Source organism: Roseobacter weihaiensis, from assembly GCF_020622345.1.
Lineage (GTDB): Bacteria > Pseudomonadota > Alphaproteobacteria > Rhodobacterales > Rhodobacteraceae > Roseobacter > Roseobacter weihaiensis.
Genome location: NZ_JACNMO010000018.1, coordinates 1 through 113,994, shown reverse-complemented (window position 1 = coordinate 113,994; position 113,994 = coordinate 1). Strand labels below are relative to the sequence as shown.

The 113,994-nt window shown below is 58.3% G+C and carries 114 protein-coding genes, 1 tRNA gene and 4 pseudogenes (1 of these 119 only partly in view); 52 read left to right on the top strand and 67 right to left on the bottom strand.

Going from position 1 to position 113,994, the window contains the following annotated elements; all coding sequences use genetic code 11:
- The 15 genes from fusA to H7847_RS18395 all read right to left on the bottom strand — a co-directional run.
- Positions 1–1,198, bottom strand: the 5' portion of a protein-coding gene (fusA, locus tag H7847_RS18465; protein ID WP_227270953.1) for an elongation factor G. Its footprint begins 920 nt before the window's first position; 1,198 of the gene's 2,118 nt are visible here — the first part of the coding sequence; it begins with the start codon at positions 1,196–1,198; the stop codon falls past the left edge of the window.
- A gap of 63 nt (positions 1,199–1,261) precedes the next feature.
- Positions 1,262–1,732: a 30S ribosomal protein S7 gene (gene rpsG, locus H7847_RS18460; RefSeq protein WP_227270952.1), complete on the bottom strand. Its 471-nt coding sequence runs from the start codon at positions 1,730–1,732 to the stop codon at positions 1,262–1,264.
- 12 nt (positions 1,733–1,744) lie between these two features.
- Complete coding sequence (gene rpsL, locus H7847_RS18455) at positions 1,745–2,116, bottom strand: 30S ribosomal protein S12 (protein ID WP_011570072.1); 372 nt, start codon at positions 2,114–2,116, stop codon at positions 1,745–1,747.
- Between the two features lie 416 nt (positions 2,117–2,532).
- On the bottom strand, positions 2,533–3,402 hold the full coding sequence (locus tag H7847_RS18450; RefSeq protein WP_227270951.1) for a DMT family transporter: 870 nt from the start codon (positions 3,400–3,402) through the stop codon (positions 2,533–2,535).
- Between the two features lie 182 nt (positions 3,403–3,584).
- Positions 3,585–7,829 carry a DNA-directed RNA polymerase subunit beta' gene (gene rpoC, locus H7847_RS18445; RefSeq protein WP_227270950.1) on the bottom strand — a complete coding sequence of 1,415 codons (4,245 nt, stop codon included), beginning with the start codon at positions 7,827–7,829 and terminating at the stop codon, positions 3,585–3,587.
- On the bottom strand, positions 7,826–8,284 hold the full coding sequence (locus H7847_RS18440; RefSeq protein WP_227270949.1) for a hypothetical protein: 459 nt from the start codon (positions 8,282–8,284) through the stop codon (positions 7,826–7,828). The genes rpoC and H7847_RS18440 overlap by 4 nt, the downstream gene beginning before the upstream one ends.
- The gene (rpoB, locus tag H7847_RS18435) at positions 8,281–12,417 is read right to left on the bottom strand and encodes a DNA-directed RNA polymerase subunit beta (protein ID WP_227270948.1); all 4,137 of its coding nucleotides are present in this window, start codon (positions 12,415–12,417) and stop codon (positions 8,281–8,283) included. The genes H7847_RS18440 and rpoB overlap by 4 nt, the downstream gene beginning before the upstream one ends.
- 255 nt (positions 12,418–12,672) lie before the next feature.
- Positions 12,673–13,047: a 50S ribosomal protein L7/L12 gene (gene rplL / locus H7847_RS18430; RefSeq protein WP_227270947.1), complete on the bottom strand. Its 375-nt coding sequence runs from the start codon at positions 13,045–13,047 to the stop codon at positions 12,673–12,675.
- Positions 13,048–13,121: 74 nt separating this feature from the next.
- A complete protein-coding gene (gene rplJ / locus H7847_RS18425; protein WP_227270946.1) occupies positions 13,122–13,637 on the bottom strand; it encodes a 50S ribosomal protein L10 in 516 nt (171 codons plus the stop codon).
- A 234-nt stretch (positions 13,638–13,871) separates the two neighbouring features.
- Positions 13,872–14,570 (bottom strand): 50S ribosomal protein L1, encoded by a 699-nt coding sequence (gene rplA / locus H7847_RS18420; RefSeq protein ID WP_227270945.1) that lies wholly within the window; start codon positions 14,568–14,570, stop codon positions 13,872–13,874.
- 1 nt (position 14,571) lies between these two features.
- A complete protein-coding gene (gene rplK / locus H7847_RS18415) occupies positions 14,572–14,997 on the bottom strand; it encodes a 50S ribosomal protein L11 (protein WP_227270944.1) in 426 nt (141 codons plus the stop codon).
- A 124-nt stretch (positions 14,998–15,121) separates the two neighbouring features.
- The gene (gene nusG / locus H7847_RS18410; protein ID WP_195819713.1) at positions 15,122–15,655 is read right to left on the bottom strand and encodes a transcription termination/antitermination protein NusG; all 534 of its coding nucleotides are present in this window, start codon (positions 15,653–15,655) and stop codon (positions 15,122–15,124) included.
- A gap of 207 nt (positions 15,656–15,862) precedes the next feature.
- The gene (secE, locus tag H7847_RS18405) at positions 15,863–16,060 is read right to left on the bottom strand and encodes a preprotein translocase subunit SecE (RefSeq protein ID WP_227270943.1); all 198 of its coding nucleotides are present in this window, start codon (positions 16,058–16,060) and stop codon (positions 15,863–15,865) included.
- A 100-nt stretch (positions 16,061–16,160) separates the two neighbouring features.
- Positions 16,161–16,805 carry a hypothetical protein gene (locus H7847_RS18400; RefSeq protein WP_227270942.1) on the bottom strand — a complete coding sequence of 215 codons (645 nt, stop codon included), beginning with the start codon at positions 16,803–16,805 and terminating at the stop codon, positions 16,161–16,163.
- Between the two features lie 132 nt (positions 16,806–16,937).
- Positions 16,938–17,013, bottom strand: a tRNA-Trp gene (locus tag H7847_RS18395).
- Positions 17,014–17,207: 194 nt separating this feature from the next.
- Between H7847_RS18395 and H7847_RS18390 the strand changes: the two genes are divergently transcribed.
- Entirely contained in the window at positions 17,208–17,600 is a 393-nt protein-coding gene (locus tag H7847_RS18390; RefSeq protein WP_227270941.1) for a VOC family protein, read from the top strand.
- Between the two features lie 281 nt (positions 17,601–17,881).
- Here the strand turns inward: H7847_RS18390 and tuf are convergent, their stop codons facing one another.
- Together tuf and H7847_RS18380 are read right to left on the bottom strand one after the other, a co-directional pair.
- Complete coding sequence (gene tuf / locus H7847_RS18385) at positions 17,882–19,057, bottom strand: elongation factor Tu (protein ID WP_227270940.1); 1,176 nt, start codon at positions 19,055–19,057, stop codon at positions 17,882–17,884.
- 115 nt (positions 19,058–19,172) lie between these two features.
- Positions 19,173–19,799, bottom strand: a complete 627-nt coding sequence (locus H7847_RS18380; RefSeq protein WP_227270939.1) for a hypothetical protein — start codon at positions 19,797–19,799, stop codon at positions 19,173–19,175.
- Positions 19,800–19,940: 141 nt separating this feature from the next.
- On the opposite strand from H7847_RS18380, the gene H7847_RS18375 reads away from it, so the two are divergent.
- On the top strand, positions 19,941–21,293 hold the full coding sequence (locus H7847_RS18375; RefSeq protein ID WP_227270938.1) for a cytochrome P450: 1,353 nt from the start codon (positions 19,941–19,943) through the stop codon (positions 21,291–21,293).
- Here the strand turns inward: H7847_RS18375 and H7847_RS18370 are convergent.
- Positions 21,290–23,596: a DNA topoisomerase IV subunit A gene (locus H7847_RS18370; protein WP_227270937.1), complete on the bottom strand. Its 2,307-nt coding sequence runs from the start codon at positions 23,594–23,596 to the stop codon at positions 21,290–21,292. The two genes, H7847_RS18375 and H7847_RS18370, sit on opposite strands and share 4 nt — an antisense overlap.
- A gap of 203 nt (positions 23,597–23,799) precedes the next feature.
- Between H7847_RS18370 and H7847_RS18365 the strand changes: the two genes are divergently transcribed.
- The 6 genes from H7847_RS18365 (at position 23,800) to H7847_RS18340 (ending at position 28,107) form a co-directional block, all read left to right on the top strand.
- A complete protein-coding gene (locus tag H7847_RS18365; protein WP_227270936.1) occupies positions 23,800–24,483 on the top strand; it encodes an SH3 domain-containing protein in 684 nt (227 codons plus the stop codon).
- Between the two features lie 54 nt (positions 24,484–24,537).
- Positions 24,538–25,368: an SDR family oxidoreductase gene (locus tag H7847_RS18360; protein ID WP_227270935.1), complete on the top strand. Its 831-nt coding sequence runs from the start codon at positions 24,538–24,540 to the stop codon at positions 25,366–25,368.
- An 84-nt stretch (positions 25,369–25,452) separates the two neighbouring features.
- Entirely contained in the window at positions 25,453–25,656 is a 204-nt protein-coding gene (locus H7847_RS18355; RefSeq protein ID WP_227270934.1) for a twin transmembrane helix small protein, read from the top strand.
- 6 nt (positions 25,657–25,662) lie between these two features.
- On the top strand, positions 25,663–26,235 hold the full coding sequence (locus H7847_RS18350; RefSeq protein ID WP_227270933.1) for a cob(I)yrinic acid a,c-diamide adenosyltransferase: 573 nt from the start codon (positions 25,663–25,665) through the stop codon (positions 26,233–26,235).
- A 184-nt stretch (positions 26,236–26,419) separates the two neighbouring features.
- Positions 26,420–27,178, top strand: coding sequence for an electron transfer flavoprotein subunit beta/FixA family protein (locus H7847_RS18345; RefSeq protein ID WP_227270932.1), 759 nt, complete (start codon positions 26,420–26,422; stop codon positions 27,176–27,178).
- Entirely contained in the window at positions 27,178–28,107 is a 930-nt protein-coding gene (locus H7847_RS18340; RefSeq protein WP_227270931.1) for an electron transfer flavoprotein subunit alpha/FixB family protein, read from the top strand. The genes H7847_RS18345 and H7847_RS18340 overlap by 1 nt, the downstream gene beginning before the upstream one ends.
- 52 nt (positions 28,108–28,159) lie before the next feature.
- Here H7847_RS18340 and H7847_RS18335 read toward each other — a convergent pair whose 3' ends face one another.
- On the bottom strand, positions 28,160–29,002 hold the full coding sequence (locus tag H7847_RS18335) for a DUF6473 family protein (RefSeq protein WP_227270930.1): 843 nt from the start codon (positions 29,000–29,002) through the stop codon (positions 28,160–28,162).
- 153 nt (positions 29,003–29,155) lie between these two features.
- Here H7847_RS18335 and H7847_RS18330 point away from each other — a divergent pair, with 153 nt between their 5' ends.
- Positions 29,156–30,031, top strand: a complete 876-nt coding sequence (locus H7847_RS18330) for a 3-hydroxybutyryl-CoA dehydrogenase (RefSeq protein ID WP_227270929.1) — start codon at positions 29,156–29,158, stop codon at positions 30,029–30,031.
- Positions 30,032–30,046: 15 nt separating this feature from the next.
- Here H7847_RS18330 and H7847_RS18325 read toward each other — a convergent pair whose 3' ends face one another.
- Genes H7847_RS18325 through H7847_RS18295 form a run of 7 tightly spaced genes read right to left on the bottom strand, consistent with a single transcriptional unit; the run spans position 30,047 to position 35,416 of the window.
- Entirely contained in the window at positions 30,047–30,922 is an 876-nt protein-coding gene (locus H7847_RS18325) for a lysophospholipid acyltransferase family protein (RefSeq protein ID WP_227270928.1), read from the bottom strand.
- Between the two features lie 44 nt (positions 30,923–30,966).
- Entirely contained in the window at positions 30,967–31,236 is a 270-nt protein-coding gene (locus H7847_RS18320; RefSeq protein ID WP_227270927.1) for an HPr family phosphocarrier protein, read from the bottom strand.
- Positions 31,237–31,252: 16 nt separating this feature from the next.
- Positions 31,253–31,645, bottom strand: a complete 393-nt coding sequence (locus H7847_RS18315; RefSeq protein WP_227270926.1) for a PTS sugar transporter subunit IIA — start codon at positions 31,643–31,645, stop codon at positions 31,253–31,255.
- Between the two features lie 3 nt (positions 31,646–31,648).
- Positions 31,649–32,536, bottom strand: a complete 888-nt coding sequence (gene rapZ / locus H7847_RS18310; RefSeq protein WP_227270925.1) for an RNase adapter RapZ — start codon at positions 32,534–32,536, stop codon at positions 31,649–31,651.
- Positions 32,533–32,982 carry an HPr kinase/phosphorylase gene (locus tag H7847_RS18305; protein ID WP_227270924.1) on the bottom strand — a complete coding sequence of 150 codons (450 nt, stop codon included), beginning with the start codon at positions 32,980–32,982 and terminating at the stop codon, positions 32,533–32,535. The genes rapZ and H7847_RS18305 overlap by 4 nt, the downstream gene beginning before the upstream one ends.
- Before the next feature lie 2 nt (positions 32,983–32,984).
- Entirely contained in the window at positions 32,985–34,673 is a 1,689-nt protein-coding gene (locus H7847_RS18300) for a sensor histidine kinase (protein WP_227270923.1), read from the bottom strand.
- A 41-nt stretch (positions 34,674–34,714) separates the two neighbouring features.
- Positions 34,715–35,416 (bottom strand): response regulator transcription factor, encoded by a 702-nt coding sequence (locus H7847_RS18295; protein ID WP_227270921.1) that lies wholly within the window; start codon positions 35,414–35,416, stop codon positions 34,715–34,717.
- Positions 35,417–35,771: 355 nt separating this feature from the next.
- On the opposite strand from H7847_RS18295, the gene H7847_RS18290 reads away from it, so the two are divergent.
- Positions 35,772–37,370, top strand: coding sequence for a phosphoenolpyruvate carboxykinase (locus H7847_RS18290; RefSeq protein WP_227270920.1), 1,599 nt, complete (start codon positions 35,772–35,774; stop codon positions 37,368–37,370).
- 54 nt (positions 37,371–37,424) lie between these two features.
- Here H7847_RS18290 and H7847_RS18285 read toward each other — a convergent pair whose 3' ends face one another.
- Both H7847_RS18285 and H7847_RS18280 read right to left on the bottom strand, forming a co-directional pair.
- Complete coding sequence (locus H7847_RS18285) at positions 37,425–38,141, bottom strand: hypothetical protein (protein ID WP_227270919.1); 717 nt, start codon at positions 38,139–38,141, stop codon at positions 37,425–37,427.
- Positions 38,142–38,191: 50 nt separating this feature from the next.
- Positions 38,192–39,049: a LysR family transcriptional regulator gene (locus H7847_RS18280; protein ID WP_227270957.1), complete on the bottom strand. Its 858-nt coding sequence runs from the start codon at positions 39,047–39,049 to the stop codon at positions 38,192–38,194.
- Between the two features lie 232 nt (positions 39,050–39,281).
- Between H7847_RS18280 and H7847_RS18275 the strand changes: the two genes are divergently transcribed.
- The 4 genes from H7847_RS18275 to H7847_RS18260 all read left to right on the top strand — a co-directional run bounded on the left by H7847_RS18275 (position 39,282) and on the right by H7847_RS18260 (position 42,684).
- Positions 39,282–39,641, top strand: a complete 360-nt coding sequence (locus tag H7847_RS18275; protein WP_227270918.1) for a helix-turn-helix domain-containing protein — start codon at positions 39,282–39,284, stop codon at positions 39,639–39,641.
- A 266-nt stretch (positions 39,642–39,907) separates the two neighbouring features.
- A complete protein-coding gene (locus H7847_RS18270; RefSeq protein ID WP_227270917.1) occupies positions 39,908–41,593 on the top strand; it encodes an acyl-CoA dehydrogenase family protein in 1,686 nt (561 codons plus the stop codon).
- 174 nt (positions 41,594–41,767) lie between these two features.
- Complete coding sequence (locus H7847_RS18265) at positions 41,768–42,289, top strand: TetR/AcrR family transcriptional regulator (protein WP_227270916.1); 522 nt, start codon at positions 41,768–41,770, stop codon at positions 42,287–42,289.
- A gap of 20 nt (positions 42,290–42,309) precedes the next feature.
- Entirely contained in the window at positions 42,310–42,684 is a 375-nt protein-coding gene (locus H7847_RS18260) for an META domain-containing protein (RefSeq protein ID WP_227270915.1), read from the top strand.
- On the opposite strand, the gene recO is transcribed toward H7847_RS18260, so the two are convergent.
- The 14 genes from recO to folK all read right to left on the bottom strand — a co-directional run bounded on the left by recO (position 42,662) and on the right by folK (position 53,260).
- Positions 42,662–43,393, bottom strand: coding sequence for a DNA repair protein RecO (gene recO / locus H7847_RS18255; protein ID WP_227270914.1), 732 nt, complete (start codon positions 43,391–43,393; stop codon positions 42,662–42,664). The genes H7847_RS18260 and recO overlap by 23 nt on opposite strands.
- Positions 43,393–43,722: a DUF1491 family protein gene (locus H7847_RS18250; protein WP_227270913.1), complete on the bottom strand. Its 330-nt coding sequence runs from the start codon at positions 43,720–43,722 to the stop codon at positions 43,393–43,395. The genes recO and H7847_RS18250 overlap by 1 nt, the downstream gene beginning before the upstream one ends.
- A 54-nt stretch (positions 43,723–43,776) precedes the next feature.
- Complete coding sequence (era, locus tag H7847_RS18245; RefSeq protein WP_227270912.1) at positions 43,777–44,685, bottom strand: GTPase Era; 909 nt, start codon at positions 44,683–44,685, stop codon at positions 43,777–43,779.
- Complete coding sequence (rnc, locus tag H7847_RS18240; RefSeq protein ID WP_227270911.1) at positions 44,682–45,368, bottom strand: ribonuclease III; 687 nt, start codon at positions 45,366–45,368, stop codon at positions 44,682–44,684. The genes era and rnc overlap by 4 nt, the downstream gene beginning before the upstream one ends.
- Positions 45,365–46,204, bottom strand: coding sequence for a signal peptidase I (lepB, locus tag H7847_RS18235; protein ID WP_227270910.1), 840 nt, complete (start codon positions 46,202–46,204; stop codon positions 45,365–45,367). The genes rnc and lepB overlap by 4 nt, the downstream gene beginning before the upstream one ends.
- A gap of 119 nt (positions 46,205–46,323) precedes the next feature.
- Entirely contained in the window at positions 46,324–46,755 is a 432-nt protein-coding gene (acpS, locus tag H7847_RS18230) for a holo-ACP synthase (RefSeq protein WP_227270909.1), read from the bottom strand.
- On the bottom strand, positions 46,752–47,378 hold the full coding sequence (locus H7847_RS18225) for a LysE family translocator (protein ID WP_227270908.1): 627 nt from the start codon (positions 47,376–47,378) through the stop codon (positions 46,752–46,754). The genes acpS and H7847_RS18225 overlap by 4 nt, the downstream gene beginning before the upstream one ends.
- Before the next feature lie 24 nt (positions 47,379–47,402).
- A complete protein-coding gene (locus tag H7847_RS18220) occupies positions 47,403–47,834 on the bottom strand; it encodes an ABZJ_00895 family protein (protein ID WP_227270907.1) in 432 nt (143 codons plus the stop codon).
- A gap of 99 nt (positions 47,835–47,933) precedes the next feature.
- A complete protein-coding gene (locus H7847_RS18215) occupies positions 47,934–48,452 on the bottom strand; it encodes an ABZJ_00895 family protein (RefSeq protein ID WP_227270906.1) in 519 nt (172 codons plus the stop codon).
- A gap of 78 nt (positions 48,453–48,530) precedes the next feature.
- A complete protein-coding gene (locus H7847_RS18210; RefSeq protein WP_227270905.1) occupies positions 48,531–49,283 on the bottom strand; it encodes a pyridoxine 5'-phosphate synthase in 753 nt (250 codons plus the stop codon).
- Positions 49,284–49,310: 27 nt separating this feature from the next.
- Positions 49,311–49,985: a DUF2062 domain-containing protein gene (locus H7847_RS18205; protein ID WP_227270904.1), complete on the bottom strand. Its 675-nt coding sequence runs from the start codon at positions 49,983–49,985 to the stop codon at positions 49,311–49,313.
- Positions 49,986–50,071: 86 nt separating this feature from the next.
- A complete protein-coding gene (locus tag H7847_RS18200; RefSeq protein WP_227270903.1) occupies positions 50,072–52,228 on the bottom strand; it encodes a RelA/SpoT family protein in 2,157 nt (718 codons plus the stop codon).
- 34 nt (positions 52,229–52,262) lie between these two features.
- A complete protein-coding gene (rpoZ, locus tag H7847_RS18195) occupies positions 52,263–52,616 on the bottom strand; it encodes a DNA-directed RNA polymerase subunit omega (RefSeq protein ID WP_227270902.1) in 354 nt (117 codons plus the stop codon).
- Positions 52,617–52,690: 74 nt separating this feature from the next.
- Complete coding sequence (folK, locus tag H7847_RS18190) at positions 52,691–53,260, bottom strand: 2-amino-4-hydroxy-6-hydroxymethyldihydropteridine diphosphokinase (protein WP_227270956.1); 570 nt, start codon at positions 53,258–53,260, stop codon at positions 52,691–52,693.
- Between the two features lie 136 nt (positions 53,261–53,396).
- On the opposite strand from folK, the gene H7847_RS18185 reads away from it, so the two are divergent.
- From H7847_RS18185 to H7847_RS18140, 10 genes are all read left to right on the top strand, one after another.
- Positions 53,397–53,945: a LabA-like NYN domain-containing protein gene (locus H7847_RS18185; RefSeq protein ID WP_227270901.1), complete on the top strand. Its 549-nt coding sequence runs from the start codon at positions 53,397–53,399 to the stop codon at positions 53,943–53,945.
- Between the two features lie 74 nt (positions 53,946–54,019).
- On the top strand, positions 54,020–54,970 hold the full coding sequence (gene ispH / locus H7847_RS18180) for a 4-hydroxy-3-methylbut-2-enyl diphosphate reductase (protein WP_227270900.1): 951 nt from the start codon (positions 54,020–54,022) through the stop codon (positions 54,968–54,970).
- Positions 54,967–55,635 (top strand): glutathione S-transferase family protein, encoded by a 669-nt coding sequence (locus H7847_RS18175; protein WP_227270899.1) that lies wholly within the window; start codon positions 54,967–54,969, stop codon positions 55,633–55,635. Before ispH ends, H7847_RS18175 begins: the two co-directional genes overlap by 4 nt.
- Before the next feature lie 55 nt (positions 55,636–55,690).
- Positions 55,691–56,143 carry a DUF3429 domain-containing protein gene (locus H7847_RS18170; RefSeq protein WP_227270898.1) on the top strand — a complete coding sequence of 151 codons (453 nt, stop codon included), beginning with the start codon at positions 55,691–55,693 and terminating at the stop codon, positions 56,141–56,143.
- Positions 56,140–56,730 carry a class I SAM-dependent methyltransferase gene (locus tag H7847_RS18165; RefSeq protein WP_227270897.1) on the top strand — a complete coding sequence of 197 codons (591 nt, stop codon included), beginning with the start codon at positions 56,140–56,142 and terminating at the stop codon, positions 56,728–56,730. The genes H7847_RS18170 and H7847_RS18165 overlap by 4 nt, the downstream gene beginning before the upstream one ends.
- Positions 56,723–57,175 (top strand): ribonuclease HI, encoded by a 453-nt coding sequence (gene rnhA / locus H7847_RS18160; protein WP_227270896.1) that lies wholly within the window; start codon positions 56,723–56,725, stop codon positions 57,173–57,175. The genes H7847_RS18165 and rnhA overlap by 8 nt, the downstream gene beginning before the upstream one ends.
- Positions 57,172–57,795 carry a trimeric intracellular cation channel family protein gene (locus H7847_RS18155; protein ID WP_227270895.1) on the top strand — a complete coding sequence of 208 codons (624 nt, stop codon included), beginning with the start codon at positions 57,172–57,174 and terminating at the stop codon, positions 57,793–57,795. Before rnhA ends, H7847_RS18155 begins: the two co-directional genes overlap by 4 nt.
- A 151-nt stretch (positions 57,796–57,946) precedes the next feature.
- Positions 57,947–58,858, top strand: coding sequence for an MBL fold metallo-hydrolase (locus H7847_RS18150; protein WP_227270894.1), 912 nt, complete (start codon positions 57,947–57,949; stop codon positions 58,856–58,858).
- Position 58,859: 1 nt separating this feature from the next.
- Positions 58,860–59,798: an MBL fold metallo-hydrolase gene (locus H7847_RS18145; RefSeq protein WP_227270893.1), complete on the top strand. Its 939-nt coding sequence runs from the start codon at positions 58,860–58,862 to the stop codon at positions 59,796–59,798.
- Between the two features lie 26 nt (positions 59,799–59,824).
- Positions 59,825–60,019 carry a YgaP family membrane protein gene (locus H7847_RS18140; protein WP_227270892.1) on the top strand — a complete coding sequence of 65 codons (195 nt, stop codon included), beginning with the start codon at positions 59,825–59,827 and terminating at the stop codon, positions 60,017–60,019.
- Between the two features lie 55 nt (positions 60,020–60,074).
- On the opposite strand, the gene H7847_RS18135 is transcribed toward H7847_RS18140, so the two are convergent.
- The 15 genes from H7847_RS18135 to H7847_RS18065 form a co-directional block, all read right to left on the bottom strand.
- Complete coding sequence (locus tag H7847_RS18135; RefSeq protein WP_227270891.1) at positions 60,075–60,569, bottom strand: ClbS/DfsB family four-helix bundle protein; 495 nt, start codon at positions 60,567–60,569, stop codon at positions 60,075–60,077.
- Positions 60,570–60,647: 78 nt separating this feature from the next.
- Positions 60,648–61,712: a YeeE/YedE family protein gene (locus tag H7847_RS18130; protein ID WP_227270890.1), complete on the bottom strand. Its 1,065-nt coding sequence runs from the start codon at positions 61,710–61,712 to the stop codon at positions 60,648–60,650.
- Positions 61,713–61,768: 56 nt separating this feature from the next.
- The gene (hemA, locus tag H7847_RS18125; RefSeq protein ID WP_227270889.1) at positions 61,769–62,992 is read right to left on the bottom strand and encodes a 5-aminolevulinate synthase; all 1,224 of its coding nucleotides are present in this window, start codon (positions 62,990–62,992) and stop codon (positions 61,769–61,771) included.
- Positions 62,993–63,424 carry a DUF302 domain-containing protein gene (locus H7847_RS18120; RefSeq protein WP_227270888.1) on the bottom strand — a complete coding sequence of 144 codons (432 nt, stop codon included), beginning with the start codon at positions 63,422–63,424 and terminating at the stop codon, positions 62,993–62,995.
- A gap of 82 nt (positions 63,425–63,506) precedes the next feature.
- Complete coding sequence (locus tag H7847_RS18115; RefSeq protein WP_227270887.1) at positions 63,507–64,775, bottom strand: NAD(P)/FAD-dependent oxidoreductase; 1,269 nt, start codon at positions 64,773–64,775, stop codon at positions 63,507–63,509.
- Positions 64,776–64,795: 20 nt separating this feature from the next.
- Positions 64,796–65,506 (bottom strand): c-type cytochrome, encoded by a 711-nt coding sequence (locus tag H7847_RS18110; RefSeq protein ID WP_227270886.1) that lies wholly within the window; start codon positions 65,504–65,506, stop codon positions 64,796–64,798.
- On the bottom strand, positions 65,503–66,519 hold the full coding sequence (locus tag H7847_RS18105) for a c-type cytochrome (RefSeq protein WP_227270885.1): 1,017 nt from the start codon (positions 66,517–66,519) through the stop codon (positions 65,503–65,505). Before H7847_RS18105 ends, H7847_RS18110 begins: the two co-directional genes overlap by 4 nt.
- Positions 66,503–67,771, bottom strand: a complete 1,269-nt coding sequence (soxC, locus tag H7847_RS18100) for a sulfite dehydrogenase (RefSeq protein ID WP_227270884.1) — start codon at positions 67,769–67,771, stop codon at positions 66,503–66,505. The genes H7847_RS18105 and soxC overlap by 17 nt, the downstream gene beginning before the upstream one ends.
- Before the next feature lie 23 nt (positions 67,772–67,794).
- Entirely contained in the window at positions 67,795–69,492 is a 1,698-nt protein-coding gene (soxB, locus tag H7847_RS18095; protein WP_227270883.1) for a thiosulfohydrolase SoxB, read from the bottom strand.
- A 98-nt stretch (positions 69,493–69,590) separates the two neighbouring features.
- A complete protein-coding gene (gene soxA / locus H7847_RS18090) occupies positions 69,591–70,445 on the bottom strand; it encodes a sulfur oxidation c-type cytochrome SoxA (protein WP_406676020.1) in 855 nt (284 codons plus the stop codon).
- A gap of 23 nt (positions 70,446–70,468) precedes the next feature.
- Positions 70,469–70,798 carry a thiosulfate oxidation carrier complex protein SoxZ gene (gene soxZ, locus H7847_RS18085; protein ID WP_227270882.1) on the bottom strand — a complete coding sequence of 110 codons (330 nt, stop codon included), beginning with the start codon at positions 70,796–70,798 and terminating at the stop codon, positions 70,469–70,471.
- Between the two features lie 21 nt (positions 70,799–70,819).
- The gene (soxY, locus tag H7847_RS18080; RefSeq protein WP_227270881.1) at positions 70,820–71,236 is read right to left on the bottom strand and encodes a thiosulfate oxidation carrier protein SoxY; all 417 of its coding nucleotides are present in this window, start codon (positions 71,234–71,236) and stop codon (positions 70,820–70,822) included.
- Between the two features lie 41 nt (positions 71,237–71,277).
- Positions 71,278–71,751: a sulfur oxidation c-type cytochrome SoxX gene (gene soxX, locus H7847_RS18075; RefSeq protein ID WP_227270880.1), complete on the bottom strand. Its 474-nt coding sequence runs from the start codon at positions 71,749–71,751 to the stop codon at positions 71,278–71,280.
- A 107-nt stretch (positions 71,752–71,858) separates the two neighbouring features.
- Positions 71,859–72,437, bottom strand: coding sequence for a thioredoxin family protein (locus tag H7847_RS18070; protein WP_227270879.1), 579 nt, complete (start codon positions 72,435–72,437; stop codon positions 71,859–71,861).
- A 14-nt stretch (positions 72,438–72,451) separates the two neighbouring features.
- Entirely contained in the window at positions 72,452–73,189 is a 738-nt protein-coding gene (locus tag H7847_RS18065; RefSeq protein ID WP_227270878.1) for a cytochrome c biogenesis CcdA family protein, read from the bottom strand.
- A gap of 319 nt (positions 73,190–73,508) precedes the next feature.
- Between H7847_RS18065 and H7847_RS18060 the strand changes: the two genes are divergently transcribed.
- From H7847_RS18060 to H7847_RS18035, 6 genes and pseudogenes are all read left to right on the top strand, one after another.
- A complete protein-coding gene (locus H7847_RS18060; protein ID WP_227270877.1) occupies positions 73,509–74,495 on the top strand; it encodes a hypothetical protein in 987 nt (328 codons plus the stop codon).
- A gap of 598 nt (positions 74,496–75,093) precedes the next feature.
- Positions 75,094–76,938: a methyl-accepting chemotaxis protein gene (locus H7847_RS18055; protein WP_227270876.1), complete on the top strand. Its 1,845-nt coding sequence runs from the start codon at positions 75,094–75,096 to the stop codon at positions 76,936–76,938.
- A gap of 558 nt (positions 76,939–77,496) precedes the next feature.
- Positions 77,497–78,405 (top strand): annotated as a pseudogene (locus tag H7847_RS18050) (ISKra4 family transposase); the annotation flags it as partial.
- Between the two features lie 264 nt (positions 78,406–78,669).
- Complete coding sequence (locus tag H7847_RS18045) at positions 78,670–79,344, top strand: SDR family oxidoreductase (RefSeq protein WP_227270875.1); 675 nt, start codon at positions 78,670–78,672, stop codon at positions 79,342–79,344.
- A 702-nt stretch (positions 79,345–80,046) separates the two neighbouring features.
- The gene (locus H7847_RS18040) at positions 80,047–80,655 is read left to right on the top strand and encodes an NADPH-dependent F420 reductase (RefSeq protein WP_227270874.1); all 609 of its coding nucleotides are present in this window, start codon (positions 80,047–80,049) and stop codon (positions 80,653–80,655) included.
- Between the two features lie 207 nt (positions 80,656–80,862).
- The gene (locus H7847_RS18035) at positions 80,863–81,939 is read left to right on the top strand and encodes an SMP-30/gluconolactonase/LRE family protein (protein WP_227270873.1); all 1,077 of its coding nucleotides are present in this window, start codon (positions 80,863–80,865) and stop codon (positions 81,937–81,939) included.
- Positions 81,940–82,273: 334 nt separating this feature from the next.
- Here H7847_RS18035 and H7847_RS27230 read toward each other — a convergent pair whose 3' ends face one another.
- The 6 genes from H7847_RS27230 to H7847_RS18005 are packed head-to-tail and all read right to left on the bottom strand — an operon-like array spanning position 82,274 to position 87,609.
- Positions 82,274–83,035 (bottom strand): gamma-glutamyl-gamma-aminobutyrate hydrolase family protein, encoded by a 762-nt coding sequence (locus H7847_RS27230; RefSeq protein ID WP_227270872.1) that lies wholly within the window; start codon positions 83,033–83,035, stop codon positions 82,274–82,276.
- Positions 83,028–84,380 carry an O-acetylhomoserine aminocarboxypropyltransferase/cysteine synthase family protein gene (locus tag H7847_RS18025; RefSeq protein ID WP_227270871.1) on the bottom strand — a complete coding sequence of 451 codons (1,353 nt, stop codon included), beginning with the start codon at positions 84,378–84,380 and terminating at the stop codon, positions 83,028–83,030. Before H7847_RS18025 ends, H7847_RS27230 begins: the two co-directional genes overlap by 8 nt.
- Before the next feature lie 45 nt (positions 84,381–84,425).
- On the bottom strand, positions 84,426–85,364 hold the full coding sequence (locus H7847_RS18020; protein ID WP_227270870.1) for a fatty acid desaturase family protein: 939 nt from the start codon (positions 85,362–85,364) through the stop codon (positions 84,426–84,428).
- The gene (locus tag H7847_RS18015) at positions 85,361–86,029 is read right to left on the bottom strand and encodes a hypothetical protein (RefSeq protein WP_227270869.1); all 669 of its coding nucleotides are present in this window, start codon (positions 86,027–86,029) and stop codon (positions 85,361–85,363) included. The genes H7847_RS18020 and H7847_RS18015 overlap by 4 nt, the downstream gene beginning before the upstream one ends.
- Before the next feature lie 53 nt (positions 86,030–86,082).
- Entirely contained in the window at positions 86,083–86,814 is a 732-nt protein-coding gene (locus H7847_RS18010; protein WP_227270868.1) for an ABC transporter permease, read from the bottom strand.
- Entirely contained in the window at positions 86,815–87,609 is a 795-nt protein-coding gene (locus H7847_RS18005; protein WP_227270867.1) for a phosphodiesterase, read from the bottom strand.
- A gap of 309 nt (positions 87,610–87,918) precedes the next feature.
- On the opposite strand from H7847_RS18005, the gene H7847_RS18000 reads away from it, so the two are divergent.
- From H7847_RS18000 to H7847_RS17935, 14 genes are all read left to right on the top strand, one after another.
- The gene (locus tag H7847_RS18000; RefSeq protein WP_227270866.1) at positions 87,919–88,437 is read left to right on the top strand and encodes a dCTP deaminase; all 519 of its coding nucleotides are present in this window, start codon (positions 87,919–87,921) and stop codon (positions 88,435–88,437) included.
- The gene (gene dcd / locus H7847_RS17995; protein WP_227270865.1) at positions 88,434–88,994 is read left to right on the top strand and encodes a dCTP deaminase; all 561 of its coding nucleotides are present in this window, start codon (positions 88,434–88,436) and stop codon (positions 88,992–88,994) included. Before H7847_RS18000 ends, dcd begins: the two co-directional genes overlap by 4 nt.
- Positions 88,991–90,916: a PEP/pyruvate-binding domain-containing protein gene (locus H7847_RS17990; protein WP_227270864.1), complete on the top strand. Its 1,926-nt coding sequence runs from the start codon at positions 88,991–88,993 to the stop codon at positions 90,914–90,916. Before dcd ends, H7847_RS17990 begins: the two co-directional genes overlap by 4 nt.
- Entirely contained in the window at positions 90,913–92,112 is a 1,200-nt protein-coding gene (locus H7847_RS17985; protein ID WP_227270863.1) for a hypothetical protein, read from the top strand. Before H7847_RS17990 ends, H7847_RS17985 begins: the two co-directional genes overlap by 4 nt.
- The gene (locus H7847_RS17980; protein ID WP_227270862.1) at positions 92,109–93,146 is read left to right on the top strand and encodes a hypothetical protein; all 1,038 of its coding nucleotides are present in this window, start codon (positions 92,109–92,111) and stop codon (positions 93,144–93,146) included. Before H7847_RS17985 ends, H7847_RS17980 begins: the two co-directional genes overlap by 4 nt.
- Before the next feature lie 616 nt (positions 93,147–93,762).
- Positions 93,763–94,842 carry a phosphoenolpyruvate carboxykinase (ATP) gene (locus H7847_RS17975; RefSeq protein WP_227270861.1) on the top strand — a complete coding sequence of 360 codons (1,080 nt, stop codon included), beginning with the start codon at positions 93,763–93,765 and terminating at the stop codon, positions 94,840–94,842.
- Entirely contained in the window at positions 94,842–95,465 is a 624-nt protein-coding gene (locus H7847_RS17970) for a hypothetical protein (RefSeq protein WP_227270860.1), read from the top strand. The genes H7847_RS17975 and H7847_RS17970 overlap by 1 nt, the downstream gene beginning before the upstream one ends.
- The gene (locus H7847_RS17965; RefSeq protein WP_227270859.1) at positions 95,462–97,063 is read left to right on the top strand and encodes an alkaline phosphatase family protein; all 1,602 of its coding nucleotides are present in this window, start codon (positions 95,462–95,464) and stop codon (positions 97,061–97,063) included. The genes H7847_RS17970 and H7847_RS17965 overlap by 4 nt, the downstream gene beginning before the upstream one ends.
- Entirely contained in the window at positions 97,050–97,997 is a 948-nt protein-coding gene (locus tag H7847_RS17960) for an ABC transporter ATP-binding protein (RefSeq protein WP_227270858.1), read from the top strand. The genes H7847_RS17965 and H7847_RS17960 overlap by 14 nt, the downstream gene beginning before the upstream one ends.
- Entirely contained in the window at positions 97,994–99,061 is a 1,068-nt protein-coding gene (locus tag H7847_RS17955; protein ID WP_227270857.1) for a DUF6001 family protein, read from the top strand. Before H7847_RS17960 ends, H7847_RS17955 begins: the two co-directional genes overlap by 4 nt.
- A 5-nt stretch (positions 99,062–99,066) precedes the next feature.
- Positions 99,067–99,603: a DUF6031 family protein gene (locus H7847_RS17950; RefSeq protein WP_227270856.1), complete on the top strand. Its 537-nt coding sequence runs from the start codon at positions 99,067–99,069 to the stop codon at positions 99,601–99,603.
- A gap of 66 nt (positions 99,604–99,669) precedes the next feature.
- Complete coding sequence (locus H7847_RS17945; protein ID WP_227270855.1) at positions 99,670–100,875, top strand: aspartate aminotransferase family protein; 1,206 nt, start codon at positions 99,670–99,672, stop codon at positions 100,873–100,875.
- Positions 100,862–101,302 carry a type II toxin-antitoxin system RatA family toxin gene (locus H7847_RS17940; RefSeq protein WP_227270854.1) on the top strand — a complete coding sequence of 147 codons (441 nt, stop codon included), beginning with the start codon at positions 100,862–100,864 and terminating at the stop codon, positions 101,300–101,302. The genes H7847_RS17945 and H7847_RS17940 overlap by 14 nt, the downstream gene beginning before the upstream one ends.
- Positions 101,302–102,435 carry an SDR family oxidoreductase gene (locus H7847_RS17935; protein ID WP_227270853.1) on the top strand — a complete coding sequence of 378 codons (1,134 nt, stop codon included), beginning with the start codon at positions 101,302–101,304 and terminating at the stop codon, positions 102,433–102,435. The genes H7847_RS17940 and H7847_RS17935 overlap by 1 nt, the downstream gene beginning before the upstream one ends.
- Positions 102,436–102,733: 298 nt before the next feature.
- Here the strand turns inward: H7847_RS17935 and H7847_RS17930 are convergent, their stop codons facing one another.
- Positions 102,734–103,648 carry a LysR family transcriptional regulator gene (locus tag H7847_RS17930; RefSeq protein WP_227270852.1) on the bottom strand — a complete coding sequence of 305 codons (915 nt, stop codon included), beginning with the start codon at positions 103,646–103,648 and terminating at the stop codon, positions 102,734–102,736.
- A gap of 237 nt (positions 103,649–103,885) precedes the next feature.
- Here H7847_RS17930 and H7847_RS17925 point away from each other — a divergent pair, with 237 nt between their 5' ends.
- From H7847_RS17925 to H7847_RS17910, 4 genes are read left to right on the top strand one after another with little or no spacing between them, the layout of a single operon-like run.
- Entirely contained in the window at positions 103,886–105,421 is a 1,536-nt protein-coding gene (locus tag H7847_RS17925; RefSeq protein WP_227270851.1) for an ABC transporter substrate-binding protein, read from the top strand.
- 12 nt (positions 105,422–105,433) lie between these two features.
- A complete protein-coding gene (locus tag H7847_RS17920) occupies positions 105,434–106,351 on the top strand; it encodes an ABC transporter permease (RefSeq protein ID WP_227270850.1) in 918 nt (305 codons plus the stop codon).
- Positions 106,351–107,235 (top strand): ABC transporter permease, encoded by an 885-nt coding sequence (locus H7847_RS17915; protein WP_227270849.1) that lies wholly within the window; start codon positions 106,351–106,353, stop codon positions 107,233–107,235. The genes H7847_RS17920 and H7847_RS17915 overlap by 1 nt, the downstream gene beginning before the upstream one ends.
- Positions 107,232–108,833: an ABC transporter ATP-binding protein gene (locus H7847_RS17910; RefSeq protein WP_227270848.1), complete on the top strand. Its 1,602-nt coding sequence runs from the start codon at positions 107,232–107,234 to the stop codon at positions 108,831–108,833. Before H7847_RS17915 ends, H7847_RS17910 begins: the two co-directional genes overlap by 4 nt.
- On the opposite strand, the gene H7847_RS17905 is transcribed toward H7847_RS17910, so the two are convergent.
- Positions 108,834–109,904 carry an alanine racemase gene (locus H7847_RS17905; RefSeq protein WP_227270847.1) on the bottom strand — a complete coding sequence of 357 codons (1,071 nt, stop codon included), beginning with the start codon at positions 109,902–109,904 and terminating at the stop codon, positions 108,834–108,836.
- Between the two features lie 11 nt (positions 109,905–109,915).
- Positions 109,916–111,103, bottom strand: coding sequence for an aminotransferase class V-fold PLP-dependent enzyme (locus tag H7847_RS17900; RefSeq protein ID WP_227270846.1), 1,188 nt, complete (start codon positions 111,101–111,103; stop codon positions 109,916–109,918).
- 133 nt (positions 111,104–111,236) lie between these two features.
- Between H7847_RS17900 and H7847_RS17895 the strand changes: the two genes are divergently transcribed.
- Positions 111,237–112,259 (top strand): asparaginase, encoded by a 1,023-nt coding sequence (locus H7847_RS17895; protein ID WP_227270845.1) that lies wholly within the window; start codon positions 111,237–111,239, stop codon positions 112,257–112,259.
- Between the two features lie 71 nt (positions 112,260–112,330).
- Here the strand turns inward: H7847_RS17895 and H7847_RS17890 are convergent.
- A pseudogene (locus H7847_RS17890) lies at positions 112,331–112,642 on the bottom strand (IS110 family transposase); the annotation flags it as partial.
- A gap of 70 nt (positions 112,643–112,712) precedes the next feature.
- On the opposite strand from H7847_RS17890, the pseudogene H7847_RS17885 reads away from it, so the two are divergent.
- From H7847_RS17885 to H7847_RS27220, 3 genes and pseudogenes are all read left to right on the top strand, one after another.
- Positions 112,713–112,898, top strand: a pseudogene (locus H7847_RS17885) (integrase core domain-containing protein); the annotation flags it as partial.
- A gap of 480 nt (positions 112,899–113,378) precedes the next feature.
- Positions 113,379–113,567, top strand: a pseudogene (locus tag H7847_RS27225) (aldehyde dehydrogenase family protein); the annotation flags it as partial.
- A gap of 22 nt (positions 113,568–113,589) precedes the next feature.
- The coding region (locus H7847_RS27220; RefSeq protein ID WP_406676021.1) for an aldehyde dehydrogenase family protein at positions 113,590–113,994 on the top strand (405 nt) is incomplete at its 3' end.

Here is a 113,994-nt window from a genome sequence, read left to right as displayed (position 1 = left end):
CCGTGGTGGTATCTTTCAGACCCGCCAGCGCGATGATGTCACCGGCAAAGGCTTCATCGATCTCTTCACGGTTGTTGGAGTGCATCATCATCATCCGACCCACACGCTCTTTCTTGCCTTTGGTCGAGTTCAGGATGGTATCGCCCTTGTTCATCGTGCCCGAGTAGATGCGCGTGAAGGTCAGCGAGCCGACGAAGGGGTCGTTCATGATTTTGAACGCGAGACCAGCAAAGGCCATATCATCGTCCGCACGGCGCGGAATGTTGCGTTCTTCAGTCTCGTCACCGGGTTTGAAGCCCATGTAATCAACAACGTCGAGCGGGCTCGGCAGATAGTCGATCACGGCGTTCAGCAGCGGCTGCACGCCCTTGTTCTTGAAGGCTGAGCCCCCCAGGACCGGCACGAAGTGCAGCGCCAGCGTGCCCTTGCGCAGCAGTTTGCGCAAGGTCGGCACGTCAGGCTCGTTGCCTTCCAGGTATTCCATCATCGCGTCGTCGTCTTCTTCGACAGCCGCTTCGATCATCTTGCCACGCCATTCGTCGGCCATGTCCTTGAGGCTGTCACGGATCGGGGCCTTGATCCAGGACGCGCCCAGATCTTCACCCTGCCACAGCCATTCTTCCATGGTCACAAGGTCAATCAGACCTTCCAGCTCTGTCTCTGCGCCGATTGGGATACCAACAGGCACAGCACGTGCGCCGGTGCGGTCTTCGACCATGCGCACACAGTTGAAGAAGTCGGCGCCGATCTTGTCCATCTTGTTGACGAACACCATGCGCGGCACCTTGTAGCGGTCCGCCTGACGCCAGACGGTTTCGGTCTGCGGCTCGACACCTGCGTTGGCATCAAGAACACAAACAGCACCGTCGAGCACCGCCAGCGAGCGTTCGACTTCGATGGTGAAGTCCACGTGGCCGGGGGTGTCGATGATGTTCAGACGGTGCTTTTCGGAGTCGGGCGTCTGGCCGTCCTCTGTCCGCTCCCAGAACGTTGTGGTCGCAGCGGACGTGATCGTGATCCCGCGTTCCTGCTCCTGCTCCATCCAGTCCATGGTAGCCGCACCATCGTGCACCTCACCAATGTTGTGGGACTTGCCTGTGTAAAACAGGATGCGTTCCGAACAGGTTGTTTTCCCGGCATCAATATGGGCCATGATGCCAAAGTTGCGGTAGCGGTCGAGCGGATAATCGCGTGCCATGGGGCTGCTTCCTCAGGAGTGTCTAAAACAAGAATGCGCGCCCCCGGACGGGACGCGACAATGTTACCAGCGGTAGTGGCTGAATGCCTTGTTGGCATCGGCCATCTTATGGGTGTCTTCGCGCTTTTTCACGGCCGTGCCGCGGGATTGAACAGCGTCCAGAAGTTCACCGGCAAGGCGCTCTTCCATGGTGTTCTCGTTGCGCGAACGGGCGGCTTTGATCAGCCAGCGGATGGCCAGCGCCTGACGACGCTCGGGGCGCACTTCGACGGGCACCTGATATGTCGCACCACCAACACGGCGCGAGCGCACTTCGACAGAGGGCTGGATGTTGTCGAGTGCCTCGTGGAAGACCTCGATGGGTGCGCGTTTGATCTTGGTCTCAACGCGGGTCAGTGCGTTGTAAACGATACGCTCCGCGACCGACTTCTTGCCGTCGATCATCAGGTTGTTCATGAATTTTGTCAGGACCAGATCACCATATTTGGCGTCGGGCAGGACTTCGCGTTTTTCGGCTGCGTGGCGACGGGACATATCTTATTCCTCTTACTTCGGACGCTTCGCGCCGTATTTCGAACGACGTTGCTTACGGTCTTTGACGCCTTGGGTATCGAGCACACCGCGCAGGATGTGATAACGGACACCGGGAAGGTCTTTGACACGGCCGCCACGGATCAGAACAACCGAGTGTTCCTGAAGGTTGTGGCTTTCACCCGGGATGTAGCTGATCACCTCAAAGCCATTGGTCAGGCGGACCTTGGCTACTTTCCGCATCGCGGAGTTCGGTTTCTTCGGCGTGGTGGTGTAGACACGCGTACAAACGCCACGCTTCTGCGGGCATTCCTGCAGGTGCATGGACTTTGAACGTTTGATTTTAGGCTGCCGCGGTTTGCGGATCAGCTGCTGGATCGTTGGCATTCCGGTTCTTTCCCCGTGTTGCTCACATATGTGTGCACGAGGACGACCCTCATGCGGTTTCAATTTCCCCGGCTCACGCGTCCATGAACCGTCCGGTGCGCGAAAAGCGCGTTTATCTCTTGCCGCAGACATACGCGACAACAAAAAAACCGCCTCCGTTTCCGTACCGAGGAAACGACGCGGTGGGTTTACAGAGGATCGGGCCGATAGGGGGCCGGATCGTGACCACTTCATTTTGATTTCAGAGCGGAGACTGACAGCCCCGCCCCGAGATGTCGCGCGTATAAAAGGAGTCGCTGCCACTGTCAACAGCCCTGCAAGGTAAGTCGGCGGCAAAGTCGACCTCATCGGCGCACAGCCAGAAGGCCTTGTAAAACAGGGCCGCAACACTGCGGTAACGCGCCGGATCGCCGTCTTTAGCGGCAGTGCAACAGGTGCCGCTCGCGGTAGAGGGTGAAAAGACCGGTGGCGACGATGATGGCGGCGCCCAGCAGGGTCAGCGGCTCGGGCCAGTCCCCGAAAAAGAGCCATCCCAGCAGCAACGCCCAGATCAGCCCGGTATAGCGGAAAGGCGCAATGAAAGACACGTCGCCTACCCGCATCACCTGCACAGAAAAGAAGTAGCCTCCGATGATGAAAAGGGCTGCCGCAAGAACCAGTCCCCCAAGGCGCGGTGTCACGGGCGCCCAGTCGATCATCAGACAGGCCAGCCCCGCCGCGACCAGCACCGCAAGCGATGCCGAAAAAGTCACCAGCAAGGATGGTACGGCGGCAGACATGCGCCGCGTCGACAGATCGCGCGCGGTGACGCAGAGGACGGCCATCAACGCGTACCCAGACCAGATCGTAAAGCCTTCCGTGCCCGGGCGCACGATCAGAAGCATGCCGCAAAAGCCGATCAGAATGGCCCCCATCCGCCGCCATCCGACAGCTTCGCGAAAAAACAGGGCGGATCCCAAGGTAACGGTAAGCGGAAGGATTTGCAGGATCGCGGTCACATTGGCCAGCGGCATGTTCAGCAGCGCTGTCACGAGGAAATAGGCCGCTCCTACTTCGGCGGCAGACCGCAAACCGATCAGCCCCCAATCCCGCAGAGACATATCTGTGCGCAAAGCGCCGCGCCGATAGGCCAAAACGCCAATGCAGGTGGTGGCCAGCAGCCCGCGCAGAAACAACAGCTGGAAAAGAGGCAGATCACCGTTCGTCGCTTTGAGCAAAGCATCGTTGAACGTGTAGCAGGCCATCGCGGCCATCATTAAGGCTGCCCCGATCACATTGGGCGACATCTGTGCCTCCGATCACCGCGCAAGGCTGAAAGGCCAAACGCGCACCAGATCATCGCACAAAAGTGCCTTGCTCTTTTACTCGAAAACCGGGTCATTTTCCCACCAAACACAGGCGGGCCTGAAATGAAAAGCCCCCGCCGAGGATTTCGGCGAGGGCCTTGTTCTGAAGTCTTGGCAACCTTTTAGTCGCGGCTGTCTTCTTCGGGCTGGATCACCTGGTCAAAGACATCACCGCCAACCATGTCATCTGCATCGGGTGCAGCCAGTGCCGCAGCCGCTTCGGCCTCTTCTCGGCGCGCTTCGATCACGACATTGTCGCGGTCTTGCGCAACACGGCGCACCTTCATAGTCGCCCCACCGGTACCGGCGGGGATCAGGCGACCCACGATGACGTTCTCTTTCAGACCGACCAGCTTGTCTTTCTTACCTTGCACTGAGGCTTCGGTCAGAACCCGTGTGGTTTCCTGGAAGGAGGCCGCCGAGATGAAGCTGCGGGTCTGCAAGCTTGCCTTGGTGATGCCCAGCAGGATCGGTTCGCCCTGTGCCGGGCGGCCACCTTTGGACACCGCCTTTTCGTTGGCGGTATCGAACTCCTGCTTGTCCACGTGTTCGCCTTTCAGCAGCGTGGTGTCGCCCGAGTCCTGGATCTCCCACTTCTGCAGCATCTGGCGCACGATCACCTCGATGTGCTTGTCGTTGATCTTCACACCCTGCAGGCGGTAGACGTCTTGCACCTCGTCGATCATGTAGTCTGCCAGCGCTTCGACACCCATAATGGCGAGGATGTCATGCGGCGCCGGGTTGCCGTCCATGATGTAGTCGCCCTTCTGGACAAAATCACCTTCCGCAACCGGGATGTGCTTGCCCTTGGGCACCATGTACTCGACCTTGTGATCCGGATCCTCGGAGGACTCAATGGCGATACGGCGTTTGTTCTTGTAGTCCTTGCCGTAGCGCACATAGCCGTCGATTTCCGCGATGATCGCGTGATCCTTCGGGCGACGCGCCTCAAAGAGTTCGGCCACACGCGGCAGACCCCCGGTGATATCCTTGGTCTTGGCGCCTTCCCGCGGGATCCGCGCAACCACGTCACCGGCCTTGATCTCGGAGCCGTCTTCGATGGACAGAACCGCATCCACGGACATCGGGTAGGTCACCGGGTTGCCCGCATCGTTGCGGACCGGTTCGCCATCGGCACCCACCAGAATGATCTCGGGCTTGAGCTCGTTGCCTTTGGCCGCCGAACGCCAGTCGATCACGATCTTCTGGGTCATGCCGGTGGCATCGTCGGTCTCATCCTTGATGGCGATACCGCTGACAAGGTCCACGAATTTTGCCGTCCCGGATTTTTCAGCGATGATCGGCAATGTGTAGGGGTCCCATTCAAAGAGCTTGTCCCCGCGTGCCACGGTCTGACCTTCGGTCACGAAGAGCTTGGTGCCGTAACCCACCTTGTGGCTTGCGCGTTCCTCGACATTCTCATCCTGGATGATCAGCTTCATGTTGCGGCCCATCACCATGGTCTCGCCAGAGGCGTTCTCAAGGGTCTGTGCGTTCTCGAAGACGACCTTGCCGGAATGGCTGGCCTCCAGGAAGGACTGCTGGCCACCCTGCGCCACACCGCCGATGTGGAAGGTCCGCATCGTCAGCTGCGTGCCGGGCTCACCGATGGACTGTGCGGCAATGATGCCGACCGCTTCCCCGGTGTTGACCATGGTCCCGCGCGCGAGGTCCCGCCCGTAGCACATGGCGCAAACGCCCTCCTCGGCCTCGCAGGTCAGCGGGCTGCGGATGCGCGCGGATACAACGCCGGCTTCCTCGATGGCATCTGCCATCCGCTCGTCAATCAGGGAGCCTGCTGCAATCATCACCTCATCCGTACCCGGACGCAGGATGTCTTCGGCCACAACGCGGCCCAACATGCGTTCGCTGAGCGAGGCGACGACTTCACCGTCGTTCACAGCCGCATTGGCCGTAATCGACGCATCCGTCCCGCAATCGCGCATCCGCACGATGCAGTCCTGCGCCACATCCACCAGACGGCGGGTCAGGTAGCCAGAGTTCGCCGTTTTCAGAGCGGTGTCCGACAGGCCCTTCCGCGCACCGTGGGTGGAGTTGAAGTACTCCAGAACCGTCAGGCCCTCTTTGAAGTTCGAGATGATCGGTGTCTCGATGATGTCGCCATTGGGCTTGGCCATCAGACCGCGCATGCCGCCGAGCTGTTTCATCTGCGTCACCGACCCCCGCGCCCCGGAGTGGGCCATCATGTAGACGGAGTTCGGTTCTTTCTCAGCGCCGGTCTCATCTTTCTGGCTGGCAGAGATCGAGCCCATCATGGCCTCGGTCACCTTGTCGTTACACTTCGACCAGGCATCGACCACCTTGTTATACTTTTCACCTTGCGTGATCAGGCCATCCATATACTGCTGCTCGAAATCCTTCACCTGGTCGCGCGTCTCTTCGACGATCGGCCATTTGGTGTCGGGGATCAGCATGTCATCCTTGCCGAAAGAGATGCCCGCCTTGAAGGCTTCCCGGAAGCCCATGGTCATAATGTGGTCGCAGAAGATAACGGATTCTTTCTGACCACAGTACCGGTAGACGGTATCGATAACCTGCTGCACTTCTTTCTTGCGCAGCAGACGATTGACCAGCTCGAACGGTGCCTTGGCGTTGAGCGGCAGGAGCGCGCCCAGACGAATACGACCAGGGGTCGTTTCGAAACGCTTCATCACTTCAAGGCCGTTTTCATCGATCTGCATGATCCGGGCCGTGATCTTGGCGTGCAGATGCACGAGACCTGCGTCCAGCGCATGCTGGACCTCTTCGACCGAGCCAAAGACCATGCCTTCGCCCTTCATACCCGCGCGTTCCAGCGTGGTGTAGTAGAGACCGAGGATCATGTCCTGCGACGGCACGATGATCGGCGCGCCGTTGGCCGGCGACAGCACGTTGTTGGTGGACATCATCAGCACGCGCGCTTCCAGCTGGGCCTCAAGGCTCAAGGGCACGTGAACCGCCATCTGGTCACCGTCGAAGTCGGCGTTGAACGCCGAGCACACCAGCGGGTGCAGCTGAATGGCCTTACCTTCGATCAGCACAGGCTCGAACGCTTGGATGCCCAGACGGTGCAACGTGGGCGCCCGGTTCAGCATCACCGGGTGTTCGCGGATCACCTCATCAAGGATGTCCCAGACCTCCGGGCGCTCTTTCTCGACCAGCTTCTTGGCCTGCTTCACGGTGCTGGAAAGGCCCTTGGCCTCCAGCCGCGAGTAGATGAAGGGCTTGAAGAGCTCCAGCGCCATCTTCTTCGGCAAGCCACACTGGTGCAGCTTTAGTTCCGGCCCGGTCACGATGACCGAACGACCCGAGAAGTCCACGCGCTTGCCGAGAAGGTTCTGCCGGAAACGGCCCTGCTTGCCTTTCAGCATGTCGCTGAGGCTCTTGAGGGGCCGCTTGTTGGCCCCCGTGATCACGCGGCCGCGACGGCCGTTGTCGAACAGAGCGTCAACCGATTCCTGCAGCATCCGCTTTTCGTTGCGCACGATGATGTCAGGCGCGCGCAGCTCGATCAGACGCTTGAGACGGTTGTTCCGGTTGATCACCCGGCGATAGAGATCGTTGAGGTCAGACGTGGCAAACCGGCCGCCATCGAGCGGCACCAGCGGGCGCAGTTCCGGCGGGATCACTGGGATCACGGTCAGCACCATCCATTCCGGGCGGTTGCCGGATTCGAGGAAAGATTCCACCACTTTCAGACGCTTGATGATCTTCTTGGGCTTCAGCTCGCCGGTGGCCTCTTTCAGATCGGCGCGCAGGGTTTCGGCTTCCTGCTCCAGATCAATCGCGGCGAGCATCTCGCGGATTGCTTCCGCGCCGATGTTCGCCGTGAAGGCGTCCATGCCGTAGGCGTCCTGCGCGTCCATATATTCTTCTTCGGTCATCATCTGACCGTATTGAAGGTCCGTCAGGCCGGGTTCGATCACCACGTAGTTCTCGAAATAGAGCACGCGCTCCAGATCGCGCAGCGTCATGTCCAGCATGAGGCCAATACGCGAGGGCAGCGATTTCAGGAACCAGATGTGGGCCACGGGCGAGGCCAGTTCGATGTGACCCATGCGCTCGCGGCGGACCTTTTGCAGCGTGACTTCCACACCGCATTTCTCGCAGACAACGCCGCGATACTTCATGCGCTTGTATTTGCCGCACAGGCATTCATAGTCCTTGATCGGCCCGAAGATGCGCGCGCAGAAAAGACCATCACGCTCCGGCTTGAACGTCCGGTAGTTGATGGTCTCGGGCTTTTTGATCTCCCCGAAGGACCAGCTCAGGATACGTTCCGGCGAGGCCAGAGACACCTTGATTTCATCAAACACCTTAGGCGGCGTAAGCGGATTAAACGGGTTGTTTGTCAGTTCTTGGTTCATGACTGCTCCAATGCTGGTGAGCAAGTAACGTTAATTTCTCCACGACCGGCGGCGGCTTGAGATCTCGTGACACCACCGCCGTTAGGCACTAAGCTCAGTTTTGCACAAGTGGCTTCGGCCTTAGGCAGACAGGTCGGGTTCAGGTCAATGGGAGCCAAAGCGTTGCCTCGAACGGCAGCAAGCCTGTTCGGGTTCCAACTTGGATTCCACCACCAATACATTGCCTCTCCTCCTCCGTTAGACGAGACAATCCGTTGAGCATTTTCCGTTTCTGCAGCGGTTGCATCGTAGCAAGCAGCAACGACGACATCCTTCGAGGCGGCGCTGCGCTCGGCCCGCTCTTCATTCCGCGCTTGCTGCTCTGCCGAGACGCAAGCGGCCAGAAACGTTGTACAAGCGATCAATCCGGCACCCGATTTAATGAGACGTCGCGAGTTTGATTTGATCCAATTCACTCATCTTCCTCCGCATCCAGGAGTTCCATGTTGAGGCCGAGGCCGCGGACTTCTTTGACCAGCACGTTGAAGCTTTCCGGCACGCCGGCCTCGAAGTTGTCCTCGCCCTTGACGATGCTTTCGTAGACTTTCGTCCGTCCGGCCACGTCATCCGACTTCACGGTCAGCATTTCCTGCAGGGTGTAGGCGGCACCATAGGCTTCCAGCGCCCAGACCTCCATTTCCCCGAAGCGCTGGCCACCGAACTGCGCTTTACCGCCCAATGGCTGCTGGGTGACCAGCGAGTATGGACCGGTGGAACGCGCGTGGATTTTGTCATCCACCAAGTGGTGCAGTTTCAGCAGATACTTCACGCCGACCGTCACAGGTCGGGCGAATTGCTCGCCTGTCCGACCATCGAACAGCACCGACTGACCGGAGGTGTCAAAGCCAGCGCGCGTCAACGCGTCATTCACGTCTGCCTCTTTGGCCCCGTCAAAGACCGGCGTTGCAATCGGCACACCGCGTGTGACATTGCCTGCTGCCTCGACCAGCGTGTCCTCGTCCATCCCGGCGATGCCTTCGTCATAGACGTTTTCACCGTAAGCAAGGCTGAGCGCATCCCGCACGGGCGTCAGATCGCCGGAGCGGCGATATTCCTGCAGCGCCTCGTCGACATTGACGCCGAGACCGCGTGCGGCCCAACCCATGTGGGTCTCGAGGATCTGTCCGACGTTCATGCGGCTCGGCACGCCCAGCGGGTTGAGACAGAAGTCGACCGGGGTGCCATCGGCGAGGAACGGCATGTCCTCCATCGGCACCACCTTGGAGATCACACCCTTGTTGCCGTGGCGTCCGGCCATCTTGTCGCCCGGCTGCAGCTTCCGCTTCACCGCCACGAAGACCTTGACCATCTTCATCACGCCTGGAGGCAGATCATCGCCCCGGCGCACCTTCTCGACCTTATCCTCAAAGCGTGCGTCGAGTGCCCGTTTCTGGATCTCGTATTGCTCGTTCAGCGCTTCGACGACTTGCGCGTCAGCTTCATCCTTGAGCGCCAGCTGCCACCACTGGCCACGGGTCAGCATCTGCAGCAGGTCCTCGGTGATCTCGGAGTTCGATGGCACGCCTTTGGGGCCTTTCACCGCAACCTTGCCGAGGATCATGGACTTCAGTCGCGCATAGATGTTGCGGTCGAGGATGGCGAGTTCGTCGTCGCGGTCCCGGGCCAGACGTTCGACTTCCTCGCGCTCGATCTGCAGCGCACGTTCGTCTTTTTCCACACCGTGGCGGTTGAAGACGCGCACTTCGACAACGGTGCCGAAATCGCCCGGCTTCACCCGCAGCGATGTATCCCGCACGTCCGAGGCCTTCTCGCCGAAGATGGCGCGCAAAAGCTTTTCTTCCGGCGTCATCGGGCTTTCGCCCTTCGGTGTGATCTTGCCCACGAGGATATCGCCCGGCTCCACATCGGCGCCGATGTAGACGATGCCCGCCTCGTCGAGGTTGCGCAGGGCTTCCTCGCCGACGTTGGGAATGTCGCGGGTGATCTCTTCCGGCCCGAGCTTGGTGTCACGGGCGGCGACTTCGAATTCCTCAATATGGATCGAGGTGAAGACGTCGTCGCGGGCAATCCGCTCGGAGATCAGAATGGAGTCTTCATAGTTGTAGCCATTCCAGGGCATGAAGGCGACGACGACGTTCTTGCCGAGCGCCAGTTCTCCCATGTCCGTGGACGGACCATCGGCAACCACCTGACCCTTGGTTACAGTGTCCCCCACCTTCACCAGCGGACGCTGGTTGATGCAGGTGTTCTGGTTGCTGCGCTGGAATTTGCGCATGCGGTAAATGTCCACACCCGCATCGCCCAGCTCCAGATCTTCGGTTGCCCGGATCACGATCCGTTGCGCATCCACCTGGTCGATCACGCCTGCGCGTTTCGCCATGATGGCCGCCCCGGAGTCCCGCGCCACGACTTCTTCGATGCCGGTACCCACGAGCGGTGCCTCGGCTTGCAGAAGCGGAACCGCCTGACGTTGCATGTTCGAACCCATGAGCGCCCTGTTCGCATCGTCATTTTCCAGGAACGGAATGAGCGAAGCCGCGACCGAGACCAACTGCTTTGGCGAAACGTCGATCAGGTCGACATTTTCCGAAGGCGCAAGAGTATAATCCCCGGATTGACGTGTGCTGACGAGGTCATTTTTGAACATGCCCTGCTCATCAAGCTGAGCGTTGGCCTGCGCCACGGTGTGACGCATTTCCTCGGTGGCAGACATATACTGCACTTCGTCGGTCACCTTGCGGTTTTCGACCTTGCGATACGGTGTCTCGATAAAGCCGTACTTGTTCACGCGGGCGAAGGTGGCCAGCGAGTTGATCAGGCCGATGTTCGGCCCTTCCGGCGTTTCGATGGGGCACATCCGGCCATAGTGGGTCGGGTGCACGTCGCGCACCTCGAAGCCCGCGCGTTCGCGTGTCAGACCGCCCGGCCCAAGCGCGGAGAGGCGCCGCTTGTGCGTGACCTCAGAGAGCGGATTGGTCTGGTCCATGAACTGGCTGAGCTGCGAGGAGCCAAAGAACTCACGCACCGCGGCCGCGGCCGGTTTGGCGTTGATCAGATCCTGCGGCATCACCGTGTCGATCTCGACCGAACTCATCCGCTCCTTGATCGCACGCTCCATGCGCAGGAGACCCACGCGGTACTGGTTCTCCATCAGCTCACCGACCGAGCGCACCCGGCGGTTGCCGAGGTGGTCGATGTCGTCGATGTCGCCACGGCCGTCGCGCAGATCCACCAGCGCCTTGATGCAGGCCACGATGTCTTCGCGGCGCAGCGTACGCTGGGTGTCTTCGGCATCGAGGGCCAGACGCATGTTCATTTTCACGCGACCAACCGCTGACAGATCATAACGCTCGCCATCAAAGAACAGCGTGTCGAAGAGCGCAGAGGCGGCTTCGACGGTGGGCGGTTCGCCCGGACGCATGACGCGGTAGATGTCCATGAGCGCGGTGTCGCGGTTCATGTTCTTGTCCTGCGCCATGGTGTTGCGCATGTAGGGGCCAACGTTGACGTTATCGATGTCGAGCACGGGGATCTCGGTGATGCCCGCATCGATCAACTCTTTTGCCGTGCCGCCGATCAGCGTGCCGTCCTTGTCGTACTCAAGGGTCAGTTCATCCCCGGCCTCGACATAAATTGCGCCGGTCTCTTCGTTGATGATGTCCTTGGCAACGAACTTGCCTGCGATATGCTCGTAAGGCAGCAGCAGTTCCGTGACCTTGCCCTCGTCGATCAATTTCTTGACCGCCCGTGGTGTCACCTTCTTGCCCTGCTCAAACAGCACTTCTCCGGTCTTCGCATCCACCAGATCATAGGTCGGGCGGGTCCCGCGCACACGATCCGGGAAGAACGGGGCGACCCAGCCTTTATTCTTCTCAAGCTTGTACATCACGGTCTTGTAGTAGGCATCCATGATGCTTTCCTGATCGAGACCAAGGGCATAGAGCAACGTGGTCACGGGCAGTTTGCGACGGCGGTCGATGCGCGCAAAGACGATATCCTTGGCGTCGAACTCAAAGTCGAGCCAGGAACCGCGGTAGGGGATGATCCGGCACGCAAACAGCAGCTTGCCGGAAGAATGGGTTTTGCCTTTGTCGTGGTCAAAGAAAACACCAGGGGAGCGGTGCATCTGGCTGACGATCACCCGCTCGGTGCCGTTCACGACAAATGTCCCGTTGGGCGTCATCAGGGGCATATCGCCCATAAAGACATCCTGTTCCTTGATGTCCTTGACCGATTTCGCGCCGGTATCTTCATCCACATCAAACACGATGAGCCGCAGCGTCACCTTGAGCGGCGCGCTGTAGGTCATGTCGCGTTGCTGACATTCCTCGACATCGTATTTGGGTTTTTCCAGCTCATACTTGACGTATTCAAGCACGGAGGTCTCGTTGAAATCCTTGATCGGAAAGACCGATTGGAAGACGCCGGTGATGCCTTCGCCGTCCGTGGGGACGTCAGCATCGCCGGAGTTCAGGAAGAGATCATAAGAGGATTTCTGGACCTCGATGAGGTTCGGCATATCCAGAACTTCGCGGATTTTGCCATAATATTTACGTAGACGTTTCTGGCCAAGGAACGATTGAGCCATATCAGGTGTCACCTTTCAGAGTTCTCACCGGTCGAGGACGCCGTCGGGCCACGGCACCTCGCCCATACGAGACGATACGTTTCGGTCTATTCGTGGTCACCGTCCCACCGGTGTCCTCCCGACCATTGAACCGCATCTTGGAAAAGGCCCCTCAGACCGGACCCTTACCAAGACAGGTTGAGCCGGACCTGAATTCTCGGGTCCAGCTCGTGTTTTTCATCGAAGACCGCGTGACCGGCCCTCGGAAGTCGCAACTTAGGCCAGTTCGACCTCGGCGCCAGCTGCTTCCAGTTTGCCTTTGATCTCTTCGGCTTCGGCTTTGTCGACGCCTTCCTTGATCTTGCCGCCGGCTTCGACCAAGTCCTTGGCTTCTTTCAGGCCCAGACCGGTGATGCCGCGTACTTCCTTGATCACGTTGATTTTCGAAGCGCCTGCGTTTTTCAGGACAACATCGAATTCCGACTTTTCTTCCTCGGCAGCACCGCCACCGTCAGCCGGGCCCGCCATCATCACAGCGCCGCCAGCGGCGGGCTCGATGCCGTACTCGTCTTTGAGGATTGTTTTCAGTTCTTGTGCTTCAAGCAGGGTCAGACCAACGATCTCTTCTGCCAGTTTTTTCAGATCAGCCATGTTTTAGCTCTTTCCGTTAACGATATGTGTGTTCCAACGTCGTGCTTTGGGCCCGACGCCAGTTTGACGTTGCTTTAGGCAGCCGCCTTGTCCTCGATGGTGGACAAGATGGATGCGATATTGCTGCCTGGTGCGCCAATGGCCCCGGCGATGTTCGATGCAGGTGCGCCCAGCATGCCCGCGATGGTGGAGATAAGCTCCTCCCGCGAAGGCATTTTGGACACGGCTTCGACACCGGCGACGTCCAACGCGTTCTCACCCATGGCACCGCCGAGAATGACGAACTTGTCATTCCCTTTGGCGTATTCCTGAGCCACCTTGGCCGCAGCCACAGGGTCTTCAGAAAAGGTCAGAACGGTCATACCCGTCAGAAGGTCAGCGATGCTTGCACATGGCTTGCCCTCAAGGGCGATCTTGGCGAGCCTGTTCTTGGCAACACGCACAGACCCACCCGCTTCGCGTGCTTTGGCGCGCAGGTCCTGCATTTCAGCAACTGTCAGACCGGCGTAGTGGCTTACCACGACGACGCCAGAGCTTTCAAAGATCTGGCCGAGTTCGTCGACCAGTTGTTCTTTTTGTGCTCTATCCACAGTTTCACTCCAAAATTGGGCAGGTTTCCCCACCCGGCTCAGTTTAGAGGTGCGATGGTCTGCACCTCGTTTCGGGTCCAATTCAGGGTCCCGAGACCAAAACCGCCTTGATAGGCTGAATTTTCTCGTTTCCCATCTCAGGAAGGAATTATGTGAGTTGCCCCACACCCTCCGTCTCGGACAGAAGCAAGGCCCGAAAGCCCTGCCTATCTGGCGGGTTGCCCCACCAAATTCTTATTCGGTGACCGCGTTATCCACGGAAACCGACACGCCGGGGCCCATGGTCGAGCTCAGCGCGATTTTCTTCATATAGGTCCCTTTGGACCCTGTCGGCTTTGCCTTGGACACGGCCCCGACGAAAGCGCGGATGTTTTCCACCAGCTTGGCTTCGTCAAACGACAGTTTGCCAACGCCTGCGTGCACAACGCCGCCTTTTTCCGCCTTGAACTGCACTTCACCGCCCTTGGCGGCTTTCACAGCGGCTTCGACGTCCATGGTCACGGTGCCAACCTTGGGGTTCGGCATCAGGTTACGCGGGCCCAGCACCTTACCCAGACGGCCCACGATGGGCATCATGTCGGGCGTGGCGATGCAGCGATCAAACTCGATCTTGCCGCTCTGCACGGTTTCCATCAGGTCCTCGGCACCGACGATATCCGCACCGGCCTTCTCGGCTTCCTCAGCCTTGGGGCCGCGGGCAAAGACGGCAACACGAACGGTCTTGCCGGTGCCGTTGGGCAGCCCGACCACACCGCGGACCATCTGGTCCGCATGGCGTGGGTCAACGCCAAGGTTCAGCGCGATCTCGACGGTCTCGTCGAACTTGACGTTCGAGTTGCCCTTGATCAGGCTGACGGCCTCTTCGACAGTGACATTGTCCTTGCCGGCAAAGGCTTCACGCGCGGCGCGGGTTCTTTTTCCAAGCTTTGCCATCTTACTTCACCTCAATGCCCATGGAGCGGGCGGAGCCCAGGATGATCTGCATGGCCGCCTCGATGGAGTTGGCGTTGAGATCCTTCATCTTCGCTTCGGCAATCTCGCGGACCTGCTTGGTGGTCACGTGACCCACGACTTCGCGCGAGGGTGTCTTGGCACCGGACTTCAGCTTGGCGGCTTTCTTCAGGTAGTAGGACGCAGGCGGCGTCTTGATGTCCATGGTGAAGGACTTGTCCTGATAGTAGGTGATCACTGTGGGACAGGGCGCCCCCTGCTCCATATCTGCGGTCTTGGCGTTGAACGCTTTGCAGAATTCCATGATATTGATGCCGCGCTGACCCAGCGCCGGCCCCACGGGGGGGGACGGGTTCGCCTGGCCCGCAGGCACCTGCAGCTTCATGCTGCCAACGAGTTTCTTGGCCATTGGCCTTCTCCTTTTCCAACCCTTCGGCAGCGCGCTGCCTCAGGTTCCTCGGCGGGCAACCCGCCGTTGTTGTCGTGGTCCGGTCTGGATGCCGCGGCACCCTCGCCTCCCACGTTTTAAGCACTCAGGTCTGCTTGTTGACCTGCGTGAATTCCAGTTCCACCGGGGTCTCCCGGCCAAAGATCGAGACCGACACCTTCAGGCGCTGGTTCTCGTCGTCCACTTCTTCGATCATGCCGTCGAAATCCTCGAACGGACCATCTGCAACCTTGACCTTCTCGCCCACCTCGAAGTGAATGAGCGTTCGCGGCGCCTCTTCGCCTTCCTGAACCCGGTTCAGGATCGCATTCACTTCGGCATCGCGCATCGGCATCGGACGGCCCTGAGGCCCCAGAAAGCCGGTCACGCGATTGATGGAGTTGATCAGATGATACCCCTGATCCGACATCTCCATATGCACCAGCACATAGCCGGGCATGAAACGACGCTCGGTCGTGACCTTCTTGCCCCGGCGCACTTCGATCACTTCTTCGGTCGGGACCAATACCTCGTCGATCTGCTCTTCGAGACCCTGCTCGGTCACGGAGGTGCGGATTTGCTCGGCGATCTTCTTTTCGAAGTTCGACAAGACACTGACCGAATACCACCGCTTTGCCATCTGAACCTTGTTCCCTGTCTGCCCCGAGCACCCGCAAGTGCCTTATTTCCATTCTACATCAAGCACTTGGCTTGCTGATCTTGAACAAAAAATCGGCGCACAGCTCGAATCGCCGCACGCCCTTGCTCAGGTCAGGTGTGCGGCATACTCCGCAAGACCAAATGTTTCAAGAGGTTTAAGCCGTTTTTTGCACCTTCAAAGCGAGCATCAGCCGAACATCGACAGCACAGCCTGCAACCCGCCGCGGATCGCCATGTCCACCAGTGCGAAGAACACCGCTGTCAGCGCGGCCATGATAAAGACCATCACGGTGGTCAGCATCACCTCCCGTCGCGTGGGCCAAACGACTTTAGCGACCTCAGCCCGAACCTGCTGAATGAACTGGAGTGGATTGGTCGTAGCCATGAGACACCTTTACCCGGTTGTGATCCCAGCGATGTAACGAGCCATGTTCGGAAATTCAAGAGAACAATGGCTCCCGCAGCGCCTATCGCGCCATGTGCTGCTAGCGCAGGCGCTTCAGGCGGTCGGTCAGCACGGCATCGTGATGGGCCTCGGCGGCAATAACCCGGCGCAGGTCCGGTCCGCGCAGACCGTCTGAGATCGGGTCCGGCAGGCGGGCCAAGGCGCGGTCCCACTTTTTGCCGAATGCATAGGCCCGCAGTTTGATCTGCCGGGCAAGGACCGGTGCGCGCCGCTCCAGCGTTTCGAAGAGCCGGATCACCCGACGCCAGAACACATCGCCCCCGACGACGATGTAGCACAGGATCACCAAACCCATCACCGCCAGCGCACTCCCGATCACAAGCAAAGGACGGAGCAGTAACAGCAACACAAGGCTGGTCCAGGCAATGCTCTTGCGATCCGGTCGGTACGCCTTGAGGCGACTGAGACCTTTCGCACCAACCTCTGCCAGACGGCTTTCGCAACGGGGGGTTCTGGTCCGGGAAGCCTGGTTGCGAGCTTGCGACGTTGCGATATCGGGCGGCTGCCTGGACGATCCCACCAAGAGTTTTTTATCCGGCATTATCTTTTCGACAGCCCCGGTCGCCGTCTCATGGTCCTCGTCGTGCGTCATTAGACGACGGACAGCGCGGATATCCGCATCGTCTTCCTGCACTGCATCTGTCGGTAAAGCCGCCTTTTTCATGACGCTCTCAAACCCCTTTTTACAAACGCTCAGACTTCACGGCCATATTGAGGGGGCAAGCAGGCAAAACCTTGTCAGAAAAGTGGCGCCGGAATGGCACGCACGCAGGTTTGTCTGACATTTTGAGAGAACTGGCAGGGGCTGAGGGACTCGAACCCACGACCCTCGGTTTTGGAGACCGATGCTCTACCAACTGAGCTAAACCCCTATGCCGATACTCGGCGTAGTCGGATTTGCGTCCGGGTTCAAGAGGCATCGCAGGTTGGGACTCGAAAAATACAGAGGTCAACGCAAACATAATTGAACTGTTTACGCCGCACAGGGTAAACATGGGCGTTGAGCGCGCAGAGACGGCCCGTGTGTTGTTGCTATTCACTCGCAAAACGGGGATTGGCCAAGTAAATGAATCAATCACTTTCAATCGTTGCGGTCGTCGTCAGGGACTATGATTCAGCAATTGCGTTCTATACTCAAAAACTCGGTTTTGAGTTGGTCGAGGACACATATCAACCTGAACAGGATAAGCGTTGGGTTTTGGTGAAACCGAAATGCAATGGACAAACCTCTGTGCTGCTTGCAAGAGCCTCAACTGCAGATCAGGAGAAATACATCGGCAATCAGACCGGTGGCCGGGTTTTTCTATTTCTTGAAACCGATGACTTTGCCCGGGATTTCGAGAGTTACAAAAACAAAGGTGTAAAATTCGTCAGATCGCCAAAAGAAGCCCCCTATGGCACGGTTGCGGTCTTTGAGGACTTGTACGGCAATTTGTGGGATCTTGTTCAATTCAAGTAATCCGAACAGGCACAAACCGTTGAGGCTGATTGCCAATAGATGTCGGATGCAGAAGCGCTTAGATGGTGAACGGCTATACGCTATTCGTCACATGAACACTGCCTCTTGCACCTATGGGCAGTGCGCTTTTACCCACAGTCCTAGGGTCGCTTAATCAAAGCCAAAAGGCCGCAGTGTTCGCTGCGGCCTTTCGTGTGCCTGCTGAGTGCGGTGCGCGCCCTTGCGGGCGCGAGCCGTTACACCGTAATCTTTGACACGCCTTTTGGGTGCGCGTATCGGGATTACTCGGTGATCTTGGAGACAACGCCGGCGCCGACCGTGCGGCCGCCTTCGCGGATCGCAAAGCGCAGACCGTTCTCCATCGCAATCGGCGCGATCAGCTCAACGCCAAAGCTCACGTTGTCGCCCGGCATCACCATCTCGGTGCCCTCGTTGAGCTGCACCGTGCCGGTCACATCCGTCGTGCGGAAGTAGAACTGCGGCCGGTAGTTCGCAAAGAACGGCGTGTGACGACCGCCCTCTTCCTTGGTGAGGATGTAGGCTTCGGCCTCGAACTTGGTGTGTGGTGTCACGGAGCCGGGCTTGCACAGCACCTGGCCGCGCTCCACGCCCTCACGCTCGATCCCGCGCAGCAGCGCGCCGATGTTGTCGCCCGCTTCACCGCGGTCGAGAAGCTTGCGGAACATCTCGACGCCGGTGCAGGTGGTTTTCTTGGTGTCGCGGATGCCGACGATCTCGATCTCGTCGCCCACGTTGATCACGCCCCGCTCGACACGGCCCGTCACAACCGTCCCGCGGCCGGAGATCGAGAACACGTCCTCCACCGGCATCAGGAACGGCTGGTCGATCGCGCGCTCCGGCGTCGGGATCCACTCGTCCACGGCCGCCATCAGCTTGCGGATGCTTTCCTCGCCGATCTCGGGGGTCTCGCCGTTCATCGCCGCCAGCGCCGAGCCGGGGATCACGGGGATGTCGTCGCCGGGGTACTCGTAGCTCGACAAGAGCTCGCGGATTTCCATCTCGACCAGCTCCAGGAGCTCGTCGTCGTCGACCTGGTCGACCTTGTTCATGTAGACAACCATCGTCGGGATGCCCACCTGGCGGCCCAGCAGGATGTGCTCGCGGGTCTGCGGCATCGGGCCGTCCGCGGCATTCACCACCAGGATCGCGCCGTCCATCTGCGCCGCCCCGGTGATCATGTTCTTGACGTAGTCCGCATGGCCCGGGCAGTCCACATGCGCATAGTGGCGCGCGTCGGTCTCGTATTCCACGTGCGCGGTCGAGATCGTGATCCCGCGGGCTTTCTCTTCCGGCGCACCGTCGATCTGGTCATAGGCCTGAAAATCGCCAAAATACTTCGTGATCGCCGCCGTCAGCGTCGTCTTGCCGTGGTCAACGTGACCAATCGTGCCAATGTTGACGTGCGGTTTATTCCGTTCAAACTTTGCCTTTGCCATGAGTGCGGCGCCCTTTTGTTGTCAGAGGGCCACGCGCTGTGACCCTGTCCTTGTGATATGGCGGGCGATGTATTGTGATCTGGCCGGAAAATCAAGCGCCAGATGACGTGCAGCACTACGGCGTTTCCACAGTGTCACTTTGCAACTCGCGCAGCAGCGTGTCGTCAGCCGTTTGTGCAACTTCCTCTCCCACCGCAGCGTCATCCATGAACCACCCCTGCTCGGCGTTCTGTGCCAGCAGAAAGGTCTCAATCGCCTTGGCCGCGTTGCGCGCCAGCCCTTCGAGCTGCTTGTCGGCCGACTGAGTCCACCCAGTGCCGATCAGGCTTTCCCCATCGATGTTCTCGAGAATTGTCATCTGTTCCGGCGGCACGTTGAGCTTCTTGGCCTGTGCATCGTCCCAGACCGTGACGCGGATAATCATCGCGGACTTTGGCGCGGCAACCACCGGGACCCCGGCGCGGGCCAGCACATAACCTTCAACGCTGACACCAAGATGATATCTCTTGCTGCCGTCATACCGATCAAACCGTGCGGCGATGGCATCGCGCAGGGCCGTGGTCAGTTCCTCTTCGGTGGCCTCTCGGCTGATCGCCGAGGAGGTCGCGGCCAGCGGGGCCACCACGACATTATGCCCAAGTCTGAAATTCCCCAGATCAACCGGTGGCTCGTCAAGGTCGCTTTCATAGGTGCAGGCGGACAATACAACACAACACAAAACAGCAATGATACGTCTTATCATCCGATGGGCCTCACTTCTCTTCAGCGCGTAGACGACTACCCCAATGCACTGGCCTGTGCAATGCAACCGGCATTGGACCGCTCAACGCCACGCCCTAATTCACAAGTATCACGCGACACGCAAGGGCAAAGGGAAATCATGATGACCGATGATCGTGTACCAGTTCGCATTCCGCTGGTGACAGAGCCCACCGGCGTGTTGAAAAGCTGGCAGCTCATGCGTGAAAACGTGCTCAACATCATTCCCGAGGCCGCCACGCGTCAAAAGGTTCTGTCCGGCAGAACGGTCAAGCGCTGGCATATGGTGATGGACCCGGACGCCCTGCAGAAAATGCTGCTGGAGCGCGTGGAGGATTATCCCAAATCGACCGTCACAAAGAATATGCTGCGTCCGGCCATCGGCGAGTCGCTCTTTATCGCCGAAGGCGCGCATTGGCGCTGGCAGCGCCGCACCTCGGCCCCGGTCTTTTCACATCGCAACGTCAGCGCGCTCGGCCCGGTGATGACGGCCGCGGCAGAGCGCAGTGCTGAGCGCATCGCGCAGGCGGGCCGGCGGGCGGTGAACATGCTGGATGAGATGACAGCGGCGACCTTCGATGTGATTGCCGAGGTCACATTTTCGGGCGACGGCAGTTTTGATCGCGCCGCAGTGCATGAGGCGATCGAGACCTACATCAGCGACGCGGGGAAGATATCACTGCTCGACATCCTCGGGGCACCGGACTGGGTACTCCGCCCGAACCGCATGGCATCCTCGAGCGAAATGAGCCAGATGAGGAAAGACGCCGATGCCGCGATTGAAGCCCGCGCCGCCCGTGGCCCCGGTGCCGTACCGGACCTTCTCGATCTTTTGCTGGCGGGTGAGGATCCCAAATCCGGTCGCAAGATGACAACGGGCGAGCTGCGCGACAACCTGCTGACCTTCATCGTCGCGGGACACGAGACAACGGCCCTGACCCTTGCGTGGTCCTTCTATCTGTGTGCGTTCGACGCGGCGGTTCAGGACAAGGCGCGCACCGAGGCGCAGGGCGTTCTGCAAGGGAGACCCGCCACCGCGCAGGATGTGCCCAACCTGCCCTACTGCCGCCAGATCATCGACGAGGCACTCCGGCTTTACCCGCCGGCGGGTGTGGTCTCGCGCACCGCGCAGAAGCAGGATGATCTCTGCGGTGCGGACATCCGGGCTGAGGACACGGTGATGATCCCGATCTACGCACTGGGGCGACATCATTTGCTCTGGGACAGGCCGGATCATTTCGACCCGGACCGCTTTGCAGATCGCAAATCGATCCATCGCTACGCCTACCTGCCCTTCGGCGACGGGCCGCGGATCTGTATCGGGGCATCGTTTGCCCTTCAGGAGGCGGTCATTATCCTGGCAACCCTGCTCTCGCGCTTTCGGTTCAGCGCGGTCAAAGGGCGTGATCCCAAGCCGGTGATGATCCTGACGTTGCGGCCCGAAGGGGGCGTCTGGCTGACGGCGGACGCGCTTTAGGTAAACTTGTTGTCGCGCGGGAAACCGCGCGGGGCCATACGCCCGGCAGAAGCACGTTTGCCAATCCATTCCGCAAGGTCTGTTTCGGTGCGTGTGCGGCCCGCCGGGTCCAGCCAGCTCAGCCCATCGGCCTGTGTGAATGTCGTAGCATCGGACAAGCCACCGTCCTTGTATTTCTGCAGTCGCAAGCCTTTGCCGCGCCCCATCTCGGGCAATTCATCCAGACCAAAGACCAGCACCTTGCGGTTTTCACCGACCACCGCCACGGCATCGCCCGTCACCGGCTTGCAGATCGCGGCACGAACCTCGCCCCGCACATTCAGCACCTGTTTGCCGCTGCGGGTCTGGGCGACAACATCTTCTTCGCTGACCACAAAACCATCCCCGGCAGAGGAGGCCACAAGCAGTTTGCGTCCCGGCGCATGTTTGAGAATAGTGACGATCTCTGCCTCATTGGGCAGATCCACCATCAGACGCAAAGGCTCTCCCATCCCGCGCCCGCCCGGCAGATTGGCTGCAGAGACGGTGTAGAACCGACCGTTGGAGCCAAAGACCAGCAGACGGTCTGTCGTCTCTGCATGAAAGATAAAGCGCGGCCCATCGCCATCCTTGAACTTCAGCTCCCGGGTCAGATCGATGTGCCCGGTCATCGCCCGGACCCATCCCATCTGCGAACAGACAACGGTGATCGGTTCGCGGTCGATCATCGCCTCGATCGGCACTTCCTCGATCACAGCCCCTTCGGCAAAGGTCGTGCGGCGCGCGCCGCCCTCCCAATCCTTGCCAAACTGCTTTTTGGTCTCACGCAACTGTTCAATGATGCGGGCCCATTGCAGCTCGGCACTGTCGAGCAGATCCTCAAGCTGGGCGCGTTCTTCCATCAGGGCGGATTGCTCGCGCAAAAGCTCCATTTCCTCCAGACGGCGCAACGACCGCAGACGCATGTTCAGGATCGCTTCGGCCTGCACCTCTGTCAGAGAGGGATCCCCAGACGGCTGCGGCGGCACGTAATCCGCCTCATTCAAGGCCCGCGGATGTTCCTTGCCCCAGTCCTCGGCCATCAGGGCGGCCTTGGGGTCCTCGTCATAGCGGATGATGTCGATCACTCGGTCGAGGTTGAGAAAAGCGATGATGAACCCTTCGAGCACCTCAAGACGGTGATCGATCTTTTCCAGCCGGTGGCGGGACCGGCGCAGCAGAACTTCCTGCCGGTGATCGAGAAACGCCTGCAGCACCTCTTTCAACGAACAGACCCTGGGGGTCAGACCGTCGATCAGCACATTCATGTTGAGTGAAAACCGCAGCTCCAGATCGCAAAGGCGAAAGAGCATGCCCATCAACACATCGGGGTCCACGGAGCGCGACCTTGGCTCGATGATCATGCGCACATCTTCGGCGGATTCGTCGCGGATATCGCCAAGAATCGGAATCTTCTTGGTCTGGATCAGCTCCGCGATCTTTTCGATCAGCTTGGACTTTTGCACCTGATAGGGGATCTCGGTCACGACGATCTGCCACTGACCGCGCCCCAGATCCTCGACCTGCCAGCGGCACCGCAGGCGGAACCCGCCTTTGCCCGTGCGGTAGGCCTGTGCGATACTCTCCGGCGGCTCCACGATCACGCCACCGGTCGGGAAATCCGGGCCGGGCACGTATTTCAAGAGCGTATCGTCGCGGGCCTCCGGTGTCTTGATAAGGTGGATGCAGGCATCACAAAGCTCCGCGATGTTATGAGGCGGGATGTTTGTCGCCATGCCTACCGCGATACCGGACGACCCGTTGGCCAGAAGGTTGGGAAACTGCGCCGGCAGCACCACGGGTTCGGTCAGCGTGCCGTCGTAGTTCTCTCGAAAATCGACCGCGTTTTCAGTCAGACCCTCAAGCAGAGCTTCGGCCACGGCGGTCATCCGCGCCTCGGTATACCGGCTGGCAGCGGGGTTATCACCGTCGATATTGCCGAAATTTCCCTGCCCGTCGACCAGCGGGTAGCGGACGTTGAAATCCTGCGCGAGGCGCGCCATCGCATCGTAGATGGCCGCATCGCCATGCGGGTGGTAATTGCCCATCACATCGCCGGAGATCTTGGCAGACTTCCTGAACCCTCCGGTGGAGCTGAGCCGCAATTCCCGCATCGCGTAGAGGATGCGGCGGTGCACGGGCTTGAGACCATCGCGGGCATCCGGCAACGCGCGGTGCATGATCGTGCTGAGCGCATAGGTCAGATACCGTTCACCCAGCGCACGTCTGAGAGGCTCTGACAGATCCGGTTGCGCGATGTCGCTGATGTCATTCTCGTCAGTCATTGCCCTTGTGTAACGAGGCGGTTTGCGGCGAACAAGCGGGTAATGCGGGCAAGCCGCGGGCTTTCACATCGGCCGAACCACCCGGTCAAACGGGGCCGTTTGGTGAAAAATCTCCTCGGTACAGCCACAAAGCCAATCAGACACTGGAACAAAGCCCCGCAAAATATGTTAGTCTGCCGGCATTGGTAACGAGGATTCGCGCGATGAAGCGATTCATTTTATTGTCTTTTCTATTCATGGGTCTTGGATTTTACGAATTGAGCGGTGGGGCCGATTTTGATCCCGAGGTCGCACGTCTTGCGGCCATCGACGCCCGGCAGGACCGCGAAATTGCTCGAAAAGCGGCCTTCCCAGCCGTTAATGTGGCCGCAGCCAAAGCACGCGACACCCATTCTTTGGCCTCGGATCATCCCGACACCGGTGTCACACGCGCACGTCTCGGCCTGATATCTTTCGATGCGGTGATGGCTGACAGAGCGACACCAGAAAGCCAGCCTGATACCTCGCCCGCGCCTGCGGAGGTCGCCGCCCCGCCGGATCAGCTACCGATTGCGGCGCTGGCGGATGTCGCCGCCCAGCAGGATCAGCCGCTCAGCCTCGCCGCACTTGAGGCTACCGGACCGGACCGGCAAACCCTCGCCTTTTCCGGCACATCCCGCGTTGCCACATCGACCGCCCCAACAACAAGGCGGGACATCCGGTCGATCAACGGCACCCATGTGAATGTCAGGTCAGGGCCCGGCACCTCTTACGATGTCGTCGATCAGTTGACGCAAAGCACACAGGTCGAAATCCTCAGCGATGCGGGCAACGGCTGGGTCGAACTGCGCCCGCTGACGGGCGGCCCCTCAGGCTGGGTTGCGGCCTTCCTGCTGACGAACGGTTAGAGTTGCACAACATCTTGCGAATTGGCACAGGTTGGCAAGACGCAAGGGGACCACATGGCACAAAAATCCATTCTGATCACCGGCTGCTCGTCCGGCATCGGCTACTGCGCGGCCCAGAACCTGCGCGCGGCGGGTTGGCGCGTCTTTGCGGCCTGCCGCCAGCAAGAAGATTGCGACAGGCTGATCAGCGAAGGGTTCGAAAGCCCCCGGCTTGACTATACCGAACCGCAGACGATCCACAGCGCGCTCAAAGAGATCCTGGAGGCCACCGGCGGCACGCTTGATGCGTTGTTCAACAATGGTGCCCACGGCACACCCGGCGCGGTCGAAGACCTGCCCACCGATGCGCTGCGCGCGATCTTCGAGGCAAATTTCTTTGGCTGGCACGAATTGACCCGCGTCGTGATCCCCGTGATGCGCGCGCAGGGGCGCGGGCGGATCATCCAATGCTCCTCCGTGCTCGGCTTTGTCACCCTGCCCTGGCGCGGAGCGTATAATGCGACGAAATTCGCGTTGGAGGGGCTGACCGACACCCTTCGGTTGGAAATGCGCGACACCAATATCCACGTGGTGCTGATCGAGCCTGGGCCGGTGACATCGAAAATCAGGCAAAACTCGATCCCACATTTTGAAAAGTGGATCGACTGGCAGGCGTCGCCCCGCCGCACGCAGTATGAGAAAAACCTGCGCAAAAGGCTCTACAAAGACAGCGGGCCGGACCCCTTTGAGTTACCCCCCGAAGCGGTTTTCAAGAAGCTGCGCCACGCGCTGGAGAGCTATAATCCCAAACCGCGCTATTATGTGACAACGCCAACCTATGTTATGGGCTTTTTCAAACGCGTTTTGCCGACCCGTGCGATGGATTGGATATTGGCCCGCAGCTGAATTTGGCAGGTATTCAAAATAGCCATTCGCTTTTGCCCGGCGGACCTCTACATCGTGCGGCATAACTAGAAAAGGACACATAACGTGGGAGACCCATTTTTCATTTTGGCCGTCGTGGCCTGCTTGGCCGTGGTGGTGGTTCTGGCGCTCGGTCTGGGCGGTTTTGCAGGCGGCGGTGCCTTCAACAAGAAGAACTCCAACAAATTGATGCGCTACCGCATTGCGGCGCAGTTTGTGGCGGTGATTTTCATCATTCTCTTTGTCTATTTCCGAAATGAAGGAGGCTAACCGACGATGGTCGTCTTGAACAAGATCTACACCAAGACCGGGGATGCCGGTGAAACAGCACTTGGCAATGGTGTGCGCGTGGCAAAGCACTCGCTGCGCGTGACGGCTTACGGCACCTCGGATGAGTTGAATTCCTTTGTGGGTGTCGCCCGCCTTGAGGCCGAAGGAGATATGGACGACGCCCTGAGCCGGATTCAAAACGATCTGTTCGATATCGGTGCGGACCTCTGCAGGCCCGATATGGAAAAAGATGCCGAAGCCGAATACCCGCCGCTGCGCATCGCTGATACCCAGGTCAGCCGGCTCGAGAGCGAGATAGACGACATGAACGCCGGTCTCGATCCGTTGCGCAGCTTTATCCTGCCCGGTGGATCGCGCCTGGCTGCGCAACTGCATGTCTGCCGAACAGTCGCACGACGCGGGGAACGACTGTGCGTCGAGCTGGCCACGATGGAGGCGATCAACACGGCGGCGGTCAAATACCTCAACCGGCTGAGCGACTGGTTCTTTGTTGCGGCCCGGACGGCGAACAACGGCGGCAAGGATGACGTGCTCTGGGTGCCGGGTGCAAATCGGTAGAGGCGTGTAGTCAATCGGAAATATTTTGTGACGCCGCGTCAAATTCCCCTGAAACGCGGCGTAGGCGCGACGCAACGTGACGATTTTGCACTGTTTCAACCGCTCAGGCTTGGGTAAACCACACTTCAGAAAACGTAAGGCTCACTTTTGCAGGTGAGTCGCATTGCCAAGGAGAGAGACGCATATGAAGGTATTGGTACCTGTCAAACGCGTGATCGACTACAACGTCAAAGTGCGCGTCAAAGCGGACGGTTCGGGCGTCGATCTAGCCAACGTGAAAATGTCGATGAACCCGTTTGACGAGATTTCTGTCGAACAGGCCATCCGGCTGAAAGAGGCGGGTCAGGCGGAGGAAGTCGTCGTCGTCTCCATCGGCGTCAAGCAAAGCCAGGAAACCTTGCGCACGGCGTTGGCAATGGGGGCGGATCGCGCAATCCTCGTGGTGGCCACCGATGATGTGCACAACGACATCGAACCGCTGGCCGTGGCGAAAATCCTCAAGGCCATTGTGGAGGAGGAACAGCCCGGTCTGGTGCTCTGCGGCAAGCAGGCGATCGACAATGACATGAACGCCACCGGTCAGATGCTGGCGGCCCTGATGGGCTGGTCGCAGGCGACCTTTGCTTCCGAGGTTACGGTCGAAGGCGACAAGGCCTTGGTCACGCGGGAGGTCGATGGCGGTCTGCAGACGATCAAGGTCAGCATGCCCACCGTCATTACCGTGGATCTGCGGCTCAATGAGCCGCGCTATGCGTCGCTGCCCAACATCATGAAGGCCAAGAAAAAGCCGCTTGATGAGAAGACGGCGGCTGACTACGGCGTCGAGGTGGCGCCTCGGCTTGAAGTGGTCAAAACCGAAGAGCCTGCGGCACGGGCAGCGGGCATCAAGGTCGGCTCCGTGGATGAGCTGGTCGCGAAACTCAAAGAATCGGGGGCTGTATAATGGCTGTTCTACTTCTTGCAGAGGTGAATGATGGCGCTCTGGCCATGGATGCAACCGCGAAGGCTGTGACAGCCGCGCAAGCACTCGGGGATGTGACACTGCTGTGCACCGGCGCGAGCTGTTCCGCCGCCGCAACAGAGGCCGCGACCATTCAGGGTGTGGCAAAAGTGCTCTGTGCCGAGGATGCGGTCTATGGCAAACGTCTGGCCGAACCGGTGGCGGATCTGATCGTATCGCTTGCCGGCGACTACGAGCATATCGCGGCCCCTGCCACCACGGACGCCAAAAACATCATGCCGCGTGTTGCGGCGCTTCTGGATGTGATGGTCATCTCGGATGCCACTGCCGTGATTGATGCGAACACCTTCGAGCGCCCGATCTACGCTGGCAACGCGATGCAGACGGTCAAGACGGCTGATGCGAAAAAGGTTGTGACCTTCCGTGGCTCGACCTTTGAAGCAGCAGGGACAGGCGGCTCAGCGCCCATCGAAAACATCGGTGCCGCGGGCAATCCCGGCCTCAGCGAATGGGTCGAAGACAAGGTCGCTGAAACGGATCGTCCGGAGCTCACATCGGCCGGTGTGGTTGTGTCCGGTGGACGCGGCGTGGGCTCCGAGGATGATTTTGCACTGATCGAAAAACTGGCGGACAAGCTCGGCGCAGCCGTTGGCGCGTCCCGCGCGGCGGTCGATTCAGGCTACGCCCCGAACGATTGGCAAGTGGGTCAGACCGGCAAAGTCGTGGCGCCGGAGCTTTATGTTGCCGTTGGCATTTCCGGGGCCATTCAGCACCTTGCCGGCATGAAGGACAGCAAGGTCATCGTGGCCATCAACAAAGACGAGGAAGCACCGATCTTTCAGGTCGCCGACTACGGTCTTGTCGCGGACCTTTTCACAGCCGTGCCTGAGCTGATTGAAAAGCTGGACTAACGTCCGCAGATGTTTTCGAGATAAAAGGCCGCCCCGTCCGGAGGCGGCTTTTTTATACCCTGACAATGGAATGCAGCGTCTTTCCCAGATGCAGAGCCGTCTCCCCATGCGCCCGAGGGCCCATCAGTTTTCCTGCGGCAGGGGTTTCCAGCTCGTCGAAAACCATACCATGGGTGCCGGCTGCCAAAGCCTCCTCCGATGCGGTAACCTCGACATAGCCCGACACCCGTACCGCCAGATCATCCAACATCGCGCGGGTCACAAACAACGGCTCGGAACTGCCGGTCGGATTGTCATAGCGTACGTCCGCTTCGCTGGGCGGATGATCTGCAAACCACAGAAGGATGACATGGCCACAAATGCGGCGCAGCAGAAGCTTCATGCGTGCGGACCAGGCGGCCTGTAGCTCCTTTGCGATAATCCCAAACCGTTCGGTAGACGCATCGTAGAGTGCGCATAACATATGGCGGTTAAAATGAAACTCGGCAAAGTCGACCTCGGGATAGATCGATTTCAACAGGGGTGACGCGGTCAGAAAGCGGTCGTTCCTCCGTGGATGGACCGAATAAAACCTGTTTGACAGATTATGCGCCCCAACCACCTGAAGAACCGTCGCTTCCGCCCCGTTTGCCGCTTCGGTGATAAAGCCATCGTTCAAGAAGACATCCACTCCGGCATTCGACACGCCGAAATTGATGCAATTCACACCCAGATCGCTTTCCACAAGGTCAGGAAACGGCGCTTTGATGAATTTGCCATATGTTTCCGTACCGCCGATGAATGCAACGTATGGCGCGTCAAGCCTGCGCTGCGGCCCCCGGAACAGAATGCGCGAATTCCCATATCGGCACGGCGCATAGTTTAAGGCTTTCGCCCCCAAGACGTCATAGGCCATAAGCCACCCTTTTTACTCACCCGACATCGGTTATGCCGGGCTGGTCCTTAAATTTTCTTAAAGCTCCAATTTTAGAGAGTGATGCCGGGTCGCAACCCCTTGCGACTTCCAGTCCCGGCACCGTAGAATGCCGCGGACACAAAAGGATTATCCATGGAAATCAAGACTGTCGGAATCGTTGGTGCAGGCCAGATGGGGAATGGCATTGCACATGTCATGTCGCTGGCGGGATATGATGTCATCCTCAATGATATCAGCGGCGATGCGCTGGACCGCGCCATGGCGACCATTTCCAAAAATATGGAACGTCAGGTCAGCAGGGGGAAAATTACCACCGATGCGCATCAGACGGCGCTCAGCCGGATGACAACGACCACAACGCTGAAGGAAGTGGGCCAGACCGACCTGATCATTGAGGCCGCGACTGAACGTGAAACGGTCAAACAGGCAATTTTCGAGGATTTGCTGCCACACCTGAAACCCGAAACGATCCTGACCTCGAATACCTCATCGATCTCGATCACACGCCTGGCCAGCAGAACCGACAGGCCGGAAAAATTCATGGGATTTCACTTCATGAATCCCGTACCGGTGATGGAGTTGGTGGAATTGATCCGCGGGATCGCCACAGACGAAGAGACATTCCGCGCCTGCAAGAAAGTAGTTGAGCGATTAAACAAAACGGCGGCATCCGCAGAAGACTTCCCCGGCTTTATCGTGAACCGCATCCTGATGCCGATGATAAACGAAGCGGTTTACACCCTTTACGAGGGCGTCGGCAGCGTGCAGTCCATCGACAGTTCCATGAAACTTGGAGCAAATCACCCGATGGGCCCATTGGCGCTTGCCGACTTTATCGGCCTGGATACGTGCCTTGCAATCATGAACGTCCTGCATGACGGCCTGGCAGATACCAAGTACCGCCCCTGCCCGCTTCTGACCAAATACGTTGAAGCAGGTTGGCTTGGGCGCAAGACAGACCGTGGATTTTACGACTATCGGGGCGAAACACCCGTACCCACCCGATAGGGCCGCAGGAGCGTCTCAGCTTTCCAAGGACAGGGTGTGCTCGCGCAGCCAGGCCATGAAACCACGCGGATCATCCGCCCATTTCTCGATTTCCTGCTGAGACAGGGGATGACCGACAATCGGCGCCTGGGGTTTGTTTAATGCGTGAACGATCTCGTGTAGCAACAACCCCTGACGCAACATCGGTGAAATCTTGTTGGCAATCTGATACGCGCGCGAATTCTGGCCCTGAAACTTGATGGGCAGAACAGTGGCCCCGGATCGGCGGATCAGCTTGGCTGTAAAGACGTTCCACTCCCCCTCGACGGCCGGCCCGAAATACGTCTCTGATGCCGCGACGCCACCGGAGGGAAACAAGGCCACGACACCGCCTTTCTTGAGATGCTCCATGGCACGCGCGCGCATCTCAACGCCTTTGCGCTGCGCATCGGGATCATGCGGAAACGGCACCGGGATCATATAAGATCCGGCAACCTCATCAATGACGGTCAACAACGACCGCGTCAGAATACGGTAATCAGAGCGTGCACGACCAATCAGATCCGCAAAGATCATGCCGTCAACCATACCATGCGGATGGTTTGACACGACGATCACCGGACCCTCTTTCGGTATCCGGTCCAGCTGGTACTGCGGTGTTTGTAATTCGATGCCCATCACGTCGAGCGCTGCACGCCAGAAAGCCTGCCCCTGCGGCGCCCCGCGACGCTCGAACTTCCGCACCAGCCGCAAGATCGTGAGCTTACCCGTCAGCGCCTCGATCACACGGATAAAGGCCGCCTTCCACGGGTCTTGGAAAGTGGATGCGTAAGAAATAGCAGTGCGATCATACTTGGAGAAATTGATCGGTTCGGCCTGCTGATCGACACTGATATTCTGCGAACTTTCCATCAAGAAGAAACCCTTCAGCTTATCTACCGCAGGAAGCTGCGTGCTCAGCCATCTTCCCCGAATTTATTCGCAACCAATGCAGACAGCGCCTCCGCCAAGGCTTCTGCGTCCGGTCCAATCGTTTCCACTTCAATAAAGCTTCCCTGAGAAGCTGCCAACATCAAAAGCCCCATAATACTATCGCCGGAAGCGGACAAACCGTCTTTCGACACCTCGGCGTTGGCGTCAAAACCTTCTACGACCTCAACAAGTTTTGCTGAAGCACGAGCATGGAGGCCTTTGACATTCACGATTTCAAGAGTGCATTTGGTCATTGACTTGAGGGCCTTGTCATTCCGGGCTGATGTTCTGGCTGTCGATGTATTTCTTTCCTGCTGCCAGGGCTGCCCGAACCGCATCTGGCACAGGCTTATGACGACTCTTGGCAAGTTTTATCAACAAGGGCAAATTCGCGCCATAGAGGATACGGCGGTCTCCGGGACGGCAAGCCAGCAGACTGAGGTTCGACGGCGATCCGCCGTAAAGATCGGTCACGACAACTACGCCCTCGCCCTGATCTACGGCGTCGGCTGCGGCACAGATTTCACGCTCCTTTGCTGCCCTGTCGTCATCTGCCTGAATACCAATTGCCTGAATACCGGTCTGCGCCCCCACCACATGTTCGATGGCGGCCAGATACTCCTTGGCCAATCCCCCATGCGCGACGATGACGATACCAATCAAGGATCAGGCCTCTTCTTTTTTTCTCAGGTCCAGTTCGCGGTGCCTTATTGACACCTGCCAGCCTTCTTCCGCAAGCCGCAATCCGTGTGTCTCGGCCAGAACAACGGAACGATGCTGCCCGCCAGTACACCCAAAGGCGATTGAAAGGTACGCTTTTCCCTCTTCGCGATAAGCGGGCAGCAATAGGAGGCTCAAATCGGCCACGCGTTCCGAAAACTCGGCAAACCGCGGATCCGCCATCACGTAATCTTGAACGCGGCTGTCTTTGCCATTGAGCGGACGAAGTGTCGGCGTCCAGTAAGGATTGGTCAGAAATCGACAGTCATACACCATATCCACATTGCGCGGCAAACCACGCTTGTAAGAAAACGACTGCACCGAAACTGACAACCGCCGATGTCCATCCGGGGCAAACCAGTGTTCAACCTCTGCCCGAAGCTGGTGCACATTCAAATCGGTTGTATCGATCAGAACGTCCGCTCTCGCCCGCAGAGGTCCCAGCATCTCGAGTTCCCGCATGATGCCTTCGGAGGGGCGATCATCGGGGGCCAGCGGGTGACGACGGCGCGTTTCGGAGAACCGCCGCAACAAAACCTCTGTCGAGCAATCAAGATAAAGCAGTTCCGGGGCCAGACCGGGTACCCCGGTTAACTGACCCAACGCATCGATCACAGCCGTGGTTGAAAAATCCCGGTTGCGCGGGTCAATGCCCAAAGCCAAAGGCTGACCCTTGCCGCCGGTTTCAAGCAAAGCCGGCAATAGACGCAGAGGGAGATTATCGACGACCTCAAAGCCCGCATCCTCCAGCACGTTCAGCGCGCTGGACCTTCCCGCACCAGACGGACCGGAAACCAGAACGAGGCGTCGTGCCGCAGCATCACGTTCAATCATGAGGGTTCTCTTCTTCCAGCCTTGAGATACTGTAAAACTGCCGCCGGGAAGTGGGCGCCGTCAATGCTATAGAGGCAGGGCAATTTGACGCCGCACATCTCTATCTCATGCAGCACCGGCAAACGGTCAACCTCGTGCTGATCCAGGTCTACCGCCAAGACAATTTCCGAGCCTTCGACCGTTGACGCATTCAAAAGACCAACTCCACGCGCCTCGATCATCCCGCGGGTGGAAGACGGTGCCCGCGCAATCAGAGTATCTTCCCTTCGCGAAAGATGTGTTTGATCGTCAGCAACCAGAGATGCGCCGAACGCCATCATTTGCAATGCAAGAGCAGATTTTCCACGCGCTGATGCCCCGAGGATCAGCAGGCCCCGACCGTCAACCGCGACAGTGCTGGCATGAACAAGAGTGGCGCGGCGGTTGGACGGCAGGTCCTGCGTCATTCTCAGATCGGCAGGCCGACGACGAATCGCGCGCCCAGCGGTTCCGATATGATGTCAGCTTCGGTGGGGCGAATGTTCTCTGCCCAGATCACGCCCCCGTGAGCTTCAACGATCTGTTTGGAAATCGCGAGACCCAGCCCCGAATTGTTGCCAAAGTGTTCCTCGGGCCGTTGTGAATAGAACCTTTTGAAAATCTTCGCGAGTGCCTGATCTGGAATGCCGGGGCCGGTATCTTCCACGACGATCAGCACGCGGTTCTGTTTCTTGCGCGCCCAGATACGGATCGCATCGCCATCTTCGCAAAACGAAATCGCGTTCGTGACCAAGTTGACAAAAACCTGCGCAAGCCGGGCTTCGAGACCATGCACAACAATCGGGGTATCGGGCAAATCCGTGATGAATTCGATTCCCTTCGATTTTGCGTCCTCTCCGAGATACTGGCCAAGATTTGACAGCGTTGACAGGACGTTGAAGGGCTCCTCTTCTTCCTTGACCAACTCACTGTCCAATCGCGAGGCGTTGGAGATGTCGCTGACCAGACGATCAAGCCTTCGCACATCGTGATCGATCACATCAAGCAGCTTTTCACGTTGATCTGCACGTTTGACCATGCGCAACGTGCCAACGGCGGACCGCAATGAGGCCAAGGGGTTCTTAATCTCATGCGCCACGTCTGCCGCGAATTGTTCATTGGCGTCAATGCGGTTGTAGAGCGCTGAAATCATCCCGCGCAATGCGCCGCTCAGGCGTCCGATCTCATCCGGACGCGCCGTCAGATCGGGGATCCGAATACGGCCGGGATTCATTTTTCTGGCGTTTTTGTCCCGCCCGAGTTCTGCGGCGGCGGCAAGATCGGCAAGCGGGTTTGCGATCGTAGACGCCAGGACCAAGCTGAGCCCAACGGAAACAAGCGTCGCGATCACGAACATCTGCAGCACACGTTCCCGTTCACCGCGCACCAGATTGTCAATCTCTCCGGCAGCCGTGGCAACCGCGACCACACCGACCGCATTGTTGTTTTGCAAAATAGGTGTGGCAGCGGTAAAGAGTGCGCCACCAACAGTATCCAGCTCATTGCGGATTTGCGTCCCGTTCTGAAAAGCTTGCGCCACGAAGGGCTTGATCTTCTCAGCGAGTGGAGTTTGGTCTGAGACCTTCGGCTCAACAGCAATGGAAGAGACAACCGCCCACAGCCAGCTCAGCCCATCCGTCAGGATCGTGCGGCTTTCCAGACCGCCGGCGATTTCACCCGCTGCAAGTCGCCCTTCTGTATTGCCGACAAGCAACTCAGAGTGGTTGTAGACAAAGACTTCGATCCCGCTGCGCAAATCCAGCCCCTCCAGGGTCGCCTGCAGGTCAATCCCGTCGCCGGTTGCCAGATTGACCGGCGCACCGGCGGGCAGCTGCGCCTCGATCACATCTGCGATCAACTCCGTTTCGGACACGAGGGAGGCTGCGCGCTGCAATGCGAGACTGTCACGCGAGGAGTTGAGATACAGAATACCCGCAACCAGGATATTCAGCGCAATAAGGTTGAAAGTGATAATTTTGCGGGTCAAAGGAGACGCGCGCAAAGACATCAACCCGCGCCGCTCTCGTGACGCGCGCATCTCGTTTGCGGCAGCGCTTTCCGGTGCTACCCAGTCATCACCCAGAACAACATCGCCATCCTGGGACACAGGTGGGTTCATGTCCCGCACAAAAGTCCTCTCGGCCGCAGCCACGGATCGGTTTACTCTTCGTTGTATCTGTACCCGATGCCGTAGAGCGTCTCAATCGCCGAGAATTCTTCGTCCGCGGTCCGCATCTTTTTGCGGAGGCGTTTAATGTGGCTGTCGATCGTGCGATCATCGACATAAACCTGATCATCATAGGCCACGTCCATCAACTGGTCACGGGATTTTACAAAACCAGGACGTTGCGCCAGCGCCTGCAACAGCAGAAACTCTGTTACCGTCAGGGACACATCCCTGCCCTTCCAGCTCACCGCGTGGCGCAAGGGGTCCATGCGCAGATCACCCCGCTCCATCACCTTTGTCTCTTCCGTATCGGCGACAACGTCACCCGCAACAGCATCCTGGCGGCGCAGCAAGGCACGGATACGTTCCACCAGCAATCGCTGTGAAAATGGCTTTTTCACATAGTCGTCTGCTCCCATACGCAGGCCCAGCACTTCGTCGATCTCATCATCTTTCGACGTGAGAAAAATCACAGGCATCGCAGTTTTTTGGCGGAGACGTTGGAGCAGGTCCATCCCGTCCATGCGCGGCATCTTGATGTCCAACACAGCCATATCGGGCAACTTCTTGTTGAAGGCGTCCAATGCAGCCTGGCCGTCATTGTAGGTCTCCACCTCGAAGCCCTCGGCCTCCAGTGTCATCGAAACGGACGTCAGGATATTCCTGTCGTCGTCAACCAGTGCGATCTTGGACATTACCTGTTTCCTTATGCTGCTCATTTTCTTGGTTTTTTGGGATATTGACCATCGATCATTCCCCCGAATCAATCCTTAAGTACGAATCACCGTAGTAGTCGCATGGAATTAGGACATAATTTGGTTACGAATGACTAAATTGCCGCACATTGTTGCCTCCAATAAGACATTATTAACCACGTCCCGCACAGCGAAACGACGCCCCGCGACAAAGATGTCCATGATGGCGCTAACTACGGAAAGCGTCCTGTTCAGGGGATAAAACGTCATGTTAAGGACGCCGCAGCAGGCAGAATTCGCCTGCCGCGAATCATGACCATCCGCCGGATCGTGCGGGCATACAGGAGAAAAATAAATGACACATGGACGGGTAAACCCGGACTTTCAGCTCGAAGATCAAGGGATCACGGGGCTCGGCGCTGTCTATTATAACCTGATTGAACCTGATCTTATTCAATATGCATTGGCGCGCGGCGAAGGAAACCTCGGCAAGGGCGGTGCCTTTCTGGTGACCACCGGCAAATTCACCGGCCGGTCGCCAAAAGACAAACATGTCGTCAAGACAGACAGCGTTGCCGACACGATCTGGTGGGACAACAACGCCGCCATGTCACCCCAAGGCTTTGACCAGCTTCACGCCGACATGCTGGCCCACATGGAAGGGCGCGACTACTTTGTTCAGGACCTCACCGGAGGCTCTGATCCGAAACATGCCATCAACGTGCGCATGGTCACCGAGCTGGCCTGGCACGGGCTTTTCATTCGCCATATGCTGCGGCGCCCCGACCGCGAGGACCTCGACGACTTTGTCGCAGATTTCACCGTCATCAATTGTCCCAGCTTCCTGGCCGACCCGGCAAAACACAATTGCAGGTCCGAAACCGTGATCGCGATGAACTTCGACAAAAAGCTCATCCTGATCGGAGGGACGGAGTATGCGGGCGAAAACAAGAAATCCGTGTTCACGCTGCTGAACTATCTGCTGCCTGAAAAAGGCGTGATGCCGATGCATTGTTCGGCCAATCACGCGGTCGGCAATCCGGTCGATACGGCGGTATTCTTTGGCCTGTCCGGGACCGGAAAAACGACACTGTCAGCTGATCCCGCGCGGACACTGATCGGTGACGATGAACATGGCTGGTCCGATACCGGCACGTTCAATTTCGAAGGCGGATGCTACGCAAAGACCATCAGCCTGAACCCCGAGGCCGAACCTGAAATCTATGCTACCACGGAGAAATTCGGAACGGTCATCGAAAACATGGTCTACGACCCGCAGACCAAAGACCTTGACTTCGAAGATGACAGCCTGACCGCAAATATGCGTTGCGCCTACCCGCTTCACTATATCTCGAACGCCTCCGCGTCGGCGCGGGGCGGGCATCCCAAGAACATCATTATGCTGACATGCGATGCCTTTGGAGTCCTGCCGCCGATCTCACGACTGACGCCCGCTCAGGCGATGTATCATTTCCTCTCGGGCTTCACGTCCAAAGTGGCCGGAACAGAGCGCGGCGTGACCGAGCCGGAGCCCACCTTTTCGACCTGCTTTGGGGCCCCCTTCATGCCCCGTCGCCCAGAGGTCTATGGCAACCTGCTGCGTGAAAAGATTGCAACGCATGGGGCGACCTGCTGGCTGGTGAATACGGGCTGGACCGGAGGTGCCTATGGAACAGGTAGCCGCATGCCAATAAAAGCCACTCGCGGGCTCCTGACCGCAGCACTTGATGGATCACTGGCCGACGCAGAGTTCCGCAAGGACCCCAATTTCGGCTTTTCGGTACCGGTTGACGTCAAAGGCGTGCCCAGCATCCTGCTCGACCCGCGCCGTACATGGGACAACCCGGAATCTTATGACAGACAGGCGGCGAAACTGGTCAAAATGTTCTCCGACAACTTCGACCAGTATTTACCGTTTATCGACGAAGACGTTCGCGCGGCTGCCATCAGCTGACAGCCACACGGGGAAACACATATTTTTCCGTCGCGGGGCGCGCGGCGGGAACTTTTAAGCTGCCAGAGATACCAGTTCTTGCAACGGCATATCCAGCACGAAACGGGCGTCTTCATTGCTCATGTATACCATGAAGGTTTCCATCGGGTCCGCAGCGCCCTGCTTGTACCAGCGCAGCGCGCCGGGTTCTGCGTGCATGTAGCCCTGACGCTCAACGAACCCCTTGAAGGCGACGGGCTTTAGAATGAACCCCATGATATAATCCGGTGACAGCCTTTGCAGCGCTGTGAGAAAGGCAAAACGCCCCAACAGGCTGGACAACCCGCTGCCGCGGTACTGACCGGGCTCACCACCCATCCAGACCTCTCCGTGATAGCAGACACGCCCCGTCATGCGCTGTGCGCCGGGGCCCGCGCGATAGCGGGAGCGCTGATAGTCGATGTCAACGCCGGGAGGGGGGAACTTGCGAAAGTTGTAACGGAAGAACTCGCCAACAGAAGACGTGCCCGTGTCCAGAAGCCTCATCGCCTGTGCGTGCATCATAGTGCCGTCAGCGGACCGCCCGACAATCCAGAATGCGTTTTTCTCGTTTAGGTCGTGCAGCGTCGGGTCAAAGGGCGCCCCCAAGATGTGATCTGGTCTTCCCTCCGCAAGTAGCTCTCTGTACTCTTCGAAGTCGTCACCGATGGTCAAATCGACCTCGTAACGGGACAAAATATCCAGACTTGCAGCCGTAAAAAAGCTGTCATCGCTGAAGGTGTGAATGGTCATCGGGCTTCTCCTCTGATGTTGGCCAGAGCCCCGATTATAGAATAAATTAACTAACTGCGCTCGTATTTTAGAGCGCTTGGTCGATCAGGTGTTAACATGTCTTTTGGCATTAATCTGACCTGTTCTTCGGTCACCCCGTCGATGTCCAAATCGTAACAGCGCTCGACAACAGAGAGCAGCGCAAAAGTGCCGTCGGGGAAGGTTCCCCCGAGCATCAATCGTTGGTAGCTCAGCGGTACCATCGGTCCATCATGGACACGCGGAAGCAGAGTGCAAACGTGGTCAAGCCGCACGCCACGCGTGTATTTTACCTCTTCAAAAGGCGCGCTCAGCAGGCGTGCAAAGTCGTCTCCACCCGGCATTTTGCCAACGTCACGCCCGATACTGCTGCGCGCGGAATTCCAGCCAAACCAGGAAACATAGGCAGAATCGTCGCCAACTTCGACGCTCAGCCAGCCATTCGGAGAGTCGCGAAACACCATGAAATAAGGACGAACATGTTGAAAAGCTTCATGTTCCAACTCGCCTTGAGCGATTGCCCAGGCCTTGACGGTTTCCCGAAACAGCGGGCGCTCACAACGCCATATCTCGGCAATCGGTCGTTGCTGCTGATGAAAGCACCACCCATCGGGCAGTACCTTGCTGACATGCTGCAAGCCGTCTACGTGCCCAACATCTCTGTTGAGCCAGGAATTGCCCCGCGCGAGGATGTCTTCAGCCTCCGGCAGAGCGCGCTGTCCGGCCTCGGTCAGGTAGTACTGCCGGTCTTCAACCCTGAAGAGCGCGACCCCCTTGGCTTTCTCCAAAAGAGCGATATGCCGACGCACAGTCTGGCGTGTGCTGCCCAGCTCCGTCACAGCGTGGCTCAAATTTAATGTTCTCGCTAAGGTAGTAAACGATCTGATCATCTCATGCAAGAGCGCATGCGATTCGGTCGGCTTTCCAACCGATCTGGCAGCACGATTTGAATCCATTATCTGGTTCATATTGGAGGATGGTAAATTAATCACCCAGCAATGCAATATTTTTCACCCATTAACGGTACATTTTTGTTCAAAAAAAGGAAAAAGGTACCCAGTTGAACCCGGAAGTGATTCCCGCGATGAGTGAAGCCAGCGAAGTTAGAGGTTTTAAAAAGTTATGTCCCATCCAGTTGATGTTCACGTTGGTCGCAAGTTGAAACAGATCAGAACCATGCGCCGTTTGTCCCAGACGGACGTTGCCAGAGAGCTTGATCTGTCTTTTCAACAGATACAAAAGTATGAGATCGGTTCAAACCGCATTGCGGCCAGCAGACTTTACGAATTGTCTCGTATTCTTGATGTTCCCACGTCCTACTTTTTTGAAGGCCTGGACGCGGCAACGAATGCGACAAGCCCGCGCGATCCCGGACTGGAGATTGTGACGGCGCTGGCAGCGATCCGTGACGACACCGTGAAATCCCGAATCGTAACATTCATCGAAGACGTCTCCGGCGTCACCGTCGCGCGCCAAAGCTAATTCCGAGATTACCTGCCCTCCAAAGTCGGGCGGGCCTATTCTATATTACCAGTTGTTTTTCGGTTCTGTATTTGTAACGATCATCGACCCGCAAGCCTCGCTTGCGGGTTTTTTCGTTGATTGTCCCACCGGTAAGCAATGCTGCACTGCGAAATAACGTCGCGGCACGGGGTAATTTTCGTCCAAAATTGGCTAATTTTAGGTATTTATGTTGCGCTGCACCTGCGAAAGAACTACATCTTCAGCCATCTAAAGAGGATGTTGATATGGCTCACGACGGACAGGATCCCACATTGCACACACAGATCGTTCTAGGCGATCTTCTGGCATTGACGGCAGCGGCTGTAACGCCGGTTGAGAAGCTTCTGGACACCGCAAAAGAGCGGGTGCGGTCGATGGTAGCCGACGAGGGGCGCATCTCGGGTGCGTTGATCGAACAACATCAGACAGCGGCGCATGGCTTGGCATGGCTGGCAACCTATGCGCAGGCGCTCAGACAAATGCAGAACTGGGCAGAGCGCCTGCAGGCCAAGGGTAAATTCGGTGAAACCGAACAGCTTCTCCATCAGATCGCTTTTGGCGAGTACCTCTGGCAGATCTATGGCGGGATCCAGATGAACCAGGGTGAGATTGTACGCCTTCAGGATTTGGGTCTGGAGCAGACCGATATGCGCGCTCTGATGGCACCCGCCGTCATGACGCTGACACAGTCTGCCAACACGCAGGCCGCCCGTGTCCGTCTTGTCGAACTCATGCAGGAGCAATCCGCGAATATCACGGTGGGGGCCTCCGGTCTCGATGAAGAACTGGAAATGATCCGGGAACAGTTTCGCCGCTATGCTGTCGAAAAGGTCGAACCCTTTGCCCACGACTGGCATCTGAATGACGAACTGATCCCCATGGAGGTCATTGACGAACTGGCGGAGATGGGCGTTTTTGGCCTGACGATCCCTGAAGAATATGGCGGCTTCGGCCTCTCCAAGGCGTCCATGTGCGTTGTCTCCGAAGAATTGTCGCGGGGCTACATCGGCGTCGGCTCCTTGGGCACGCGTTCCGAAATCGCGGCGGAACTGATCATCGCAGGCGGTACCGACGCGCAGAAAGAGAAATGGCTCCCGCAGCTTGCCTCGGCTGAAACCCTGCCGACCGCCGTTTTTACCGAACCCAACACGGGCTCTGATCTGGGCAGCCTGCGCACACGCGCCATGAAAGAGGGCGATGACTACCGCATTACCGGCAACAAGACATGGATCACCCATGCCTCCCGCACCCATGTGATGACATTGCTCGCGCGCACGGACCCCGACACCACCGATTATCGCGGTCTGTCGATGTTTCTGGCGGAAAAAACGCCCGGAGATGATGCCCACCCCTTCCCGACCGACGGCATGACCGGCGGCGAGATCGAAGTGCTGGGCTACCGCGGCATGAAAGAGTATGAACTGGCCTTCGACAATTTTCACGTCAAAGGCGAAAACCTTCTGGGCGGGGAGGAAGGCAAGGGCTTTAAACAGCTCATGGAAACCTTCGAATCCGCTCGCATCCAGACCGCGGCCCGCGCTGTTGGTGTCGCGCAATCCGCACTCGATATCTCCATGCAATATGCACAGGATCGCAAGCAATTCGGCAAATCACTGATCGATTTCCCCCGCGTGTCGGGAAAACTGGCAATGATGGCGGTTGAGATCATGGTTGCCCGGCAACTGACCTATTTTTCCGCCTTTGAAAAAGACGAGGGGCGGCGCTGTGATGTCGAGGCCGGGATGGCCAAACTTCTAGGTGCGCGGGTTGCCTGGGCTGCTGCGGACAACGGCCTGCAGATCCACGGCGGCAATGGCTTTGCGCTGGAGTACAAGATCAGCCGTGTGCTTTGCGACGCGCGTATCCTGAATATCTTTGAAGGGGCGGCAGAGATTCAGGCCCAAGTGATCGCGCGCCGGCTCCTTGGCTAAGGGGAGGGCTGCGTCGAGCCTTGCCGTGGGCGGGTATGGGGCTTCCCCTTGGGTTTGTCGAAATCCGTGTCCCGCGGCACTGACCTGTTGCGCAACGGATGCTGCAAATGCAAAAAGAACCGATGCGACGCCTTCGCACTTGCAGCATTTTAACACGATGCCTATGGCTAGAGCATGAAACGCCAAAGATTATCCCGCCAATCATGGATCGATGCTGGGCTTTCGGCCCTCAGCAAAAAAGGCCCTGCCGCCCTCGCAGCGGAGCCACTCGCCCGGGACCTGGGAACGACCAAAGGCTCTTTCTACTGGCATTTCAAAGATGTACCTGACTTTCAGTCCGCCGTTGTAAAGCATTGGCAAAGCGTGGCCTTCGCGGATGTGGTGAATGCATTGGCGGATGACGGAAATGCAGAACAGCGGCTGCGACGATTCGGTCGCGATATCCTGAGGAACGGCTATGACCCGGCTGTTCGCGCCTGGGCGCGGGCAGACAAGGGCGTGGCCAAGGCGATTGCGCAGGTTGATGCCGAAAGGCTGACGTATCTGAGCAATCTTTTGCGCCATCTTGGCCTGAAAAACGATGATTTTGCCCGAAGCTGTCTGGCCGCCCTGATTGGGCTGCCAGCCGTTGCAAACCGGACTTCTTCGACAAAGGCCTTTGACACCATGGTTGACGTGGTTCTGGCTCTGAAGTGAGGCCCACAGCCTGTCTTGTGATGGCCGCCCTGACGATCCTGAGCGCCTGTAAGCGGGATGAAACGGTTGCGGGCTATGGGGCCGCAGGTCAGGTCTGGCACGTTACAGAAATCGATGGGGTGCCCTTCGCCGCCAACGCGACGCTGACATTCCCGGAACCGGGCCGTATCGCAGGCAAAGCCCCTTGCAACGCGTACAGTGCATCGATGACCGCGCCCTATCCGTGGTTTGAGGTCGAAACCATTGCGGCCACCCGAGCGCTCTGCCCGGACAGCGCTGCCGAAGAGGCCTATTTTGAAGCCCTGACAGATATGACACTCTCCGAAGTGCTTGGCACGACGCTGATCCTGTCGACACCCGAAGGGCGCAAGATCATTTTGCAGACCGGCGGATGAACGCCTCCACAAACCGTGACCGGGCCTCCGGCAGGGGTTTCTGACCGAGATCCTTTGCCAAGTGATGCGTCAGGAAATACCCGGTCGTGATGAACGCCTGTGCAATCTCGCCATCCGGCGCTGACCCTTCCCCGCGCAGGATCGCCGGCAGGGGCAGAAGCCTGTCCGCCCAGTCCCCTGCCGCCCTGCGCGAAACCGCGCGGCCCGATTTCGGTGAGACATAGGCCAGATCATCTCGGGTGCCCGTCACCGCGCAGGTCTCAAGCGCCAAGGCGTATCCCATCTCGTTCAGCAGGCGGATTTCCCACCGCAGATAGGCCAGAGGCCACAACTCGGGCTGGTCCAGCAGATCGAGCAGCTGTTCGGTCTGCGTATAAAGAGCCGGATGCGCCTCCCGCTCCGGCAGGCAAAAGGCCAGCAGCCCGGTGACAGCGTTCAGCCCCGCCAGCGCCAGCCTGTTGCCCATGGCCACCGCGGCGCGGCTGCGCACCGGTTCGACCTGAAAGCTGCCGATGTGATCTTCCAGCCGCGCCCGCCATAGCACGTCAAGCTGTGCACCGGGTTGCAGGATCGGGGCGATTTTCCGGCTCGTTCCGCCCCGCACAACACCCGCATGCCGCCCATGGGACGGCGTGAACACCTCGATGATGGCAGAGGTCTCCCCGTGGCGGCGCGTTGTCAGCAGGATGCCTTGATCGCGCCACTCCATCAGGTCAGCCCCGATGTGTCCAGCAGATGGCGCCCCTGCCGGTCCTCGACCTCGATGACCCAGATGTCCGGGTCAAAACCGCGCTGGCGGGTGATCGCCGCGTCGATGTCAGCCTCCTCACCGTCTTCCAGCACCGCCCAGTGACGGGTGTCTTCCAACATGTTGTAGCTGCGCTGAAAAACTTGTGCCTGACCGTTCAGCGTATTGAGCTTGACCAGCACACTGCCTGCCGTGTCATCACCGTGGCTGACCACATAGGCCGGAATATCAAGCGCCCGCAACCGCGCGAGATAAGCATCAACCCAGAAGCGTGCGGTCAGCCGAACCATGCGACCGGTCCTGCCAGGGACGACGCGCCCGTCCAACCGTCAGAGGCCCATCGCTCAGACATTGCCGTCCTTGAACTCCAGTCCCATCTGGGAATAACGCTCCGCCTCATCAAGCCAGTTCGGGCGCACCTTCACCTGTAGGAACAGATGCACGCGGCGGCCCAGAAACTCTTCCAGCTCCTCCCGCGCGGCCTTGGAAACCGCTTTGATCGTCTCGCCCTTATGGCCCAGCACGATGCCCTTGTGACCGTCGCGCACCACATAGATTAACTGGTCGATGCGCGCAGAACCGTCCTTGCGCTCCTCCCAGCCTTCCGTCTCAACGGTCAGTTGATAGGGCAGTTCCTGATGCAGCCGCAGCGTCAGCTTTTCGCGGGTCATTTCGGCGGCAATCATTCGCATCGGCAGATCAGCAATCTGATCCTCCGGGTAGAGCCATGGCCCCTCGGGCAAGACCTCCGCCAGCCAGCCGCGCAGCGCATCGACCCCATGCCCGCGTTCCGCCGAGATCATGAAGGTCTCGGCAAAGGGATAGCTGTCATTAAGCTCTTTGCTGAGACCCAGCAGCGCCTCTGACGGGACCCGGTCGATCTTGTTGATGGCCAGGGCGACTTTGCGCCCCTGCCCCAGATCGGCCAGCCCCTCAATGATCCGCTCCACCCCTTCGGAAACACCGCGATGTGCCTCCACCATCAGCACGGTCACATCCGCATCCGCAGCACCGCCCCAGGCCGCGGCCACCATGGCCCGGTCAAGACGGCGGCGCGGTTGAAAGAGGCCCGGTGTGTCCACAAAAACGATCTGGCTGTCGCCTTCCATGGCGACGCCCCGAATGCGCGCGCGGGTGGTCTGAACCTTGTGGGTCACGATCGACACCTTGGCCCCGACCATCCGGTTGAGCAGGGTGGACTTGCCCGCGTTGGGCTCTCCGATCAGGGCCACAAATCCGGCGCGCGTGCTCATCTGTCGTTCTCCAGTCTGGTGAGAAGCGCCTGTGCCGCCGCCTGCTCTGCCTGCCGTTTCGATCCGGCGGTTGCCTCGTCCCGGTCACCGGTGCTCAGATGCGCGACAATGGTGAAGACCGGCGCGTGGTCAGGCCCTTCGCGGCGCACCTCGTCATAGCGAGGCGGTTGCAGCCCGCGCGCCTGTGCCCACTCCTGCAGAGCGGTCTTAGCGTCTCGGGCGTCCTCTTCGACCTCGTGGATGCGCGCACCCCAGAGCCGCAGGATCAGATCCTTTGCCGCCTCAAAGCCAGCATCCATGTAAACAGCGGCGATCACCGCCTCAATGGCATCCCCCAAAAGCGCTTGCTTGCGCCGTCCTCCCGACAGCATCTCAGAGCGTCCAAGCCGCAGCACCGCGCCCAGATCGACCTCGCGCGCCACATCGGCACAGGTCTCCTTGCGGACAAGCGCATTGAAGCGGGGGGCAAGCTGACCTTCGGTCGCACCTTTGTCGAGCGCCAGCAGCGCCTCGGCCATCACAAGCCCCAGCACACGGTCGCCCAGAAACTCCATCCGCTGGTTGTCATCCCGGTTGGCCGATGACATCGAGGCATGGGTCACAGCCTGCGCCAGCAACGCCGGCCGTTTGAACCGATGGCCAAGCCGATCCTGAAAGGACATCAGTTCCGCTGACAGTTTCACTCGACCCTCTTGAAAAAGCGATCCCCGCGCCACGTCCAGAAAAACAGCATCGACCGGCCACCGGACGAGAACATGATACGATCCGCCCGGCCAATCAGGTTTTCATAAGGCACAAACCCCACACCCTGTACCTGCTGTGCCAATCGGCTGTCAGCGGAGTTGTCACGGTTGTCCCCCATGAAAAAGTAATGCCCTTCCGGCACGGTATAGACCCCTGTGCGGTCCGAGGCCTGGGGGGCGATATCGAGCACCGTGTGCTGCACGCCGTTCGGCAGCGTCTCGATCGCGCGGGCCTTGAGACATTCACCGCCATCCCCCACTGGGCCGTTCATGCAGCGCGGACGCCGGCGCTCGGGACCTTGCGGCTCCATGATCTCGCTGAAGGTGCCGGCAGGCTCCTGCGGGGCAGCCTGCCCATTGATAAAGACGATGCTGTCTCGCATCTGAATGGTATCGCCGGGCATGCCGATCAACCGCTTGATGTAGTCCCGCCCGGAAACCGGGTGGCGAAAGACGATGACATCGCCGCGCTCAGGCTCACCCCCCAGTATCCGCGTATTGTCGCCATCCAGAAAGCCGCAGATATTCTTGGCATCCACGTTAATGCCAAAACGCGGCAGAATGATGCTTGGACATGAGGCAAAGGAGTACCCGTAGGCCATCTTGTTGACGAACAGAAAGTCGCCCACCAGCAGGTTCTCTTTCATGGACCCCGACGGTATCCAGAAGGGTTGAAAGAATAGTGTCCGGAACACGCCCGCAATCAAAAGCGCGTAAACGATTGTCTTGATCGTCTCGACAATCGCGTTTCCGGATTTCTCTTCTTTGGCTGCCATCTGGGGCGCTCCATCTTATGGTTTGGGCCGTAATGAGGGGGCAATGGAGCACTGTCAAGGTGGCCTGCCGCAACCTTCGGTGAGCCACGGCCCGATTGGCGCTCGGTCGCTCTGGGAACCTACGAGGAACCTTCGGCACGTGGAGAGGTCGTCCCGGTGGGCCGCGCCTCGATCACCACAAAGGCCTGCGCCCAGGGGTGATCGTCGGTCAGGGTCACATGGATCACGGCTTCATGCCCCTGGGGTGTCATCGCCTCCAGCCGGTCTTTGGCCCATCCGGTGACGTGCATGACAGGCTGACCGGTCTTCAGATTGGTCACCGACATGTCCTTCCAGGCGATCCCCATGGCCAGCCCCGTGCCCAGGGCCTTGGAGCAGGCCTCCTTGGCGGCCCAGCGTTTGGCATAGGTGCCTGCCACATCACGCCGCCGTTCCGCCTTGCGCTGTTCGATCTTTGTGAAGACACGGTTGCGAAACCGGTCACCAAAGCGGTCCAGCGTGCCCTGGATGCGGTCGATATTCGCAAGATCGGTGCCGATACCGAGGATCATGCCAAGCGCGCCGTCAGTATTTTGAGGCTTGCAAACCCAAAGAGCAGCCCGAAGGACGCATCAAAAGCGCGTTTGGCCCGGACATATCCTCGTGCGACAGGGGGGGCCGAAAAGAGCACCGCATACCCCAGAAAGATAACGATCGACCCGCAAAACAGCCAGCCAAAGAGCGTCCAGACCGCTGCGGGCCCCGACCCTGCGGGTAGTGCAATGGCATAAATCGCGCCCCAGGACAGGATCGCCTTTGGATTGGTCAAGTGAATGAGCGCGCCCTTTGCAAAAAGCCTGCGGCGCGGGGTTTCGACCGCTGTGACCGCCCCGCCGCGCCAGGCCGCACGCAGGGATTTCAGGGCCAGAAACATCAGGTAGGCCGCCCCCAGATAACGCAACAGCTCAAAGAGCCAGACATTGGCCATCATCACCGCGGAAAACCCCAAGCCCGCTGCAATCCCCCAGCTTGCTGATCCAAAGAGGATGCCCAAAGCCACGGTCAACCCGGCCAGCCGCCCCTGCTGCATCGACGTGCCAGAGATCGCCAGCGTTGCCGGGCCCGGACTGCCCGCCGCAAGCATCCAGCCGATCAGAATGGCGGAAAGAGGGATCAGGGTATCAGGGTCCGTCATCAGCAGGTCCTCGGGGCAAGATGCTTATTTGTCCGAGAATTGCTGCCCTTTGAGTTCGGTTGCAAGGCCAATCGAGTACCCGACCCTTAGCAAGCACCATGCGATACCGGCCATCATCATGATAGCCAGCGCCCGTGACATACCATCAAGGTGGGCGAAATCCCCAAAGCGAGAAGGATCCGACATCACCCTTGGGATGATTATGCAGAGGTATATCAGGACCACCATTGCCGTCATCCGCAGCGTCGCGATCCAGCACAGGTGATTGGACGGGCGGCAGCGATACCGACGGGCAAAGGCCTGGCCTTCGATCATCGCCGCGATCAGCAGTGGCAGAACCAACACGACAGCGGCGTTGGATGCGATGCCCAGAACGCTTACCACGGCCAGCAGTACGATGGTCGCAACAAAGGCGAGTACGTAAAACAGACAGAAATGGTACCCACGAAACAGCATTTTCAATCGCTCCCCCCCTCGCGTACCAGCCCATCGAGAACAGAAATGGGGCAAGGGTGTGTCTTATGTCTGAAGATCACAGGCCAACCGCGCAGAGGATCAGACCCCCGGTCCCGGTAACTTCTTTAGAGTGGCACGCACGCCGACACCATATCCCAAACGCAGCGCCAAATAGGTGACAAGGGTTACCGCGGCGATGAGAATTGCCCAGACCCCAGGGCTCAAAAGACCGAAGTCATCTATCATGGACGGGAAAAGCACAAGATGGAAACAAAGCATGACGGCTGACAACAATATCACTAGCCATGTCATGGGGAGGGCCGCGCGCCACATGGCCGAAGACTCTGGCCGACCTTTGCTCCGTTCAACAAAGACTTGTCCTTCCAGCATCGCGGCGAGCATGATCAGGATCAAAGTCGTCGAAGCGTTGCCTATCTCGAAATCAAAGAACACCAGCGCCCCGATGCTCAGAGCAATCATCAGCAGGGTCAGACCAAGATAATTCAAACAAAAGCGAATGGGATGAAAGAGCATGGCAGCACCTGGAGATTGAATCGGGTTACCTGCATTGAACGCCCGGAATGAGGCAGCAGTTTGACCTGATGCGAAAAGCGTCACTTGCCCGTCATCAACCTCCGCTGGGCACTCGAAAGTGGGTGGTATTCGGATGCCGCATCGGCCGGGTCAAAGGCGCTGTCAGGTGCCCCGCGCCTCATCCATCAACCTGCGCATTTCCTGGATCGCCGGTTCGAGACCGAGGAAAATCGATTCCCCGATCAAAAAATGCCCGATGTTCAACTCCATCACCTCCGGAAACGCCGCAACCGGCTGCACGGTATCATAGGTCAGCCCATGACCGGCGTGAACCTCCAGACCCAGCGAATGGGCAAAGGCGGACATCTCGCGCAGCGCCTCAAGTTCGCGGTCGCGCGTCGCCATGTCGCCTTCGCTATGCGCATCACAATAGGCCCCGGTGTGAAGCTCGATCACCTGGGCCCCGATGCGGTGCGCCGCTTCGATCTGGCGCTTGTCGGCTGCGATAAAGATCGAGACACGGCAGCCCACGTCACGAAGCGGCGCAATGAAATGCGCCAGATGATTTTCCTCACGGGCCACTTCCAGCCCGCCTTCGGTGGTGCGCTCTTCGCGCTTTTCGGGCACGATACAGACCGCATGTGGCTTATGGCGCAGGGCAATCTGCTGCATCTCGTCGGTGGCGGCCATCTCAAAGTTGAGCGGCACGGTCAGCACCTCCATCAGCCCTTCGATATCCGTATCGGAGATATGGCGACGATCCTCGCGCAGATGTGCCGTGATCCCGTCAGCGCCTGCCTCCTGGGCGATTTTCGCCGCCCGCAACGGATCGGGATAGGCGCCGCCGCGCGCGTTTCGCACCGTTGCCACGTGATCTATGTTGACGCCGAGGCGCAGTTTTCCCTGATTGGCCATGGTAAGCCCCCTTCAATTCAGTTGAGGTTATTCCCCGGCTGGTGGGTGATCCGCATTGCGTTTTGCGTCCGCTTTGGCGGCTGCTTTGGTTTTGATCGCCTCCAGTTTGGCCTTGATCATCCCTTTGCGCCGCTTCTGATAGACACGGATCACCGGAACGGACAGATAATAGCACAATGTCCCAAAGAAAATCCCCGGCAGGATACCACCCACCATATAGGGAAAGAAAATCTCGTCGTAAAAAACCTCAAGCCGCGTCCAGTCTGCCTGCGCATCGGTGAACATCGCCGTGAAGTTGTCTCTGAGGTCCGCACCCGCGTCGATGAATTTGCCCCCGAAGGAGCGATGCACGCCCTCCTCCATGGTATCGCCCAAAATCCAGTGGCCGGTGGACAGGGCCGCCACCCCAATCGGGACATAGGTCAGCGGGTTGCCAAAGAAGGTCGCCATGAGGGAGGCAATGATATTGCCGCGCATCAGCGTCGCGAGCCCTGCGGCGATAAAAAAATGAAACCCGTAAAACGGTGTGAAGGAGGCAAACACGCCTGCGAAAATCCCGCGTGCGATCCGCTCCGGGCTGTCGGGCAAACGCCGCATCCGATGCTTGACGTAGTGAAACGCGCGCGCCCACCCCCCGCGTGGCCACAGGAAATCCACCAGGGCACGCGGCCAGCTTTTTGGATCTCTGCGTTTAAAGACCAACGGGGGCGTCCTTATTAATGTTCAGGCGGCGGTGACAGATATAATTCACCCCGCAAATATGACCCGCAGATGACCAATGCACGGCATCAGGCAGGTGTTTGCGTCGCGTCTTGCGACATATTCCTATAACGAGAGACCTCGGCGACATCGCTTTCCGCTTCCAAGGTAAGCATAAGCGAATGAAGGTGCGATACATCTCTGAGTTCCACATAGATCAACAACCGGTAAAAGTCAGGTTTTCTATCGACAAATTGAAGGTCTGAAATATTGGCACGCGTCTCGCCAATCAATGTGCAAATTCGTCCCAGTGTCCCGGCATCATTATTGAGCGTCAAATCAAGCGTGATACCGTAGACGGCCGGGTGTGATCCATCATGCCAGTGCAGATCGAGCCAGCGGTCGGGTTGGTCCTCATAAGCGCTCATCCGGTCACAATCGATGGCGTGCACCAAAACACCCCGCCCCTTGAAGGTGATGCCAACAATGCGCTCGCCCGGCAGCGGTTGGCAGCAGAAAGCGAGCTCAAAGGACTGCCCCGGCGACAGACCGATCACAGCCCGTTTGGCATCCACATGAGCACCCTCTTTCGGGCGCAGTTCCGGATAAACCGCCTGCACGACCGCACTGCCGGTAAGCTCGGCACTGCCCAACCGCGCCAAGAGGTCATTTCGGTCTGCCAGACGCATGGCGCGCGCGGCGGTCGCCAGCGCTTTATCCGTGGCTTTGCGCCCGACATTTTCAAAAGCCGAGCGCGCCAGTTCCCGTCCCAGCTTGATGAACCGTGCCTTGTCTTCTTCGCGCAGGGCCCGCCGGATCGCCGCCCGTGCCTTGCCGGTCACCGCGATATCGAGCCATGTCGCCTGCGGGCTTTGACCTTCGGCAGTGATGATCTCTACTGACTGACCGTTCTTGAGCCGGGTCCAAAGCGGTACCCGCGTGTGATCGACCTTGGCGCCGACGCAGGCCGTGCCGATGCGGGTGTGGATCGCAAAGGCAAAGTCAATGGGTGTCGCCCCGCGCGGCAGCTTCACAACCTCGCCCTTGGGGGTAAAGCAAAAGACCTGATCCGAATACATCTCAAGCTTGACAGCCTCAAGGAAATCCACGTGATCCTCTTCGGCGTCGAACTGCTCCGTCAGCGTGGTGATCCACTTGGCGGGATCCACCGCAAAGGGGTTCTGGCTGCGGACCCCATCGCGATAGGACCAATGCGCGGCCACGCCGGTTTCGGCCACGTCATGCATCTGAATGGTTCGGATCTGCACCTCGACCCGCTTGCCATCGCGCCCCGATACAGTCGTATGGATGGAGCGATACCCGTTCGATTTGGGCTGGCTGATGTAATCCTTGAAGCGCCCTGGCACAGCACGCCAGCGTTGGTGGATCGCCCCGAGGGTACGGTAGCAATCCTCTTCATTCGCGGTGATGATACGGAACCCGTAGATGTCAGAGAGCCGCGAAAACGTCTGGTCCTTCTCCTGCATCTTGCGCCAGATCGAATAGGGCTTTTTGGCGCGCCCAAAGACGTCGGCCTGCACCCCGGCCTTGTCCAGTTCCAGCCGCATATCGCCAGTGATCCGCTGGATCACATCGCCGGTTTCCTTTTGCAGGTTGATGAACCGCCGGATGATCGACGCGCGACCTTCGGGGTTCAGTACGCGAAAGGCAAGGTCTTCGAGTTCCTCCCGCATCCACTGCATGCCCATACGCCCGGCAAGGGGGGCATAGATATCCATGGTTTCGCGGGCCTTTTGCGCCTGCTTGTCAGGCCGCATTGCCCGGATGGTGCGCATATTGTGCAGCCGGTCGCTGAGTTTGACCAGAATGACCCGCAAGTCCTTCGACATCGCCATGAAGAGCTTGCGGAAGTTTTCGGCCTGCTTGGTCTCGGTGGAATTCAGCTGCAGGTTCGTCAGCTTGGTGACGCCATCCACCAATTCGGCAATCTCATCGCCAAAGCGCTCGGCCACTTCTCCGTAAGAGGCTTTGGTGTCTTCGATGGTATCGTGCAGCAATGCCGTGATGATCGTGGCGTCATCAAGCTGCTGCTCGGTCAGGATCGCGGCCACAGCCACAGGATGGTTGAAGTAGAGCTCGCCTGAGTGACGCCGCTGATCGGCATGCATATCGCGGCCATAATCATAGGCCGCGCGGATCAGTTCTGCGTTGGTTCGAGGATTGTACCGAGAGACAAGAGTTATCAGATCGTCGGCAGAAATCTCAAGGTGATCGCCATCTTTCATGCCATCCGCCCCTCGGGCAGGGTGCAGGCCGTGGTCAGCCCTGGCCCTGCGCGGCCATCAATTGCCGCAAAAGCATTTCTTCGGACATACTGTCCTCTTCGGGCTTGTCCTGTTCCGCCCCCATCAAAAGCGCCATTGCGTCCTCTTCGGGTTCGTCCACTTCGATCTGGTTCTGGTTGCTTTCGATCAGCCGCTCGCGCAGGTCGTCCGCGCTCTGCGTCTCATCCGCAATCTCACGCAAGGACACAACGGGGTTCTTGTCATTGTCCCGGTTCACGGTGATCGCCGCCCCGGCGGAGATTTCGCGGGCGCGATGTGCAGCCAGCATAACCAGTTCGAACCGGTTAGGGACTTTATCTACACAATCTTCAACGGTGACGCGGGCCATGAAATTCTCCATCAGGCAAAATAAGATCAGAAGTGGGTTATTTAGGCCGAATGAAGGCAATTGACAAGCGCGGATTACAGTGCCGCCACCTCTTCCTTGAGCCCGGATGGCAAGGCCTCCAGCAGAGCGCGCACCGTGTCCCCCGTCACCGGATGCACCCAATCCGGGGCAACATCCGCCAGCGGCACAAGCACGAAGGCACGTTCCTGCAGGCGCGGATGCGGCAGGATGAGTACATCGGGTGCCACCTCCTGCTGCTCCGTCAGGGGCAATTTTGCCCAGTGAAGGTAAGTTTGCCGATCCGGGGCCACAATATCGTCCAGGGCAATCAAATCCAGATCCAGGGTGCGGGCCCCCCAGCGGACAGAACGGTCGCGGCCAAACTCTGCTTCGATCCGGTGGAGTATGGCCATCAGTTCGGACGGACCGCAGTCTGTTTCAAGCGCAATGGCTGCGTTCACAAAATCCGGGCCTGACCCCGGCGGAAAGGCCGGTGTCCGGTAAAAGCGGCTCGTGGATCGAATCATCCCGGCGTTTTCGCCTAGGCGGAAAATTGCTTTACGCAACGTCATACCAAGGGAAACTCCGTCGCTAGAGAGATTTGACCCAAGGGCAATCAAGGCAAGTGGCCTTGGTGACGGCATATAATCGCCGGATTCCGCATCCACTGTCCCTTGCGGCATGAATAAAAATCCCTATTTTTGAACTGAACGGTTCGTTTAATAAATAATAATATTGTTTTCCAGGCACCAGCGACCGTCTTCATTGGAAGGACTACAAATGTTTTACAAAGACGAACGGCTCGCGCTGTTCATCGATGGCTCGAATCTTTACGCTGCAGCGAAATCGCTGGGCTTCGATATCGACTACAAGCTGCTGCGCCAGGAATTTATGCGCCGTGGCAAGCTCTTACGCGCTTTCTACTATACGGCACTGCTGGAAAATGACGAGTACTCCCCGATTCGTCCTCTGGTCGATTGGCTGAACTACAACGGGTTCAGCATGGTGACGAAACCCGCCAAGGAATACACCGACAGCATGGGGCGGCGCAAAGTCAAAGGGAATATGGACATTGAGTTGACCGTCGACGCGATGGAGCTTGCGCCGCGTGTCGATCATATCGTGCTCTTCTCTGGCGACGGCGATTTCCGCCCGCTCATCGAAAGCCTGCAACGGACGGGCGTGCGTGTTTCAGTCGTGTCGACCATTCGCAGCCAGCCGCCGATGATTTCGGATGACCTGCGCCGTCAGGCAGATAACTTCATCGAATTGGAAGAGCTGAAAGACGTGATCGGCCGCCCGCCAAGGGAATACACCGAAGCAAGCTGAGATCATGCTGCGCTCGTGCCTCTGGACGTAGCCCGCTCTAGGGCTTACCTCTGGAACACGAGATGGAGACAGCCATGACCAGACCGCCCGTTACCTTGTACCTCGCTGCACCGCGTGGATTTTGCGCGGGCGTGGATCGCGCGATCAAGATCGTAGAGATGGCGCTGGAAAGATGGGGGGCACCTGTCTATGTGCGCCACGAGATCGTACACAACAAATTCGTGGTCGACGGGCTGCGCGACAAAGGGGCCGTCTTTGTCGAAGAGCTGTCGGACTGCCCCGATGATCGCCCGGTGATTTTTTCAGCGCACGGTGTACCCAAATCTGTCCCAAAAGCCGCCGAAGCACGCCAGATGGTGTTTGTCGATGCAACCTGTCCGCTGGTCAGCAAGGTTCATATCGAGGCGCAACGCCACGCGGAAAACGGCCTGCAGATGATCATGATCGGCCACGCCGGCCACCCGGAAACGGTCGGCACCATGGGGCAACTGCCCGAGGGTGAGGTTCTTTTGGTAGAGACCCCGCAGGACGTGGCGACCGTTGCCGTGCGGGACCCCGAGCGGCTGGCCTATGTGACGCAGACGACACTCAGTGTGGACGACACCGCCGATGTGGTCGCCGCATTGAAGGCGCGCTTCCCCCGGATCGTCGGCCCGCACAAGGAAGACATCTGCTACGCCACCACCAACCGGCAGGAAGCAGTCAAAGCCATGGCCCCCAAATGCGATGCGATGCTGGTTGTGGGCGCACCGAATTCATCCAACTCCAAACGGCTTGTTGAGGTCGGCGCCCGCGCGGGCTGTGACTATGCCCAGTTGGTTCAGCGCGCGGGCGACATCGACTGGCGCGCGCTCGACGGGATCACGAGCATAGGCATCACCGCGGGTGCCTCCGCGCCGGAGGTGCTGATCGACGAGGTTATCGCAGCCTTTGAGGCCAGATTTGATGTGACCCGCGAACTGGTCGAGACGGCCGTCGAAAACGTCGAGTTCAAGGTCCCCCGCGTCTTGCGCGTGCCTGCGTGACCTCCGGTACTGACCTGAGGCTTTATGGATATGAACACAGTGTCTATGTACGGGCGGTTCGTCTTGTGCTGGCCGAAAAGAAACTCTCCCATCACTTCGAGCACATCGACCCATTCGATCCCGACAAATCGAAGGCCTGCCTTGCGCGGCATCCCTTCGGACGAGTGCCGTCCCTAAACCACGGCGGCTTTGAACTCTACGAGACCTCTGCGATCCAGAGATATCTTGACGTGGCATTCCCGCAGCAGCCCCTGACCCCCGCCTGTGCGAAATCCGTCGGGCGCACGGTGCAGGTTGCGTGTATCACCGACGCCTATGGCTATTGGCCGATGGTACGACAGGTCTTTGCACATCGGATTTTCCGCCCCCGGGAAGGGCTCGAAACCGATGAACGCGAGATCACCGAAGGCCTTGTTAAAGCGAAGCCGGTGCTGGCTGCATTGAACGAGATCGCAGAAGAAGGACGCGTTCTGGACGGGGTCACGGTGACACTGGCAGACTGCCACCTGGCCCCAATGATTGCTGCATTCACGTCTGCCCCGGAAGGCGCGGAGATGCTGACCGGTTACCCGGCGCTGGCGGGCTGGTGGACAGCGTGGGCCACGCGCCCGTCGATGCAGCACACAAACACCGGGTTTGACCGCCTTGATCGGCAGCGCGCGTGAGAAACTCCCTTTCAGATGGCTTGACCTTCTTGTGCGTCATGCCAAAACGGCACCCATGAAACACATCCCTACCGCACCGCTTCTTCTCGGCCTGGCTGGCCTGACCCCGTTTGTCTGGGGGGCCGCGACCTACCTCTTTGAGCCATTGGCGCAGTGGGGTGCCCGGGCCTTGGGGCCCCGCTTTGTCGGCCCCTATGTCCAGCTTTTCTACGGATCGGTGATCCTGTCGTTCATGTCAGGTGTGCTCTGGGGCTTTGCCACAAAGGCAGGTGGGTCCCGGGCCGCCACCGGATATGTGCTGTCGGTGATCCCCGCGCTTTGGGCGTTTTTCATGACAGGCGGTGGTCCGACCACCGCAGGCATGAATCTGATCTTTGGCTTCCTGGGCCTTCTGCTGCTCGATCTCGCCTTTTCGATGTGGGGACTGACACCGCGCTGGTGGATGTCGCTGCGGGCTCTCTTGACCGCCATCGTGGTCGCGTCTCTCTCTGTGGCGGTCTTTCTGTGAGCGATGATGAAACACTGCGGGTCTATGCGGATAGGGCTCAGGCCTACGCCGATATGACGGGGCAAGCCGCTGCGGACCCCAGCCTGCAAGGCTTTATCGAGGCGATCCCGGCAGAGGGGCGCGTGCTTGATCTGGGCTGCGGGCCGGGAGCCTCCGCCGCCGTGATGGCAGACGCAGGACTTGCGGTTGAGGCTTTTGATCCGGTGGCCAAGATGGTTGCGCTGGCCAGTGCACATGACGGTGTCGAGGCCCGGCAGGCCGGGTTTGAAGATGTCAGCGGCACGGATGTTTACGATGGTATCTGGGCAAATTTCTCGCTGCTGCATGCGCCGCGCGCCCAGATGCCAGAGCACCTTGCACGTATTGCGCGGGCCCTCAAACCCAGCGGGCGGTTTCATATCGCGGTCAAGACCGGCACCGGCAGCAAACGCGACAGTCTGGGCCGGTTTTATACCTACTACACCGATGCGGAGCTGACCGGCTTGCTGGAGACGGCGGGACTGACGGTGACCGGCCGCCGCACCGGATCGGAAAAGGGCCTTGACGGCGTCGAAGCGCCATGGATATCGCTTGCCGCGCATGGCTGAGCTTTTTGCATATACGGATGGCGCCTGTTCGGGCAATCCCGGCCCCGGCGGCTGGGGGGTGCTGCTGCAGGCGATGGACAGCGACAGGCTGATCAAGGAGCGTGAACTCAAGGGCGGCGAAGCGGAGACCACCAACAACCGGATGGAGCTGCTCGCGGCCATCAACGCGCTGGAAAGCCTCAGCCGCCGCAGCGAGATCACCATCGTGACCGACAGCAATTACGTCAAGAACGGCATCACCGGCTGGATTTTTGGCTGGAAAAAGAACGGCTGGAAAAATGCGGCGAAAAAGCCTGTCGCCAATGCAGAGCTCTGGCAGCGACTGGATGCCGCCAACCAGCGCCATGACGTGACCTGGACCTGGGTCAAGGGCCACGCAGGCCATCCGGAGAACGAGCGCGCGGATGCGCTGGCGCGGGCCGGCATGGCGCCTTTCAAGACATGACAGTGCTGGCGCTGCTTGACTATGCAAGCGTGTTCATCTTTGCCCTTACGGGCGCGCTGGCGGCCAGTCGGCAGCAGCTGGATGTGGTGGGCTTTGCCTTTGTCTCCTGCCTGACAGCCGTTGGGGGCGGGACCATGCGGGATGTGCTGCTGGACCGCAATCCGATCTTCTGGATTGCGCAGCCTGCCTATATCGGTGTTGCCTGTGCGGCGGCCCTCGTGGTGTTTTTCACCGCACATCTCTTTGAAAGCCGGCTGCGCTCCCTGATCTGGCTGGACAGTTTTGCCCTTGCCGTCGCCGTCCCGGCGGGGACCGGTGTCGCACTGGCCATGGATCAGCCCGTGCTGGTCGTGGTTCTGATGGGGACGATCACGGGGTGCATGGGTGGCCTGTTGCGCGATGTGGTGTTGGACGATGTGCCGGTGGTCCTGCGCCAGGGCGAGCTTTACGTCACCGCCGCCTTTGCCGGGGCTACCGTGGCCGCCCTCACCCGCCCGCTCTTCCCGGACGCGCTTGTGCCACTGGTTTTATGTGCCGGGGTTGCCTGGGGGCTGAGGGCCGGATCCTTGGCTTTCGGGTGGAGCCTGCCGGTCTACAAGAGCCGCCCTCCCAGGGGTTGAACCCATTTCAACCCGCGCAGGAGACGCCCCGGAACCTTTCAACACCGGGGTGACGAAACCCTGACGCCAGTTGGTCGGGCGCATAAAAAGCCTTGCAATTCTCCCTGACATCATATCACATTCAATTATTCGAATGGGTATGGTGTGCAATATGGTGAACCGCAGAAACCTCCTGTGCGGCATGGGTGCCCTGCCCTTGCTGGGTGCCCGGTCGCTCTGGGCCGGCACCACGCACCAGCTGGGCCGCCACGAGATTTACAGCGTCAGCGACGGCAATCTCGTTCTGCCCGGGTCGCTGTTCTTTGACGGGCTACCAGAGGAGGAGCTCGGCTCCATCCTCGCCTCGGCCGGCGTTGCGCGCGATCAGGTGACACCGCCCTGCAATCTGACGCTGCTCAAACAGGAGGACAGGCTTGTCTTGTTTGATGCAGGGGCCGGACCCGCCTTCATGCCCAGCGCAGGGACGGTCCTCGACAGTCTCGGCACCTTGGGTATCGCAGCAGAAGACATCACACATGTCATTTTCACCCACGCCCATCCCGACCACCTTTGGGGCATTCTGGATGATTTTGATGAGCCTGTTTTCTATCAGGCGGAACACATGATTGCCGAAACCGAATGGAGGTATTGGACAGACCCCAACACCGTTGACAGTATTGGCGCGCAACGGGCGTCTTTTGCCGTCGGGGCTGCACGTCGGTTGCAGGCGGTGGCAGATCAGATGACATTTTTCAAAGATGGCGACGAGGTGCTTTCAGGCGTGAGGGCGCATCAGACACCGGGCCATACGCCCGGCCACACTTCCTTTGAGATCCGCGACGGGGGCCAGGCGCTCCTGGTCGGCGGGGACGCTATTGGCAATCATCACGTGGCCTTTGCCCGGCCCGACTGGGCCAGCGGCGCGGATCAGGACCCTGATCTGGGGGCGCAGACCCGGACCCGATTGCTCGACCAATTGGTGACAGATGACATCGCCCTGCTGGGCTTTCATTTGCCTGATGGCGGGCTGGGGCGCGTCGAACGCACCGACACGGCCTATCGTTTTATCCCGGAAGGAACGTAACATGCGCTGGTTGATCCCGCTTTTCCTCGCCACGGCAGCCCAGGCCAGCGAGGACATCGCTGATAAATACCCCGCCTCACTGCTCTACAACAAACCTGTGGAAGTGATACCCGGGGTCTATTCCGCCATTGGTGCAACAGCCCCTCCGACCTATGAAAACAGCGGTCACAACAACAACCTCAGCTTCATCGTCACCGGGGATGGCGTGGTGGTGGTCAACGGCGGGGCCGCCTATCGGCTGGCCAAAGCGCTGCATGATGAAATCAAGGCCGTGACCGATCAGCCGGTCAAACTGGTCTTCAACGAAAACGGTCAGGGGCATGCCGTGCTCGGCAACAACTACTGGGCTGAGCAGGGCGTTCCCATCATCGCGCATCGCGACGCCGCCCAAGAGGTCGCGGATTACGGCGGCTCGATCCTTGAAGGCATGAAACGTTACAACCGCGACAAGGCGGACGGCACGGTGCTGCAGGGACCCACAGAAACCTTTGACGACAGATACATCGTGGAGATGGGCCGCTTTCGCATCGAAGCGCTCTATCTGGGACCAGCCCACAGTCCTGGCGACATCGTGATCTGGTTGCCGCAGCAAAGTCTGGTGATCTCTGGCGATATGGCGTTTCATGAACGTATGCTGCCGATCTTTGAGCATACCTATACCGCAGACTGGCTGGAGACCTGGGACACTGAATTCGAAGCACTGGAGGCGACCTACGTGATCCCCGGTCATGGTCATCCAACAAACATGGCGCAGGTTCGGCGCTATACGAGAGACTACCTGGAATATCTCCGCACAAAGATTGCGGAACATCTGGAAAACGGCGGCGATCTTGCGGAGGCCTATTATGTCGATCAATCGCCTTACGCCCATCTGGATACCTTCGAAGAGCTGGCCACAAGAAACGCGGGCCGTGTCTTTGAGCAGATGGAATTCGAATAGACGCGCACATCAAAAGGACCGTGACAATGCAATTCACAACAAACATGGGATCTGTTGACAGAGTCCTCAGATTGGTTCTGGGGGCGCTGCTGGTGATACTCGCGCTGACCGGTACAATTGAAGCCTGGGGCTGGCTGGGCCTGATCTTTATCGGCACCGCGTTTATAAAGTTCTGCCCGATCTACAAGATCCTTGGCATGAAAACCTGCACGGATTGCTGAGCGCTCGCGCGCTGTTTGCTTTGGCTTCAGGCAACAGGCCGCCTTGTCACCTTCTCTAGGTCTTGGCCTTGATCCGCGCGCGGATGTACTTGGAGGCTGAGCGAAAATGGCTGGGGCCTGCAGCCTCGGCCCATCTGCCGGGCGTCCATTCGTTGTTCGCCCCCTTCATCGACCCGCCATAAAGCGCCGCATCAGACTGCCCCTCGATGAAGGCAACAAGCTTTTCATGGCCCTCCTTCAACAGGATCACGGCATCCGCCCAGTCGAGCCCCTCTTGTGCCTGTCGCAGGTTGGCATTGTAGCGCTTGAGCTCATTCCACTTGTAGCCTTCGGCAGGGAAATACACCGGCTTTCCCGCCTGCCCATCCGCGTACCAGCCCAGAAAGAGATCAATCCAGTGGGCGCGATGGGCAACCACGTCTTTGATCGAGGTCTCTTCTTCGTCCTTGTCAAGCGCCACCTCTGGGTCCAGCATGCCAATCAGCTTTTCCAGCTTCGCATATTCTTTCCTCGTAATGCTCAGCAGCTCTGTCTTGCTTGTTGCAGCCATCTTTTTACACTCCGATTGAGGGGCCTTCGCGCAGGGTAGATTTGAAAAAACGATCCATCAGCGATGCACGCTGCCCTGTCAGATCGGGCGTCCGGCCAGATGGCCCGCCCTCATCAGACGGTGCGTTGCCATGGCGCCGATCCACATGCAAAAGACCGCAACCCAGGCGGTGATCGCAAAAATCGAGCCCCCCGACATTCCTGCCCCAACCGCACAGCCGCCTGCAAGCATGCTGCCAAATCCCATGAGAACAGCCCCCACCAGATACCGTTCCATCGGTGTGTCCGGGCCGAAACGTTCAATGCGGGCTTCTCCCGCCGCCAAACCCATCACGCCAGAGCCCACAAACACCCCCGGCACAAGGCCGACACCAAAGCTGAGCGGCAGTTCGGACGCGTTGACCAGCCCCATGAGCGTATCGGTTGACGGACCTGTGAATGTCACAGAAGAGACCGGCACGACCTCAAAGGATGTCTGGGCGATCATATAGGTCAGCACCCATCCCAGAGCGACAGCACCACCCACGGTTGCCGCGCCCAATATACGGGTGACCTGCAACTGCGATCGGCGCGCCAGCACCACCGCAAAGACAAGCACAACCCCGGCGGCCAGGGCGGCTGTCCGGGCGTTCAGACCCAGTTGCATGAGCAGATTTCTGGCCTCGCCCCCTGGCACCAGCCAAAGCTGTGACAAGGCTTCCCGCGCAGGTGACAAAGCACCGCGCAACGAGGCCTGCGCCACCAGTGTGAGCACGAGGCCGGTCAGGATCGCCCGCAGGTTCCCGGTCGCTGACAAAACCAACAGCCGACTTGCACAGCCCCTGGCAAGGATCATGCCCGCGCCAAACATCAGCCCTCCGATCACTGCCCCTGAAAGGCTACCGGTTGCCGCCAGCTGACGCGCCTCGGAGACATCAAGGACCCCAGAGGCGATGGCAGCCTGCACGCAGAGGGCAGCTGCTGAAAATGCAATCAGCCAGATCGCCAGCCGTGACCCGCTGTGCCCTTCTGACAACTCCACCGTTGCGGCACGCAGGCAGAATCGCGAATGCTGGGCCGCAGCGCCAAAGATGAAACCGACCAGTGCGCCCGCCATCATCAGCACCGCGCCATCGCCGAACCGGTCCAACAGTCCTTCCAGCATCTTGCGTCCCTTTCGCTCGAAAAAGACCTCGGCCTATGGCACGAAAGACTGCAGTGCTATTGCGCGGCCATCGGCATCCGCGCCAGTTCACACTGCGCCCAGAGATCTCCCAAGACCCCGATCAGCCGGTCGATATCCTCAGCACTATGCACCGGCGACGGTGTAATGCGCAGCCGCTCCGTCCCCTTGGGCACCGTCGGATAGTTGATGGGCTGGATGTAAATCCCATGGTCCCGCATCAGCAGGTCAGAGATGTATTTGCATTTCACCGGACAGCCCACCATCACAGGGATGATATGGCTCGGGTTCGGCTCATGCGGAATGCCCAGCAGATCAAGGCGCGCGCGGACCTCTGCGACACGCTGCTGGTGGGCCTCGCGCTCGGCGGAGGATGCCTTGAGATGCCGAACCGACGCCGCAGCCCCGGCAGCGACCGCCGGCGGCAGGGCCGTGGTAAAGATAAAGCCACTGGCGAAACTGCGCACGAAATCGCAAAGGTCGGCAGAGGCCGCGATGTACCCGCCCACGACACCGAAGGCTTTGCCAAGCGTGCCTTCAATCACCGTCAGCCGGTCCATCAGCCCTTCGCGTTCGGCAATGCCGCCCCCCCGCGGACCGTAAAGACCGACGGCATGGACCTCATCAAGATAGGTCATCGCATTATAGCGATCCGCCAGATCGCAAATCTCCTTGATCGGGGCGATGTCGCCATCCATCGAGTATACGCTCTCAAAGGCGATCAGCTTGGGCCGGTCCAGCGGCTGCGCGGCCAGCTTGGCCTCCAGATCAATGAGATCATTGTGATTCCAGATCATCCGCTCCGCCTTGGAATGGCGAATGCCCTCGATCATGGAGGCGTGGTTCAACGCATCCGACAACACAAGACAATTGGGGATACGCCCTGCCAATGTCCCCAAAGCGGCCCAGTTCGACACATATCCGGATGTAAAGAGAAGGGCGTCTTCCTTGCCATGCAGATCGGCCAGTTCCGCCTCCAGCAACACATGGTCATGCGTGGTGCCCGAGATATTGCGGGTACCGCCTGCCCCCGCACCGCAGCGGTCAAGCGCGTCATGCATCGCACCGATCACCGCCTCATGCTGCCCCATCCCGAGATAGTCGTTGGAGCACCAGATGGTCACCGGTTTCTGCGTCTCTTCTGCATGGTGGCTGGCCTGCGGGAAAGACCCGCAGCGCCGCTCAAGTTCCGCAAAAGTGCGATAGTTGCCCTCTTCCTTCAGCGTGTTCAGGCTTTGGGCAAAGTAGTCGTTGTAGTTCATCTATTCCATCGCCTCTTGCACGATCTCTGCGAGCAGGTTTTCCACTTTTTTCATTTCTCCTTCCGGATATTCGCGGTAGCCGATCATGACCTCACCGTCACGCTCGGCAACAAACACGCCGTAAGGACAATATGCGATGTTCATCGGATCGATCTCCATGACTTCACGCGACAGCTGTGCCGAGCAAAACAGAAAGATGTCTGCCTCGGCAAAAAGCGCCACATCGCTGCCAACATCCGCAGCCGTACGGTTGAGCATCTCGCCCGTATGGCTGACGTAATCGATCACCAGACCCCGCCCGACAATCGCGCTTTCCACCGCAAAAGCCGCATCTTCAAAACTGCCCTCAAAGGGATAGATCACGGCCTGCTCGGCAGCCTGACTGGCACCTGCCATGACACCCAACAGACCCGCAAGAAACAGTCTTTTCATCTCTCATCCTCCCGGCATTAAAAGCCAGTTGACCACGACAAATGCGCTCCGGCTTTGATCCAAATCACACCGGAGCACTTTTTCATGAGAACATATCGGCAACAATGCCGGCATACCAACCTTCGGATTCCTCGTAAGTCGCCCGACGCACGTCGCTGGTCTCGCCCACCTCCGAGATGAAGCCATCCACCTTGGCGATCTTCTCCTCGGTTGCCTCGTAGGTCGCCCCGACTTTGACGCCGTTATTCGCATCAATCAGCGACCAGCAGGTATTGGAGAATTTCGCCGGAAAAACGCGGGACTCCGTCAACGCACCGCGCACCGCATTGGCACAGACCTTGGCCTGGGAATTCGCGGAAAAGCCCGATTTGGGCATGTCGCCCTGCTGTGCCGCATCGCCCAAGACATAGACATCCGGGTCCGCTTTTGCCGACATGTCAGCCGCATTGACCGGGGCCCAGTTTCCCTCCGTGACACCGGCCATCTCGGCGATCCGCCCGGCCTTCATCGCGGGGATCACATTGCAGGCATGGACCTCGGTTTCCTCCCCGTCTATCGTGACAGTCATTGCCGCGGGATCAACAGAGACCTCGCCGCCGCCAAAGTCCTCGCCAACCCAGTCGATCATGCCCGGGTAGTGGTTTGCCCACCCTTCCTCGAACAGGGACTGCTTGGAGAACTTGCCCTTGGGATCGGCCACGATGATCTTGGCCGTCGGGTTTGCGGCCTTCAGCCTATGCGCGATCATAGACACCCGTTCATAGGGGCCTGGCGGGCAGCGATAGGGGTTGGGCGGGGCCACCATGGCAAACACCCCGCCTTCGGGCATTGCATCCACCTGCGCGCGCAGCAGTTCGGTTTGCGAGCCGCCCTTGTAGGCATGCGGCATGGCGTTCTGGGCGGCCAGCGACCAACCGCCGACCGCACCGTCCACAAAATCAATGCCGGGGCTGAGGATCAGCTTATCGTAGGGCAGTGACGCGCCTCCTGCCAGGGTGACGGTCTTGCCGTCGCGGTCCACATCCACGGCCCAGTCATGCACGACGTTGATGCCGTATTTGGCCGCCAGCGTGCCGTAGGTGTGACCCAGATCGTCGATCTCCTTGAAGCCGCCAAGATAGAGGTTTGAGAAAAAGCAGGTGAAATAGCTGCGCGACGGCTCAACCAACGTGACATCGAGCGCGCCCTCGCTGTCCTTCGTGAGGTACCGTGCAGCAGTGGCACCCCCCGCGCCCCCGCCGATGACCACAACGCGCGGTTTTCCATGTCCTTGCGCCAAAAGTGCAGGTGCTTTCAAAGAAGCGGCGGCTGCCACCCCTGAGCCTAAAAAAATACGTCTGTTCAGTTTCATTTTTTCCTCCCAGAAAATCCTCATTCGTCGAGGGTTTTGAAATACGCAGCAAGCGCCGCGATCTCTTCGTTGTTCAAACGACCCGCCATCATCTGCATGACCGGATGCGGGCGCAGCTTGTTCTTATAGGCGTGCATGGCGACCACAAAATCCTCCTCTGGCCAGCGGGTGATCGACGGAATGCCGCGCGCTGATCCATCAGACTGATGGCAGGTCAGGCACTCGTTCGACAGATAGGCACCATACTCGGGATCGCCCTGTATCGCCAGAATGGTGGGGTCAAGGTCGTGGTCCGTGCCACGCGCTGTTGGCTCTGCTTCGGGCAGGTCGCGTGGATTGTCCGAGAAATCCCGCAGGTAGGCCAGCACATCCGCCCGGTCCTGCGGATCTTTCAGCCCGCGAAAGCTCATGCGGGTTTTCGAGACCAATGCACGAGGGTTTTCAAGATAGGCATCCAGCGTCTTTGCCGTCCAGATCAGCCCGTCCGCCCCGGCCCGCTCCATCGAGGCGGAATAGTCGAAGGTATCATGTGCTGCTGCTTTGCGCCCGAACACCCCGTTGAGATGCGGGCCGATCCGATCCTGAGCATCAGGACCGATCTGGTGGCAGCCCTTGCACTGGCTGAAGACTTTGGCACCTGCCTCCGGGTCTCCGATCTGCTCGGCGCTCACGGGACCGGCCAAAAGCCAGGTTGCGGTGGTCAGAACACTGAACACCCACCGCAGCTTCATTGCGCAAAGGAGGCGAGATAGGCATGAATTGCGGCCAGATCTTCTTCTTTCCTCAGACCCGCAAAGCTCATCTTGGTGCCTTTCATAAAGGTTTTCGGCTTGGCCAGGAACGCGTTCAACGAGGCTTCATCCCAGACCAGCCCCGCGTCAGCCATGGCCATCAGCGGCTTGGAATAGCGGAACCCCTCAACCGCGCCGGCGGGACTGCCGACAATACCCGTGAGTATCGGCCCGGTGCGGTTCTTGGCCCCCTCACCAATCTGATGGCAGGCCTTGCACTTGCGAAACACCTTTTCGCCCTGTTCGACAAGTGCAGGGTCAAGGTCTGCAACCTCGACCACCTCTTCCGGTGCCGCCTCCGGCTCGGCGACGGCCTGTGTCACGGTGCCTTCTTCTTGGGGCGTGACATCCAGCACCAGCGCACGCATCGTCACTTCGACCGTATCTTTGCAGTCTGTCATGCAGGGCTCACCGACCCACTGGGAAAACTCGGTTTCCTTACGATCATCGACAATGAACCCATCGGCATTCGGCATCTCGAAACTGGCCAGGTTTTCGTCAGACAGGACAAAATCCTCATCCACCAGATCGTTGGAATAAAGGATGTAGGCGACAATCGCATAGACATCATCCGGCTCAAGCGTTTGTGCGGCGCCAAAGGGCATCGAGCGGTTCACGTAGTCCCATGTGGTCGACAGATGCGGCCAGTAGCTGCCCACTGTCTTGAGCGGATCGTCGTCCGCCAGCGTATCCCAACCGCCTGCCAGCTTCGGCCAGTTGTCGACACCTTCTGCAAAATCGCCATGGCAGGCCGCACATTGGTCTGCAAAGACCTCTTCGCCCGTCAGCACATCCCCGGAGCCGGGCGGCAACCCCGTCCCGTCCGGGCTGACATCAAGATCCCAGGCGGCAATCTCTTCGGGCAGAGCCGCGCGCCCGAGCCCGTATCCTTCGGAAAAGGCGGGAGCCGCGATCAGGCAAAGCGCCCCACTCAGCTTAAGAAACTTCGACATTTTCCGCCTCCCCGTCCGGGCGCACCCACCAGGTCTGGATGCAGTTGTTGTGATAGATCGAGTTCAGCCCGCGCACCTCGCGCAGTTGCGCCTTGGTGGGTTGCACATATCCGGTTTCATCCATCGCGCGGGATTGCAGAAACATCTCTTCCCCGTTCCAGTCGGTGTCGAGGTAAAAGCGGGTCAGCGCCATCTTTTCACCGGGCTTGGCAAGCCGCGCAGTCTCCCAGGTCTTGCCGCCATCCTTGGACACGTCGACGCGTGTCACGGCCCCCCGACCGGACCACGCAAGCCCGCTGATCACCAGCGGGCCGGAGCCATGGGTGATCGGGGCTTGCGGGCTCGGGGAGGTCACAACCGATTTGGCGTCCATCGCCCAGGTCCATTTGCGCGACGTTCCATCCGCCAGCGTATCGGTATATTTGCTGGTTTCTTCGCGGCTTTCCACAGGGCCGTCCGTGACCTCGACCCGGCGCAGCCATTTGACCCACATATTGCCTTCCCAGCCCGGCACGACGAGCCGGACCGGATAGCCATGCTCCTTGCGCAGGGCTTCGCCGTTGGCCTTGAACGCCACCAGCACGTCATCAAGCGCCTTCTCCATCGGGATCGAGCGGCCATTGGAGGAGGCATCGGCCCCTTCCACATAGACCCATTTGTCTGCCAGATCACCGGCGGCCCCCAACCCGGCCTCTTCGAGGATCGTGCGCAGCGGCACGCCGGTGTATTCCATGTTGTGGATCATACCATGGGTAAACTGCGCGCCATTGAGTTGGGCACCGGCCCACTCCATCCCGGTATTGGCGGCACATTCGCAAAAATACACATGGTTCTCGCGCGGGAACCGCTCCAGATCGGCATAGCTGAAAATCAGCGGGGTATCCACCAGGCCATTGATCATCAAACGATAATCCTGCTTGCTCAGCTCAATTGCACCGGAATGGTGACGCTCGAACGCGCAGCCTTGCGGCGTGATGGTGCCGTCCAGTGCGTGAATTGGCGTGAAGTTGATGGAACTGATGGTGTCCGCGGTCAACCATTCGACATTGCGGCGGATGACATCGCTTTCAAATTCGATCGGCAAACCATACGGGGTCGCATCGACACCTTCCCCCAAGCCGCTGGCCCAGTCCTGCACCTCGGTGATCAGCGGATCGGGCGTGTCGGCCTGCGATGCACCGGCTACAAGCGCCGTGCTTGCCGCAGCCCCGCGCAGAAATCCGCGACGGGAGGTTTTGAAGTTCTCGGACATGGATGCCGCCTCCTTTCTCTGGTTCATGCGCCGACCACGGCGACGCTGTTGTTGGGCTGGACGGTGACCGTACCCTGCTTGCGGATGTGACTTTCGACGACATCCCAGATCTGGGGGCCTTCGGTGTCCTCGTTGACCGAGGCCCAGCCCGCCACCTGATAGGGTCTGGCCGGGTCGATCTTTTCGCCCGTGGCAAGCAAGGTCATTTCAGAGATACGGCTGCCCTGCGGCTGTGTCACATCAATGCGGTAGCCAAGCCCGCCGGTACGCACCATATCGCCGCCCTGCTGGTAATAGGGGTCGGGGTTAAAGAGGTTGTCGGCCACGTCTTCCATGACCACATGCAGGAACTCTCCCGTCATCTCCGTGCGGTAGGCCGCGCCATAGGTCATGGAGGTTACGTTCCAGATATCTTCGCGCGTGATGTCCTGCCCCGGCAGCAGGCTTGGCCCCCAGCGCACGCCCGGGCTGAGCGCGATGTCTGCCTCGCGCTCAGACAGCAGGGCATCGCAGATCAGATCGTCCCAGGTGCCGTTGAAGTTACCGCGCCGGTAGAGCAGCGAGGCCGTCTGGCCAATCACCTCCCCCATCGCCTCCTCGTAAGGCGCGCGCACGGTATCGATGAGCTGCGCCACCTCCGGGTCGGGCGTGATCACATCCGAGAAGATCGGGATCAGCTTGTGCCGAAACCCCATCATGCGCCCGTCGCGCACATCCAGATCGACGCGGCTGACGAACTTGCCGTTGCTGCCCGAGGCCACGATCACGGTTTCGCCCACCAGCACGGGTTCGGGCAGCGCGTCATGGGTGTGACCCGATAGGATCACGTCAATGCCGGAGACCACACCGGCCATTTTCTTGTCAACGTCAAAGCCGTTGTGGCTCAGCACCACGACCAGTTCGGCTCCCATGCCGCGCACCTCGTCCACGACCTCCTGCATATGCTCGTCGCGGATACCAAAGGCGTATTCGGGGAACATCCAGCCGGGGTTGGCAATCGGCATGTAAGGGAACGCCTGCCCGATCACGGCGATCTTGACCCCACCGCGCTCAAAGAACTTGTAGGGCGGGAAAAGCTCCGCAGGCTCGTCCCATTCTGCGTCAAAGATGTTCTGGCCCAGGGCGGCAAAAGGCAGGCTTTCAACCAGTTCGTTGACCCGGTCCGATCCCAGCGTGAATTCCCAGTGAAAGGTCATCGCATCGGGTTTCAGCGCATTCATCACCTCGACCATATCCTGGCCTTGCGTGTGATAGCAGGTGTAGCTGCCGTGCCAGGTATCCCCGCCGTCAAGCAGCAGCGCATCGGGGCGGTCGGCGCGGATCTGGTTGATAACGGTCGCCATCCGGTCCAGCCCCCCCACCTTTCCATACCCCCGCGCCAGCGCCTCGAAATCATCAGCGCTCAGGGCGTAATGCGACGGTGATCCATCCTCGATCCCGTACATGCGGCGGAACTCTGCGCCGGTGATATGCGGCACGGCTCCCCGGTTTTCGCCCACCCCGATGTTGATCGAGGGTTCGCGGAAATAGATCGGCTTGAGTTGCGCGTGAATGTCCGTCACGTGAATAAGCGAGACGTTTCCGTAGGTGTCGAACTGCAAAAGCTGATCCTGCGTCAGGCTCTGCTGGGCGGCAAGGCGCGCCCACCTGCCGAAACCGGAGGCTCCCAAAAGGGCGCTCGCCGCCATGCTGCTCTGCAAAAAATCGCGCCGGGAGATCATATGGGCCTCATTCCTTACCGAAGATACATGCGAGTATATGAATGTGATTGCTTAGAGAAAACCCCGCAGGGGACGCACCGATGCGGGGTTTTCAACTTTCAGTTTCGGACCGACGGCCCTTCGACGCTGAGGCCGTTCCCGCGCGATGCTACGTAAAGCTCCAGAGCCACGAACGCGTCGCTGCCAGGGGCGTAGGTCTCGGCACGGGTATCCCGAATACAGCCCTTGAAGCGGTCATGCGCAGAATTCAGCCTGGTGTTTTTCAACCGGTAAACCGGAAAGCCGTTGATCTGGCCCTGGCTGAGGTGATCCGCCCGGATCATATTGCCGTAGTTGTCCTCGTGGCAATTCGAGCAGGAAAGCTCCAACTGGCCGGTGCGGGTATAGTAGAGTTCCTTGCCCTTTTCCCAGGTGGACTGGGCCGGGCCGTCGATGGCCACATTGACAGGCATCCCGCGCGACACGGACGAGATCAGCGCGGTCATATTGACCATGTCGCCGCCGGTGTACTTCCAGGGCTCTGCGCCCATCTGGTTTTCCCGGCAGTCGTTGATCTGCATCTCCAGCGTGCGCACCTCACCCGCGGCCTCGTTCCACTTTGGATAGACCGGGCGCACACCCGCCATAGTCTCAGATCCTTCGTGACAGCTTGCACAGGATTTTCCTTCTGTCCCGTCTGCCGTGTTCCAGACCTCCTCCGCCTGTTCCACAAAGATCATACCGGGGTTGTCGAAGTCATCCGTCTGCATCGCGCGGGTCTCGGTGCCGCGAAAATGCCAGCCCGAGATGATCTCGCTCAACACCCCTTCCAGATGGGCGGGGGCTGTTGTCCGCGTCACTAATGTCTGCTCTTCATTCAAAACCAGCGTATCATCGACCGGTTCAGCAAAGCCTGCGCCTGTGGACATGGCGAGTGCCGCCACACCACAAAGCGCTTTCCGTGTAAAAGTCATTCTATCCCTCCCTGACGCCAGCTTCAGCCGATCGCAATTTTCTTGCTTGTCTCGTAGACTGAGCCGTCATCGTCATACCAGGTAAAGGTGAATTCACCGGCCTCCGGCACCAGTGCCTCGAACTCGAAGAATGGGTTGGTCGAAATCGCGGGCTCCAGTTTGACATCCACCACATTCTGACCGTTGAAATCGCAGGTGAAGCGGTTGATGATCGACCGCGGGATCGTATTGCCGTCGTCATCTTTGCGCTGACCGGATTCCATCTTGTGGCTGATCAGGGTCTTTAGCGTGACCGCAGATCCTGCTGCCGCCGTCTTGGGGACCTTCACGCGGGGTTTTACGCCTTTTGCCATGTCTCTCTCTCCTTAAATCCCTTAGCCGCCGCAGCCGCCGATTGTCACCTTGACCGTGCTTGTTGCTTTGGCGAACGATCCGTCTTCCAGCTTGGCAATCGCCACAACATCCTGAGTGCCTGCCAGGCGGATGCGTGTGGAGGCCGCATGAGATGCCGCCAGCGCGCCAAATCCAAATGTCGCAACACTGGGGGTTGGATTGCCAAGCGCCAGTACCATGATCTCGGACGCGCCGGGCGATGACACCTCAATCGGGACCGTGTTGCCGTTCTCGGCAATCTCGGGCGCGGTGAGCGTCACGCCTGTATCTGCCATCTCAGCGCCCCCGGTAAAGGCCGTGATCGCTTCGATATCTGCTGTCGTTGCCCGCAGTGGCAGGCCAAAAGCGACAAGCGCTCCCGCGCCCATAAACATCGCGTTGCGTCGTGTTACATCCATTGTCCAATCTCCTGAACGTTGCGTTCCTGCCCGCAGGCAATCTATTCCTTGAGGGTCACCAGATAGGCCACCACATCTTCGATCTGTTGCGCCGTCAGCAAGGGCCCGAAACTGTCATCGGCCGCCTCGCCTGTGTAAGCGTTGCCGGGCCGGATAAAACCTTCGGTTTTGTAAAAGGACGGCATCATGCTGTCTTCAAACATGATCTTGGCGTTGGCGATGATCCCGCGCAGTTCCGCTTCGGTCCAGCGGTCTCCGGCCCCGTCAAGCATCGGCCCGATCTCGCCGTGAAACGGCACATCCGCCAGATCGGTCACCGCGTGGCAGGCCACACAATTTCCGAGGCTCTTGTCGCCCACAATCTCGCGTCCGGCTGCCGGATCACCCGATGTTCCTGTCAGGGATTGTGCGATCGCACCATCCTCGTACTTCACCTCTGTCGGCGACACCTCCCCGGCACTCACTCCCATCGTCAAAACGGCATAAACCGCTCCTGCAAAAAGACAACGTCTCATGCATCCTCCCAACACTTCTGTTCCCTTCGCATACCATAGGACACAACTTCGTGAGCTGACAATAAATAAATTCATAAATATGAATTTGAATGGCGTTGCGGCAGGCTTCAGTCGGCTGATCCGTCGGCCCGTTCCTGGATCATACGTGCGTGGTAGCGCTGAAAATCTTCTTCATTTTCAATCATATAACGCTTTTCATTGACCCAGGTGAACATGTCCAACGTTGTCCCGCCGCCAAAAGCCCCCGGCATCACTGCCACAGCGGCCTGCTGGGCGGTTTGACCCTCCGGCACCTCTTCGGGCAAGAACAGAATCGTTGGCGTGAAGAGCACGCTCCACTTTCGCGCAGCATTCTTTTCGGTCAGCACGTCACCATCAAAATCCACAATCTCAAGATCGCCATAAAGGTTGACCTGCACCACAAAGAAGTTTTCGCGGATGTAGCTGTCGATGACCGGTTGAGAGAACACTTCCTTGTGCATCTTCGTGCAGTAGATACAGCCGCGCTGCTCGAACATCACCACAAGGCGTTTGCCCTCGGCATTGGCCTCCGCAAGATCTTCGCGCAGGTCTTTGAACGTATCCCGCATCCAGTCTGTTTTATGCAGCCCGTCGTCCCCCAGCTCGGCTGCAAAGACCGGGATCGCCAGCATCAGGGCCACCAGCCCCGCCAAAAGATGTTTCATATCTTGTCCTCCCTCTAAATCGTTTGAAACACCGGAAAGGCCTCCAGCATCCATTGCGCAATATAATTGACGCTGTCGGTCACAATCAGGACGGCAAAGACCAGCATGAGCGCGCCCATCGCTTTCTCAACCTTCGGCAAATGCCGCCGAAACCGGGAAACAAACCGCAGAAACGGGCCGATGAACAGCGACGCTACGACAAAAGGCGCGGTCATGGCGACGCCGAAGACCAGCAGCAACATCAGGCCGCGGGCCGCTGTCGCTTCGGTGCTGGCGGTAAAGACCACCGCCGTGAGCACGCCCCCCACGCAGGGCGTCCAGCCCGCGGCAAAGGCCAGCCCGACGAGATATGCGCCCAGAACAGACATGTTCCGGGTCTCGCCTGCTTCGACCTGAAACACCCGGTTCAGAAACCCGATGCGGATCACCCCTAGAAAGTGCAGCCCCATCACAAAAACCACAAGTGCCGCGAAAATCCGAAACTCCGTCTGCGCTACACGGAAGCTCTGGCTCAAGCCATATGCCGCCGCCCCCAGAAGGACAAAAACGGTAATGATGCCCAGGGAAAACATCACCGATGCCAGAAAGGCGCGTCTGCGCACCCCCGGCGCCAGCGTGCCTTCAGCGCTGATTTCGGACATCGATGCGCCAGCCATGTAACTCAGATAAAAGGGCACGATTGGCAGCACGCAAGGTGAAAAGAACACAATCAGCCCCCCCGCTAAGGCGCTTAGTATCGTGACGTCCAACATGGCGCACCGCCCTTGCGTCTAGGTCATTTATACATTCACGTTATTATATATGTAAGCACTCCGTCAATTACGGCATGACAAAAACACCCCACATACGCCGCAGGGTCGGGTGCTGGGCAAACCTGATATCACCCGCCCAGATACCGCAGGCCACCAGAAAACTGGCAGAGAACACTTCTTTGGTCACCACATGTTTTTTCCGGCTTCTATCGCGCCGGGTCTTGAAATCGTTGCGAAATGCGGCGGGCCCCCAGGATATCGTAATATTGGCGAAAGGCTCGGTCTTTACGCAGCACGGGAACATCAAAGGAGATACCAGATGAAAATCGATACCCCGGATGCGGGAATGACCCATCTTACTGATCCAGATATTCAAAAGCTGGACTACAATCCCGCAACCGACTTTTCACCACCGACAACCCTTCTGTACAATCCCGATAACAAGGCCTCCGTTTCCGAGGATGCACTCGCGGACATCATTGATGGTGATGCCGAGCCGGCGACAGGTCTTCTGGGTGGTTTGCCGGCGGATGCTCCCCGGTCGTTGGCGGTTGCCTATAGCAACGAACCGACCGGGGGCGCGCTGGGAAACCGTGATGGCGAGCCAGACATCCAGAAAATCAAGGAGATCGTCGCCGATACCATCGACGTCGTGCTTCCCGATGCGCTTGTTCTTGGCGCGAGCGGGCCGCGCGGCGGCACCTTTGGTCTGGAATCTTTCGCAACCGGCGAAATAACTTCGTTTAATTCGCTTAGCCTGAACGGGCCAGGCCAATCCGTGGTCGGCACGGTGGCTCTTGACCAGGAGGGGAACATCAAATCCGAAGCCGGTTTCGGCTATGCCAAGAAGATAGAAATTCCAGTTCTGGCGAATACGGAGGCCCTGGTGTTCGTCAATGCGCGGAGCGACTCCCTGCCAAACGATCTCGAATGGAAGCCCGACGGCAGTAGCGGCCTGATCCCGGACGTCAAGGAAGGGGAGACCGTGACTGTGAGCGTGAACGTCGGGGGGGCATACTCCGTATCTGATGCCGCCGCCGCGACCGTCTATGGTGCCGTGGGGTCCGCTCTCGTACCCGGCAGCGGGGGTTTCGCGACGCGTCTCGGGGCGGAAACCGCAAATGCGACGAAATACGACGCCTGGGCAGGGCTCGCCTGGCGGGCGACGGCCACATTCGACAGCGAGGGGCTCGTCTCGGTCAAGATCGGCGATACCGAGATCCCGGCGGAGGAAATCGGCGATTTCATCGGGAATGTCTTGGGTAAATCAGCCGGAAAGATCGACGATCAGTTGGGAGGAAAATAGAACTCCGGGTCGCACGTTTCATCGATGACGACCGGAACTCTTCGGTCGTCATCGCTTACAGTTTTCCAAGCCTGCATCCGTCTCTTTTGGTCTGAGCGCCCCCCGTCAGGATGCTCAGAGCCTCCTGGGAACGTTGAAGAACTTGCATTTTGACCTGCTCTGTCATGCCCCCGGGACGCGTAGCAGTCGTTCGCCGGGAGCCGGATGACATATCTACTCGTGTCGAAAACTGCTATTTGCGATCGAGCAAGAACATCCAAAAAATGGAAAGCCAATGTAGCCGCTGGCCGGGTCTCAGGGCGAAGCGTCAAACCAGCCTTGACGTATTTCACGGGCGCGACCGTCTACCACCTAAAGCAATGCTCAGGGTCTAACGAGGCCCAAACCGACCCGTGCCCAGAAAGGATTTCCGGCGCAGACCCGCCGTGGACGGTGAGATCATATCAGAGCTCTATACGCTCCACGTCGGCAAATGTGTTCAATTCCAGGTTAATTCCACCTTTGAATCGCGGTGTCCGATGATTTCTCGTCGGGCTTTTACGGCTTGGCAATATCTGGTTGTTAGTCCGGCACTCATAACGCTAGGAGTATATTCAAAATGTTTGATAACTGGTCAGTCGCAAAAAGAATCTACTTTGGATTCGGGAGCTCTCTTTTATGCCTGATCGCTGTTTGTATTTTTGGATTTTTTGCAGTCTGGGAACTGGGTGGCACGTTCAAAGGCTATCGTGAAAGCGCGCGGCAAACGGTGCTGATCAACGAATATGTCGAGGATCAGTTCGAGGCACGAATGGCGGCCCTGAAGTATCGTATTAGCCCGAGCGACGCGCAGCAGCAGGAGGTTCGCCAGAACATCTCGGAGATCGTAGAAGATGACCGATATGAGGAGATTTTTGCGAATTCACCTGAAATCTTGGCGGAAGTCGCAGCACTGAAAGATCTGGCGCTGCGGTATCGATCCTCTTTTGACGAGATGGTCATTCTGCAAGCACAGCGAGAGGAGATTGTCGCAACCCTTAGCCGCTTGGGACCGGAAACACGCAAATATCTGACCGACATCATGGAAACGGCGTATCAAGACAGTGACCCCCTCTCGGCCTATTACGCGGGCATCGCACAGCAAGAACTGATGCTTGGCCGGTTTTACATGGAACGGTTTTTGCTCAACAATACCGACGAGGCCTTCGACCGGGCGCGGCGCCATTTGGCCGAAAGTGGGACGCGCATGCAGATATTGCTCGACACGCTCGAAGACCCGAACAGGCTTGCCATGGCGTCGCAAGTGATCGGGAACATCAACGCATATGTCAAAGCCGGGCAAGACGTGAATGCTGTCATAACTGCGCGTAACGACATTCGGGAAAACGAGCTCGATCAATATGGTCCGGAGCTTCAAGATCGGTATGAAAGAGTTGTCGACGCCGTTGTACACCGACAGAACACGCTTGGCCTCGCCGGGCAAGACATCGTGAACGCGATGAAGTGGATGATGCCAGCCATCGGCTTTGCAGCATTCCTGTTGGCCGTTGTGCTTGCGCGTCTGATCGCCAGCCGCATTTCGCGGTCCATTAGTGACGTTGCGGACCGCACCGGGCAGTTGGCGCAGGGGAATCTTGACGTTGAAATCATTGGTACGGAATTCGATCATGAAATCGGGCGGGTCGCTCGTTCGCTGGAGGTCTTCCGCAATAACATGCGGCGGACCGAAGAGCTTCGCACCGCGTTGCAGGAGGTTCTGGCGAAAGCTTACAGTAGCGCTGAAGTGGTGGAGAATGCAGCGGTCATCCTTAATGCAAATGCCCGCGAAATCAAAGAGGGCGCCTTGATGCAGACGTCAGCCGCCCAACAGGCGACGGCGTCCATTGCAGAGATGTTAGAAAATCTCACTGACGCGGCAAACAGTGCCACCCGCACCGAGAGCACGGCGAAAAAGGCGGCGGACGATGCATCCAGCACAGGAAAGGCCGTTGCGCAGGCTTTGAATGAAATGGAATTGATCGCTCAGAAAATCGATGTCGTTCAGGAGATTGCAAACCAAATTGACCTGCTCGCCCTCAATGCAGCGGTTGAAGCGGCACGCGCGGGTGACCATGGAAAAGGGTTTGCGGTGGTCGCCATGGAAGTCCGCAAACTGGCCGAACGCAGCAAGGTGGCATCGGAAGAAATCTCGGTCCTGTCTTCGCGAAGTGTCGCGGTCGCCGTAGAGGCCGGATCGATGTTGGATCAGCTTGTCCCCATCATTCGGGAAACGGCGGAGCTTGTAGTCGATATTTCAAGTGCTTCCAAGAGCCAAGCGGACTCTGCCGAGCAAATTGACCTATCCATCAAGAGCCTGGACAGTATCATCTCCAAGAATTCCCACGTGGCCGAACAAACGAGCGCCCGGGTCGTGGACCTATCTGCTCAGGCCAGCGAGCTAAAGAGGACAATCGGGGCGTTCTAACCTCGCGATTTTGGCCTGTCTGAGTATGTGGTTTTCACAATCGCGATCAGGCTTTGGTCGCCCGTGACAAGTTCGAGGACACGGTCTTCGAAACCGCTTTTTGTGATGGCGCCGATCCTTGGTACAGAGACTCTCAGGGACCCGCGAACGCAATTCTCGATGTCCTGCGACTTGCCCAAAAGGTGACTGCGGCTGACAAGCAGTATCCGGGTTCGCTATGCTTCTTCACCTTTTACAAAGACCCCGACGAAACCAGCCGAGGCGGACGAGTTGGGCGATTCCGCGCGCATCGTTACGATCCGTTTGGTTGCGCATAGCACCAAGCCCGGCCTCTACATGCCTGCATTCCATGCAGATCGCTGGCAACCTTGCCGCCCTCAATTCGCTATAAAGCCAGGAGGCCGTTGGTCCGGCCTCGAGCCCCAGTCTGAGAATTGGCTGCCCAAACTATCCAGCACTGTGACAATCGCCTCAGGCTCTGCCTCAATCTTGCGCTCAAGGCAGACCGTTCCTTCATTATCGACAAGGGAACGAAGAACCACAAGCCCCATGTGGTAAGCGGCGCGGCTACTGAATATCCTGACGCCTTGTGCCAAGCAAAACCATATGACGATCCGCAACCGTCTTGCTTCGGTCGCAGGTCGTCTGGAGGGTGGCTGCGATCAAACCAGCGCTGACACGACTGTAACCACAGCATCTTCTGAGACAGTGGTGTTCCTCGACGGCGCCTGTGTATGCTCCAGACCCGAGTATCAAAGGCGCAATTTCGAAGTCAGTGTTGGTGCGATCGAGGACCCGACAGGCACGAAGCGCCGGTCTGGATTGAGCCTGGCTGGCGCAAACCAACCGTTGGACTGCCTGCGAACCAACCTGAAAGCGGCCGTTTGGCGGGAGGGCAAGCAGGTAACGGTCTTGTCTGATGGCGATCCAACGTTGCCCCGACCGGGGCGGAACGCGACCGGCGCTGATCTCGAACACATCCTTGCCTCGTGGCACATATCGGTCCGCATCCGGCATGTTGAAACCGCCTGTAAGACCTTGCTGTCCGATCTGGATGCTTCTGAGAACGATGAAATCGATGCGCTGCCCCAGAACCTTCTATGGCGCGTATAGAATGGACAAACCGATCAGGCCCCGGAGGCATTTGCAACCCTGTTCAGATTTGCGATGCGACGACCAGCAGAACCCAGGACGCTGCATCGACAGCCGCCGCACGCTTGTTGGATCTGAAGACCTATCTGGGCTACAACAGTTAGGCTCTCGTCAACTACTATGACCACCGGCGCCGAAGAGGCATGTCGGTCTCTACGTCGCACGCCGAAGGACCGGTCAATGACATCGCCAACATCCGCATGGGCAAAAAACAACGGATGTTATGATCCCCGCAAGGAAGCTCACCGTGTGGCGACAGTGAGAGCCGCCGTGCTCGATAGTCGGCTCTCGGAAGGAAGAATCATGGCGGCCTGATCCCAAAGTTTTTTAACTCCCCAACAGTCCTCTTGAGCGTAGACCTCATGAGATCAGCAATCCCGATCAGGGCGACGCAGAGCGCAGAGCGCTGTGGCCACTTCACTAGACCCACACGTGTGATCTCGTAAAACAAGAATATGATCCTGAAATAAGCTTCGCCTACTCTACCACATCATCATAGTGCAGTTTTTTCGCGACTGGAGTAGGCAATGTTACAATCCTCGTCATTGGGGCCTGAATGGACCGTAATGGGGTCCCTCAATGGCTGACCAATTGAAGGGCAAGACGATCGCCGTTTACGGCGCATATGGTTTCGTCGGCTCCATTCTTGTGCAGCGCGCGGTTTTGCAAGGCGCAAATGTGATCGCGGTTGGAAGGGATCAAAGCAAACTGGATGCACTGGCGCAGGATATCGGCACTGATATTCAGACGCGAAGTGTTGATCTCGCCCAAAACCGCCAAGGCGGTCCTTTGTTCGGAACTGGGGAAACGCTCGACGCTATTTTCACGCCTCTTGGCGGCGCTTATGTGTCCGGTGCTTTCGCGGATCTTGAACCATCAGATTTTGCCAATGCCATGGAAGGAAAGCTGTTGACACAGGTTGCCGCCCTGCAAGCTTCCCTGCCACATCTTGCGGAAAAGGGATCGGTCTTGCTGTTTTCTGGACTGTTCAGCCGCAAGCCAATGGATGGTTTTTCCGCGATGACTGCGCTCAACGGCGCCATTGAGGCGTTGACACCAGCTATCGCCATCGAGCTCGCGCCGCTGCGGGTTAACTGCATCGCACCGGCGTTGATCAAGCCGTCAGCTGACCGACGAAGCACAGAGGCCTCGGTGACAACGCCCGAAGAAGTTGCGGATCTTGCTCTGTCTGTGGCTCAGTTGAATGTTTCTGGCAGTGTCTTTGACATACCAAGAGACCCGTCTGTTCTTTGACAAGCGATGCGCTGTATCTGTTCCTGCAGCCCCTGCGCTGTCTGACACAATCGAAAAAGCTGGCGAAGGGGTTCGCATAAGCAGATATTATGGCGCTGCAGCCGTGGTTAGCGGATGTGCAGACCTCTTCCACCACTGCCGAAAAAGCGCTGTTTCCACTGCTTTTGATCAATTCCTTTTGAGCCTTCGGATATAGCGTCGTTTTTCCCGTCCTCCTCGTTCAGTGACGCTTTGGGGCGGCAACGCATTGGTCTATGGGATTGTCGGCACCGCCTATACGGTCTCCCACTTCATCGGAGCACCTCTGCTTGACCGGCTCTCCGACCGGATCAGCCAGATCGGAACTTTCTGGTTTGGATTGTGTTTCTGATCGCCCTTTTCGTCAATGGCACGCGTATTGCGTCTTTTGAGAACAAACTGCTCGTGTCTTTTATCCTGACCATACCGCTGTTTCTGCTCTTTCTAGCCCTTGCACGCGACGGGATGACTGGTGGCGGCGCAAGAGGTCAAATTCAGGGAATGATGTAAGCAATAAGCAGGATCATAGCATCCGCTTGTTGCTTTTTCTGTCGAATATGGTGCCGTGGTGCCGGACTGAGCTGTTTGGCGCCGCGTGGAGCCGGGGTTAATCTTCGGGAAAACAGACATTGTGGAGCATATTGACGTTAAATGTTGCCACAGATTCACCAGGGAGCAACCACCATGAAGATAGGTATTGTTGGTAGTGGGAATATTGGCGGTCCGCTTGGCCTTCTTTGGGCGAAAGCAGGTCATGACATCGTTTTTTCGTCCCGCAATCCCGAGACCTTGACCAGTCTTGCCGCCGCTGCGCCGAAGGCCCAGACCGCCACGCCCGGCGAGGCCATCGCCTTCGGTGATGTTATCCTGGAAGCGATCCCTTTCAAAGCAGCGCTAGAGCTCCCCGCTGACGCGCTTGCTGGCAAGGTTCTCATTTCAGCTTCCAACTACTACCCGCAACGCGATGGCGACATCGATTTCCACGGCGTGGGCCAGTCTGAACGCCTCGCTGCGGGCCTCCCCGGCGTCAGGGTCGTGAAGGCATTCAACATGATGCAGGCGGGCGAGATGGCTGCGCTTGCGGGGGATCGCGGAAAACCCGGCCTTGCGATATTTGTCGCGGGCGATGACGCGAACGCGCGCAAGATCGTTTCTGGACTGGTGTCCGATGCTAGATTTTCCCCTGTCGAAACCGGTCCATTGGAAACCGGTCGCCACTTTGAAAGCGGCGCACCGCTTTACAACAAGAAATGGACCGAAGCCGAAGCAAGGGCGGCGCTCGAACGTATCTGATAAGAGCCGTCATCCTTGCCGCGGCATGGGAGGTTTATCGAGAACACCAGGAGAGCTGAAATATAAAAAAGCAAAAGCGGATCTCATAAGCGCTCATTCGGCTCAATCGGTAATGTCAAAGTGTCTGGTTCAAGTGAAGTTCACCAGACCTCCGTCTTCTAATCACGGATAGCCGAGGCTAATACTCTCGAGAGGGGACAAGACCAAATGATGGTATGCAAATTGCTGCAATACATCAAATACTTCGCCATCGCTGCAATCGCAGGATCGGCGCTGTCAGCCGACGAGGCCGGTTTTCCAGAGCCGGTAGGTGATCCATCCATCATTTTGCCAGGGGAACAAGTAGAACTGGTCTGGAGTGGTGGATGTGGAACTACGGAAGGGGTTTCATCCGCACCCGACGGTACGATCTTCTTCAGCGAGATCACATTTACCTTTATCTGCGGTGATCCCGAAACCAAGCAACTCCAAGCAGGAAACATCTGGCGGCATGACCCAACAACGGGTGAAACAACATTGTTTCGAAGCCCCAGCGGCATGTCGAACGGTATAAAGTTCGACGCCAATGGTGACATGTTTTATGCTATGGGAGCTGACTACGGAATGCGCTCAATCGGCAAAACTGACATGAAAACCGGCCGAAGCTATATAGTTGCAGGCCTGTTCAATGGCCGGTCTCTTAATGCACCAAATGACCTCACGATTGATGAGCAAGGACGCGTTTGGTTTACGGATCCTCGAGTCATGGGGCATGAGGATATGGAACAACCTTTCCGCGGCGTTTATCGTGTCGATACCGACGGTACCATAACGAGGGTTATCGACAGCGCAGGTGCTCCGAATGGCATTTTAGTTTCTCCTGATCAGTCTACACTCTACGTTGCAAACATAGATGTTGGAACGTTTGATTTCGCGTCGGTTCGCGCAGACAACATGCCGCTGACAGTGCCGCCACACAATATCTGGGCCTTCGACATCAACGATGACGGATCCGTAGGGAACCGGCGTGAGTTTGTGTCGTTTTTCCCGCAAGAGGGTGCTGATGGTTTGATCGCAGACGTAGATGGTAACCTTTACGTGACTTCGCGGGGTGAAAGAAAAGGCGTCGTCGTCTTTGCACCGGATGGAACCGAGCTTGCGTACATATCAACAGGCGCAGTTAAGCCAACGAATGTCGGCTTTGGCCGGGGTGATGATTCTAATGTGCTGTACATCACTGCCGGAACAAACGTTTACAAAGTGAGGGTTTCCAAAGATGGCTACCAGTTGCCTTCCCCTTCGTGAACAGGACGGCTTATCCCCCGAGTAGCTCTGTCACTGTACCCCAATTAATCACAACAGGGCGAAAAATATCCGGGACTGTTTCATTACCCGGACAGGGTTTGCGATGTTTGGTGCGAAAGGGTTTCATTGTGCCAGATAAGCAACCGTTCAAACGTCACCGGTTTGGCGAGACGTCGTTACCGGCGCCTTCATGGGCACAGTGGATCTGGTCGGGGCTATGTCATTGGCGTCTGCCTTCGGAAATCCAGACGGCGCAGAGAGGCGTGATCCGAATAAGGGATTCCACCGAGACGAATGCAAGGAGACCGGCTTGACCCAGACATCCCATTGCGGGCTAGACGGCAAGCACTGACTGCAGATGCTGTCTTTGGCGACAAGCCATGCCAAACCCGCGCAAAATGCTTTGAGACACTGGGTCTGTCCTGTGGAACCACTCTGGATGCCACTGAACGCCAAGTGCAAAGCCGCCATGGATCGCTATGGAGGCGGCTTCGACAATCCCGTCTTTGCTTCGTGCTTCGACCCGAAGCGCGCATTTATCTATGCACTGGTGATGCAACGAATTGACCATCACCTCCGCCGCAGAACCCAACAACGCTGCAAGGGTACCGCCGGGAACGACGTCGAGAGCATGCTTGTGGGCATATTGAAGGTCGCGACGAAGCCGTAGATCCTCATGATGGTCGGGATGTGACGACGTCACAGGGGGTGTCGCCGCGAGGGTTCCGCCAAAGGCAACATTCATTTCTTGCAATCCGCGGCAAATGCCCAGAATCGAAATGTTATGGTGACAGGCTGCGGAAATCAGCGCGAAAGCACTGTTGTCACGTGGGATGTCGATTGCCGTCTCGACACGATCCGATCCGTATCTCTCGGGGGCCACATTGCTGACGGCGCCCGTCAGAACAAGCCCATCCAAACGTGCCAAGATGCGCACCGCAGCCCGCTGAGAAAGGTTTGTCGGCAGAATAACGCAATCGACGTTGGCACCTTCTCTCAGAGCGTCCAAGTAAACTGACCTTAGGCTTTCTGCCTCAACACCATCGTCATCTGCGCGGCTGCACAGAATGCCGACAAGAGGCCGTTGGTCAATCACCGGCCAGCGCTTGTTCGATGTCGGCAATGATATCGTCTATATGTTCAAGCCCAGTCGAAATGCGTATTGTGCCATCGTTAACCCCAGAGGCCCGTCTCGCATCAGCGTCGATTGAGGCATGGGTCGTTGATGCCGGATGTGTCGCGAGCGTTCGGGCATCGCCGATGTTTGACACATGGTAGATGCGCTTCAGCCGCTCCATAAATCGGCTGCCGCCGGCGATCCCATCAACTACCTCGAACTGCATCAACGGCCCCCCATAAGGGCCCATGTTGCGGGCCGCCTGAGCGCGTATCTTGGGCGTTCCGAACGTAGGGTAGCTTATGGCACTCACCCGGGGATGGGCTGCGAGATGCCGGGCGAGCGCCTGCGCGTTTTCGCAGTGCCTTGGCATGCGGAGTGGCAAAGTCTCAAGGCCCTGCAACATCAGGAAAGACGCGAAGGGCGACGGGCAAGGTCCGAAGTCGCGCATCAAAGTGTTGCGCATCTTAAGCAGATAAGCACTCTGCCCATAGTCGCCGTCAAGTTTCGAAGCAGCCTCCAGCCAATCGATGTCTCCGTGTGATTTGTCCGGCTCAGTCATGAGTGGGAAACGGTCTGCCTGAGCGGACCAATCGAACAGGCCACCGTCGATTACCACACCACCGATTGTCGTTCCGTGCCCACAAATGTACTTGGAAGTGGAGTGCACAACCACATGGGCCCCATGCTCCAACGGTTTGCAGATCAGGGGAGACATGGTGTTATCGACAATGAGAGGCACTCCCTGTTCGTCGGCGATCCGCCCAACATCTTGCAGAGGAAAGGGAACCAGCATCGGGTTTGGCAGAACTTCCGCAAAGTAAGCCCGCGTACGGCTATCTGTGGCTGCGGCAAACGCGACAGGATCCGAGGGGTCGACAAACCGGGTCTCAATTCCAAGCCGTGCGAATGTCGTGCTGAGAAGATTGATCGTGCCCCCATAAAGCTGGGTTGAGCTGACAACATTGTCGCCTGCCTGGGCAATGTTCAACAGTGCAAGCATGATTGCAGCCTGCCCGGACGATGTCGCAACAGCGGCAGCCCCCCCTTCAAGTGTTGCAAGGCGCTGTTCCAAAACATCTGTTGTTGGATTCATCAGCCGAGAGTAGGTGCGGCCTTCCGTACGCAAATCAAACACATCTGAGGCGTGCGCGACGCTTTCAAAAGCATAGGCGTTTGTCAGGTAGAGAGGGACTGTCGTGCTCAAGGTCGCGGGATCATGACGGTATCCCGCATGCAGGACAGTTGTTTCGGGGTGAAGGTTTCCAGCACTGGCGCGTTTCATCGCCTGATGCGATTTGGTGTGGGGCAGTTCATCCTTCATCTCTCACTCCTTCTATCGCTTCGACCTTCAAGATCACGACAGGGCCTATCCGACGACCTCGTCCACGACGCGTCGTGCTCCAACAAAATATCCGTCATTCACATGGGCTTGTTCGGCGTAAACCTCACGTTGATGAAGGAGGTCGCTCGCCTTGGGTAGATTGTAGAACGGGATCCCGGGGTAAAGATGATGTTCTAGGTGGTAATGGACGTTGCAGGGGGCGAGGAGCACCCGCTCTATCCAGCCGGGCGTGACCGTACGCGCCATGGTCAGGTCGCTTTCATCCTCGCACCCTCCATGCTCTGCCAAAGCTCGAAATCGCAGAATTGGCGGCAGCACCGTGACCATCGGCAATGCCCAGAATAGGAGAAACTCCTGCCACACTCCGAAGGCCAGAAGACTAAAGGCGACGACGCCATAAAAGCTCCAAGCGAGCCTCTTTTCAAGAAGGCTAACACCGTCAACGCTGTCGGCGGGTTTGACCATCGGTCCTGTGATCCCGAAATGAGACAGCGTCCCAACAGTCGTCATTGTATTGTAAGCAGTGACATCCTTCACCGCCGTTACAAACATGTGCCAGCGGGATTTGAACCTCTCCCGATTGTTGTTGTCAGGATCGCGGTCTGTGTTGACGTGGCGGTGGTGCAGACCATGATGCGTTCTATACCGGGTTGTGCTTGCTAAGATCGGAAAAGACAGAAAGCAGCTTGCGATAACATCGTTTACCAGTTTGTTGCGCAAGATTATGTAATGGGATGCATCGTGCATCAGCACTGCCAAGGCGTGTTGACGTGTTCCAATCACAATCACGGCCAATAGCGTCACCCACCAGAGATTGAGAGTGAGCGCGGTCCAAATGGACCCGATGATGACCATCCATTGAAAGCCAATCGCGAAGAGGCCTTTTGGAACCGAAAGTTTGCAGAGTTGACGAAGCTCTTCTTTCGATAATCGGTATTGGTCGCGCTGGCTGGTCCTGCTCATAGACGTTTTCCCAATATGAAGAGCCCGGCAGACAACGTGCCAATTGCCCATAACAACAAAGCGAGCGACCAATCCCACGGAAGGGCCCCAGTTTCTGCGATGCCGCTTGCCACTTGAAAAAACAGCGTTGGGGGCAAGGCGGCGACCGCGTCCAGCAACACACCGCTTCCGCTCGCCAGGCCATAAAATATCGGGCTGAAGACGATGATCCCCACGATCACAATGTCGGCCACAAGCTGCACTGAGATAAGCGATAAATGAAATGCAAGTAGGCTTAGGCCAAGACCGAGGAACCACAGGCACAAAAGGGAAATGGGGATCAAGAATAATCCATCCCAATGCGCCCCCATGAAAGCGAGCACGCAAAAAAAACTCAGCATCGGCAACAGGACCAGCGGCAGGGCCGAAAACAGGACGGATGCTTGGATGCGCGACGGCTGAACATGCCCCGTATGCATCAACAGGCGGCAGAGCCCGGCCTCCCACTCTTCGGTAAACGTCACTGCGGGAACCCGCATCATCATAAAGCCGGCAGCGATGACAGCGGCAGAGCAGGCAAGGCGGATCGATTCAACCGGCACAACACTCGCGACAAGCAGTACGATCAGAACCGGAACGACCAACCCATAAAGCAGTCGGTTTAGGGCAACCTGGCGGAACCCCAAAACCCGAAGCTTTAAGAGACCTGCGAGGTTCGGGCGACTTATGCTCTCCAACATCATCTCAACATCCTTCGGACGGCCAGTGTCAGGCCCATGGCCAAACAAACAAGAAAACCCCAGGCGGTGCCCGGGCCGGTCTCACCGGCGAATGCGCTCTGCATCAATGTCGCTGAATGCGTTAGCGGCGAAAACAATGACAGGGTGCGAAGCGGCTCAATCAAAGCATCTGGCGAATAGAGAACGGGGCTAAGAAAGGTCAGACCGACTGCCGCAGAAGAAAGCCACGTGTAGCCCTGCTTAAATTGAGACGACGATATTGCGATCGCCCCTCCGATGGCCCCCATTGCAATGCCCGATAGCGCTGCAATCACGACAAGCAGTCCAATCTGCGCGAAACCGAGGGTTGCCAAACCAAACAGATTTACAATGAGGCACCCGCTCGCGACAGAAAAGCAGCCAAAAAGCATCCCGACACAGACGTGCAAGCCCAGATAGTCCTGCGTCCTAACACCGGCACTTTTGACCAGCGAAAGTCGCCCCTTATGCACATCAGACAAGATGGCAAAGCCCACACGAGACGTCGCTCCGACGCCAATCCCCACAATCAGCCCATCCACTAGAAATCGTGGCAGTGCTTCGGGTGCTCCTGTGGTCATTCGCCAGCCGAAATAAAAAATGAAACAGGGCAGCGCGAGCGCGTCGAAAAGGAGGAAAAGCAGGCTCGAAGCCTCTTGGCGCCAATACAGCTTTGACAGCGTCTTGATCGTCTGAACCTTCATGGTGCCCATTCAAAAGAAATCCATGGCAGGACCGAAGTCGCCGATCGGACTGAAGTGAGAGAGTGAAGACCCGCCAGGGCGCAGCACATGAAGAAGTATCCCGGGGGGCTCCATGAACGACGCAGGTGCTGCATTCTCATGTGTCCGCAAGGCAATCTGTGATGCCGTGCTCGGACAACTAACGGCTAGGCTGCCCGCAAACGGAGCCATCATTAACCGATGCACATGACCGAACAAAATGCGGATGATATTGTCAAACTCTCTCAGCAAGCCTTCGATCTTCGGTCCGGATCGGTTGGCGTAAGCGTCAAGATATGGGACGCCACTGGCGACAGGATGATGATGGGTGGCCAACACGGTTGGCTTTTCAGGATCCGCGCGCAAACAGGTCTCTAGCCAAGTAAACCCGTCCAAATCCAGTGCGCCATAATGCTGGTTTGGCACGCTACAATCCAACCCGATGACCCGAACAGGTGCATCGTTCAGACAAAAGTGAAGCGGTCCATTTCGGGGTAGATAAGCATGATCTCGGAAAGCCGCGCGGAAATTCTCACGATCATCATGATTTCCAGGCAAGACCGCATAAGGGGCGTCCAGCTTTTCGAGAACGTTGCGCGCGGCATCGTATTCTTCTGTCAGGCCACTCTCGACCAGATCGCCCGTAAACAAGACGAGGTCTGGCGCTGGGTCCAGATTGTTCACGTGAGCGACGGCGGCTTCTGCCATTACCTCCGTCGGAATGATGCCCTGGTACAGTGTGCCGGGCGCAGTGATGTGAAAATCTGAAATCTGAGCAATAAGCATGTAGTCCCCCGGGAGTGATGCACGGCTCACACTTTCACGAAGAAAAACAGACTGTGAAATATTTATGAGTTTTGCCGCTCGTTGGCAAAATTCTTGCACTGGTTGCGCGAAATTTCATCATCAATACCCCTAAAGGTTGATTTTTTGAGCAAAGGAATGCCGCGCAGGCCAAATACTACTTCTCAAAGTGTGGGTTCCTTGCAGAATCGTTCGGCTACTACCTACGAGTTGTAGGCATGGATTACTCAATCGCGTTCCTAAATCGGACCGGCAAGATATTCAGTTCTCGTCATTTTGAGGAGGCGGACCATGCTTTTGACTGGTGGTAAGATCCATGAAGAGGTGTGTCGAAATGCGATCACAATATCTGATTTTGACGAAAATAACCTTGAGCCGAATTCCTATGGTTTCCGTCTTGGCGAAGAAATCATTGTCTACGATGAAGCGGAGGTCGATGGTTTAGGCCCGCGTCGCACCACGAAGGTCACGATTCCGGAACACGGCTACGTTCTTGAACCTGATAGGTTTTATCTTGGTCACACCTATGAAACCATGGGCAGCAACGAATATGCATCAGAGATTTACGCGCGCCTCTCGACAAGTGCGCTTGGCATTTTTATCCAGACGAGCGCCCCTCTCGGCCACACTGGTGCAATCGTAAAGTGGACGCTTGAAATCGTCGTTGCCCAGCACGTAATCGCCTATCCGAAAATGCTGATCGGAAAAATCTGTTTTTGGGAGAATACGGGCGAAGTGCGCGGCTACGCAGGCAGATATGCCGGGTCCCAAACTGTCATTCCCTCTCTGTTATCAGCAGAAGCACCATGATTTTGACAGGTCAGGCCATTGCGAACGCGGTTAAAAGCGGTGACATCACCATCGACCCGTTTGTCCCGGGCCAAGTCAATCCAAACAGTTACAACTTTACGTTGGGTCCTTCTTTTCGCGTCTATAAAGAAGGCGTTTTGAATCCGAGAGAAAAAAACCAGACTGACGAAATCTGGATGAAAGACGGTGAAATTGTTTTGCAGCCGCGCCGTCTCTATCTTGCGCACACAAGAGAGCGTATCGGGAGCAAGAAATTTGCCCCGACCTATGCCGCTCGGTCCTCTGTGGCTCGACTGGGTATGTTCATCAATTTGTCTGCTTCATTGGGTGACATTGGGTTCATCGGCCAATGGACCATTCAGCTTTTCGCCCTCCACCCGATCCGGCTTTATGAGGGGATGGCCATTGGGCAGATGATGTTCTGGCAGCCGAAAGGCGAAATTGAACTCTACGAAGGCAAGTATCAGGGAGCCTATGGCCCTATCGCATCGCGTATCCATCGCGATGTGGCCGTTGAGCCTGTTGACACAGAGAACGCTTTGATGGTGGGCGAATGACGAGGCTTCCTCAAAAATATACAAGTTTGATGAAGGCGGGTGAGACCGTCCGCGTACCCGACACTTGTTTGATCACCACTGCGGAATTGCAGGGTTTGATCGCGGATTTTGATCGAAAAGACGCGGCCCTTGCCGCGCAGTTGACAGATATCGAACTGACGACCGGCGCAACGTTGGAGCGTCAAATCGCGAGGATCGAAGAGCTTCTTCGGGATGTGCAACCGGCCACGGTTTGGCGCGAAATGTTAGCACAGAATCTTGATCAGCAGCTGGAAAGTTGGCGCGAAACGCCACTCGCAGTCAGATCTGCGGCGGCACATGAGGATGATACCTCTAGCAGCGCTGCCGGACTATACGAGAGCGTCATCGGCGTCGAAGGTGACGCCGCCGTGATTGAGGCGATCATCACTGTTTGGAAGTCGTATTATGCGCGCGCAGCCATCGTTGCCCGCCTCGCGGCCAATCTGCCGACACAGGATGATCGGATGTCGATTATGGTGCAGGCCGTTATCCCGGCCGCAGCCGCAGGCGTTGCTTTTTCGACGAACCCCGTGACACGTGGCGAGCCCATTTGTGAGTATGTCGCTGGGCTGAGTGGTGCTTTGCTGGACGGGTCTCGGACCGGCCGCACAGCGACGCCCACATCCGGACCAACGGAAGCGAACGATCCTTTGGGTTCGGCGGGTGCGCAAGCTGTGTTTGCAGACCTAGCAAAGCTCAAAGCACTGTTCGACCACGAGGTCGACATGGAGTGGGTTTGGGACGGACAAGATCTGACGGTCGTGCAGGTCCGCCCCATGACAGCACTCGCCACGTCGGTGGAACAACTAGATGCCGCAGCATACTACGACGTGGTCCCGATATACGAAGACTCGCAAGAGGCGTTCTTTTCCAGCGAGACCCTGCCAGACTATGTGCAGTATTTCCGCGCCAAGCGCGCACCGCTTCACCGCATTTCGCAAGAGTTGGGACTGTGGTGCCCGCCAGCCTTGTTGTTGCGGGTCAACCGCGCCGGTTTGAAAGAGGTTCTGCACAACGGTGCTTTGGACGCGCTTTTGGTTTGCGAACGTGTCGTTATCGACGCCAGCGACCTCTTACGCCAAATGATCGTTCCTGGCGATAAAGTCATCGAGACATTGACCGCAGCACAGATCCCGGAAGGTCGAACGTCTTGCATCGTGCTGCGCGCCTTCATAAAGGGCGACTACGGCATGATCGCGCAGCTTTCAGAGGACGGTACCGCTGTCCTCGAATACTCCGCAGACGGCTTGATGGCATTGAACCGAGGATCAGCAGTATCGGAACATGTGATCCTGCAACAGGATGGCCATGGGTGCCCCGATTGGATGAGCAACGCAGAGGCACGCACGATTATTGCTGCACTTAAAATCGCAACAGAGCGTTTTGGCCCATCCCACCTTGAATGGACAATGCACGAACATGGTCTGACATTGCTCGACCTGACAACGCGAGCGGCCCACCAGCAATCAACACCTGCAGTCGGTGGCGCAGCCGCCGTGATCAGCGCGGGCTTTGCCAGAGGTCAAGTTTTACGTATCGCAGACAGCCATCACCTGCAGGACCTTAGCGATGGTCCTTCCATCAGCATGAATGAGGTGCCCAACAGCGCTGAATTGGGCCCCTATGTGGAGCAGTTAATGGAAAAGGTGCAAGCGCTGCCGGAGCCGCCCATTCTGGTATGCAAGCGTCCTTTTGCACTTCTCGCTGTTTTCTTGCCCTATGTTGCCGGATTTGTGTTCGAAAATGCTTCGCTTCTGTCGCATCTGTCCATCCTGATCCGCGAAAGCGGAAAGCCGGGCATCGCCTCACAGTCGCTTTTTGACAGTCTCGCGGATGGCCAAACCCACGTTCTCGACATCCCCAGCGCGGCACGACAGCAGGTGGAGGAATGCACAGCATGATTTACTGGCTGATCTATGCGACCCCGGAAGATGTCTATTCTTTTGAGCAGAACGCTAAATGGGCCACGATCGTCAATGTCGCAGCGCGACGGTCGCTTGCAGTCGGGCGTAATGCCATTGTCGCGCCCTTTGACGCTTTTGATGCCCGCTACGTGGTGCGTGATGCTGTGAAGTCGCCCTGTTCAGCACAGGCACTCTACTTGGGAGAAATCGGTCCGAAAGGTCTGGAACGGGAGCAAACCACAGCGGCACAATTGGGCCTGACATCCGGCGGCGCACCAATGTTCCTGATCACGGTGGACGCCGACCGTGCTCGCCTCTATCAAAACTACGAAACCGATGGCCAAAGCACATATTTTCTGGCTCTCGGGGATGTTCCTGCACTCTCTGAAGATTTGGGCTGGTTGCAGGCCTGCCTGCAGGAAGTAAAGCGTCTCGCTTTGTTTCATGGGCCAAAGATCAATAGCAGACGCATTCGGCAGAAATGGAAGTTCGATTACGAACTAGAACGCAAATACACCTTCGCGCATGTGCTCAGGGCAGCGACGTGGTCGACGGCGCCCGTCAGCATATGGGCAATCTCGCGTGCATTGCACGATGCGGCCCGGTCCGATGTACTGCCTGGCTGGATCTCTGAATTCAACGATCAGTTTCATCTCTGGCACTATGATAGCGAGATCTTTGAGGTCACAGACCCTCCTGCCGCACAGGGCTACCTGGCCTTCATTCCCCAAACCGATGGGAACACGACCCTCAAATATAAGCGTTTCCAAGAAGATGCGGAGCTACGCTACGAATCCATCGCGCATCACCTGCCCGTGCAACCGGACCGATATGCGCAAAAGGCGCTTGAGGTGTCAGGCGGGACAACACGACGTTTGCCAGGCTTTCGGCGTACACGGTTCGACGTTGATGTTGAGTCCCTTGAAACCGGCAACGCTTTTGCCATAGTGGTTGACATCTCGCGCCCATTTGACGGCAGCAATGCCCTGCTATCGCAAAGCGAGGTGGAATACATTCGAACCCGTTCGGTCGCTGATCCAAAGGATGTCTTGGCAGATTTTGAGACGGTCTGCGCCTTTGCTGAAAGTGTCTTCCGATCCTGTGGAGCCAGCTACGTTCAGACACCTTACTCCAAGCTGAGCTTCTTGCGCGACGTCCATCAGCCTTCTGTCCCGGAGGTGCAAGCGGTATGAAGCAGGTTTTTGTTATTTTTGGACCATGGGAATTGCGCCATCAGGAGGCAGCGTCTTTGTTGAACCCAAAGATCGCGTGGCTTCCGCTTCGCAATGTTGATTCAAAGACGCGGACAATTGTGCTTCAAGGATCGGACTTGGGTGAAACGGGGCCATTGGATCCTGAACAGATGCCCTTGGCAATTGCAGTTCAAGACGTGTCAGGGAGTGTCGTCCTCAGCCATTTGCTGCATGTGTTGGACAATGATCGCGCGATGTTCTTTGCGGTTAACCACACCGTGCCGGCCGGGACGGGTATAGAGACAGCGATCGCCCAGGCCTTTGACGAATGGTATTTGCCGCTTAGCAATAATGAGTGCTTCTATACTTACACCACCTCCAAACACCGTCATCTTCCGGTGTCTGACAATGTTGAGATGAGTCTTACCGCGCGGCATTTTGCGCAGCACCTTCACGCGGGCGACATGTCCCCGTTTGTCCCACGGTTCCGGTTCCCGGTGCGCCAGTCATTTGATGTGGTATCCGCCTTCGTTTTCACCGATAGCCCTGCCGATGATGAGTATGCCCTGCTCTATGGTGCGTCGGTGGACACAGACGATCCGTCAGAGCGTCAAAGGCCTTATACACTCGCGCTCTTCTCGCGGCATGGCCGTTCGGAGCTTTTGAAGGGCCAGATGTCCGTTACGCTTGGCAGCAAAGACGGGGCACAGGTTGTGGAAGACGCATTCCATCGCCCTTGCAAGCTGCATCGGGTATGGCGGCGCATAACGAATGATGTCCCTCTCGAAAGCGCGGTGAGCGGGGCGGTTTATACGGTCAACTTCGAACATCGCATCTTTATGGACGCTCCCTCGGAAAGTCATGTCACGGTTCGCTACGAAAAAACCCGTGGACCTGCCGATGACGCTGCGACCGAAAGGGAGCTGGACCGCCTTTTCGAGCGCGTGGAAGCGTTCCTGATTGAAAAAGCAGCGACTTCCCAATCTGCCCAGGCACCGGACCTACCTGCTCGCAACATCAAGGTGATCGCGTGATAGATGGTACCCTTGTCATGCTCACCCAAAAAGAGGTTCCGGCCGCACCGCGTAACCTTTTGAGAAGTTACGGTTTTGACCCCGCTGCTATGACGATATCTGAATTTATTCGTCATTCGGGCCCGTTTGCACATGTCATGACATGGGACCTCGCCTGCGTGCCAGTGCTTGCGACACTTGACGCGGCGTGGTCGCCCCGCCGACTGGGGGTGTTATCCAGCATCGGCACAGAGCTGGAAATGGCCGGTCACCTGAGAGCCTGTCGCTATGGAAGCGACGGTGACGCTGATTTTCATGTGTTCTCGGCAGTTCAGAAAGGGATTCTGCGGATCTATTGGACCACAGCAAATGCGCCTGCTCCTGAAGACATAACGCGCGTCTTGGACCCTGCATGCACCGCTTTGGGGATCAGCGATTGCTTTCTTCATGTCGGGATGAACCGTTCGGACATGGGGGTCGTCACGCTGTCACCCTTTTGCGCAGACCCGACCCTAATTGCAGCGGCCCGAGCCGAGGGCGTCTGCCCAATCTGGGTCTCTTTGTGCATCGGGATCGGGCGCGCGCCCTTTGTGCCTCGTCGGAAGTCAGCCCCCTTGGCACAATTGGCAGGTACAGCATGACTTCAACAACGATATGCAATGGCGCTTGCACGCTGGCGCTGAATTGGCCGACCCCAATGGCACCGATGGCGCGTAGGTTAATCAGATTTCTCGCCCCGTATTTCGAAACTCAAGAGAGCGTTGTGACGCCAGATGTAACCATTACGCTGGCTCCCTTTGAAGAGGCCATTGACCACCTGCCTGACGCCCCCCCTAGCCCAGTGGATTTCCGGCGCAGTTCATGCCCATCGTACAACCTTTCCGGGCAGCTTTGGGCTCAACCGCAAAAGTCAATCGCGATAGATGAGACAAGTTCAACCGCCTATGTCGTTGATCGAGCTACCCGCAAGGTGACGTTCTTTGGTACGTCCCAAAACCCTGGCTCCACAATTCATTTGCATGATTTCACCCGCTATCTCGCATTGCTGGTCGCGCAGTCAAAGGGCTGGGTTCTATTACATGCCAGCGCCGTGACAATCGGCGATGCAGCGGTTCTTGTCATGGGGCACAAGGGAGCGGGCAAAACAACGACAATGCTTAGCCTCGTGGAAAGGCAGGGTGCGCGTTACTTTTCTGGCGACAAAGTTCTTGCAAAAGTAGTCGGATCAGAGCTTTGCCTGAAAGCCTGGCCAGACATTCCCTACATCGGTCTCGGGAGCCTCGTTGCCTATCCAGATCTTGCCGCCAGATTGGGCATATCATTTCAGGCGCCGGGCGGTGAACGGTACGCGCTGAACTCAAAGCACCTGGTAGATCCCGACCTGTTTCGCGATGTGGTCGCACAGTCCCCCATCACAGAGACGACCAACCTTGCTGCGCTCGTACTTCCCAATGTCAATGAAACCGCTGGGATCCGGTTGTTGAGCGATGCGCAAAGAACACCGGGCGCGGTGGCCGACATTCTGGAATGGCCCGACCAGTTCTTAACGGCGCAATGGCACCGGCTTTACCTTGAAGAAGCACGTTCAGGCATACCTGACAGCGGTTCGTCGGTTCTGGAAGCACTAACCAAAGCACCCTGGATCGAAGTGCAAGGCAAGATCCCTACACCGCCTTTGCGCGATATTCTGAACACAACGCGGACGGAGACAGTCTGATGAGCCAGATGCGTCTCGCTATTGTTGCGCCAAGTGGATCGGGCAAATCAACCACGGCGGGCTTCATCGAAATGCGCTGCCGCCAGCTTGGAAAATCCGCGCGCATATTGAAACTTGCAGACCCCCTTTATCGCCTGCAACAGCAATTCTACGCCACGGCGGGCCAGCACATAGAGACCTATCAACAAAACCAAAAGTTGCTGGAAGACATCGCGATGCATCTCCGCTCCATTTGTCCGACGTCTATTGTGGATGACTTCGTAAAGCGCCTGTCGGAGTGTGTTGAAGATGTTATCGTCAACGACGATCTGCGTGACCCCGATGTTGACCTGCCAGTTTTGCGGCGCCTCGGATTCAAGATCCTCCGGGTTTCGGCGGATGCCGGGTCCATCGCGGCGCGACTTGATCAGCGTCAGGACCTTCAAACTCAACGCACGTCAACCGTCGATCAGACAGCGATGCGGATCCGGCCTGACCATGTGCTCGTAAACTGCGGCACAAGCTTGCAAAACTATGCCGCGGATGTCTTCGCGTTCACCGATACTCTTTTGCAGGAAGCCTCTGGGGACACGTCCCGACCATTCGTTTCCCCACCACTTCGGCAGGTCGAGCTATGGAGATGACAAAGCTCCCCCAAATGTGCTGGATTGTCGTTGACGGACTTCCCAAGTGGCTTGTTGATCGTCAGCTCTCCAAAAACCCAACGAAATTTCCGACGCTTGCAAGGCTGATGCGCACCGATCAGATTGCGCGGTTGCTGCCCGTCAGCCCGAACTGCCAAACGCCGCCGTCGTTGTGCAGCCTCTTCAGCGGCGCCGGTCCCGGAACGCACGGTCTGACCGGCTTTGATGTCCCGGATGCAAACGGTCCCCTCGCAACAAGCAATGCATTCGCGGCATTTCAAAGCGACGTTCCGATGATTTGGGACCACTATGCCAAGGCAGGTTTGAGCGTGTCGCTCTGTCATATCCCCTTTGTTGACGCGCATAGCTTGGGCGAGGCACTGGTATCGCACAGCTATGGTTTTGTGCCTCCGACTGTTGCGCCATTTTCCATCGACATTTCAGACGGCGAGGGTGCGCATAGGGTCGCCGATCTGGGTCTCCAGGTCATGACGCAGCGACACCCCGATGGCGGTGTCTGGATTGACGTCAGCGGGCCATCGGGGTCAGCCCCTCAAAAACTTCATCTGAAGTCAGGCGAATGGGCACCGATCACGATTGTGTCCGGTGCGCCGACGCTGGCGTGTCTGTGTGAAACGGATGACGGTGTTCAAGTCCATGTCCTCGGGTCCTATTCCTTCACACCGACAGGCCAGGCCCCTGATCAGGTTGGGGAACGATTTCCATTTGTCGCCGGTGGTCTGGCTAAAGTTTTCCGAAGCGGAGGATTTGGCCGTCCTCTAATCGATGGTGGAGACGGTCGTGCGGAGAGAGTTCTGTTTCGCGGCGTATCCGAACTATCAAAGCGATTTTGGGCAGAAGCCGTTGTCGCCGTCGCGGCGCAAAAGGCAGACTTCATACTTGCCTATCAACCGGCCTACGATCTTCTGTTCCATGAAATTCTGGGGTTGGTTGATCCTGAGAATGCACACAGCACGCCGGCCCGTGCGCTTCTGGCAGACGCCCTTCTTTGCGACGCATTGGCAGAGATTGACTGTGGCCTTGCCGCTGTGGTCAGCGCTGCGGGAGGCCGACCATGCGTGATGTGTTCGGATCATGGGATGAAGCCCGTTGACACTATTTTGTGTCCCAATGTCTTGCTGAAAGACTGGGGCTATCTGACGACACGCGCAGGGCAGATCGACCCGGACCAGTCGGTCGCCTATTTTCACCCGGCCGAAACCGGCGCGGTCTGGTTCGCCAAGACTGCAAAAGGCGATGCGCCTGAGGCCATCTTGGATCGCCTGACACAAGCATTTGCTGAATACACCGGTCGTCCTTGCGGTTGGTTCGCGACAGATGTGCGCCCCAACGCACATGATCATTTCGCACAGCATCGGTTCTTTGCGCCCGGTGTTGGCCAAACGTTGAAGGCCTATCTGGACGGACCGGCCGTCAGGCCGAGTCGAAAAACAGCCGATCACGCGACCTTTACAGAAGACGCTAGCCTGCATGGCGTGGTTGCGGCTTTGAACCATAGGGCGACGCTCCCAAAGTGCGTTGCGGCCCAGGACGTCGCACAGGTTTTCACGCGGGAGGTCCACGATGTCGCGCATTGAAACGATTGACCAAGGCAAAGCCGAAAGGTCCGTCACGGCAACACCTGCGCTTGCGGCATGTGACCTGCGTTACAGCTACCGGGGCACACCTGCGCCGGTCACCGACGGTGTTAACCTGACGATTGAGGCGGGCGAGATTTATTGCCTGCTGGGCGCCAATGGGACGGGAAAAACCACGTTGATCCGCCAACTCACGGGGGAGTTAACCCCAGATCGTGGCACGGCGTTTATACGGGGTGTGCCGGCATTGCAGCAACGGGCGACCGGCAATCGCGGAGTTGGGATCCTGCCCCAATCAGCGAACCTCTTCGAAGCGTTGAGTGTCCGGCAGCATCTGGTGTGTTTTTCGGAACTCAAGCTCGCTGGGCGAGCTCAACAGCGTGCAGCAGTTGAAAGGAGCATCGACAGCTTCAATCTCAATGCTCTTTTACGCAAGCGCGCCGGCACGCTAAGCCTTGGTCAAAAACGGCTCGTCCTGGTTGCGCTTGCGTGCCTGGGCGATCCGGGCCTGCTGTTGCTGGATGAGCCTACGGTTGGCATGGACCCGGCGGCGCGGCGGGTCTTGTGGGAGGTTCTACGCGATGCGCAGCAACGCGGAACCGCCATTCTGTTGACCACTCACTACATGGACGAAGCCGAGCAACTTGCAACAAGGATTGGGTTCTTGTCGCAAGGCCGGATCAGCCATGAGGGCACGCTCGACCAACTGCGGGCCCTGCTAGGCGCCAAAGTGCGCCTTACGGTGCGCGATGCTGAAAGCAGCCAGGCCATCGAACAAAAGTTCTTTTCAACCCCGGAAGGCGCAACGACCTATGTCCGCGAGAAAGGCATCACATTTTACGCGCTTGAACCATTGTCGCTCGAAGACATTTACCTGGAACTGACTGCGACAGCTCATGGACCCAACGCCCATCCCCAAGAGGCCGCGCAATGAGCCTTGACCAGATGCATACAAAGCCGCGCAGCCTTGCAGAGCGCAGATTTGCAAACTGTGTGGCGTTTTTGGACACGCGCAAGACCAATTTCCAAAACATGCTGGACATCGTCGCGCGCGAAATAGAGGGGCTCGAGCATATGCTGCTGACAAGCTCAGCCGTGCATGGCCTGGCCAATTCAACAAGCGACATCGACACGATTTGTGTTGTGGACGGCGCAGATCTTAAAGCACGCACCGCAACCCAATTTTTTGACGGCGACAACCATTTTGAGACGATCATCTTCTCGAAGTCAGAAGTGGCGCAGGAACTTGAACGGCTCAGGGAAGCAGCGAACGGCACCGCAGCGGAAGCCTTTGCAGCCTACAAAGGCTGGAACAAGCATGGCCCAATGAACCGCAAGTACCTTGAGCGTCTTGTCAACGGTGTGACCGCAGACGGAACCTCACCGTTCCTAGCACACCTGGAAACGCTTGGCCCACTTTGGCGCGCAGCCTCACTTGGGCATGCGATCATGGCGGCTAGCTGCATGACCTTGTCAAACCGATCGGCTCAAGGTCGGGCCGCCGTTGGCTATGGCCTGAACGCTCTGCTGTTTGGCATGGATGCTGTGATGTCCCACCACGGGCAGGTCTATTCGAACAAGAAATGGTACCGCCTCCGCTTTTCCCGGTTTGTTTCTGCAGGTCCTGTCATGGAGACTTTCAGACCTTTTGTTGAGCAAATCGCAGACCTTTGGGGCGGCCTGATGTTTGCCCTGCGGGAAGGAACAACGCCGCAGGAGATTTTCGCTGGGATCAATGACATTGTGCTTCGGATCGACGCAGCGATGGGAACGGAAATGCGAAACGGTGCGGCTTGGCAAGAGGAGGCCCGGACCGTGACCAAAGCATTTCTACCCGGTTCCCACGTCTGCGTCTCAGCAAATCGGAATGCCCTGTTCATGAATGGTCCGATAAAGCAGGTCGCGGTCGGAGAAGAAACCGAACTTGGGCCGGACGAAGCACAAAACACACTCCGCGCGATCCGCGGTGGGGTTTTGTCCATCAGGTTTTCGGAGTGAATGACATGACCTTGGCCGAGAATGACGTTCAGTGGTTCCCCGTTCTTCAACGGGCATTGCCCGCCGCCGCGCAAGACGCCTTACCACGCACTATTGCGGCAGCTTGGTTGCTCTTGATCGATGGGAATGCCCTTCTCGAAGACTTCGAAGGAGCAGCGGGTGAAGCGGACTTAACCGAGGTTCTCAAGCTACGGCTGGCGGAGCTGTTCGTGGAAATAGATCTCACCCTAGACGGTGCAAATGATGTGGATGAGCTTCATTTCTTGCCACTGGCGCTTGACTTCGGTTTGCACACATTGGGCCATCTCGACGGCGATAAACTCATTGCCTTGCTGCAATTTGGCGCTGACGAAAGCGACCCGCACGCGCGCCTTCTGCCAATCTGGGAGAATATCCTGGACGCATTCCCGGGGGAGGTTCCCAACCCACTCTTGGCGGACGGTCAAGGCGATGTATTGCGCGCCTTGCAGAACTGGTCCCGCCTTTGCCGCGCGGCGGAGGTTGACGATAGTTTTCTGGCCCCTCTGGTACAGGCGGTCTAACGCATGTCGAGTTTCATGCAACGCTATGGAAAGGCATTTGGTCGGCCGCAGGCGATGTTGCTCAAAATGACAGGCATGTCAGCGGGTGAAGCCTTCGCCGAAGGCGCCTGGGTCACAGATACCAACGGCCGGCGATGGCTCGACTTTGGGTCATTTGGTTTGCATCTGTTGGGGCACCGTCACCCGGAGGTGGTCAAGGCTTGCGTCGATCAACTAGGGCGCGTCGCACTATCCACCAAGATACTTGGCAACGAAGAAGCAACTGTCTGTGCCGAGCGCCTGATCGCGAGCGTTGATGCGCTCATGGACGGTGTGATCTTCGCCAACAGCGGGGCGGAGGCGATTGAAATTGCCCTGAAGATGGTCAAAGCCTCAACGGGACGCCAGAGAGTATTGGCGCTCAAGAAATCGTATCATGGCAAAAGCAATGCCGCCTTGTCGATCAGCGACACATTGTCGGGACAATCCGGAAATCACTCCGGGTCGTTCAACACTACTTTTGTTGATCCTGAGAACCGCGACGCGATTCACGCAGCTCTGTCGAGTGGTTCTGTTGCTGGAGTTTTTGTCGAACCAGTGCAAGGCGAAGGAGGGATTATAGAGATTCCGCCCGACACGTTGTTCTGGATTGCAAAGCAATGCCGGACGCATGGCGCGATCTTTGTGATGGACGAGATTCAAACAGGGCTTGGCCGCTGCGGAAAAGTCTGGGCCGCGGATCATGGCCAGCTCCAACCGGATATAGTCACCGCTGGGAAAACACTTGGTGGCGGGGTCTTGCCATTAAGCGCGGTGATTTTTGCCCGCCGCAGACTAACGACTGCCGCGACCGACCCGGTTTTGCACGCCTCTACCTTTGCAGCCTCCCCGCTCGCGACTCGCGTCGGGTCCACCGTCGTCGATCTTGTGCAGCAAGAACCCTTTCTGGACCGCGTCCAACAGCTCGGGACAGTGGTTCGCAGCGGACTGGAGTCGCGCATTGGCCAACTTAAGGGGGTTGTCGATGTCCGCGGCCATGGGCTGATGATCGGCGTGGAGTGCGCCAGCCCGGACTTCGCAGGGGAGGTGGTGATCGAGGCCGCAAAGCGCAATCTGCTGATTACCTTCTGCCTCAGCAACCCCAGGGTCATTCGCATTTACCCCCCCGCCGTGACATCAGACAGCGACGTGAAGCTGGGCTTGGATGCCCTTTGCGAATCCGTTCGTGCCGCAGGCGCACATCTGGACGTCAATTCAGATACAAACAAGGAGCCAAAGAATGCCCATTGTTGAAAACAAGGTTGTCATACCGGAGGTCGACATTGCGATGGTCTGGGACGTGATGTGCGATTTTGAGACATTTCCGGACCTGATGGCCGACGTGGTCTCCGTCAAATGCTTTGACCGTGATGGACCGCACCTGAAATCAAATTGGGTCGTGCTTCTCAACGGCAGCGAATTGATGTGGGAGGAACAGGATGTCTTCATCCACCACGACGAGATCCGCTTTCACCAGATCGACGGCGATCTTGAGGTTTGGGAAGGCGTTTGGACGACCAGACAAGAGGGACCTGACGTTGTCGTGAACCTGAAAGTTGAGTTTGACATCGGCATCCCTTCGCTGGCCGAAATTCTCAATCCCATCGGCGAAAGGGCCATCAATGCCAACACGCGACAAATGCTTGGCGCGATCAAGGGTACGAGCAAGGCGCTTGCATGATGTCCGCGACTGTCCAGACCGGTAGCCACGCCCGGATCGTAGTGACAGGAGCCTCTGGCGTCGTCGGTGGTGGCCTGGTTCGGGCATTACTCCTTTCGCTACCGGCAGGCATCGACTTGTGTTGCTTGTTTCGGTCTCAGGCGTCCTTCCAGACGTTTTGCAAGACGCTAGACTCGAAAGACGCCCTGCGTGTTCAGCCAGTCTTCGGCGATCTAACGCGGGCTGATACGCTGAAGAATGTACTGGGTCAGCTGGCGCCCACTTCTCTCACAATCGGTGTTCACTGCGCTGCGGACGTATCCTGGGAAAAGAGCTTTGGCGCTTTGAAAGACCTCAATGTTGCTGGAAGTCGTGCCTTCGCGGAGGCGCTTGTGCAGCACCCGGGAACAACCCGGATGATTTATGTCTCCTCGGCTTATACGGCACCGGACAATTGGGACTACAGGAACGGCTACGAAGAAAGCAAAGCTGCCGCGCATCGCATGTTGCGCGACTTTCCAACCGACCTGCAACTCTCGGTGTTTAGCTGCAGTCTGGTGATCGGTGATAGCGATGGGGGGGCAATCAACCGCTTCCATGGCATCTATCCTTTGGTGAAAACGCTTGCTACGGGCAACTTGCCGTTTGTCGTCGGGAACCCGGACCGCATCGTCGATCTTGTGCCAGTCGATGTCGTGTCTCGCGAGCTGTCTCGCCACGTTCTGGCAAGACTAGAGGGCCAGAACACCGGGGATATGGTTGTCGCGGCCGGCCACGGGGGACTCCCGTTGGGGCAGGTATTCGTTTGTATTGAAGACTGCGTGAATGCGTTTTGCCGAAGGTACGGGCACGCTGAAAGATCGCCAATGACCTTTGTCCCTTTTCGGCGTTGGGAGTTCTTGCGGCGCTCTTTGAAGACATGGCAACCGGAGGAGCTCTCAATACAGGAGTTTCGGCTGTTCGAGCGCGTTCTCAGTATCTACAAGCCCTACATCGACAGTGATCGGGTCCTTGCGCCATTGAATATGCAGGAAGACGTTCCAGAAATGTACGACGTTCTCAAAAAGTCGGTGAACTATTGGTTGGACATTCACACAGAGCTAACACTGAAACGTTTGACGCCACGCCGGGGTCTGGCAAGCGAATTCAGCTAGAACGGGCGATGCCAAACACCTCTGCACACACCCCGAAGCTGCTTCAAAAAGTCTTATTTGGATATCTTGCGTCTTTGGATCGCGGATCACAGGCGAAATCCGTTTCGTGGAAAGCCTCTTCGGGCTGGTCGCGTGATCGTGGCACCCACCCCAGCCAAATCCTAGACTGAGACAACTGATGCAACGGACCCCCCATTTTCCACCCATCGGAACACTGCAACTTGGCAGACTTCTCCTTAAGGTCACTCTATCTTGCCTGAGCATGCGGAGCGTCGAAAGGCATCTGTGTCGAGCAATGCTAGGTAGAGCTGTCGGATTGTTTGCACATCACAGTCCAAGCTGCCTCCACCAACTCGCTGCGGGTGACGCGCAGTTTATAAGCTGAAATCGTGACAATCGGGGTCAGGCCGTCGCCCTGCAACTCGACCAGCGCCCCGGCTTTCATGTCTTGGCGAACAAGCCGTTCCGGCAGCCAGGCGATGCCTGTGCCATCCAGCGCCACGCGCCGCAGGCTTTCGCTGAGCGGGCTTTCAAACACTTTGCGGAATTTGCAGGGCAGTTTGGGCAGAACCGGTTGCACGATCCGATCTGAAAACGAGAAACTGCTATAAGCCAGCAGCGGAATCGGTGTCTCGGCCTCCATCCACTTGGCCGGCAGGGCAGCGCGCAACGCCGGGGACGTGACCAGGATCATGCGATCAGCGTCGATCTGCCGGATTTCAAGCTGGCTGATAACATCGGCGTCCAGCACCGTGTCGCCGGTGTCATAGCTGAGCAGGATGTCGGCAACGCCGGTCAGGAGTGCCTCAAAATACTGCTCTATCCCCTGAACTGACGGCAGGATCGAGATTGAGGCCTCGGAGTTTTCGCGGACGAAATCCCGGACGATGGGCGGCAGAAAGCTGATCGACAACGTGTGCAGCGTGACGATGCGGACCGACGTCATGTCCTGCGCGTGCATCAGGCGCAAGTCCTGGCGCGACAGGTTGATATCGGCAATAAGCGCCTGCGCCTTGGGCAAAAACTCCTCACCCGCCGTCGTCAGCCGGACCGGAAACGACGACCGATCGAACAGCGTCACACCCAGCCAGTATTCAAGCGCCCGGATGCGTCTGGAATAGGCCGGTTGTGTCACATGACGTTCCTCGGCTGCGCGACTGAAATTGCCGGTCCTAACCAGAGCTGCAAAATCTTCAAGCCATTTCAGTTCCATGGCAAAATCTGGTTCGGTTGCAAGATACGCGGTGCCGCTTTGCCAGAGTGATTTCGAGCCATGTACTGAGGTCCTTTGGTTGCTGCCTGGTATTGCTCGCCAGAAGACCACCCTGACATACCCATCACCGCCAATGCAAAAAAAGCATAACTATCCTCCGCAACGGTATTGGACAGTCGGCCTGCCCCCCGCGTCTCATGTTGGCTTAATGATAGTCGTCAACAGGGATCGAATGACATGAACCTCAAGCCCTTCCTTTTGTGTATCGCGGCAACGCTGATTGCGGTGCCTCCTGCTGTCGCGGATCGACAGGATGACACGCTGGTGGCCGCCTTCCCGCGCGAGATCAGCACCACGGACGGGCTTTACAATACCCGACGGGAGAACGACATTCTGGGCCTCCTGATCGACGATGCCCTGTATTATGTCGATCCTGAGACGCAGGAGCCGGTGGCTCTATCTGCACTGTCCCATGAGTTTGTGAATGACACGACACTGGTGGTAACGCTGCGCGATGATGTGACATTCCACGATGGCAGCCTGATGACATCCGCCGATGTGGTTTACTCCTTCAACCACATCCTCGATGAGACCACCGAGACCCGTTTTCATGCTCGCATCGACCGCTGGCTCGACAGTGTCGAGGCACTGGATGAGCGCCGCGTGCAGTTCAACATGAAATACCCCTACGCAATGGTGCTCTATGATTTTGCCTACTACACCAAGATCCGGCAGGAGGGCTCCTATGAAGTTGACGGCGTCACAGTGCCCGATGCACAGCGCGAACTGGCGCTTGGTTCCGGCCCCTACCGCGTCATCGAATACATCCCCGGGCAACAGGTCACGCTGGAGCTTTACGAGGGCTACCGCGAAGACAGCCCCAAAGCGGTCGCCTCGATCCGGAATATCACCATTCGCATCATCGGCGATTACGCGACCCAGGCCGCCGAAGTTATGGCCGGCGGTGTTCATTGGGCCTTCAACGTGCCAACGGACATCGCGGAGAATGTGGGCAATACAGGCCGCGCCCGGTTTGTCGCAGGGCCCTCGATGCGGGTGGGCTATGTTGCCCTGGATGCCGCCGGGCGGTCTGACCCCGATGGTCCGATGACAGATATCCGGGTGCGGCGCGCGCTGAACCATGCCATTGATCGTCAGGCCATCGTCGACAACATCGTGCGGGGCAGTTCCGGCCCCCTTTCGACGCCCTGCCAGCCGATCCAGTTCGGCTGTGATGAAAGTGCTGCCGTCGTCTATGCGTATGACCCCGATCTTGCCCGCTCGTTGCTGGCCGAGGCCGGTTATGCCGACGGGTTCGAGCTGGTCCTCACCGCGTCGCGCGACCGCGATGTGATGGAAGCGCTGGTGGGCTATTGGACGGCGATTGGTCTGGACGCGCGGCTGGACTATCTGCGCAACGTTGCGACGCCGCGCAATGCGGGCGAGCTGATGGCCTTCTACGGCTCGTCGGGCTCCTTCTCGATCCCGGATGCGGGCGCGATCATGCCGGACCGGTTCATCACAGATCAGCAGCGGGTCTACACCGGCGACGAAGCGCTGTCGGAGCTCGTGGCCTCCACCAACAGCACCTACGACCAGGACCTGCGCAAAGAGCGGTTCCGCGAAGCCATCACGCGTATCACCGACCAGGCCTATTGGGTGCCCGTCCACCGCTATTCGCAGAACTTTCTGTTGTCGAACGAAATCGAATACGTACAGCCTGAGGATGGCATGCCGCGCCTCTTCATGGTGCGCTGGCAGAATGCGGACTGAGGTCTGAGCCAAGTGCTTGAGTATATTCTCAGACGATGCGGGCTGGCGCTCTCCGTGGGGTTTACCATCTCGCTGGTGGCGTTCCTCCTGCTCAACTTTGCCACCGACCCCGCCGTCACCATGGCCGGCGAGGAGGCGACAACCGAAGAGATCGAACGGCTGCGGGCGCTTTATGGTTTCGACCGCCCGCTTTACCTTCAATACTATAACTGGCTGGTCAGCTTTTTCCGGGGTGATTTTGGCGAAAGCGTCCATTGGCGGTTGCCGGTGGCCGAACTTGTGGCGCGTCACTTCCCGGTCACATTGTTGCTGGCGGGCATGTCGCTGACGGTGACGATCCTGGTGGCAATCCCGCTTGGCGTGCTGGCCGCAATGAACCCCAATACGCTGATCGACCGGATCGCGCTCTCGATTGCGGTGGCCGCACAGGCGATCCCGAATTTCTGGCTGGGGATGATGGCGATCCTGCTTCTGGCGGTCACATGGCCGATCTTTCCGGTCTCGGGCAACAACACGATCTGGCATTTCATCCTGCCGGCCTTTGTTCTGGGCCTCTCCTCGGTTCCGGCGATCATGCGGCTGACCCGCACCGGGTTGCTGGAAGTGATGGGCACCGACTATATCCGCGCTGCCCGTGCCAAGGGGTATCGGGGTGGCGCGCTGCTGTTTCGTCACGCGATGCGCAATGCGCTGTTGCCGGTGGTCAGCGTGCTGGCGGTGCAATTTGGCGAGAAACTGGGCGGCGCCATCGTCACCGAGACGGTTTTTGCCATCAACGGCATCGGGCGGCTTGCGGTCCAAAGCGTGCTGATCGGGGATGTGCCGGTGGTCCAGTCGCTTCTGTTCCTGTTTGCGATGTTCTTCGTCTTTGCCAACCTGCTGGCAGACCTCCTGAACGCGTGGCTCGACCCACGCATCCGGCTTGCCTGATGAGCGCAGTTGATCTTGACCTCGAAGGCGAGCCTCCGTTGCGGGCGACGCTGCGTCGGATGCGTCATCACAAGGGGATCGTCTTTGGCGGTGTGGTGGTGGTGATCTTCATGCTGCTGGCGGTTTTCGCGCCACTGCTCACGCCTTATGATTACGCCACCCAGAACATCGCCAACCGCATGGTGCCGCCAGTCTGGGCCGGGGGCAATTGGACCCATCCGTTTGGCACCGATCATCTGGGGCGCGACTACCTTGCGCGGCTGCTTTACGGCACGCGGATCTCGGTGATTGTCGGCGTTGGCGCATCCACCATCGGCTGCTGCATTGGCGTCACCCTGGGGCTGGCGGCGGGTTATTGGGGCGGTCGTGTGGACCGGTTCGTCAGTTTCCTTCTGGCCTGCCAGCTGGCCATGCCCACGATCCTGCTGGCCATGGCGCTGGTCTTCATCATCGGACCATCAACGCTTGTGGTGATCTGCGTCGTTGGCGTTCTGCACTGGAACCTGTTTCTGGTGGTCACCCGCGCCGCCACGATGCGGGTCCGCGAGATGGAATTCGTACAGGCCTCGCGCGCGCTTGGCGCCTCGCCAATGCCGATCATCACCCACGATGTGCTGCCCAATGTCACCTCCCACATCATTGTGATCTACACCTTTGAATTCGGCAAGGCGATCCTGGCCGAGGCAACGCTCAGCTTCCTGGGCGTCGGCGTGCCCGCGCCGGCCCCCTCCTGGGGGCTGATGATCGCAGAGGGGCGCAATGCGCTTTTCTTCCAACCCTGGCTGGTCATCATCCCGGGGGCGGCGTTGTTTCTTCTGGTGATCGCGGTCAACCTCATGGGCGACGGCCTGCGCGACGTGACAGCGCCGGAGGCGCGCCAGTGAACGAGCAGACCAACGCGTCGCAGCCAACGGCCGAAATCGAGAACTTGACCGTCTCGCTGCCGGTGCCGGGCGGCACACTGGAGGCCGTAAAGGGCCTGTCGCTGTCGCTGTCGCCGCGTGAAACCTTGGGGATTGTCGGCGAAAGTGGCTCTGGAAAATCAATGACTGCGCTGGCTTTGATGGGGCTTTTGCCGCCCGGCGCGCGGGTGGAGGCTGACCGGATGCAGGTTGGCGGCGCTGATATCCTGACGATGTCGGACCGTCAGCTCTCGGCCGATATTCGCGGGCACAAAGCGGCGATGATTTTCCAGGAGCCGATGACATCGCTGAACCCGGTCTATTCCATCGGGCGCCAATTGACCGAGGCAATGACGATGCATGGGCAGAGGTATGACACGGCCCGTACCCGTGCGCTGGAGTTGCTCCACGCGGTCGGCCTACCGGACCCGGAGGAACGGTTCAGCCAATACCCCCACCAGTTTTCCGGCGGGCAAAGGCAACGGATCCTGATCGCGATGGCGCTGATGAACAGCCCCGGTCTGCTGATCGCGGATGAGCCGACCACGGCGCTTGACGTGACGATTCAGGCACAGATCCTCGATCTGTTGAAGGAAATGCGTGAAAAGCTGGGGATCGCGGTCATCCTGATCACCCATGATTTCGGCGTCCTATCCCATCATGCCGACCGGGTGATGGTGATGCTGAAGGGCGAAGTGATCGAAACTGGCCGGACCGAAGCGGTTCTGCGCAAGCCGCAGCATGAGTATACACGCCGCTTGATCGACAGCCTTCCCAAGGCCCATTCCCGTCCGCCGCCGCCCGACGGCACGGCGCTGATCGAGGTCGAGCAGGTCAGCCAGAGCTATAAGTTTCGCCGGGGCCTCTTCTCACCCATTCGCACAATCGAGGCGGTGAAGGATGTCAGCTTCACGCTGAGCGAAGGGGAAACCCTGGCCTTTGTCGGCGAAAGCGGTTCGGGCAAATCGACACTGGCGCGGATGCTTCTGGGGCTGGAGGCCCCGAAAGCGGGGCGCATCCGTCTCGACGGCACTGATATCGCATCGGTGCCGGACAAGGTCCGCGCACACCTGCTGCAACCGATCTTTCAGGACCCCTATGGCTCCCTCAACCCGCGCATGTCGGTCAGCCAGATCATCCGGCGTCCCCTGGATATCCATGAGATCGGCACAAGAGCCGAAAGGGCCGAGCGTACCCGCGCGGTGATGGAACAAACCGGCCTGTCGCCAAGGTTCTTCCACGCCTTCCCCAGTCAGATGTCAGGCGGTCAGCGCCAGCGCGTCGCCATTGCGCGCGCTCTGATCCTGAACCCGCGCATTATCGTCTGTGACGAACCGACAAGCGCGCTGGATGTAAGCATCCAGGCCCAGATCCTGACGCTGCTGGAGGGGCTGCGCGGGCGCCTGAATTTGACGTTGTTGCTGATCACCCATGATCTCGGCGTCGTTCGGCAAATGGCCGATCGCGTAATCGTGATGCAGGACGGGCAGGTCGTCGAGGCGGGCATGACAGCGGAACTCTTCGCCGCCCCGACGCAGGATTACACCCGCACACTTCTGGCCTCGGTGTCGGCGCTCTGATCAGGTCCAGCCGTCAACCCGCGGCCAGATCCGACCGTCGGTCAGATGATATTGCCCATGGCCCCCGGCGGCGGTCAGGCAGGCATGGACCGGCAGGATGCGCACCATCGACCCGATCGGCAGCCGGTCATAAGCACCTGGATCACGGACCGGCACAGTGCCATGCTCCTGATGCACTACCTTGATTGACAGGCCAAGCGGGGCCAGGGTGACCGGATCGCAAAGCCAGCCATATCCGGCATCTGGCAGATGCGCCTCCGCGCCGATATCCTTGGACATCGCCAGCGCACCCGCGTCGACAGTGAGCACGCCCGCCGCGCGGTTATGGCCGATCACGGTGGCCAGAACCGTGAGCGCAATGTCGTCGAACCCGCAGATATTCCGCCCCGCCTGCGACAGGTCGCAGAACAGATAGATGCCCGCCCGCAGCTCGGTGATACCGTTCAAATTGCGCGCGTGCAAAACCGTTGGCGTCGAACCGATGGACACTGTGGGGACGGCTAGCCCCCCCTTCCGCAACCGATCCGCAGCCTGTCGCGCCGCATCGGCCTCAGCCAAAGCCGTCTGCCGCACCATCGCAAGATCATCAGTCGCGTAGGCGTGCCCTGCATGGCTCATGATACCTTCGAATTGGGGGCCAAGCGCCCGGGCGATCTGTTCCAGCGCCGGGTCGGTCACCGGCAGGCCGCCGCGATGCTCGCCGCAATCGATCTCGATCAGTACCGGGTTTGGCAGGTCGCTTTCGGCCAGCGCCACAGCCATCTCGACAGAATCCACCGCCAGCATCAGCCCAGGCCCGATCCGGCAGGCGCGTGCGAACTTGTTCGGCGTGATGCCCACCGCATAAAGAATATCTGTGAACCCGGCCCGTGCAAAATGCTCCGCCTCCGCCAGGGTCGAGACCGTGATGGTAGACATCCGCCCGCCGGTGGCCAGCCGGGCCACATCGACAGATTTCGGCGTTTTGACATGGGGGCGCAGCGTGATGCCAAGGTCCGCGCAATGGGTCAGCATCCGCTCGGCATTGGCACTGAGCCTGTCGATATCGAGGATCAGCGCCGGCGTCTCCATCTGGTGATAGTTCAGGCTGATCTTATAATCTCCAACACCTGCGACACATCCGTCATGTCGTTATAAAGATGGAAGCCAAAGCGCAGCATCCCGCGTCGGATGGTAAATTTCACATCGCCCTCGGTCAACGCCGCCGCGATCTGGTTCAGCCTTTCGTCGCCCGTCGTATAGGTGTCGCCAGCGCCCATTTCTCCCACCGTCACCAGATGCGACCGCCGGTCGGGGTCTTTTGTTGTGGCAACCGTCAGCCCCAGACCCTGCAGACCGTCCCGCAGGGTATCCGCCAGGCCGAGAGCGTGACGTTCGATAATCGGCACCCCGATATCCAGCAGCTCGCCAAGGGCGACATCGGACACGGCGATCCCAGTCCAGTTGTAGTTGCCGATCTCAAACCGCGTCGCATCCGGTGCATAGTCGAAATCCGCTCCCTCATATTCGCTCTCATGCCCGGTGGAATGGATCGAATGGCGCGCCACAAAGGCCGGGTGCAACCGGTCCAGCCAGTCCGTGCGGACATAAAGAAAGCCAAGACCCATTACCCCCAGCAACCCCTTGGACGTCGACACGGCCACCCCGTCGGCCATGACCTCGTCTACGTTCAGATCCAGAATGCCGCAGCTTTGCACCGCATCGATCATAAAAAACGCATCCACCGCCCGCGCCGCGCGGCCAATCGCGGCCAGATCAGTGCGGAAACCCGGCGTGAAGGTCACCGAGGCCGCTGTGACCAGCCGGGTTCTGTCATCAATCGCGGCGATCATCCGGGCCGGGTCAATATGACCGCCCACATGGTCAATCTCACGCAACTCCACGCCTTTCGCGCGCAGCGCCATCCAGGCGTAGATGTTGTTGCCATGCTCCAGCTCGGGCGTCAGGACCACATTGTCGCCGTCCCGCCAGTCGATGGCAGTGGCCACGTGGTTGATACCCTCGGAGACATTCTTGAGGATCGCGACTTCTTCCGGCCCTGCCGCGCGGATCAGCCGCGCGAATTTCTCACGGCAGCCCTGCTTCATCGGCACCCGCTCCGCCTTCGACATATTGGCCAGCCAATGCCCCTCGATCATCCGCTCGGCAGCGGCTTTCGCCGCGGTCGAGATGATCCCCCGAGACCCGATGTTGAGATAGATCTGGCGTTCAGCGGCGGGATACGGGCTGCGCCAGGCCAGCGCGATCGGGTGGACGGGGGGATGTGTCATGCACCCGATCATAGGCAAAGCCCGTATCAGGGGAAGCCATGCAGCGATGCCGTTTTGGCATGACTACAGGCGTTTTATCTTTTCGCCTCCGCGCGTCTTGTTCACTAGGGTCATGGAAAAGAACGGGGTTTTCATGAAAGACTTTGCAGAACTGGCCGAGGTTTGGCGGTGCGGCGTGCTGGAAAGCCGTCATTGGGGCGTGGCTGCCGTGTCAAACGCTCAGGGCGAGGTGATCGAAGGCTGGGGAGATATCTCCACCATCACCTATCCCCGCTCATCGATGAAACCGTTTCAGGCGCTGCCGCTGATCGAGACAGGTGCTGCGGACGCCTATGGCCTGACCCCGCGCCATCTGGCGCTCGCCTGCGCGTCGCATCGCGGCGAGGCGCGTCACACCGAACTGGTCTACGACTGGCTGAAGACGCTCGATTGCACACCCGATGGCCTTGCCTGCGGCCCGGATTACCCCAACCACATCGGCACGCAACATGCGATGATTGCGGCTGGCATCCAGCCTGACCCGGTCCATCATAACTGCTCGGGCAAGCACACCGGGTTCCTGACAGTCTGCCGTCATTGTGGTCATTCAATCGAGGGTTATAAGGAGCCGGACCATCCCACGCAGCGGGCCTATGCCGAGACGTTGGAACAATTCGGCGTCTCTGTCCCGAATTGGGGGGTCGATGGGTGCACCTTGCCGACACCGGCTCTCTCCGTCGGCGACGCGGCGAGGATCGGCGCACGTTTTGTGGCGGGCAAAGGGGGGGACCAGCGCAGACTGGCCACCGGGCGGCTTCTGGCTGCGATGCGGGCGCATCCGGAGTACGCCTCCGGCACAGCACATCCGATGACCGAAATGGTCGCGGCCACCAAGGGCCGGGTTGTGTTCAAAGGTGGTGCTGAGGCATTTCTGTTGGCGTTCCTTGAGCAGGATGGGCTGGCGATTGCGTTCAAAGTGGCCGATGGGAACTCCCGTGCCAGGATGCCGGCTTTGGTCGCAATTCTGAAAGGCCTGGGCATTCTGGATGAGGGGGAGGTGACCGCCTTGGCGGATCTTGCGCGCCCCAAGCTGCGTGATTCTAGGGGCACCGTCACGGGCCACGTCCAGGCTGCAGACGCTCTGTCCAGCGCGAATGGGGATTTTGGCATTAGCTAGCAGAGTTTTGCGAAGCTGGTTGTGAAAGGATATCTTGTTCCTAGTGCAACACCATTCAAGCGTTATCGGTTTCGGGTCACTGCTTCGCAGATGGCAGCGGCATCGGCGGCATCATTCTTTGCGCCGCGCCGTACATAAGGTTTGACGTAACCAGGAGGGATCAGGCGAACATCATGGCTAAGCACCACCAATTGACGCGCCCAGCTATGAGCCGTCGCACAAGCCTCAGTGCCACCTAAGCAAAGCGGTACCGCCCTAAAGAAAGGCGGCAGCAGCTCTCAGCGCGTGAGGCTCTTGCTATCAATCGTGCTACCCAATGCATCGGCGACATGGACATGAAAAACATTCTTGGCCAGATCAAGACCAACGGTCGTTGGGGTCATGGGAAAGCTCCTCCTGCTATGTGAGACAATCATACGGTCCCTTCTCAGGTGCGTGGCCGTCTTCCCCATCAATGGGCGGATGCGGGATGAATTCCTGAACGGTGAAATCTTCTATTCGTTTCGCCAGGCCCAGATCACTATCGAAGGCTGGAAGCTCGATTACGAAACCAAACGACCACACAGTGCTCTGGGCTACCGCCGCCCACCGGCTCCGGATGCCGTCGTCCCTATGGACCAGAGGCCAACGATGCACTAACTTTCAATTTGGACCATCCAAATGGGGCCGCTCACTGATGCGCAAGTTGCGTGTAGACGGCTCCCATGCAATAAACTCCTATTAGATAACTAATTGTTTTATAATAGAATTCACACTTAAAAGTACCGCGCACCCCGGTGCAATACCTTGTTGCAAGCAAGTAGAAATGTCACTTGCTGTGCAAAGCAGGAATGTCACCACGGGGCGCGATGGTAGCAAGGCTTAGCAGCCCGTAGAACTCAAATATCGCAGGGCTGAAAAGCCTTGCGGGGCCGGTGTGCTTCACCAGTCTTAAGGCATGATGGAGTTTTTGAAGAAGCTATCGATATGAGCTGTCACGACGGCTTTGATCTCGGTCGTTCTTTTTGGTGTTGGTTTGTTTGTCGGTGTCTCGCTTGGTGGCCTGAACACTGAAATTGATTTTTATGCGGATTCTACGTCAGGGCGCTATATCTTTGATGAGAGTGTAAGACGCGGTGTTTGCGACGGATCGCGAGTGAGATGAAAGGCAAGACCTTTTCGCAGGACCCGAGCAATTTGAACATGGCGTGGCGTGAACCTTACGGGGTCGTCGCGGCAATCACGCCGTGGAACGCGCCTTTGGGCCTTGCAACGCTGAAATTTGCGCCAGCGCTCGTGATGGGCAACACGGTTGTGATCAAAACCGCCCGAAGAAGCGTCGCTTTGCTTTATCCGCCTGATCGAGATAATTGCGGACCTGCTTCCGCCAAGGGTGCTGAACATGGTCGCGGGCTGCGGGGAGGAGGCGGGCGCCGTGCTTGCCTCGCATCCCGATATCGACAAGGTGACCTTTACCGGATCAACGGCGACGGCACGCGCCATCATGAGTGCCGCGACCGACCGGATCTTGCCAGTCAGTCTGGAATTCGGCGGCAATAGCCTGTGCATCGTGTTCGAGGACGCCGATCACGACTGGGCGGTACAAGGCGCTCTTGACGCAATGCGGTTCACCAGCCTCGCGGAGGTGTGTCGCAAAGCCGGAATTGCTGAGGCGACATTCTACAACTGGCGCAAGAAGTATGCGGGCTTGATGCCAAACGCCGGGTGCAGGCCAAGCTACGGGAGGATCGAGCCG

Excerpts from the sequence above, each read along its gene's own strand:
- rpsG (WP_227270952.1), bottom strand. The coding sequence starts at position 1,732 with ATGTCCCGTCGCCACGCAGCCGAAAAACGCGAAGTCCTGCCCGACGCC.
- rpsL (WP_011570072.1), bottom strand. The coding sequence starts at position 2,116 with ATGCCAACGATCCAGCAGCTGATCCGCAAACCGCGGCAGCCTAAAATC.
- H7847_RS18450 (WP_227270951.1), bottom strand. The coding sequence starts at position 3,402 with ATGTCGCCCAATGTGATCGGGGCAGCCTTAATGATGGCCGCGATGGCC.
- rpoC (WP_227270950.1), bottom strand. The coding sequence starts at position 7,829 with ATGAACCAAGAACTGACAAACAACCCGTTTAATCCGCTTACGCCGCCT.
- rpoB (WP_227270948.1), bottom strand. The coding sequence starts at position 12,417 with ATGGCTCAATCGTTCCTTGGCCAGAAACGTCTACGTAAATATTATGGC.
- rplL (WP_227270947.1), bottom strand. The coding sequence starts at position 13,047 with ATGGCTGATCTGAAAAAACTGGCAGAAGAGATCGTTGGTCTGACCCTG.
- rplA (WP_227270945.1), bottom strand. The coding sequence starts at position 14,570 with ATGGCAAAGCTTGGAAAAAGAACCCGCGCCGCGCGTGAAGCCTTTGCC.
- rplK (WP_227270944.1), bottom strand. The coding sequence starts at position 14,997 with ATGGCCAAGAAACTCGTTGGCAGCATGAAGCTGCAGGTGCCTGCGGGC.
- nusG (WP_195819713.1), bottom strand. The coding sequence starts at position 15,655 with ATGGCAAAGCGGTGGTATTCGGTCAGTGTCTTGTCGAACTTCGAAAAG.
- secE (WP_227270943.1), bottom strand. The coding sequence starts at position 16,060 with ATGGCTACGACCAATCCACTCCAGTTCATTCAGCAGGTTCGGGCTGAG.
- H7847_RS18400 (WP_227270942.1), bottom strand. The coding sequence starts at position 16,805 with ATGAAAAAGGCGGCTTTACCGACAGATGCAGTGCAGGAAGACGATGCG.
- H7847_RS18390 (WP_227270941.1), top strand. The coding sequence starts at position 17,208 with ATGAATCAATCACTTTCAATCGTTGCGGTCGTCGTCAGGGACTATGAT.
- tuf (WP_227270940.1), bottom strand. The coding sequence starts at position 19,057 with ATGGCAAAGGCAAAGTTTGAACGGAATAAACCGCACGTCAACATTGGC.
- H7847_RS18380 (WP_227270939.1), bottom strand. The coding sequence starts at position 19,799 with ATGATAAGACGTATCATTGCTGTTTTGTGTTGTGTTGTATTGTCCGCC.
- H7847_RS18375 (WP_227270938.1), top strand. The coding sequence starts at position 19,941 with ATGACCGATGATCGTGTACCAGTTCGCATTCCGCTGGTGACAGAGCCC.
- H7847_RS18370 (WP_227270937.1), bottom strand. The coding sequence starts at position 23,596 with ATGACTGACGAGAATGACATCAGCGACATCGCGCAACCGGATCTGTCA.
- H7847_RS18365 (WP_227270936.1), top strand. The coding sequence starts at position 23,800 with ATGAAGCGATTCATTTTATTGTCTTTTCTATTCATGGGTCTTGGATTT.
- H7847_RS18360 (WP_227270935.1), top strand. The coding sequence starts at position 24,538 with ATGGCACAAAAATCCATTCTGATCACCGGCTGCTCGTCCGGCATCGGC.
- H7847_RS18350 (WP_227270933.1), top strand. The coding sequence starts at position 25,663 with ATGGTCGTCTTGAACAAGATCTACACCAAGACCGGGGATGCCGGTGAA.
- H7847_RS18345 (WP_227270932.1), top strand. The coding sequence starts at position 26,420 with ATGAAGGTATTGGTACCTGTCAAACGCGTGATCGACTACAACGTCAAA.
- H7847_RS18340 (WP_227270931.1), top strand. The coding sequence starts at position 27,178 with ATGGCTGTTCTACTTCTTGCAGAGGTGAATGATGGCGCTCTGGCCATG.
- H7847_RS18335 (WP_227270930.1), bottom strand. The coding sequence starts at position 29,002 with ATGGCCTATGACGTCTTGGGGGCGAAAGCCTTAAACTATGCGCCGTGC.
- H7847_RS18330 (WP_227270929.1), top strand. The coding sequence starts at position 29,156 with ATGGAAATCAAGACTGTCGGAATCGTTGGTGCAGGCCAGATGGGGAAT.
- H7847_RS18325 (WP_227270928.1), bottom strand. The coding sequence starts at position 30,922 with ATGGAAAGTTCGCAGAATATCAGTGTCGATCAGCAGGCCGAACCGATC.
- H7847_RS18320 (WP_227270927.1), bottom strand. The coding sequence starts at position 31,236 with ATGACCAAATGCACTCTTGAAATCGTGAATGTCAAAGGCCTCCATGCT.
- rapZ (WP_227270925.1), bottom strand. The coding sequence starts at position 32,536 with ATGATTGAACGTGATGCTGCGGCACGACGCCTCGTTCTGGTTTCCGGT.
- H7847_RS18305 (WP_227270924.1), bottom strand. The coding sequence starts at position 32,982 with ATGACGCAGGACCTGCCGTCCAACCGCCGCGCCACTCTTGTTCATGCC.
- H7847_RS18300 (WP_227270923.1), bottom strand. The coding sequence starts at position 34,673 with ATGAACCCACCTGTGTCCCAGGATGGCGATGTTGTTCTGGGTGATGAC.
- H7847_RS18295 (WP_227270921.1), bottom strand. The coding sequence starts at position 35,416 with ATGTCCAAGATCGCACTGGTTGACGACGACAGGAATATCCTGACGTCC.
- H7847_RS18290 (WP_227270920.1), top strand. The coding sequence starts at position 35,772 with ATGACACATGGACGGGTAAACCCGGACTTTCAGCTCGAAGATCAAGGG.
- H7847_RS18285 (WP_227270919.1), bottom strand. The coding sequence starts at position 38,141 with ATGACCATTCACACCTTCAGCGATGACAGCTTTTTTACGGCTGCAAGT.
- H7847_RS18280 (WP_227270957.1), bottom strand. The coding sequence starts at position 39,049 with ATGATCAGATCGTTTACTACCTTAGCGAGAACATTAAATTTGAGCCAC.
- H7847_RS18275 (WP_227270918.1), top strand. The coding sequence starts at position 39,282 with ATGTCCCATCCAGTTGATGTTCACGTTGGTCGCAAGTTGAAACAGATC.
- H7847_RS18270 (WP_227270917.1), top strand. The coding sequence starts at position 39,908 with ATGGCTCACGACGGACAGGATCCCACATTGCACACACAGATCGTTCTA.
- H7847_RS18265 (WP_227270916.1), top strand. The coding sequence starts at position 41,768 with ATGAAACGCCAAAGATTATCCCGCCAATCATGGATCGATGCTGGGCTT.
- H7847_RS18260 (WP_227270915.1), top strand. The coding sequence starts at position 42,310 with ATGGCCGCCCTGACGATCCTGAGCGCCTGTAAGCGGGATGAAACGGTT.
- recO (WP_227270914.1), bottom strand. The coding sequence starts at position 43,393 with ATGGAGTGGCGCGATCAAGGCATCCTGCTGACAACGCGCCGCCACGGG.
- H7847_RS18250 (WP_227270913.1), bottom strand. The coding sequence starts at position 43,722 with ATGGTTCGGCTGACCGCACGCTTCTGGGTTGATGCTTATCTCGCGCGG.
- era (WP_227270912.1), bottom strand. The coding sequence starts at position 44,685 with ATGAGCACGCGCGCCGGATTTGTGGCCCTGATCGGAGAGCCCAACGCG.
- lepB (WP_227270910.1), bottom strand. The coding sequence starts at position 46,204 with ATGGCAGCCAAAGAAGAGAAATCCGGAAACGCGATTGTCGAGACGATC.
- acpS (WP_227270909.1), bottom strand. The coding sequence starts at position 46,755 with ATGATCCTCGGTATCGGCACCGATCTTGCGAATATCGACCGCATCCAG.
- H7847_RS18225 (WP_227270908.1), bottom strand. The coding sequence starts at position 47,378 with ATGACGGACCCTGATACCCTGATCCCTCTTTCCGCCATTCTGATCGGC.
- H7847_RS18220 (WP_227270907.1), bottom strand. The coding sequence starts at position 47,834 with ATGCTGTTTCGTGGGTACCATTTCTGTCTGTTTTACGTACTCGCCTTT.
- H7847_RS18210 (WP_227270905.1), bottom strand. The coding sequence starts at position 49,283 with ATGGCCAATCAGGGAAAACTGCGCCTCGGCGTCAACATAGATCACGTG.
- H7847_RS18200 (WP_227270903.1), bottom strand. The coding sequence starts at position 52,228 with ATGAAAGATGGCGATCACCTTGAGATTTCTGCCGACGATCTGATAACT.
- rpoZ (WP_227270902.1), bottom strand. The coding sequence starts at position 52,616 with ATGGCCCGCGTCACCGTTGAAGATTGTGTAGATAAAGTCCCTAACCGG.
- folK (WP_227270956.1), bottom strand. The coding sequence starts at position 53,260 with ATGCCGTCACCAAGGCCACTTGCCTTGATTGCCCTTGGGTCAAATCTC.
- H7847_RS18185 (WP_227270901.1), top strand. The coding sequence starts at position 53,397 with ATGTTTTACAAAGACGAACGGCTCGCGCTGTTCATCGATGGCTCGAAT.
- ispH (WP_227270900.1), top strand. The coding sequence starts at position 54,020 with ATGACCAGACCGCCCGTTACCTTGTACCTCGCTGCACCGCGTGGATTT.
- H7847_RS18170 (WP_227270898.1), top strand. The coding sequence starts at position 55,691 with ATGAAACACATCCCTACCGCACCGCTTCTTCTCGGCCTGGCTGGCCTG.
- rnhA (WP_227270896.1), top strand. The coding sequence starts at position 56,723 with ATGGCTGAGCTTTTTGCATATACGGATGGCGCCTGTTCGGGCAATCCC.
- H7847_RS18155 (WP_227270895.1), top strand. The coding sequence starts at position 57,172 with ATGACAGTGCTGGCGCTGCTTGACTATGCAAGCGTGTTCATCTTTGCC.
- H7847_RS18150 (WP_227270894.1), top strand. The coding sequence starts at position 57,947 with ATGGTGAACCGCAGAAACCTCCTGTGCGGCATGGGTGCCCTGCCCTTG.
- H7847_RS18145 (WP_227270893.1), top strand. The coding sequence starts at position 58,860 with ATGCGCTGGTTGATCCCGCTTTTCCTCGCCACGGCAGCCCAGGCCAGC.
- H7847_RS18140 (WP_227270892.1), top strand. The coding sequence starts at position 59,825 with ATGCAATTCACAACAAACATGGGATCTGTTGACAGAGTCCTCAGATTG.
- H7847_RS18135 (WP_227270891.1), bottom strand. The coding sequence starts at position 60,569 with ATGGCTGCAACAAGCAAGACAGAGCTGCTGAGCATTACGAGGAAAGAA.
- H7847_RS18130 (WP_227270890.1), bottom strand. The coding sequence starts at position 61,712 with ATGCTGGAAGGACTGTTGGACCGGTTCGGCGATGGCGCGGTGCTGATG.
- hemA (WP_227270889.1), bottom strand. The coding sequence starts at position 62,992 with ATGAACTACAACGACTACTTTGCCCAAAGCCTGAACACGCTGAAGGAA.
- H7847_RS18120 (WP_227270888.1), bottom strand. The coding sequence starts at position 63,424 with ATGAAAAGACTGTTTCTTGCGGGTCTGTTGGGTGTCATGGCAGGTGCC.
- H7847_RS18115 (WP_227270887.1), bottom strand. The coding sequence starts at position 64,775 with ATGAAACTGAACAGACGTATTTTTTTAGGCTCAGGGGTGGCAGCCGCC.
- H7847_RS18110 (WP_227270886.1), bottom strand. The coding sequence starts at position 65,506 with ATGAAGCTGCGGTGGGTGTTCAGTGTTCTGACCACCGCAACCTGGCTT.
- H7847_RS18105 (WP_227270885.1), bottom strand. The coding sequence starts at position 66,519 with ATGTCGAAGTTTCTTAAGCTGAGTGGGGCGCTTTGCCTGATCGCGGCT.
- soxC (WP_227270884.1), bottom strand. The coding sequence starts at position 67,771 with ATGTCCGAGAACTTCAAAACCTCCCGTCGCGGATTTCTGCGCGGGGCT.
- soxB (WP_227270883.1), bottom strand. The coding sequence starts at position 69,492 with ATGATCTCCCGGCGCGATTTTTTGCAGAGCAGCATGGCGGCGAGCGCC.
- soxA (WP_406676020.1), bottom strand. The coding sequence starts at position 70,445 with ATGACTTTTACACGGAAAGCGCTTTGTGGTGTGGCGGCACTCGCCATG.
- soxZ (WP_227270882.1), bottom strand. The coding sequence starts at position 70,798 with ATGGCAAAAGGCGTAAAACCCCGCGTGAAGGTCCCCAAGACGGCGGCA.
- soxY (WP_227270881.1), bottom strand. The coding sequence starts at position 71,236 with ATGGATGTAACACGACGCAACGCGATGTTTATGGGCGCGGGAGCGCTT.
- soxX (WP_227270880.1), bottom strand. The coding sequence starts at position 71,751 with ATGAGACGTTGTCTTTTTGCAGGAGCGGTTTATGCCGTTTTGACGATG.
- H7847_RS18070 (WP_227270879.1), bottom strand. The coding sequence starts at position 72,437 with ATGAAACATCTTTTGGCGGGGCTGGTGGCCCTGATGCTGGCGATCCCG.
- H7847_RS18065 (WP_227270878.1), bottom strand. The coding sequence starts at position 73,189 with ATGTTGGACGTCACGATACTAAGCGCCTTAGCGGGGGGGCTGATTGTG.
- H7847_RS18060 (WP_227270877.1), top strand. The coding sequence starts at position 73,509 with ATGAAAATCGATACCCCGGATGCGGGAATGACCCATCTTACTGATCCA.
- H7847_RS18055 (WP_227270876.1), top strand. The coding sequence starts at position 75,094 with ATGTTTGATAACTGGTCAGTCGCAAAAAGAATCTACTTTGGATTCGGG.
- H7847_RS18045 (WP_227270875.1), top strand. The coding sequence starts at position 78,670 with ATGGCTGACCAATTGAAGGGCAAGACGATCGCCGTTTACGGCGCATAT.
- H7847_RS18040 (WP_227270874.1), top strand. The coding sequence starts at position 80,047 with ATGAAGATAGGTATTGTTGGTAGTGGGAATATTGGCGGTCCGCTTGGC.
- H7847_RS18035 (WP_227270873.1), top strand. The coding sequence starts at position 80,863 with ATGATGGTATGCAAATTGCTGCAATACATCAAATACTTCGCCATCGCT.
- H7847_RS18025 (WP_227270871.1), bottom strand. The coding sequence starts at position 84,380 with ATGAAGGATGAACTGCCCCACACCAAATCGCATCAGGCGATGAAACGC.
- H7847_RS18020 (WP_227270870.1), bottom strand. The coding sequence starts at position 85,364 with ATGAGCAGGACCAGCCAGCGCGACCAATACCGATTATCGAAAGAAGAG.
- H7847_RS18010 (WP_227270868.1), bottom strand. The coding sequence starts at position 86,814 with ATGGGCACCATGAAGGTTCAGACGATCAAGACGCTGTCAAAGCTGTAT.
- H7847_RS18005 (WP_227270867.1), bottom strand. The coding sequence starts at position 87,609 with ATGCTTATTGCTCAGATTTCAGATTTTCACATCACTGCGCCCGGCACA.
- H7847_RS18000 (WP_227270866.1), top strand. The coding sequence starts at position 87,919 with ATGCTTTTGACTGGTGGTAAGATCCATGAAGAGGTGTGTCGAAATGCG.
- dcd (WP_227270865.1), top strand. The coding sequence starts at position 88,434 with ATGATTTTGACAGGTCAGGCCATTGCGAACGCGGTTAAAAGCGGTGAC.
- H7847_RS17990 (WP_227270864.1), top strand. The coding sequence starts at position 88,991 with ATGACGAGGCTTCCTCAAAAATATACAAGTTTGATGAAGGCGGGTGAG.
- H7847_RS17985 (WP_227270863.1), top strand. The coding sequence starts at position 90,913 with ATGATTTACTGGCTGATCTATGCGACCCCGGAAGATGTCTATTCTTTT.
- H7847_RS17980 (WP_227270862.1), top strand. The coding sequence starts at position 92,109 with ATGAAGCAGGTTTTTGTTATTTTTGGACCATGGGAATTGCGCCATCAG.
- H7847_RS17975 (WP_227270861.1), top strand. The coding sequence starts at position 93,763 with ATGACTTCAACAACGATATGCAATGGCGCTTGCACGCTGGCGCTGAAT.
- H7847_RS17970 (WP_227270860.1), top strand. The coding sequence starts at position 94,842 with ATGAGCCAGATGCGTCTCGCTATTGTTGCGCCAAGTGGATCGGGCAAA.
- H7847_RS17965 (WP_227270859.1), top strand. The coding sequence starts at position 95,462 with ATGACAAAGCTCCCCCAAATGTGCTGGATTGTCGTTGACGGACTTCCC.
- H7847_RS17960 (WP_227270858.1), top strand. The coding sequence starts at position 97,050 with ATGTCGCGCATTGAAACGATTGACCAAGGCAAAGCCGAAAGGTCCGTC.
- H7847_RS17955 (WP_227270857.1), top strand. The coding sequence starts at position 97,994 with ATGAGCCTTGACCAGATGCATACAAAGCCGCGCAGCCTTGCAGAGCGC.
- H7847_RS17950 (WP_227270856.1), top strand. The coding sequence starts at position 99,067 with ATGACCTTGGCCGAGAATGACGTTCAGTGGTTCCCCGTTCTTCAACGG.
- H7847_RS17945 (WP_227270855.1), top strand. The coding sequence starts at position 99,670 with ATGACAGGCATGTCAGCGGGTGAAGCCTTCGCCGAAGGCGCCTGGGTC.
- H7847_RS17940 (WP_227270854.1), top strand. The coding sequence starts at position 100,862 with ATGCCCATTGTTGAAAACAAGGTTGTCATACCGGAGGTCGACATTGCG.
- H7847_RS17935 (WP_227270853.1), top strand. The coding sequence starts at position 101,302 with ATGTCCGCGACTGTCCAGACCGGTAGCCACGCCCGGATCGTAGTGACA.
- H7847_RS17930 (WP_227270852.1), bottom strand. The coding sequence starts at position 103,648 with ATGGAACTGAAATGGCTTGAAGATTTTGCAGCTCTGGTTAGGACCGGC.
- H7847_RS17925 (WP_227270851.1), top strand. The coding sequence starts at position 103,886 with ATGAACCTCAAGCCCTTCCTTTTGTGTATCGCGGCAACGCTGATTGCG.
- H7847_RS17915 (WP_227270849.1), top strand. The coding sequence starts at position 106,351 with ATGAGCGCAGTTGATCTTGACCTCGAAGGCGAGCCTCCGTTGCGGGCG.
- H7847_RS17905 (WP_227270847.1), bottom strand. The coding sequence starts at position 109,904 with ATGGAGACGCCGGCGCTGATCCTCGATATCGACAGGCTCAGTGCCAAT.
- H7847_RS17900 (WP_227270846.1), bottom strand. The coding sequence starts at position 111,103 with ATGACACATCCCCCCGTCCACCCGATCGCGCTGGCCTGGCGCAGCCCG.
- H7847_RS17895 (WP_227270845.1), top strand. The coding sequence starts at position 111,237 with ATGAAAGACTTTGCAGAACTGGCCGAGGTTTGGCGGTGCGGCGTGCTG.